Origin of the sequence: Mobilicoccus massiliensis (genome assembly GCF_000826525.2) — a bacterium.
GTDB lineage: Bacteria > Actinomycetota > Actinomycetes > Actinomycetales > Dermatophilaceae > Mobilicoccus > Mobilicoccus massiliensis.
The window spans coordinates 677697-793039 of record NZ_LN651331.1; the positions used below are offsets into that span (position 1 = coordinate 677697).

At 70.9% G+C, this 115343-nt stretch carries 87 protein-coding genes, 1 pseudogene and 1 riboswitch (2 of these 89 cut by a window edge); of the genes and pseudogenes, 35 read left to right on the top strand and 53 right to left on the bottom strand.

What is annotated here, in order from left to right:
• Both BN1197_RS15955 and BN1197_RS15960 read left to right on the top strand, forming a co-directional pair.
• Positions 1–278 carry the 3' end of an MFS transporter gene (locus tag BN1197_RS15955; RefSeq protein WP_040161837.1) on the top strand. Its footprint begins 922 nt before the window's first position, so the window shows 278 of its 1200 coding nt (coding positions 923–1200); its start codon lies off the left edge, out of view; the stop codon is at positions 276–278.
• Positions 279–446: 168 nt separating this feature from the next.
• Positions 447–1448: a bile acid:sodium symporter family protein gene (locus BN1197_RS15960; protein WP_052466858.1), complete on the top strand. Its 1002-nt coding sequence runs from the start codon at positions 447–449 to the stop codon at positions 1446–1448.
• A gap of 118 nt (positions 1449–1566) precedes the next feature.
• Here BN1197_RS15960 and BN1197_RS15965 read toward each other — a convergent pair whose 3' ends face one another.
• From BN1197_RS15965 to BN1197_RS16020, 12 genes are all read right to left on the bottom strand, one after another.
• Complete coding sequence (locus BN1197_RS15965) at positions 1567–2883, bottom strand: bifunctional o-acetylhomoserine/o-acetylserine sulfhydrylase (RefSeq protein WP_040161840.1); 1317 nt, start codon at positions 2881–2883, stop codon at positions 1567–1569.
• 42 nt (positions 2884–2925) lie between these two features.
• Positions 2926–3038: riboswitch (SAM riboswitch) on the bottom strand.
• Positions 3039–3125: 87 nt separating this feature from the next.
• Positions 3126–3539: a monovalent cation/H(+) antiporter subunit G gene (gene mnhG, locus BN1197_RS15970; protein WP_217991210.1), complete on the bottom strand. Its 414-nt coding sequence runs from the start codon at positions 3537–3539 to the stop codon at positions 3126–3128.
• Entirely contained in the window at positions 3536–3967 is a 432-nt protein-coding gene (locus BN1197_RS15975) for an MrpF/PhaF family protein (RefSeq protein ID WP_082043992.1), read from the bottom strand. Before BN1197_RS15975 ends, mnhG begins: the two co-directional genes overlap by 4 nt.
• Positions 3964–4509, bottom strand: coding sequence for a Na+/H+ antiporter subunit E (locus BN1197_RS15980; protein ID WP_052466859.1), 546 nt, complete (start codon positions 4507–4509; stop codon positions 3964–3966). Before BN1197_RS15980 ends, BN1197_RS15975 begins: the two co-directional genes overlap by 4 nt.
• Positions 4506–6218, bottom strand: coding sequence for a Na+/H+ antiporter subunit D (locus BN1197_RS15985; RefSeq protein ID WP_040161843.1), 1713 nt, complete (start codon positions 6216–6218; stop codon positions 4506–4508). Before BN1197_RS15985 ends, BN1197_RS15980 begins: the two co-directional genes overlap by 4 nt.
• Positions 6215–6685 carry a Na(+)/H(+) antiporter subunit C gene (locus tag BN1197_RS15990; RefSeq protein WP_040161846.1) on the bottom strand — a complete coding sequence of 157 codons (471 nt, stop codon included), beginning with the start codon at positions 6683–6685 and terminating at the stop codon, positions 6215–6217. Before BN1197_RS15990 ends, BN1197_RS15985 begins: the two co-directional genes overlap by 4 nt.
• Entirely contained in the window at positions 6682–9711 is a 3030-nt protein-coding gene (locus tag BN1197_RS15995; RefSeq protein WP_082043993.1) for a Na+/H+ antiporter subunit A, read from the bottom strand. The genes BN1197_RS15990 and BN1197_RS15995 overlap by 4 nt, the downstream gene beginning before the upstream one ends.
• A gap of 88 nt (positions 9712–9799) precedes the next feature.
• Complete coding sequence (locus BN1197_RS16000; protein ID WP_052466860.1) at positions 9800–10915, bottom strand: P1 family peptidase; 1116 nt, start codon at positions 10913–10915, stop codon at positions 9800–9802.
• Positions 10916–10920: 5 nt separating this feature from the next.
• Positions 10921–12768 carry a dipeptide ABC transporter ATP-binding protein gene (locus BN1197_RS16005; protein ID WP_082043994.1) on the bottom strand — a complete coding sequence of 616 codons (1848 nt, stop codon included), beginning with the start codon at positions 12766–12768 and terminating at the stop codon, positions 10921–10923.
• Complete coding sequence (locus BN1197_RS16010; protein WP_052466861.1) at positions 12765–13622, bottom strand: ABC transporter permease; 858 nt, start codon at positions 13620–13622, stop codon at positions 12765–12767. The genes BN1197_RS16005 and BN1197_RS16010 overlap by 4 nt, the downstream gene beginning before the upstream one ends.
• On the bottom strand, positions 13619–14560 hold the full coding sequence (locus BN1197_RS16015; protein ID WP_095999929.1) for an ABC transporter permease: 942 nt from the start codon (positions 14558–14560) through the stop codon (positions 13619–13621). Before BN1197_RS16015 ends, BN1197_RS16010 begins: the two co-directional genes overlap by 4 nt.
• Before the next feature lie 22 nt (positions 14561–14582).
• Positions 14583–16088 (bottom strand): ABC transporter substrate-binding protein, encoded by a 1506-nt coding sequence (locus tag BN1197_RS16020; RefSeq protein ID WP_040161849.1) that lies wholly within the window; start codon positions 16086–16088, stop codon positions 14583–14585.
• A 216-nt stretch (positions 16089–16304) separates the two neighbouring features.
• Here BN1197_RS16020 and BN1197_RS16025 point away from each other — a divergent pair, with 216 nt between their 5' ends.
• Positions 16305–18107, top strand: coding sequence for an AMP-dependent synthetase/ligase (locus tag BN1197_RS16025; protein WP_052466862.1), 1803 nt, complete (start codon positions 16305–16307; stop codon positions 18105–18107).
• 13 nt (positions 18108–18120) lie between these two features.
• On the opposite strand, the gene BN1197_RS16030 is transcribed toward BN1197_RS16025, so the two are convergent.
• The 4 genes from BN1197_RS16030 to BN1197_RS16045 all read right to left on the bottom strand — a co-directional run bounded on the left by BN1197_RS16030 (position 18121) and on the right by BN1197_RS16045 (position 24811).
• On the bottom strand, positions 18121–19371 hold the full coding sequence (locus BN1197_RS16030; protein WP_040161851.1) for a DUF445 domain-containing protein: 1251 nt from the start codon (positions 19369–19371) through the stop codon (positions 18121–18123).
• A gap of 33 nt (positions 19372–19404) precedes the next feature.
• Positions 19405–20115 (bottom strand): DUF6308 family protein, encoded by a 711-nt coding sequence (locus tag BN1197_RS16035; protein ID WP_052466863.1) that lies wholly within the window; start codon positions 20113–20115, stop codon positions 19405–19407.
• Between the two features lie 139 nt (positions 20116–20254).
• A complete protein-coding gene (locus BN1197_RS16040) occupies positions 20255–22348 on the bottom strand; it encodes a malectin domain-containing carbohydrate-binding protein (protein ID WP_040161854.1) in 2094 nt (697 codons plus the stop codon).
• 282 nt (positions 22349–22630) lie between these two features.
• A complete protein-coding gene (locus BN1197_RS16045) occupies positions 22631–24811 on the bottom strand; it encodes a glycosyltransferase (RefSeq protein ID WP_040161856.1) in 2181 nt (726 codons plus the stop codon).
• A 472-nt stretch (positions 24812–25283) separates the two neighbouring features.
• Between BN1197_RS16045 and BN1197_RS16050 the strand changes: the two genes are divergently transcribed.
• Complete coding sequence (locus BN1197_RS16050; protein WP_040162203.1) at positions 25284–26753, top strand: sugar transferase; 1470 nt, start codon at positions 25284–25286, stop codon at positions 26751–26753.
• 98 nt (positions 26754–26851) lie between these two features.
• Here BN1197_RS16050 and BN1197_RS16055 read toward each other — a convergent pair whose 3' ends face one another.
• From BN1197_RS16055 to BN1197_RS16075, 5 genes are all read right to left on the bottom strand, one after another.
• Positions 26852–27925: an NAD/NADP-dependent octopine/nopaline dehydrogenase family protein gene (locus tag BN1197_RS16055; protein WP_040161859.1), complete on the bottom strand. Its 1074-nt coding sequence runs from the start codon at positions 27923–27925 to the stop codon at positions 26852–26854.
• Positions 27926–28069: 144 nt separating this feature from the next.
• Positions 28070–29275, bottom strand: a complete 1206-nt coding sequence (gene hppD / locus BN1197_RS16060) for a 4-hydroxyphenylpyruvate dioxygenase (RefSeq protein WP_040162205.1) — start codon at positions 29273–29275, stop codon at positions 28070–28072.
• Between the two features lie 151 nt (positions 29276–29426).
• Positions 29427–32315 carry a vitamin B12-dependent ribonucleotide reductase gene (locus BN1197_RS16065; RefSeq protein ID WP_040161862.1) on the bottom strand — a complete coding sequence of 963 codons (2889 nt, stop codon included), beginning with the start codon at positions 32313–32315 and terminating at the stop codon, positions 29427–29429.
• Between the two features lie 98 nt (positions 32316–32413).
• The gene (gene nrdR, locus BN1197_RS16070) at positions 32414–32914 is read right to left on the bottom strand and encodes a transcriptional regulator NrdR (protein WP_040161865.1); all 501 of its coding nucleotides are present in this window, start codon (positions 32912–32914) and stop codon (positions 32414–32416) included.
• Positions 32915–33409: 495 nt separating this feature from the next.
• Positions 33410–33832, bottom strand: a complete 423-nt coding sequence (locus BN1197_RS16075; RefSeq protein ID WP_141397315.1) for a LysM peptidoglycan-binding domain-containing protein — start codon at positions 33830–33832, stop codon at positions 33410–33412.
• Positions 33833–34165: 333 nt separating this feature from the next.
• Between BN1197_RS16075 and lexA the strand changes: the two genes are divergently transcribed.
• Together lexA and BN1197_RS16085 are read left to right on the top strand one after the other, a co-directional pair.
• Positions 34166–34867: a transcriptional repressor LexA gene (gene lexA / locus BN1197_RS16080; RefSeq protein WP_245851981.1), complete on the top strand. Its 702-nt coding sequence runs from the start codon at positions 34166–34168 to the stop codon at positions 34865–34867.
• 55 nt (positions 34868–34922) lie between these two features.
• A complete protein-coding gene (locus tag BN1197_RS16085; protein ID WP_040161868.1) occupies positions 34923–35855 on the top strand; it encodes a LysR family transcriptional regulator in 933 nt (310 codons plus the stop codon).
• A gap of 13 nt (positions 35856–35868) precedes the next feature.
• On the opposite strand, the gene BN1197_RS16090 is transcribed toward BN1197_RS16085, so the two are convergent.
• The 11 genes from BN1197_RS16090 to BN1197_RS16140 all read right to left on the bottom strand — a co-directional run bounded on the left by BN1197_RS16090 (position 35869) and on the right by BN1197_RS16140 (position 52186).
• Entirely contained in the window at positions 35869–38382 is a 2514-nt protein-coding gene (locus BN1197_RS16090; RefSeq protein WP_040161871.1) for a ComEC/Rec2 family competence protein, read from the bottom strand.
• Positions 38369–39439 carry a ComEA family DNA-binding protein gene (locus BN1197_RS17910; protein ID WP_245851982.1) on the bottom strand — a complete coding sequence of 357 codons (1071 nt, stop codon included), beginning with the start codon at positions 39437–39439 and terminating at the stop codon, positions 38369–38371. Before BN1197_RS17910 ends, BN1197_RS16090 begins: the two co-directional genes overlap by 14 nt.
• Before the next feature lie 110 nt (positions 39440–39549).
• Positions 39550–40419: a DegV family protein gene (locus BN1197_RS16100; RefSeq protein WP_040161873.1), complete on the bottom strand. Its 870-nt coding sequence runs from the start codon at positions 40417–40419 to the stop codon at positions 39550–39552.
• Positions 40420–40425: 6 nt separating this feature from the next.
• Complete coding sequence (leuS, locus tag BN1197_RS16105) at positions 40426–43338, bottom strand: leucine--tRNA ligase (protein WP_040161876.1); 2913 nt, start codon at positions 43336–43338, stop codon at positions 40426–40428.
• 220 nt (positions 43339–43558) lie between these two features.
• Positions 43559–43819 (bottom strand): 30S ribosomal protein S20, encoded by a 261-nt coding sequence (rpsT, locus tag BN1197_RS16110; protein WP_040161879.1) that lies wholly within the window; start codon positions 43817–43819, stop codon positions 43559–43561.
• A 185-nt stretch (positions 43820–44004) separates the two neighbouring features.
• Positions 44005–45003, bottom strand: a complete 999-nt coding sequence (gene holA, locus BN1197_RS16115; protein ID WP_082043996.1) for a DNA polymerase III subunit delta — start codon at positions 45001–45003, stop codon at positions 44005–44007.
• A 97-nt stretch (positions 45004–45100) separates the two neighbouring features.
• Entirely contained in the window at positions 45101–46147 is a 1047-nt protein-coding gene (locus tag BN1197_RS16120) for a tellurite resistance/C4-dicarboxylate transporter family protein (protein ID WP_040161881.1), read from the bottom strand.
• Positions 46148–46177: 30 nt separating this feature from the next.
• Positions 46178–48565: an ATP-dependent DNA helicase gene (locus tag BN1197_RS16125; RefSeq protein WP_040161883.1), complete on the bottom strand. Its 2388-nt coding sequence runs from the start codon at positions 48563–48565 to the stop codon at positions 46178–46180.
• A 68-nt stretch (positions 48566–48633) separates the two neighbouring features.
• Positions 48634–49332 (bottom strand): type 1 glutamine amidotransferase domain-containing protein, encoded by a 699-nt coding sequence (locus BN1197_RS16130; RefSeq protein ID WP_040162215.1) that lies wholly within the window; start codon positions 49330–49332, stop codon positions 48634–48636.
• A gap of 74 nt (positions 49333–49406) precedes the next feature.
• Positions 49407–50873 (bottom strand): GTPase HflX, encoded by a 1467-nt coding sequence (gene hflX / locus BN1197_RS16135; protein ID WP_040161885.1) that lies wholly within the window; start codon positions 50871–50873, stop codon positions 49407–49409.
• Positions 50874–50959: 86 nt separating this feature from the next.
• The gene (locus tag BN1197_RS16140; protein ID WP_052466865.1) at positions 50960–52186 is read right to left on the bottom strand and encodes a PucR family transcriptional regulator; all 1227 of its coding nucleotides are present in this window, start codon (positions 52184–52186) and stop codon (positions 50960–50962) included.
• A 123-nt stretch (positions 52187–52309) separates the two neighbouring features.
• On the opposite strand from BN1197_RS16140, the gene BN1197_RS16145 reads away from it, so the two are divergent.
• The gene (locus tag BN1197_RS16145; protein WP_040162221.1) at positions 52310–54352 is read left to right on the top strand and encodes a hydantoinase/oxoprolinase family protein; all 2043 of its coding nucleotides are present in this window, start codon (positions 52310–52312) and stop codon (positions 54350–54352) included.
• Between the two features lies 1 nt (position 54353).
• Positions 54354–56309 carry a hydantoinase B/oxoprolinase family protein gene (locus BN1197_RS16150; RefSeq protein ID WP_040161888.1) on the top strand — a complete coding sequence of 652 codons (1956 nt, stop codon included), beginning with the start codon at positions 54354–54356 and terminating at the stop codon, positions 56307–56309.
• A gap of 92 nt (positions 56310–56401) precedes the next feature.
• Here the strand turns inward: BN1197_RS16150 and BN1197_RS16155 are convergent, their stop codons facing one another.
• Both BN1197_RS16155 and BN1197_RS16160 read right to left on the bottom strand, forming a co-directional pair.
• Positions 56402–58831, bottom strand: coding sequence for a sodium-translocating pyrophosphatase (locus tag BN1197_RS16155; protein ID WP_245852014.1), 2430 nt, complete (start codon positions 58829–58831; stop codon positions 56402–56404).
• A gap of 133 nt (positions 58832–58964) precedes the next feature.
• Complete coding sequence (locus BN1197_RS16160; RefSeq protein WP_040161891.1) at positions 58965–60593, bottom strand: alkaline phosphatase D family protein; 1629 nt, start codon at positions 60591–60593, stop codon at positions 58965–58967.
• A gap of 128 nt (positions 60594–60721) precedes the next feature.
• Between BN1197_RS16160 and BN1197_RS16165 the strand changes: the two genes are divergently transcribed.
• A complete protein-coding gene (locus tag BN1197_RS16165; protein WP_040161894.1) occupies positions 60722–61357 on the top strand; it encodes a class I SAM-dependent methyltransferase in 636 nt (211 codons plus the stop codon).
• A gap of 29 nt (positions 61358–61386) precedes the next feature.
• On the opposite strand, the gene dapF is transcribed toward BN1197_RS16165, so the two are convergent.
• On the bottom strand, positions 61387–62286 hold the full coding sequence (gene dapF / locus BN1197_RS16170) for a diaminopimelate epimerase (RefSeq protein ID WP_040161897.1): 900 nt from the start codon (positions 62284–62286) through the stop codon (positions 61387–61389).
• A gap of 12 nt (positions 62287–62298) precedes the next feature.
• Positions 62299–63213 (bottom strand): tRNA (adenosine(37)-N6)-dimethylallyltransferase MiaA, encoded by a 915-nt coding sequence (gene miaA / locus BN1197_RS16175; protein ID WP_040161898.1) that lies wholly within the window; start codon positions 63211–63213, stop codon positions 62299–62301.
• Positions 63214–63356: 143 nt separating this feature from the next.
• Between miaA and BN1197_RS16180 the strand changes: the two genes are divergently transcribed.
• Complete coding sequence (locus BN1197_RS16180) at positions 63357–63569, top strand: antitoxin (protein WP_040161901.1); 213 nt, start codon at positions 63357–63359, stop codon at positions 63567–63569.
• A gap of 214 nt (positions 63570–63783) precedes the next feature.
• Here the strand turns inward: BN1197_RS16180 and miaB are convergent, their stop codons facing one another.
• Positions 63784–65316 carry a tRNA (N6-isopentenyl adenosine(37)-C2)-methylthiotransferase MiaB gene (gene miaB / locus BN1197_RS16185; RefSeq protein WP_040161904.1) on the bottom strand — a complete coding sequence of 511 codons (1533 nt, stop codon included), beginning with the start codon at positions 65314–65316 and terminating at the stop codon, positions 63784–63786.
• Positions 65317–65506: 190 nt separating this feature from the next.
• Complete coding sequence (locus BN1197_RS16190; protein WP_217991211.1) at positions 65507–66238, bottom strand: hypothetical protein; 732 nt, start codon at positions 66236–66238, stop codon at positions 65507–65509.
• 531 nt (positions 66239–66769) lie between these two features.
• On the opposite strand from BN1197_RS16190, the gene BN1197_RS16195 reads away from it, so the two are divergent.
• On the top strand, positions 66770–67168 hold the full coding sequence (locus BN1197_RS16195) for a VOC family protein (RefSeq protein ID WP_040161909.1): 399 nt from the start codon (positions 66770–66772) through the stop codon (positions 67166–67168).
• 92 nt (positions 67169–67260) lie between these two features.
• Here the strand turns inward: BN1197_RS16195 and BN1197_RS17915 are convergent, their stop codons facing one another.
• Positions 67261–68148: a regulatory protein RecX gene (locus BN1197_RS17915; RefSeq protein ID WP_245851983.1), complete on the bottom strand. Its 888-nt coding sequence runs from the start codon at positions 68146–68148 to the stop codon at positions 67261–67263.
• A 344-nt stretch (positions 68149–68492) separates the two neighbouring features.
• Complete coding sequence (gene recA, locus BN1197_RS16205) at positions 68493–69572, bottom strand: recombinase RecA (RefSeq protein ID WP_245852016.1); 1080 nt, start codon at positions 69570–69572, stop codon at positions 68493–68495.
• Between the two features lie 295 nt (positions 69573–69867).
• On the opposite strand from recA, the gene BN1197_RS16210 reads away from it, so the two are divergent.
• Positions 69868–70797, top strand: a complete 930-nt coding sequence (locus BN1197_RS16210) for a universal stress protein (RefSeq protein WP_052466866.1) — start codon at positions 69868–69870, stop codon at positions 70795–70797.
• Positions 70798–70945: 148 nt separating this feature from the next.
• Complete coding sequence (locus BN1197_RS16215) at positions 70946–72232, top strand: aromatic amino acid transport family protein (RefSeq protein ID WP_052466867.1); 1287 nt, start codon at positions 70946–70948, stop codon at positions 72230–72232.
• Positions 72233–72323: 91 nt separating this feature from the next.
• Here the strand turns inward: BN1197_RS16215 and BN1197_RS16220 are convergent, their stop codons facing one another.
• Positions 72324–72560: a DUF3046 domain-containing protein gene (locus BN1197_RS16220; protein ID WP_040161916.1), complete on the bottom strand. Its 237-nt coding sequence runs from the start codon at positions 72558–72560 to the stop codon at positions 72324–72326.
• A gap of 178 nt (positions 72561–72738) precedes the next feature.
• Between BN1197_RS16220 and BN1197_RS16225 the strand changes: the two genes are divergently transcribed.
• Entirely contained in the window at positions 72739–77580 is a 4842-nt protein-coding gene (locus tag BN1197_RS16225; RefSeq protein ID WP_176489794.1) for an ATP-dependent helicase, read from the top strand.
• A gap of 1 nt (position 77581) precedes the next feature.
• On the top strand, positions 77582–78454 hold the full coding sequence (locus BN1197_RS16230; RefSeq protein WP_040161919.1) for an Fpg/Nei family DNA glycosylase: 873 nt from the start codon (positions 77582–77584) through the stop codon (positions 78452–78454).
• Between the two features lie 7 nt (positions 78455–78461).
• Here the strand turns inward: BN1197_RS16230 and BN1197_RS16235 are convergent, their stop codons facing one another.
• From BN1197_RS16235 to rimO, 4 genes are all read right to left on the bottom strand, one after another.
• The gene (locus BN1197_RS16235; protein WP_040161921.1) at positions 78462–78767 is read right to left on the bottom strand and encodes a helix-turn-helix domain-containing protein; all 306 of its coding nucleotides are present in this window, start codon (positions 78765–78767) and stop codon (positions 78462–78464) included.
• Between the two features lie 68 nt (positions 78768–78835).
• Positions 78836–79339 carry a CinA family protein gene (locus tag BN1197_RS16240; RefSeq protein WP_040161924.1) on the bottom strand — a complete coding sequence of 168 codons (504 nt, stop codon included), beginning with the start codon at positions 79337–79339 and terminating at the stop codon, positions 78836–78838.
• Positions 79336–79950: a CDP-diacylglycerol--glycerol-3-phosphate 3-phosphatidyltransferase gene (gene pgsA, locus BN1197_RS16245; protein WP_040161927.1), complete on the bottom strand. Its 615-nt coding sequence runs from the start codon at positions 79948–79950 to the stop codon at positions 79336–79338. Before pgsA ends, BN1197_RS16240 begins: the two co-directional genes overlap by 4 nt.
• On the bottom strand, positions 79947–81419 hold the full coding sequence (gene rimO, locus BN1197_RS16250) for a 30S ribosomal protein S12 methylthiotransferase RimO (protein WP_040161930.1): 1473 nt from the start codon (positions 81417–81419) through the stop codon (positions 79947–79949). The genes pgsA and rimO overlap by 4 nt, the downstream gene beginning before the upstream one ends.
• Before the next feature lie 109 nt (positions 81420–81528).
• Here rimO and BN1197_RS16255 point away from each other — a divergent pair, with 109 nt between their 5' ends.
• Complete coding sequence (locus tag BN1197_RS16255) at positions 81529–82719, top strand: dipeptidase (RefSeq protein WP_040161932.1); 1191 nt, start codon at positions 81529–81531, stop codon at positions 82717–82719.
• Between the two features lie 69 nt (positions 82720–82788).
• Here the strand turns inward: BN1197_RS16255 and BN1197_RS16260 are convergent, their stop codons facing one another.
• From BN1197_RS16260 to dapA, 4 genes are all read right to left on the bottom strand, one after another.
• Positions 82789–83691 (bottom strand): hypothetical protein, encoded by a 903-nt coding sequence (locus BN1197_RS16260; protein WP_052466868.1) that lies wholly within the window; start codon positions 83689–83691, stop codon positions 82789–82791.
• Between the two features lie 2 nt (positions 83692–83693).
• Positions 83694–86228 (bottom strand): FtsK/SpoIIIE family DNA translocase, encoded by a 2535-nt coding sequence (locus tag BN1197_RS16265; RefSeq protein WP_040162240.1) that lies wholly within the window; start codon positions 86226–86228, stop codon positions 83694–83696.
• 356 nt (positions 86229–86584) lie between these two features.
• Positions 86585–88267 carry a ribonuclease J gene (locus tag BN1197_RS16270; RefSeq protein ID WP_040161935.1) on the bottom strand — a complete coding sequence of 561 codons (1683 nt, stop codon included), beginning with the start codon at positions 88265–88267 and terminating at the stop codon, positions 86585–86587.
• Positions 88264–89151, bottom strand: coding sequence for a 4-hydroxy-tetrahydrodipicolinate synthase (gene dapA, locus BN1197_RS16275; protein ID WP_040161938.1), 888 nt, complete (start codon positions 89149–89151; stop codon positions 88264–88266). The genes BN1197_RS16270 and dapA overlap by 4 nt, the downstream gene beginning before the upstream one ends.
• A 266-nt stretch (positions 89152–89417) precedes the next feature.
• Here dapA and BN1197_RS16280 point away from each other — a divergent pair, with 266 nt between their 5' ends.
• From BN1197_RS16280 to BN1197_RS16335, 11 genes are all read left to right on the top strand, one after another.
• Entirely contained in the window at positions 89418–90230 is an 813-nt protein-coding gene (locus BN1197_RS16280; RefSeq protein WP_040162243.1) for a thymidylate synthase, read from the top strand.
• A gap of 10 nt (positions 90231–90240) precedes the next feature.
• Entirely contained in the window at positions 90241–90747 is a 507-nt protein-coding gene (locus tag BN1197_RS16285; protein WP_052466869.1) for a dihydrofolate reductase, read from the top strand.
• A 122-nt stretch (positions 90748–90869) separates the two neighbouring features.
• Positions 90870–93146 carry a carbon starvation CstA family protein gene (locus BN1197_RS16290; RefSeq protein WP_040161941.1) on the top strand — a complete coding sequence of 759 codons (2277 nt, stop codon included), beginning with the start codon at positions 90870–90872 and terminating at the stop codon, positions 93144–93146.
• Positions 93147–93191: 45 nt separating this feature from the next.
• A complete protein-coding gene (locus tag BN1197_RS16295) occupies positions 93192–93395 on the top strand; it encodes a YbdD/YjiX family protein (RefSeq protein ID WP_052466870.1) in 204 nt (67 codons plus the stop codon).
• Positions 93396–93739: 344 nt separating this feature from the next.
• Positions 93740–95026, top strand: coding sequence for an MFS transporter (locus BN1197_RS16300; RefSeq protein WP_245851985.1), 1287 nt, complete (start codon positions 93740–93742; stop codon positions 95024–95026).
• Positions 95027–95222: 196 nt separating this feature from the next.
• Positions 95223–96248, top strand: a complete 1026-nt coding sequence (locus BN1197_RS16305) for a glycosyltransferase family 1 protein (RefSeq protein ID WP_141397316.1) — start codon at positions 95223–95225, stop codon at positions 96246–96248.
• Positions 96245–98215 carry a glycosyltransferase family 2 protein gene (locus BN1197_RS17920; RefSeq protein ID WP_245851987.1) on the top strand — a complete coding sequence of 657 codons (1971 nt, stop codon included), beginning with the start codon at positions 96245–96247 and terminating at the stop codon, positions 98213–98215. The genes BN1197_RS16305 and BN1197_RS17920 overlap by 4 nt, the downstream gene beginning before the upstream one ends.
• Positions 98212–99267: a glycosyltransferase family protein gene (locus BN1197_RS16320; protein WP_052466872.1), complete on the top strand. Its 1056-nt coding sequence runs from the start codon at positions 98212–98214 to the stop codon at positions 99265–99267. Before BN1197_RS17920 ends, BN1197_RS16320 begins: the two co-directional genes overlap by 4 nt.
• Positions 99252–100652 (top strand): galactosyltransferase-related protein, encoded by a 1401-nt coding sequence (locus tag BN1197_RS16325; protein ID WP_052466873.1) that lies wholly within the window; start codon positions 99252–99254, stop codon positions 100650–100652. Before BN1197_RS16320 ends, BN1197_RS16325 begins: the two co-directional genes overlap by 16 nt.
• Positions 100649–101593 carry an FkbM family methyltransferase gene (locus tag BN1197_RS16330; protein ID WP_082043998.1) on the top strand — a complete coding sequence of 315 codons (945 nt, stop codon included), beginning with the start codon at positions 100649–100651 and terminating at the stop codon, positions 101591–101593. The genes BN1197_RS16325 and BN1197_RS16330 overlap by 4 nt, the downstream gene beginning before the upstream one ends.
• Positions 101593–102762 carry a glycosyltransferase gene (locus BN1197_RS16335; protein ID WP_245852017.1) on the top strand — a complete coding sequence of 390 codons (1170 nt, stop codon included), beginning with the start codon at positions 101593–101595 and terminating at the stop codon, positions 102760–102762. Before BN1197_RS16330 ends, BN1197_RS16335 begins: the two co-directional genes overlap by 1 nt.
• On the opposite strand, the pseudogene BN1197_RS16340 reads toward BN1197_RS16335, so the two are convergent.
• A pseudogene (locus BN1197_RS16340) lies at positions 102725–102859 on the bottom strand (4-hydroxy-tetrahydrodipicolinate reductase); the annotation flags it as partial. The gene BN1197_RS16335 and the pseudogene BN1197_RS16340 overlap by 38 nt on opposite strands.
• 109 nt (positions 102860–102968) lie before the next feature.
• Here BN1197_RS16340 and BN1197_RS16345 point away from each other — a divergent pair.
• From BN1197_RS16345 to BN1197_RS16355, 3 genes are read left to right on the top strand one after another with little or no spacing between them, the layout of a single operon-like run.
• Positions 102969–103184, top strand: coding sequence for a maleylpyruvate isomerase N-terminal domain-containing protein (locus tag BN1197_RS16345; protein WP_052466875.1), 216 nt, complete (start codon positions 102969–102971; stop codon positions 103182–103184).
• On the top strand, positions 103181–103663 hold the full coding sequence (locus BN1197_RS16350; RefSeq protein ID WP_052466876.1) for a hypothetical protein: 483 nt from the start codon (positions 103181–103183) through the stop codon (positions 103661–103663). Before BN1197_RS16345 ends, BN1197_RS16350 begins: the two co-directional genes overlap by 4 nt.
• Positions 103664–103671: 8 nt before the next feature.
• Positions 103672–104115, top strand: coding sequence for a MarR family winged helix-turn-helix transcriptional regulator (locus tag BN1197_RS16355; protein ID WP_141397317.1), 444 nt, complete (start codon positions 103672–103674; stop codon positions 104113–104115).
• A gap of 99 nt (positions 104116–104214) precedes the next feature.
• Here BN1197_RS16355 and dapB read toward each other — a convergent pair whose 3' ends face one another.
• Positions 104215–104970, bottom strand: a complete 756-nt coding sequence (gene dapB / locus BN1197_RS16360) for a 4-hydroxy-tetrahydrodipicolinate reductase (RefSeq protein WP_040161949.1) — start codon at positions 104968–104970, stop codon at positions 104215–104217.
• A gap of 207 nt (positions 104971–105177) precedes the next feature.
• Between dapB and BN1197_RS16365 the strand changes: the two genes are divergently transcribed.
• The 5 genes from BN1197_RS16365 (at position 105178) to BN1197_RS16385 (ending at position 113880) form a co-directional block, all read left to right on the top strand.
• Positions 105178–105528: a hypothetical protein gene (locus BN1197_RS16365; RefSeq protein WP_040161951.1), complete on the top strand. Its 351-nt coding sequence runs from the start codon at positions 105178–105180 to the stop codon at positions 105526–105528.
• A gap of 152 nt (positions 105529–105680) precedes the next feature.
• Positions 105681–107309, top strand: coding sequence for an NAD(P)-binding protein (locus BN1197_RS16370; protein WP_052466877.1), 1629 nt, complete (start codon positions 105681–105683; stop codon positions 107307–107309).
• A 31-nt stretch (positions 107310–107340) separates the two neighbouring features.
• Positions 107341–110916 (top strand): pyruvate:ferredoxin (flavodoxin) oxidoreductase, encoded by a 3576-nt coding sequence (gene nifJ, locus BN1197_RS16375; protein ID WP_040161953.1) that lies wholly within the window; start codon positions 107341–107343, stop codon positions 110914–110916.
• Positions 110913–112088 (top strand): dihydroorotate dehydrogenase-like protein, encoded by a 1176-nt coding sequence (locus BN1197_RS16380; RefSeq protein WP_245851989.1) that lies wholly within the window; start codon positions 110913–110915, stop codon positions 112086–112088. The genes nifJ and BN1197_RS16380 overlap by 4 nt, the downstream gene beginning before the upstream one ends.
• Positions 112089–112440: 352 nt before the next feature.
• Positions 112441–113880: an amidohydrolase gene (locus tag BN1197_RS16385; RefSeq protein WP_040161955.1), complete on the top strand. Its 1440-nt coding sequence runs from the start codon at positions 112441–112443 to the stop codon at positions 113878–113880.
• A gap of 3 nt (positions 113881–113883) precedes the next feature.
• Here BN1197_RS16385 and paaE read toward each other — a convergent pair whose 3' ends face one another.
• Positions 113884–115032, bottom strand: a complete 1149-nt coding sequence (gene paaE, locus BN1197_RS16390) for a 1,2-phenylacetyl-CoA epoxidase subunit PaaE (protein ID WP_040161958.1) — start codon at positions 115030–115032, stop codon at positions 113884–113886.
• On the bottom strand, positions 115032–115343 hold the 3' portion of the coding sequence (gene paaD, locus BN1197_RS16395) for a 1,2-phenylacetyl-CoA epoxidase subunit PaaD (protein WP_052466879.1). Its footprint extends 270 nt past the window's final position; 312 of the gene's 582 nt are visible here — the last part of the coding sequence; the start codon falls outside the window, past its right edge — the gene reads right to left on this strand; it ends in the stop codon at positions 115032–115034. Before paaD ends, paaE begins: the two co-directional genes overlap by 1 nt.

Sequence of the window (115343 nt, forward strand, 5' to 3'; positions counted from 1 at the left end):
TCACGGAGGCCGTCATGCACGTCTCCCCGCACCCCCGCGGTGTCGCCTCGTCGGCCTACAGCTTCGTGCGCTTCTCCGGCGGCGCCGTCGCCCCCTGGCTCGCCGGCCGTCTCGGGGAGGAGGCCGGCATGAGCACCCCGTACTGGGTCGCGGCCGCGATCGTCGCCTGCGCTGCGGTGCTCATGATCACTGCGCGAGGACGCCTCGCCCACCTGCCGGGGCCCATGGAGTACAGCCGTGCCGAGGCCGAGATCCTCACCACCGCCGACGCCGGCTGACCTGCCGCCGATCGACTCGTCCGTGCCTCGCGCCCGCAGGACGCCGATCCTCGTCGCTGCCGCGCCTTGTACCCTGGCGGCTGCCTCACCGGGCTGCCTCGCGCGCGATCCCCACCCCGGATCGCGTCACCCGCCGAATCTTTCCCCCAGCCCGTAGGAGACGTTTCCGTGTCCCGACACCCCGACCCCGACGTTGCCGATGACGCAGAGGACCGCGAAGACCGGTCCGCCGCCATCGCCGTGACCGCCTTCCCGTTGTTCATCCTCGCGGGCACGGTCATCGCCTATCTGGTGCCGGAACCGTTCCTGCCGTTCCGCAGCCACATCACCGGCTTCCTCATGGTCATCATGTTCGGGATGGGCCTGACCCTCACGATCCCGGACTTCCAGGTCATCGCGAAGCGCCCGCTGCCCGTCCTCATCGGTGTCGTCGCGCAGTTCGTCATCATGCCACTGGCGGCGGTGGGCGTCGCCGCGCTGCTGGGCCTCGACCCGGCGCTCGCGGTGGGTCTGCTCATGCTGGGCTCGGTGCCGGGCGGCACCTCGTCCAACGTCATCGCCTACCTGGCCAAGGGCGATGTCGCGCTGTCGGTGGCGATGACCTCGGTCTCCACGCTGGTGTCGCCGATCATGACGCCGGTGCTCATGCTCGTCTTGGCCGGCGCCCGCACCGACGTCGACGCCGTCGGCATGGCGATGACGCTCGCCCAGACCGTGCTGTTGCCGGTCATCGGCGGCCTCGTCATCCGGTACTTCTTCGACTCGGTCGTCAGCGCGATCTCCCCCGTGCTGCCGTGGGTGTCGATCCTCGGCATCGGTGGTGTGGTGTTCCCGACCGTGGCCGCCAACGTCGGGCGTCTGGCCCAGGTCGGGCTCGTGGTGTTCGTCGCGGTCCTCCTGCACAACGTGGCCGGGTACGTGCTCGGCTACGCCACCGGGCGTCTGACCCGGCTGCCCGAGGCGCAGAGCCGCACGTTGGGAATCGAGGTCGGCACCCAGTCAGCCGGTCTCGCCTCCGGGATGTCCGCGAAGTTCTTCACCCCCGAGGCCGCCCTCCCGGGCGCGGTGGCCGCGGTGCTGCACAACATCACCGGCGCGGTGTACGCGGCCGTCGTGCGCCGGTTCCCGACCGACCGGCACGCCGACGAACCCACCCCCGTCCTCACCTGATCTGTCGGCCGGCGGGCAGCGGCAAGGCATGACGTCATCCGCGCCCGCCCCCGCGAAGGTGCGGAGACGAAAGAATGCAGCGACCTGGGCGATCCCAGGTCGCTGCATTCTCTCGTATTCAGCCCTTCGCGGCCGCGAAGCCCTTCTCGAGGTCGGCGATGATGTCGTCGACGTTCTCGATGCCCACGGCCAACCTGATCAGGCCGGGGGTGACGCCCGCACCGAGACGGTCCTCGTCGCTGCCCTGGCTGTGCGTGGTCGACGCGGGGTGGATGACGAGAGAACGCACGTCGCCGATGTTGGCGACGTGGCTGTGCAGTTCGAGGGCGTCGACGAACCGGCGACCGGCCTCGACGCCTCCGGCGATCTCGAAGGAGAACACCGCCCCGGAGCCCCGGGGGCAGTACTTCTCGGCGCGCGCGTGGTCGCGGTTGCCCTCGAGCGAGGCGTAGTTCACCGACTCGACCTGCGGGTGACCGGCGAGGAAGTCGACCACCTTGCGGGTGTTCTCGACGTGTCGCTCCATGCGCAGCGAGAGGGTCTCCAGGCCCTGCGCGAGCAGGAACGCGTTGAACGGTGCGGCCGCGGCCCCCGTGTCGCGCAGCAGATCCACCCGCGCCTTGAGGATGAAGCTGAGGTTGGCACCGAACGGCGAGTCCTTGCCGAGATCGCGCGCGTAGACGAGGCCGTGGTAGCTCTCCGAGGGGGTGTTGAACTGGGGGAACTTCTCCGGCTCCGCCCCGTAGTCGAACGTGCCCGCGTCGACGAGCACGCCCACGATCGACGTGCCGTGGCCCCCGAGGTACTTGGTGGCCGAGTGGATGACGACGTCGGCGCCGTGCTCGATCGGGCGGATGAGGTACGGCGTCGCGACCGTGTTGTCGACGAACAGCGGCACGCCCGCCTCGTGGGCGAGGCCGGCCACACCTTCGATGTCGAGCACCTGCTGGTCGGGGTTGGAGATCGTCTCGCCGATGACCAGTTTGGTGTTCGGGCGGATCGCCGAACGCCACGCCTCCAGGTCGGCCTGATCGGTGACGAACGTCGTCTCGATGCCGAGCCGGGGCAGGGTGTGCTTGAGCAGGTTGTACGTGCCGCCGTAGAGCGCCGCGCCCGCCACGACGTGGTCACCGGCCTGCGCGACGTTGAGGATGGCGTACGTCGTCGCCGCCATGCCGGAGGCGAGCAGCAGCGCTCCCACTCCCCCCTCGAGACTCGCGATGCGGTTCTCCACGACCTCGTTCGTCGGGTTGCCCAGGCGGGTGTAGATGGGCCCGAGGTCGGAGAGCGCGAACCGGTCGGCCGCGGTCTGCGCGTCCTCGAACACGTAGCTCGTCGTCTGGTAGATCGGCAGGGCCCGCGACCCCGTCTGAGCGTCCGGGGTCTGCCCGGCGTGGATCTGACGGGTCTCGAAGGCCCACGTGGAATCGGTCATCGAAGTCTCCTTGCGTCTCGTGAGGCACGGTTCGACGTCGCCGACCCGCGCTTGCCGCCGCCGGGGCGTTCGGCCAGGTCTTCACCCGGGGCACCCCACCGCGAGGAGGGGGTTGCCGGCCAGCGAGCCGGGGCTTGGCGCTGGCGCTCTTGACCTGAGCCGACCGTAACACGTGCGTCCACCCCTCGGACCCTTGCGTCTCACGGCCCGGTCGGTCGCGGGCCTGCCGCGACCGCTCCCGGTCACCGTCGATGCACGGGCTCGTCCCGGGAGTCCTCGACCGTCGCCACCCGTCCGGAGGTCGCCGCGACCTGGCCGTACGGCCGCGTGCGTAGGTGCGCCCTGGCGAGCAGTTGCGCCGCCGCCGGGATGGTGACGAGCTGGCAGCAGCCGATGAGCACGAGCAGGCCGACCACCGAGGGATCCCGCAAGCGCAGCCCGATGCCGAGGAGCACGAGGAACGTGCCGAGCACCTGCGGCTTGGTGGCGGCGTGCATGCGGGCGTAGAGCTCGTCCAGGCGATTGATGCCGATCCCCGACGCGAGGCACAGGCAGGCACCGAGGAACAGCGAGACGAGGCCCGCCCAGTCGCTCATCTCGGCCGGCACCGACGACGTGTCGATGACCGGTGCGGTCAGCAGATCGTCGATCGTCATTCGCGCACGTCCTCTGCACGTCGGGCGATGCGTTCGTCGGGCCGGGACTGCTCCTCGGGCAGCACGTCACCCTGCGCATCGGGGATCTGGGTGTCGTCGGCGTCCTCGTCGGGCGGATCTCCGTGCCCCACCTGGAGGGAGTCCCGCTCGCGAACGGCGAACCGCGCGACGGCCACCGACGAGAGGAACCCGACGAGCGAGAGGGCGAGAAGGATCGCGAGCGTCGTCGAATGACGGTTGAGCGCGGCCTCCATGCCGAGCGCGCAGACGAGCGTCGAGACGACGACCTCGTTGGCGACCGCTCGGTCGACGGCACTGGGCCCCCGGACGACACGCATGATGGCCAGCAGTACGGCGACGCCCAGCATGGCTCCGGTGACGACGATGAGCAGATGGGCGAGGGAGGGAGTCGCGAGGAAGGGAGTCATGGCCTCGCCGCCAGAATCTGGTCGGCGTCACGGGCCAGCGCGCGCAGGACGCGGCCCTCCTGGGCACGGATGCGGTCGGCGATCACGGGCAACTGGGCGCGGTCGGCGTTGAATATGTGCAGGATCATGGCCCTGTGCTCGGGGTCGAGGTCGACCACCACCGTGCCGGGCACGAGCGCCGTCATCTCGGCGGTGATCATGGCGAACAGGTCGTCGTCGGTGCGCAGGTCGATCGTCACGAGGTGGCCGTGCGGATGCACCCACGGCGCCACGGACTCGTAGGCGACGCGCACGCTCGCGGCGACGAGGTCGAAGGCGAACCAGGCGACGAGGACGACGAGGGGCCAGGGCCGGATCCGCACGCCCAGGTGCAGCGGCGGCAGCGGGAACGCGAGCAGCAGCACGACCGCGAGGACGAGGCCGCCCACGAGGGAGATCAGCGAGTACGAACCCCACAGGACCACCCACACGAGGGCGAGGGTGACGATCGGAACGACCTGCACGCGTTCGCGCATCGGTCGTTCGGTGGACGAGTCGGTCACGGCACACCCCCGGGAAAGACGGCCTGGATGTACGTCGACCGCCCGAGGAGGTCGCCCGCGGCTCGATCGGTGATCCCGAACAGTGGGCCCGCGACGAACGTCAGCGCCACTCCGACGGCGACGAGGGATGCCGTCGGCAGCAGCATCCCGCGGGGCACCGGCCGGTCCGCCATGCGCTTCAGGGCCGCCACCCGGCGGGGGTCGAGCGCGATGGGCCCGGTGGCGGCATCGGCGTGGTGGGCAGGGGACTGCGGCCCGCGCACGGGGCCGTCGGGGTCGCCGGCGCGCACCAGGGAGGTCCCCGGCGCGGCGTCGGCGCCGGCGCCGCGATCGTCGGTGTTCGGGCGGGTCGGCGCGGCACCCTCCAGCTCGGTCACCGGCCGTTGCCAGAAGGCGCGCGACCAGACCCGGGCGACGGCGTACAGGGTGAGCAGGCTCGTGAGTGCCGTACCCGCGACCAGCACGTAGTCGATCCAGCGGCCGTGCTGCACGGCCCCCTCGAAGATCCCCACCTTGCCGAGGAAGCCCGAGAACGGCGGGATACCCGCGAGGTTGATCGCCGGCACGAAGAAGAGGACGGCGACGACGGGCGCGGTGCGGGCGAGACCGCCGAGCTCCTCCAGCGAGGTCGTGCCACTGCGCCACTGGACGAGGCCGACGACGAGGAAGAGCGTCGTCTGCACGACGATGTGGTGGACGACGTAGAAGATCGCCCCCGACAGCGCGGCCTGGTTGCCGACCGCGACGCCGAAGATCAGGTAACCGATGTGGCTGACGAGGGTGAACGACAACAGTCGTTTGATGTCGTCCTGAGCGATCGCACCGAGGATGCCGACGAGCATCGTCAACAGCGCCGCCCACATCAACATGCCGTCGAGACGGCCGTCGGGGAACAACAGGGTCTGCATGCGGATGATCGCGTAGACCCCGACCTTGGTGAGCAGGCCCGCGAACACGGCGGTGACCGAGGCGGGCGCCGTCGGATAGGAGTCGGGCAACCACCCCGAGAGCGGGAACACGGCCGCCTTGACGGCGAAGCCGATGAGCAACAGCACCTGCAGGGTGAGCTGCACCCCAGTGGGCAGGTCGCCCAGTCGCCCCGCGAGTTGCGCGAGAGTCACCGTTCCCGTCGCCGCGTAGATCAGCGCGATCGCCGTAAGGAAGAACAGGGAGGACAACAGGTTGACGAACACGTAGTTGACACCGGCCGCGACGCGTTCGGTCGAGCCGCCGAGCGTGAGCAGCACGAAGCTCGCGATGAGGAGCATCTCGAAACCGACGTAGATGTGGAACAGGTCGCCGCTGACGAAGGTCGTCGCGACGCCCGCGACGAGCACCATGAGGGTCGGGTGGAAGATCGGCAGCGGGGAGGCCCCGTCGGTCTCGTCGTCGCCGCTACGGCCCTGGCCGATGGAGAAGAGCAACACGCCACCGGTGACGACGATCGAAGTGAGCAGCATGACGGCCGACAGCCGGTCGACGACGAGCGCGATGCCGTGCGGGGCCGCCCAGCCGCCGGTGTGCACGACCTGCGGGCCCTGGGTGTCGGCGAGGTAGAGCAGCGCGAACGCGGCCACGAGCATCGTGGTGAGCGCCGTGACACTGATCGAACGCTGCCAACCGCTGCTGCGGCTCGTGACGAGCGTGAGACCGGCCGCGACCAGTGGCAGCACGACGGGGAGCGGCACGAGGATCGAGGCCCAGTTCACGAGCGTGCCTCCTCGTCACCGCGCGTCGGGGCGGGATGGCGACCGCCCGGGTCGTCCTCGAGATCCTCCGCGGGCTCGTCGCCGGTGAACTCGCTGAACGAGATGTCGTCTGCCGCGGCGCGGGCCTGGATACGCGCGTCCTCGGGGTCGTCGGCGATGAAGTCGGACTGGCGCACCTGCCACGCGCGATGGGCGAGCGCGAGCACGAACCCGGTGAGCGCGAGTGTGATGACGATCGCCGTGAGCGTCATCGCCTGGGGCAGGGGATCACTCATCTGCGACTCCGGCGCCGCGCCGAAGATCGGGGCGACTCCGGAGGAGCCCGCCACGAGGAACAGCAGGTTGATGCCGTTGCTCACGAGCATGACGCCGAGGAACGCGCGGACGATGCCTCGGGCCATGATGAGGTTGATGCCGCAGCCGAAGAGCACGCCGATGAGCAGGCTGAGCGTGATGTTGGCGGTCATCTCTCCTCCTCGGGAACATCGGGGGTTCGGGGCTGCCGGGCCGCGGCCAGGCGTCGTTCGCTGAACGAGGGCAGGTGTTCGCTGGGAGCGTCCGGGATGCAGTCGCTCGTCCTGCGATCTCCGCTCGGCCGTTCGGCGAACGCGAGGTCGGAGTCGTCGTCTGCCGACTCGCTGTCCTCCCGCGTCGACGTGCTCTCGATCTGGGCGTCGATCGCTCCGCCGAGGCTCTGGAGGATGTCGACCACCAGCCCGATGACGACGAGGTAGACGCCGGCGTCGAAGACCAGCGAGCTCACGAGGTGCAGGTCGCCGACCACCGGGATGTGCAGGTAGGTGTGCCACGTCTGCAGGGCGTCGCCACCGGCGAGGATCGAGACCAGCGCGTTGCCGGCGGAGAGGAACAGACCGACCCCGAGCAGCACCGCCGGCATGATCGGGATCGTCGCCCGCAGCTCGTCGCGCCCGCCGGCGAGATACCGCAGGCTGATCGCGAGGCCGGCGACGAGGCCGGCCGCGAACCCGCCGCCGGGGCGGTTGTGCCCGGCCAGCAACAGGTACACCGACCACACCATGATGACGTGGAACATGAGCCGGGTGACGACCTCGAGGATGACCGAGCGGCGCTCCGGGCGGGCGGTGAAGCCCTCGGCCAGCCAGCGCCCACCGACGGTGGCGACGGTGACGAGAGCTCGTCGGGCCAGGATCTCGCTGAGCTTGCGACGGGCGCCCTCGACGTTGGTCTCGTGGAGGAACACGAGGCTCGCGATGCCGGTGGCGGCGGCGAGCACGACCGACAACTCGCCCATCGTGTCCCACGCTCGGATGTCGACGAGGATGACGTTGACGATGTTCTCCCCGTACCCGAAGTCGTAGGCGGCGTGGGCCATGCCGTCGGAGGCCGGCCGCGCCGTGCGCACCGTGGGGATGATGAACGCGAGAGCGGCGGTGACGAGCCCGACCCCGACGCCGAGCGCGGCCCGCAGGCGGCGGGTCCGAGCCGCCGGCGCGTCGTCGAAGCGGCCCGGTAGGCGGCGCAGCACGAGGACGAAGACGATGATCGAGAGCGTCTCGACGAGCACCTGCGTGAGCGCGAGGTCGGGTGCCCCGTGCAGCAGGAAGAGCAACCCGCAGCCGTAACCGGTGATCCCCACGAGAAACACCGCGCGTAGACGACGACGCGAGCGGACCGCCGCGAGGGCCGCGACCGCGATCGCCAGGGCCGTCATCGCCTGGCCCGAGCTCTCGGCCCATACGAGCGGAACGCCGGCCCAGTCGAGCCCGGCCAGCCACAGTGACCCGCCGCCGAGGACGAGATACACGAGCAGGATGAGGGCGGTCGAAAGCGGTAGCGAACCCCGGTGCATGGCGCCGGTGACCTCGAGCGACATCCGGTCCAGCGAGCGCATGACGGCTCGGTAGGCGCGCTGGCCGAGGCCGGTGCGCCGGGCCGGGGCGCGCACCTCACGGCGAGCGAGCACCGCGTCGAGCCCGAATCCCGCGGCCCACGTGAGCACGGTGAGGCCGAGGGCGAGCGTGAATCCGTGCCAGAGGCCGAGGTGCAGGCCCCCACCCGCTACCGCGTTCGTACCCACCGTCTCGGCGTACGCGGCCAATGTCGGGTCGAGGACGCCCGAGAACAGCCCGCCGAGCAGGCTGCCGGCGGCGAGAACGGCGGGAACCCAGACGACCGTGCCCGGCAGCGGGTGCAGATCGAGGGGCGGCACGTCGCGCTTGGTCGAGAACGCCCCGCGAACGAACCTCAGGCTGTACGTGAGGGTGAGGATGGATCCGAGCACGAGAACGACGAGAACCGCGAGGTCACGGGCGTTGCCCGGTCCTTCCGAGAACGCGGTGTAGGCCGCCTCCTTGCCGACGAATCCGAGCATCGGGGGCAGGCCCGCCATCGAGCCTGCCGAGACGAGCGCGGTGACGAAGAGCACCGGCATCCGCCGGCGCAGGCCCGTGAGCCGGCGCAGGTCGCGGGTCCCCGTCGCATGGTCGATGGCGCCGACCACGAGGAACAACGACGACTTGAACAAGGCGTGCGCCAGCAGGACGGCGAGGCCGGCGAGCGCCGCCGCCTGGGTGCCACCACCGGTGAGGACGACGAGGAAGCCGAGCTGGCTCACGGTGCCGTAGGCGAGCAGGAGCTTGATGTCGGTCTGCTTCAGCGCCGCGAACGCGCCGACGAGCATCGTCAGGCCACCGAGCCCGAGGACGACCCACTGCCAGGCGACGAGGTGGGCGTAGGCGGGCGCGAGGCGGGCGACGAGGTAGACACCGGCCTTGACCATGGCCGCGGCGTGGAGGTAGGCGCTCACCGGCGTGGGCGCGGCCATGGCTCCCGGGAGCCAGAACTGGAACGGGACGAGCGCCGACTTGCTCACCGCGCCGGTGAGCAGCAGCATGACGGCCGCGATCGTCGCCGGGCCGCTGCTGCCGGTCTCGAGGATCTGCGACAGCCGATAGGTGCCGGCCTGCTCGCCGAGCATGACGAGCCCGATGAGCATGGCCAGGCCGCCGAAGGTCGTGACGATGAGGGCCTCCATCGCGGCCGAGCGGCCGGCTCTGCTCTCGGGACGGTGCCCGATGAGCAGGTAGGACAGAATCGTCGTGAGTTCCCAGAAGACGTACAGCACGAGAACGTCGTCGCTGGTCACGAGGCCGAGCATGGCTCCGGCGAACGCGAGGAGGCAGGCGGCGAACCGGCCGAGGCCGGGCTCGTCCGCATCGAAGTACCCCACGCAGTAGACGAGTACGAGCACGCCGACGACCGAGACGACGAGCGTCATGATCCACGACAGCACGTCCATGCGGAAGGCGAGTTCGAGGTGCAGTGACGGCACCCAGGGCAGCACCTCGACGGGGATCGTCCCGGAGGCCACTGCCGGATAGCTCGCTGCCGCCCAGACTGCGGTGACGGCGGGCGGGACGGCCAGCGCCCAGAACGCCCTCGTTCCGAGACGTCCGACGAGGAGCGGCGCGAGCAGCGCCACCGCCAGATGGACTGCGATGAGGGCGATCATGTGCGGGGGCTTCTCCGGACCGTCGGGGAGCCGTCAGTCTAAAGGACGCGTCACGCATGCGCACACGCGCGGAGGCCCGGTTCGTCGGTCAGCGTGCGGCGGCGAAGACGCTCGGGAACGCCTCGCGATAGGCCCGCCAGGTCCCCGCCGAGGTCGTCGTCGTGGTCGCGGCGAGGATGGCCCGGACGATGGCGCGTGCCGTGACCAGTGAGGCCTGCGTGAGGATCTCGTGAAAGCCGACCATGTCCGGAGCCGGGCGCTGCGCGGTCGAGAGCCCGAAGAGCGTGTCGCCGTCGAGCATCGTGTGGGCCGGGCGCACGGCGATCGCGATGCCGTCGTGGCCCACGCCCGCGAGCTTGGCGCACTGCGCCTTGGAGAGCGCGGCATCGGTGGCGACGACCCCGATCGTCGTCGCGAGTCCCGGCATCCCGAGCGGCTGCGGAGGCACGTGTGCGGCAGCGCTCCGGGCGGCGTCGAGCTCGTGCGCACTCGGCGCCCCCAGTCCGCCGGGCACCGCCACATCCTCGGGCATGAGCGCTGAGGCGGCGTGGAACGTGCCGTCGGGCGCGACGACCTCGCCGAGGCTGTTGCAGACGATGAGTGCCGCGACCGTGCTGCCGTCGGCGCACACGGCGCTCGCCGTGCCGATCCCGCCCTTGAACCCGCCGGCCTTCGCGCCGCGGCCCGCGCCGACGCACCCTTGTTCGAGCGGCACCTGTTCCCCCGACAGAGCCGCCCGGCAGGCCGCGGCTCCGGTGTGCGCCGTCGGGTGTGCCCCGAACGTCCCACCGCGTCCGAGGTCGAAGATCACCGCCGCGGGCACGAGCGGCACGACGTCGCCCGGGCGGCCCATGGGCAGGCCGATGCCGCGAGCGAAGAGTTCGGCCATCACCCCGTCGGCGGCGCCGAGGCCGAAGGCGCTCCCCCCGGTGAGACAGACCGCGTGCACGCGCTCGACGACGTTGCGCGGGTCGAGCAGATCGGTCTCGCGGGTGCCGGGACCACCACCACGGACGTCGACGCCCGCCACCATGCCCTCGGGGCACACGTCGCCGCCGGCGAGGACGACGGTGGTGCCCGAGAGCGCGCCGGGTGCCTCGGCGGACGCCTGCCCGACGCGCAGACCGGCCACGTCGAGCACGGAGTTGGTCGGCCCGGGCGTCGACGTGGTCGAGGTGGTCGAGGTGGTCGTCTTGTTCGTCATGGGCGTCACGCGGAGTCCTCCTGGGTGCGGGTGGCGGTCTCGGCGGCGGGCACGCTGCGGCTGGCCTCCCGGTCCTCCGGACGGCGGGCGAGCATGGTGGCGTCGACGCCGCTCAACGCCCGCTCCAGCGTGGGGATGGCGCCGACGAGGCGCTGCGTGTAGGGGTGCCGGGGGTGTTCGTAGACCTCGGTCGCGCTGCCGGCTTCGACGACCTCGCCGTCGCGCATGACGAGTACCCGATCGCAGATGTGGCGGATCACCGACAGGTCGTGGCTGACGAGCACCAGCGTGAGGCCGAGGTCGTCGACGAGCCCGGAGAGCAGCGAGAGCACCTGCGCCCGAACGGAGACGTCGAGCGCGCTCACGGGCTCGTCGGCGAGCAGGATGGCCGGCGAGGGCGCCAGGGCCCGAGCGATCGAGATGCGCTGTCGCTCACCGCCACTGAACTGGTGCGGGTAGCGCTCCCCCATGTCGGGGGTGAGACCGACGGCGGTGAGCACCTCGTCGACCCGTTCGCGTCCGCCGGGCCGCCTGAGCCCGACGAGGGGCTCGGCGACGATGTCGGCGACCTTCATGCGCGGGTCGAGACTGCCCATCGGGTCCTGGAACACGAGTTGCAGCCGGTCGCGGATGCGACGGGCGTCGGCCTTGGTCCGCAAGCGTCGGCCGTCGATGGTCACCGAACCGGAGGTCGGCGCGTCGAGCCCGGCGATGATCCGCAGCAGGGTCGACTTGCCCGAACCGGACTCTCCGACGATCCCGACACGCTCGCCCTGACGCACGGTGAGGTCGACGCCGCGCAAGGCCTCGATTCGGCGGCCGCCCCGCAGGAAGGTGCCGCGTCGGTAGGTGCGGGCGACCCCGGTCACCTCGACGACCGGAGTCTCGACCGGCTCCGGCACCGGCGGCACGTGGGACGCGCGTCGGGCCCGCCGGGTCTCGTCGACCGTCGTCGCGGGTGACAGGGGTCGCGGTGGCAGCGCCGACGCGTCGAGCAGGCGGCGGGTGTAGGGATGGGTCGGGCGCGTGAACACGGTGTCGACCGGGCCGGACTCGACGATCCGCCCCCTGTTCATCACGTACACCCGGCTGCACACCGACGCGACGACGGGCAGGTCGTGACTGATGAACAGCAGGGCCGCCCCGCGCTCGGTCGTCGAGGCGACGATGCGATCGAGCACGTAGGCCTGCACGGTGACGTCGAGCGCCGTGGTCGGCTCGTCGCAGATGAGCAGCCTCGGGTCGTTGGCGAGCGCGATGGCGAGCACGACCCGCTGACGCTGGCCCCCCGAGAGCTGGTGCGGGTAGGCCCGGTAGGAGCCCGCGGGGTCGGGGATGCCGAGCTCGGTCATGAGCGTGATCGCCGCCTCGCGCGCCGACTGCTTCGAATGCCGCACTCCCCCCGGGGTGCCGTCGGTCCGGCGGATGAGCATCGTCTCGGCGATCTGCTCGCCCACGCGCATGGTCGGATTGAGTGCCGACATCGGCTCCTGGAACACCATCGACACATCGCGCCCGCGCATCGCCGAGAGGCGCCGCTCGGAGGCGCCGACGACGTCGTGCCCGACCCCGGCGATCCGCACCGAACCGCGTGGGGTGAGGGTGTCGGAGAGCAGGCCCATGATGCTCAGTGCCGTGAGCGACTTGCCCGAGCCGGACTCGCCGATGAGCCCGACCCGCTCCCCCGGTGCGATGCGCAGGTCGACGTCGGCGACGAGTTCGCGACCGCGGGCCGTGACCCCGAGATCCTGGACGCGCAGCGCGTAGCCGCCCTCCGTCCCGGAGGCCCCCGCTCCACTCGCCGACTCCTGCTCGGACGCCCCCGGACCGAGGGGTCCGTTCGTGGCGTTCACGATCGCTCCTCCAGCCGGGGATCGAGCAGGTCACGCAGACCATCGCCGAGAAGGTTGAAACCGAGCACGGCGAGCGCGATCGCGACGCCGGGGATGACGGCGAGGCGCGGCGCCGACCAGAGCATCTCCTGGCTCTCCTGGAGCATGCGACCCCACGACGGGGTCGGGGGCGGGGTGCCCAGGCCCAGGAAGGACAGCGCCGCCTCGGCGAGGATCGCCATGGCGAACGCGACGGAGGCCTGGACGATGACGAGGCCGACGACGTTGGGCAGGACGTGCCGCACGGCGATGGCCGGGCCCCGCCGACCGGCCGCCCGGGCGGCGAGCACGAACTCCGAACGCAGCACCGACAGGGTGCCCGAGCGCGTGACCCGCGCGAACGTCGGGATGGTGGCGATGCCGATCGCGATCATCGCCACGGTGGTGCTCGCCCCGTAGACGGCGCTGAACATGATCGCGAGCAGCAGCGCCGGGAACGCGAGCAGGATGTCGGTGCCCCGCATGAGCAGCAGCCCGAGCGGGCGGGGACCCATCGCCGCGAGGATGCCGAGCGGTACCCCGACGAGAGTCGCGACCCCGACCGAGACGAGCCCGACGAACAGGGTGGTGCGCGCGCCCACCATGATCTGGCTGGCGACATCACGCCCGAACTTGTCGGTGCCCAGCCAGTGCTGCGCGCCCGGACGCTGCAGGCGCGCACCGGCGTCCATCGCCACGGGGTCGTAGGGGGTCCAGACGAACGAGACGAGCGCGAGGAGGACGAGCGTGACCACGATCGCGGCGCCGACGACGAGGGCCGGGTCGAGCGTTCGACGGGCCCGGGGCACGAGCCGCACGACGTTCGGCGTGCTCATCGGCGCACCGTCAGCCGGGGGTCGAGCAGGAGGTAGGCCACCTCGACGAGCAGGTTGACCGCGATGACCGCCACGACGAGCACCATGACGACGTCCTGGACGACTAGCAGGTCGCGGGCGAAGACCGCGTCGAGCAGCAGGCTGCCGAGTCCGGGCACGACGAAGACCCGCTCGACGACGACCGCGCCGATGAGCATCGTCGTGAGCTGCAGCGCGAGCACGGTGACGACGGGGATCGCGGCGTTGCGCAGTCCGTGTCGGACGAGCGCCTGCAGCGGCCGCAGCCCCTTGGCCCGCGCCGTGCGCAGGTAGTCCTCGCGCAACACGTCGAGCACGGCCGAGCGGACGTACCGGGTGAGCACGGCGGCCTGGACCAGGCCCAGCGCCAGGGCCGGCAGTACGAGCCCGCGCAGGAACGCCTCCGGATCGTAGGCGGGCGGGGTCCACCCACCCGCCGGCAGCCAGCCGAGACGCACGGCGAACAGGGCGATGAGCAGGATGCCCGCGAGGAACGACGGGATGGCCATCCCGATCTGGGACAGGGCCGAGATGAGCGCCCCGCTCACGTGCCGGTGACGCCACGCCGCGATGGTGCCCAGCGGAACGGCGAGGGCCACCGCGACCAGCATCGCGGCCCCGACGAGCCACGTCGTCACCCCGAAGCGGTCGACGATCTGGGGGCCGACCGGGATGCGCGAGAGATAGCTCGTGCCGAAGTCGCCGACGAGCAGGCCCCCGACCCACGTGAGATACCGCTCGGGCAGGGGTCGGTCGAGCCCGAACTCGACGCGCAAGCGGGCCACGGCCTCCTCGCTCGCGTTGAGGCCGAGTGCCACGCGGGCCGGGTCTCCGGGCAGGATCTGCATGAACGCGAAGACGAGCAGCGAGCTCACGAAGACCGCGAGCGCGAGTCCCAGAAGGCGGCGAAGGATCACCATCGTCGATCAGGGGTCGGGTGGGTCAGCCGCGGGAGAGGCCCGTGACGTCGAAGGACTCGCCGACCGCGTTCTGGGGCAGGCCGGCGATGTCCTTCTTCGCGACCATGAGGTTGGGCAGCAGGAACAGCCAGTCCGAGGCCGCGTCCTGCGAGATGAGCCGCGCCGCCTTCTTCATCTCGGCCACCTGGGTGGCCTCGTCGCCGGCGTCGGCCGCCGCGATCGCCTTGGTGACCTCCGGGTTGTCGTAGTGCAGGTAGTAGTCGGGGTTGCTGTAGAGGGCCGGCAGGTCGCGCGGCTCGACGTGCGCGACGATCGAGGCGTCGTAGTCGCCGTTCTTCATCACCTGCGTGACCCACGCGGCGGGGAACTCGAGTTGGTCGAGTTGCACGGTGAATCCGGCTTTCTCGAGGTCGCTCTTGACGACCTGGCCGCACGAGGTGGCGTACGGGAGGGTGGGCAGTCGCAGCCGCACGGTGGGCGTGGGGTGCGTGCTCTGGGCGAGCAGCTTCTTGGCCGCCTCGACGTCGGGCGGGTGGATGGAGGTGAGGTCCTCGTACCAGGGGTCGGTGGGCGGGACCATGCTGCCGATGAGCGTTCCACGCCCGGCCCAGCAGCTCTGCATGAGCGACTTCTTGTCGATCGCCTGTCGCGCGGCCTGACGCACCGCACGGTCGTCGAACGGCGCCTTGGCGTGGTTGAACGAGAGGACGACCTCGCCGTTGGTCGTGCCCTCGATCACCTGGAAGCGCTGATCGCCGGTGAACTGGCCGAGCGCCTCGGGGGCCTGCACCGTGGAGACGATGTCGATGGCGTCGGTGAGCACCGCGTTGTTCAAGGCCGTCGGGTCCTTGAAGTACTTGAGCGTCACACCGGAGAAGAACGGCTGCTCGCCCCAGTAGTCGTCGCGGCGTCGCAGGTGCAGGGAGTCTCCCCGGTTCCACCGGTCGACGACGTAGGGGCCGGTGCCCACGGTCGTCGTCGCGAGATCGGCCACCCCCGTGCGTGAGAACATCGCGCCGATACGCGTGGTCATGCGGTAGAGCCAGTCGCTGCTCGGGCGGCTCAGGGTGACGACGAGGGTCTGCGGATCCTTCGCCTCGGCCCTGGCGACGACCGACATGGCCTTGGCGAGCGAGGTCGTCCAGTCCTTCTTCACCCGCTCGATGGAGAACACCGCGTCGTCGGCGGTGAACGGCGAGCCGTTGGAGAACGTCGCCCCCTCGACGAGGTGGAACGTGTAGGTCTTGCGATCGGGCGAGACCTCCCAGCTCTTCGCGAGGCCGGGCACGATCTTGCCCGCGTCGTCGACGGCGACGAGGCCTTCGTAGACGTTGTCGAGCAGCGCCTGCGGGATGGCCGCGCCGTCGGTGGTCGTGAAGTCGAGGTTGGCGGGCTCGGCGACCATGCCGACGGCGAGGTCGGTGGACGCGCCCGACCCGCCCGTGCCACCGGGGGCGGGTGAGGTGCCCGAGCCGGCGGAACACGCCGTGAGCACGAGCGTGGCGGCGAGGGCGAGCAGTCGACGCATGAGGACTCCTGGAGGACGATCGGTGGCGGTGCCGGTGCGTCTCCTCGACGACGGAACCGACCACGACGGTAGCGGACGGGACAGAGAAAGCCGGCGAAACCGGGGCGTCGGACGGCGAGGGGCGCGGTATCCCACCGGTGCGGGTGCCCGGTGCGCGCGAGTCCTGCCCTCCCTTACGGTGAGGCAGTCCGCATCGCCGCACCTCGAGGAGACGCCATGTCCCACCGCACCCTGCTGTCGTGGCTCTCCGCGAGCATGCGTGAGAACTCCGGCCTCGTCGCGCTGCGGGTGCGACGCGAGGGCCGCTGGCACACGTGGAGCTACCGGGAGCTCGACGAGCTCTCCTCCCGGCTCGCGGTCGCGTTCCTCGACCTCGGCCTGTCGCAGGGTGACCGTGTCGCGATCCACGCCGGCAACAGCCCGGAGTGGACCGTCGTCGACATCGCCTGCCTCAAGGCGGGCCTGGTCAGCGTTCCGGTGTACACGACCAACACCCCCTATCAGGTGGCGCACGTGCTGCGCGACAGCGGAGCCCGGGCCGTCGTCTGCGGCACGGCCGGTCTGCTCGAGGTCGCGAGCGAGGCGATCGCGGTGCTCGACGAGGAGGCCAGGCAGGAAGGTGACGACGGTGCGAGGGTGCAGCGCCTGATCATGCGGGGTCCGGTTGCCGGGGTGCCGGCGATCACCGACCTCATCGCCGCCGCACCTCCCCTGGCCGAGATCGCCGACGACCTCGCGGAGCGCGCGGCCCGGCTGTCACCGGATGACATGGTGACGATCATCTACACCTCCGGAACGACCGGCGATCCCAAGGGTGTCGTCATCACCCACCGCATGCTGTGCCACCAGCTCGCCGCCATCGCCACCCGCTTCGAGATGCCCCGGGGCGAGCGCAACATGTCGTTCCTGCCGCTCAGCCACGCCTACGAGCGGGCGTGGACGTACGTCGTGCTCGCCGCCGGCATGGAGAGCTGTTCGGTGACCGACCCGAAGGCCGTCGCCGCGGCGATGATCGACATCCAGCCGTCGACGTTCGTCTCGGTCCCGCGCCTCTACGAGAAGGTCTACGCCGGCGCGCACGCCAAGGCGGGACACGGGCTCAAGCGGGGGATCTTCGACTGGGCCGTGCGCGTCGGCGGCATCGTCGAACTGCGCCGGGCCGCGGGACGTTCGATCTCTCCCCTCCTCGCTGCCCAGCTCGCGATCGCCGACCGGCTCGTCCTGCGCAACGTGCGGGCGGCCGTGGGCGGGCACAAGTACGTCATGGCTGCGGGCGGGGCGCCTTTGCGACGCGAGGTCGAGGAGTTCTTCCTCGCCGCCGGATTACCCGTCTACCAGGGGTACGGTCTCACCGAGACCGCGCCCATGGTCTCGTGCAACGCGCCCGGGATGACGCGGTTCGGCACGGTCGGCAGGCCGGTGCCCGGCACCCTGGTCCGCATCGCGGCCGAGACCGGCGAGGTGCTCGTGCGCGGCGACAACGTCACCCCGGGCTATTACGAGCGGCCGGAGGAGACCGCTGTCGCGATCGACGACGACGGCTGGTTCCACACCGGCGACGTCGGCTACCTCGACCGCGACGGCTATCTCGTCATCACCGACCGCATCAAGGACCTCATCGTCACCACCCAGGGCAAGAACGTCGCCCCCGGCCCGATCGAATCGGCCCTGGCGGCCGATCCCCTCGTCGAGGCGGCACTCGTCGTCGGTGACGGCCGCCCCTACCTCACCGCCCTCGTCCAGCCCTCGTTCGACGACCTCGAGGCCCACGCCCACGCGCAGGGGTGGCGGTTCGAGACCCACGAGGAACTCCTCGCCCTCGGCGAGGTCGAGGCCTACTACGACGACCTCGTGGGCCGCATCGGCCGCAACAGCGCCAAGTACGAACGCATCCAGAAGTTCCGTCTGCTCGCCGATCCGCTGACGATGGACGCCGGTGAGCTCACCCCCACGCTCAAGGTGCGCCGCCGCCCCGTCGAGCAGCGTTACGCCGCGCTCATCCGCGAGATGTACGCCTGAGCCGGTCGACGGCTCAGAGGGCGAGCTGACTGACCGTGTGGATGAGCAGACCCGCGAGGCCGCCGACGACCGTGCCGTTGATGCGGATGAACTGCAGGTCGCGGCCGACGTGCAACTCGATGCGGTCGGCGGCCTCCTTGCCGTCCCACCGTTCGATGACCTGCGAGATGACCGGCACGAGTTCGGCTCCGTAGGTGTCGACGAGGCCGGCCAGCACGTCCCCCGCCCGCCGGTCGACACGCGCGCGCAACTCGGCGTCGTGCTGCAGCCGCTCCCCCAGCGACACGAGCTCGGTCTGGATCCGCGTGCGCAGACGACCCTCGGGATCGTCGAGCGACTCGACGAGGGTGCGACGCAGGATGCCCCACAGGCTCATCGCGGTGTCCATCGTCTGCGGGTGGAGCAGGAAGGTCTCCTTGAGCTCCTCGGCGCGCCCCATGGTGGAGGGGTCCTCCTGGAGGTTGCGGGCGAGGTCGCGCAACAGGTCGTCGACGGCGAGCCGCATGCGGTGCCGCGTGTCGTCGCGCACGTCGCGCACCCATTTCAGGGCCTCGGTGTGCAGCCGGTCGACGACGATCGAGTTCACCCACAGCGGCGTCCACGTCGGTGCTCGTTCCCCGACCACCGAGGCGAACTTCTCCGGGTTGTCGAGCAACCAGTCGTGGGCCTCGACGACGACGAGGTCGACGAGGCTGCGATGGACGTCGTCGTCGACGACCTGCTCGAGCAGGGTCCCGGCCAGGGGCGCGATCGGTTCGCGGACGAGCCGCGGCAGCACGGAGTGTTCGACGAGTTCGCGCACCTCGCCGTCGGAGACGTGGTCGAGGGCACGGGTGGTGAGCCGGGCCCCGTGGACCACCACCCGCTCGCTGTTCGCCGGTACCGCGAGCCATCGCCCGAACCGGACCGTCGCACCGGAGCCGAGGAAGCGCTCACGTGCCGCCTCGCCCGTGAGGAAGTGGCCCGCGACGAAGTCCTCGAGCGACCTCGCGAACACGTCCTTCTTGCGCGGGACGAGCGCGGTGTGCGGGATCGGCAGCCCCAACGGATGCCGGAACAGTGCGGTGACGGCGAACCAGTCGGCCAGGGCGCCGACCATCGCGGCCTCGGCCGTCGCGTTGACGTACCCGAGTGCGCCGTCGCGATGCAGAGTGAGCGCGAACACGACGATCGCGAACACGAACAGGGAGGTCGCGACGGTCCGCATCCGGACCAGTCCTCGTCGGCGTTGCTCGTCGGCCTCGGTGAGCGCGATGGTCGTCATGCGCCGATTCTGCCCTTCCCGGGTTCGGCCGCCTCAGTGACCGTGCGGCGCGTGCATCCAGATGCACACGTCGAGATGGCGCAGCAGGTGGCACGGGTCGCCCACGTCCACGGCCTCCGACTCCGACACGCGGTCGATGAGCCGCTGCAGCCGCTCGCGGACCTCCTCGTCGCCGATGATCCGCGCGAAGACCTGCCAGTCGATCTGGTAACGCGACGGCCACGTGCCGAGGTACCGGCAGACGACCTCGTCGCGCACGGGGAACAGGTCGGGGCGCTTGCGTGCGCACAGTTTGGCCGCGGTGACCCAGTTGACCGCGTAGCGGTCGCGCGCCGGGGGCACGAGCGAGCGCAGGGTGACGTAGAGCTCGTCCATCGCGGCGAGCAGTTCGGGGGTGACGTTCTCCAGCCGCGCGTCGAGCGGCAGCCGGTCCTCCGAGAGCAGGCTCTCGACCCGCTCCATCATCTCGCCGTCGTCGAGCAGCGCTCGCACCGTGGCCGGTGGAACCGTGACGTCGAGCAGGCTCACCGCGAGCAGATCGCGGTCGGTGACCCGCGTCGGCGCGTCGTCGGCGAGCTGGGTGAACGTGGCGCCGGCGTAGTTGCTGCGCCGGTCGTAGTAGCGCGCGAGGCGTTCGGGGGTCCGGGGATCACGCAGCACGGTGAGCGCCCGGTCCAGGGCTCCCGCGTAGAACGGTTCGGCGCGTCGCCAGTCCGACGGGACGGGCAGCGTGAACTCCGGCATGGTGTGTTCCCCTCATCGACATCTCGGCCGTCCCAGCGTAGAGGCGCGGGTGCGACGCCGACGAGGTGAATCCGAACGCGTGTGGGGAACGCCTCAGCGGCGGCCCGCCGGGCCGCCGCCGAGTACGTTCACCTGCGGGTCAGGAACGGCCCGTGAGAGACATCCAGCGCTTGTACTCGCTCGAGGCCTTCGGGTTGTACCCGGTGAACAGGTCCGAGCGGATGTAGCCGTCGGTCTCGTCGAAGTAGCTCTCGTAGGCGATCCAGTCGCGGTTCTTCATCATCCAGTCGTAGACGAAGTTGATGTACTTGGGGTTGTCGCCGCCGCTCGCGGGGTTCGCGCGGGCGATGCCCCACTCGGGCAGGACGAACTTCTTGCCGTGCTGCTTGGCGAAGTCGAGCCAGAAGTTCCAGCCGTAGGCGCCATCGCGGTGCTTGGCGATGTTGGCGTCGGTCGTGTAGCCGGGCCACCAGTCGTAGGCGTCCATGCCGATGTAGTCGACGTAGGCGTCACCGGGGTAGAACACTCGCGCGTCCGGCGTGCCGGTCTGACCGGCGCCCTCGTTGACGACCCACGCGATGCGCAGGTTCGGGCCGCCCTTGCGGATGGCGCCGACGGCCTGACGGTAGGCGGCCTTCCAGTCCTCGGCGGTGTTCGCCCAGGCGGCGGCCTTCCAGCCGGGGAGGTTCATCTCCCAGCCCAGGCGGATGTAGGCGTCGGGGTACTCCGCGGCGATGTTGCGGGCGAGCCGTTCCCACTGGGCGTTGTAGCCGCCGGCCTTGGCCGTGGCGAGGTTGCCGTCGTTGGGCCACAGCGGCACACCCACGTCGAGGGTGCCCCGGTAACCGGCCGGGATGCGCTCGTTGTCCATGAACCACGTGCTCTGCATGGAGTTCCAGGACTCACGGCTGGGGAACACGGTGATGACATCGACCTTGCGACCGCGGTTCTGCTCCCACTTCGTCACCTCACCGGCCCGGTTCATCGGGTACATGCCCGAGTCCCAGTACATGCCCGAGAGGGCGCCCGCACGGCCCTTGGGCTGTCTCTTATACCAATCTGACGCTGCCGACGAATAGAGAGGCGTCGTGGGAGCCGGGTTGGTCGGAGCCGGGTTGGTCGGAGCCGGCGTCGAGGCGTTGCCGATGCGGGTCACCACGAGCGAGGAGAGCAGGCCCGAGTCCACCTTGCCGATCCACTTGAGGTCGAGACGTCCGTCGGAGACCTTCGTGCGGAACGTGCGGTCGTAGGCGGTGTCCTTGCCCGCGGCCTTGAAGATGTCGACGTCGGCGAGCACCTTGTCGCCCTCGGCGTACACGTCGAAGACGCGCTGCCCGGCCTTGGTCCACCAGCCCTCGCGCATCTTGAGCGTCACCTCGTACGTTCCGTTGGCCACGGGGCGCGTGAGGGTGTTCATGCGCACCATCTCGGGACGGTACAGCTCGGCGTCCTTCGTGTTCTTGATGGTGGCACCGTCCCAGTAGGACAGCGAGTAGTCGCCGCGGTCGAACCCGGAGGCCGCCTCGTAGGTGTTGCCCGCGCTGTCCTTGACTGCGTGGGGGTTGACGCTCATCCGGCCGACGACGGTCCGCGTCTCAGGCGTCGTGGGCGCGGGGGTCGGGCTCGTCGTCGGAGCCGGCGTCGTCGGCGTGGGTGCCGGGGTCGTCGGCGCGTCGGCGATACGGGTGACCTCGAGGGCCGAGAGCAGCGCCGAGTCCTTCTTGGCCGGGAAGGCGAGGTCGAGTCGGCCGTCCTTGACCGTGACGTCGAAGCTGCGGTCGTAGGCGGCGTTCTTGCCCACGGCCTTGACGATGTCGATGTCGCTGAGCTTGGTGGCCCCCTCGGCGGTGACGCCGAACACGCGGGCGCCGGCCGATCCCCACCACATCTCGCGCATCTTCAGCGTGACGCGGTAGGTGCCGTTGTCGACGCGGCGCGACCACGTGTCGAAGCGGACGAGCTCGGGGTAGTAGAGGCGGGAGTCGGCGGCACCCTTGATCGTGCCGGAGGTGAAGGACTGCGAGAAGTCGCCCTTGGCGAAGCCGCTGCGGCCCTCCCACTTCTTGCCGTCGGAGGTGGTCAGGGCGTCGGGGGCGACGGTCATGCGGAAGGTGTCACCGACGGCGGCCTGTGCCGCGTTCGTCGTGAGCACCGCCGAGGTGGCGGTCGCCGAGAGGGCGAGCGCGACGACGGTCAGCACGGAGGCAGGGCGAAATGGCGCGAATGTACTCATGTGGCGGGTTCTTTCGGCAGGGTGGTTCGAGACGCCTGCCCATCGGCCCCGCGCCGAGCGCACCTGAGTGCGTTACCTCGAACTCGTCACGATCGGGTCAAGAGCCGGTGACGACCCGTGCCCCGGCTGTTCGTCAATACCGCGCCGACACAACCGATCCGGTGCCGACGGCCTGCTGGCCACGCATCCGCCGCACCTCGAAGATTTCGTGCGTCCGGCGTCGACCCGCTCCGAGATGACCACCACCCGAGACGCGAGCCGTCCGAATCCGGACGTCCGCCCTCACCCGGGGAGGACCTCGGCGACCGGCGCGAGCGCGGTGCCCCAGCCGTACACGGCGAGCATGGCGTCGACCCGGTCCGGCGCCAGGGTCTCGGGGCCGGTGCGCAGTTCCTCGTCGATGGCCGCGCAGAACGCCGCGCGGTCCTCCGGCGTCTGCACCATCACGCCGTCCGGCAGACCGTCCAGACCGGACGCCCCGACGACGGTCGACACCGACGGCAGGCCGTGGGCGACGTATTCCAGCAGCTTGATGCGAGAGCCGCCGCCCTCGAGCAGCGGTGCGACACCGAGGCGTGCGCGTTCGAGCAGCGGGGTCATGCTCGGCACGTCGGCCTCGACACGAACCCCGGGCGCGGCCTCGAGGCGGGCACGGAACGACTCCGAGGGGTTGCGACCGGCCACCGTGAGCACGACGCCGGGGTGTGCCTGCGCGAACGCGGCCCACTCCTCGCTCTCGACGAGCCAGAGGATGCCGTTGACGTTGGGGCGCCAGTCGAGCGCGCCGGTGAAGAGCAGTTCGGTGCCGTGCGGGTTCTCGGCCAGGGCCTGCTCGCGCCGCGACACCGCAGGCGGCGTGACTCCGTTGCGGGCGACCGCGACCTGCGGGGCGCCGTCCTCCAGCGCCACCCGGCCGTCGTGCTCGGTGCACACGACGGTGGGATGCGCGGCACCGACCGTCTGCTCGAGCCGGCGCAGGAGACGGGTCTCGATCTGCGCTGCGACCTTCATCGGGCCGGACTCGGCCTCCGCGCGCTGGCGCATGAGGTCGGACTCGACGTTGTGCGTGCTGAGCACGACCGGCAGATCGGCGGGAAGCAGGCTCGTCACACCGAACAGGCACGTGTGGTCGACGACGGCCGCACGGAACGGGCCGAGCGTCGCCAGGGTGTCGGTGACCCCGTCGACGAGCGCCGCACCGCACGTGCGGGGGGCGCCGATCGAGCGGTAGCGAGTCAGCGTGAGGGCATCGGCGAGCCGCGAGCGGGCGGGGGCCGCACGCAACGGTTCGAGGACGACCTCACCGTCGTCGAGCAGGCGCACTCCGGTGACCCCCGTGGGCGCGACGACGACGACGTTGGCGCGGCCCGCGAGCCACTTCGCGAGCGCCAGGGTGCGCAGCATGCCGCCGGAGGTGGCGGGCTCGCCGAACTCCTTGGTGACGAGAAGAATCGGTCCACGCGCGTCGTGACCGGCGTGGCGGCCGGGCGTCTCGGCGACGGCGGTCTCGGTCATCCGGCGATGGGCGACCTCGTCACCGCCCACGAACGCCCGCCCCGTGAGCAGACCGGTGGCCTGAGCGCGAAAGAGCGGCGCCATCTCGCCGTCACGGAGGCGCTCGCGCGCCGAGCGGGCGAGGTAACCGGCCGCGAGGGTCCCCGACATCACGGCCGCGGGGACGCCCGGGTGGTAGCGGCGTACGTAGTTGGTGAACGAGGCCCCCTTGAGCCGCATCATCTCGGCGGACGGAGCCCCGGAACCACCCGCACCGTGCGGGACGACGACGTCCGCGCGCAGGATCTGCCGCAGCCCGGCGCTGCGCGCGCGCCGCCCGAACGACATGTCCTCGGAGTACACGAAGAACGACTCGTCGAACCCGCCGAGGCGACGGAACTGGGCCGTACGCACGGCCATGCAGGCGCCGGTGGTCCAGTCGACCGACAGGCGCTCCCCGCGGGCGGGTTTGCCGTACACCCCGACGCGGGGCCACCGCTTGTGCAGGCCGGCGGCGTAGGCGGCGGTGCGCCACACGTCCGGCTCCCACCCGGCCACGCCGATCTCGGGCTCCCCGTCGACACCGGTGACCGTCGCGGCGTGCGAGGCGGAGACGGGGTCGGCGTCGAGTCCTTCGACGAGAGCCCGCAGGTCGGCGACCTGTGGGCGGGAGTCGGGGTTGACGAAGACGACGTACTCGGCCTGCGAGGAGAACGCGCCGAGGTTCGCCGCCCGCGCGAACCCCACTCCCCCGCCGTCGCGGTAGCGCACCTGCGGCCTGTCGGCGGCCCACTGCTCGAGTCCGTCGACGCCGCGTCCGTTGTCGACGATCGCGACGGGCACCTCCGGCCCCCACATGTCGACGAGCGTCTCCACGTGTGGACGGCTGCGGTAGGTGACGAGGACGACCTCGTACGTGGGCGGGGTCGTGCGTCCCCGGACGTGCCGGGTGGCGTCGAAAGCGGTCATGGCCCTTCCCCCAAGGTCCTCGAATGCTGCTGCCGGAGCGCTCAACCCTAGCCCCACCAGGACGCCCCGCGGCAACCGCGTTGGGATGCACACGAATCGCGAGATCACCGGGGCAGCGTGAACATCGTTGCTGCAGTAATGTGTCCATCAGGTCCAACGACCAGGTCGGACGTTCGGTCGCTCTTGGTGGCACGTCATGGGTGGCTGCGATCCCGCTCGGTCGCTACAGTAGGACCGCCGTCCAAGTCGGTCGTCCGTTCTTCCGGGTCGCAAGCCCGGCGCGCAGGACGTCGTCCGAGTCGGGCGTGAAGGGGAATCCAAGGGGAAACCGGGGGCTGAGGCAAACCGCACCGCGCCTCAGGCTGTGTCTGAAATTGGGAGGGTCGTCTTGTCCATTCACGAACGCGAAGCCGCCACGCGCCCGGCGCACCGTCGTGCGCGACGCCCGCGTGTCGCGGTCGAGCGTGTGCAGGTGCCCGGGGGAAGCACCGCACACGGGCCGTCGATCGACGGCGACATCTTCTCGGTCGCCTCGCGCGCCGGGTCGTGGTCGCAGAAGTACCTGCACCGGCTGGTCGCCTTCGACCTGCTGACCGCCTTCGTCACCGTCGGCCTGGCCCTCGTCTTCGGTCCGGGCCGCGCCGACATCAACTCCACGTACATCGTCGCGAGCCTCGTGATGCCGCTGCTGTGGATCGTCGCGCTGGGTCTCTCCCGCGCGTACGAGCGCCGTTACCTGGGCGTCTCCGAGGAGGAGTACCGCGCGGTCGGCCGCGCGGTCGTCGGCCTGCTCTCACTCCTCGCCATCGGCGGCCTGTTCGTCAAGGCGCAGTGGAGCCGGCTGTACGTCATCACCCTCGTCGTCGGCCTGTTCGCGCTCGGCCTGCTCGTGCGCCGGGCGATGCGGCACTGGCTGCACCGCAACCGTCGCGAGGGCAAGCTCATGCAGCGCACGGTCGTCGTCGGCCGCGCCGATGCGGCCGCCGAGCTCATCCGTAACATCAAGAACTCGCCCGACCAGGGCCTCGACGTCGTCGCGGTCTGCACCTCGGGCCTCGACACCGACTGGAACACCACCTCGGCCATCGAGGGCGTGCCGGTCATGGGCACCTCGGTCGACGCCGTCTCCGCGGTCGACCTGTGTGACGCCGAGGTCGTCGCGGTCACGAGCCACCCCGAGCTCGCGGGCAAGGGCCTGCGACGCCTCGCGTGGGCGCTCGAGGAGCGCGATGTCGAGCTCGTCGTCTCCACCGGCCTGCTCGACGTCGCCGGTCCGCGCCTGTCGCTGCGGCAGTCGGCCGACATGTCGCTGCTGCACATCGAGCGTCCGGCGGCCACCCGCCGTTCGGTCATCCTCAAGAGCCTCATGGACCGCACGCTGGCCGCCATGCTCGTCATCGCGCTCTCGCCGGTGTTCATCGCGATCGCGCTGGCGATCAAGTTCACCTCCCCCGGCCCGGTGTTGTTCCGTCAGAAGCGCGTCGGGGTGGGCGGCGAGTTCTTCACCATCTACAAGTTCCGCACGATGGTCGTCGACGCCGAGAAGCAGCTCACGTCGCTGCTCGCCCACAACGAGGGCAACGCGGTGCAGTTCAAGATGAAGAAGGACCCGCGTATCACGCCGATCGGCACGTTCCTGCGCCGCTTCTCCCTCGACGAGCTGCCCCAGCTGTTCAACGTGCTCATCGGCAACATGTCGCTCGTCGGCCCGCGCCCGCAGAGCCAGGCCGAGGTCGAGCAGTACGAGCCCGATGCCATGCGTCGTCTGCACGTCCGTCCCGGCATGACCGGCCTGTGGCAGATCAGCGGCCGCAGCGATCTCGACTGGGAGCAGTCCATCCGGCTCGACCTGCGGTACGTCGACAACTGGTCGCCCATCGTCGACCTGCAGATCCTCTTCCGCACGTTCAAGGCGGTCGTCACGAGCAACGGCGCCTACTGAGGCGCTCACCGCTCACTCGCGAGGGGCGGGACCACCGAAGTCCGGTGGTCCCGCCCCGCGTGTTCTGTGCGGTGGGATTCACGTGTGGAAAGGCCGACTCAGAGGGCCCGAACCTCCTCGGGCGTGAGGTGACCCAGGCCGAGATCGGCCGGCAGGCGTCGGCCCTGGGCACGAAAATCGGTGTCGAGGACGATCGAGGCCATGGAGATGATCGTGTCGATGGCCGGGGTGGGCACGCCCACCTGGCGCGCGAGCTCGGAGGCGAAGACGAGGCCGTAGGGCACGTCCTCGGTGAGATAGCGGAACTCGAGCGTCGTCGGCGCCCGGGAGCCCCTGAACCCGATGCCGTGGTTGTAGCCGTAGAGGTAGTCGGGCCGAGACATGTAGCCCTGCCGGAATCCGATCTCGGGGTCGGGGAGGACGTCGACGCCGAGAGCGCGGCCCAGCGCGATGCGTTCGCCGTCCACGGCCTCGATGAGGCGGGAGGAGGCCGGCGTCACGCCGTCGGTGTAGAAGAGGAAGCCGCCGCCGTTCTCGATGCGGCAGGCGTTGAGCAGCATGATCGCCGGGTGCAGCACGGGGTTGCCGTTCTGCAGAGTGGTCTGCAGGACGTTGCCCGCCGCCTCCATGTACGGCCACACCCGCTGGAGGCGCTCGAGGATCTCCGATGTTCGGCTGCTGGGCAGCGCGGCGACGTACACCCCGTCCTCGACCTTGGTGGTCACCCGGACGACACCGGGCTCGACGAGCCGGCAGCCGTAGGGCAGGGTGCTCGTCTCGCCGATGAGGTGGCTCTCGTCACGCAGATCGACACCGAGGGCCTGCTTGAGGACGATGGCGCCACAGCACGCCGCGGGCAGCGCGACGAGGGCCGCGTCGGGGGTGAGCCTCCCCCGTAGCTCCTCCCCCATCGCCTCGTGGGCGTAGGCCGGCCCGACGACGAGCACGAGTTCGGCGCCCTTGACGGCCTCGTCGAGATCATGGCCTGCGTACCGGATCGGCGCCGTGCCCTCGAACTTCACGAGGCCCCGGATGTGCCCCGTCTCGGCGATGGCCGCGATGTTGTCGGTGAAGCGGGGAAAGTCCCACATCGCCACGTCGTGGCCCTGCTGGGCACAGTCGAACGCCGCGGCGGTCGCCCCGTTGCCGGATCCCATGATCGTCACGCGCATGCGTCACACCCCTTCTGGTCGATCGTCCTGATATCGACCGAGCCTAGGCGTCGCAGCCGGTCCGCGGACCTCCCCGCGGTGCCGGACGTGCCTCGGCGCCGGTCACCTGTGGGTGGTCGGCGCCGAGATCGGGCGGATGTCTGCTCAGAGGTTGCCGCGCAGCTCCTGCTCGCGCTCGATGGCGGTGAAGAGGGCCTGGAAGTTGCCCTTGCCGAACCCGAGCGAGCCGTGGCGCTCGATGAGTTCGAAGAACACCGTCGGGCGGTCACCGAGGGGGCGGGTGAAGATCTGCAGGAGATAGCCGTCCTCGTCGCGGTCGACGAGGATGCCGCGCTTCTGCAGTTCCTCGATCGGCACCCGGACCTGCCCGATGCGCTCCCGCAGCTCCGGGTCCTCGTAGTAGGAGTCGGGCGTGGCGAGGAACTCCACTCCGTTGGCGTGGAGTTCGTCGTACGTGCGGAGGATGTCGTTGGTCGCGAGGGCGAGGTGCTGGGCGCCCGGGCCGGCGTAGAACTCGAGGTACTCGTCGATCTGCGAGCGCTTCTTGCCCTCGGCCGGCTCGTTGAGGGGGAACTTCACGCGGTGGTTGCCGTTGGCGACGACCTTGCTCATGAGCGCGGAGTACTCGGTGGCGATGTCGTCGCCGATGAACTCGGCCATGTTCACGAAGCCCATGACCCGGTTGTAGAAGTCGACCCACTCGTCCATCTTGCCGAGTTCGACATTGCCGACGACGTGGTCGAGCGCCTGGAACAGGCGCTTCGGCGACCCCTCGCGCTTCTGGAACGTGGACGTCTTCTCGACGTACCCGGGCAGGTAGGGGCCGTCGTACTTCGAGCGGTCGACGAGGGTGTGGAGGGTCTCGCCGTAGGTGGCGATCGTCGCGAGGCGCACGGTGCCGTGCTCGTCGGAGACGTCGTGCGGTTCTTCGACGACGGTCGCGCCGGCCTTCTTGGCCTGGGCGATGCACTTGTCGACGTCGGGCACCTCGAGCGCGATGTCGATGACGCCGTCGCCGTGACGGCGGTGGTGGTCCATGAGCGGGCTGTCGGGCTTGACGCCGCCCTTGAGGACGAACCGGATCGAGCCCGAGCGGAGCACGAACGCCTTGTGGTCACGGTTGCCGTTCTCGGGGCCGGAGTACGCCTCGAGGGTCATGCCCCACGCCGACTGGTAGTAGTGCGCCGCCTGGGTGGCGTTGCCGACGACGAACACGACGGCGTCCCAGCCCGTGACCGGGAACGGGTCCTGCTCGGCGTCGTAGTCGACGAGTCCGACGAGTTGCTGGAGCTGTTCGGGCGAGAGGTCGGCCTCCCGCTCCTGCTCGGTGAGTTCAACAGTCTCTGACATGCGTCCGAGTGTGGCGCAGATCGCATTCACGGTCCCCGGAATCCGGAGAATCCCGCCGGCGGCGATCGACGAGCAGTCGTCACGCGCGACGAAAGGACGACGCCGGGGGCCGACCGTCGAACGGTAGGCCCCCGGCGTCACCGGCCGGGTGTCAGCTGCAGCCGCTGGTGGAGCCGCAGCCCTCGCAGACGTAGCAGCTGCCGGCGGGGCGCATCTTCGTACCGCACGTCATGCACATCGGGGCGTCGGCGGCCTTGCCCTGGAACTTCTCCATGAGCTCGGCCGAGGAGTGCACGTCGGCGTCGGCGGCCTTGACGGACGCGGCCCCGGCACCCGAGGTGACCTCGACGTGGCGCGCGGTCTCGACTCCGGAGTGCGTCGTCTTGGGCGCGGCGGTCTGGCTGTAGTTCTCCAGCTCCTCCTCGTAATCCTCCTCCTCGTCGCCCGAGGTCGCCGGCGCGTACGAGCCCGTCTCGATCTGACGGGCGCGCTCGTCGGCGGAGTGGATGCCCATGAATGAGCGGGTCTCGAAGTCGAGGTAGTCCAGCGCGAGGCGGCGGAAGACGTAGTCCATGATCGACTGCGCCATGCGCACGTCCGGGTCGTCGGTGAGTCCGGCCGGCTCGAAACGCAGATTGGTGAACTTCTCGACGTAGGTCTCCAGCGGCACGCCGTACTGCAGCGCCACCGACACGGCGAGGGAGAACGCGTCCATGAGACCGGCGAGGGTCGAGCCCTGCTTACCGAACTTGAGGAAGATCTCGCCCAGACCGTCGTCGGGGTAGGAACTCGCCGTGAGGTAGCCCTCGGCGCCGCCGACCGTGAACGACGTCGTCACCGAGTTGCGGCGCTTGGGCAGGCGCTTGCGCACCGGCCGGTACTCGACGACCTTCTCGACGATCTGCTCGGCGATCTCCTCGGCCTGCTTCTTGTTCTCGGTCGAGAGCGGCTGACCCACCTTGCAGTTGTCGCGGTACACCGCGAGCGCCTTGAGGCCGAGCTTCCAACCCTGGAGGTAGACGTCGGCGATGTCGTCGACCGACGCCGACTCCGGCAGGTTGACCGTCTTGCTGATCGCGCCGGAGAGGAACGGCTGGCAGGCGGCCATCATGCGCACGTGGCCCATCGGGGAGATCGCCCGCTCGCCCATGGCGCAATCGAAGATCTCGTAGTGCTCGGTCTTGAGACCGGGGGCGTCGATGACGTGACCGTGCTCGGCGATGTACTCGACGATCGCCTCGATCTGCTCCTGCTGGTAGCCGAGCTTGGTGAGCGCACGCGGGATCGTCAGGTTGACGATCTGCATCGAGCCGCCACCGACGAGCTTCTTGAACTTGACCAGCGAGAAGTCGGGCTCGATACCGGTGGTGTCGCAGTCCATCATGAAGCCGATCGTGCCGGTCGGCGCGAGCACCGAGGCCTGGGCGTTGCGGAACCCGTTCTTCGACCCGGTGGTGACGACCTGCTCCCACGCCTTGGTGGCGGCCCGGTGGACGTCGGCGTCCATCTCGTGCAGCGTGCGCACCGCGTCGTTGGCGGCCTGGTGCTTGCGCATGACCCGCAGGTGGGCGTCGGCGTTGCGGGCGTAGCCCTCGTACGGGCCCACCACGGCGGCGAGCTCGGCGGACCGCTTGTACGCCGAGGCCGTGAGCAGTGAGGTGATCGACGCGGCCAGGGCACGGCCACCGTCGGAGTCGTACCCGTGGCCGGTGGCCATGAGCAGTGCGCCGAGGTTGGCGTAGCCGATGCCGAGCTGGCGGTAGTCGCGCGTCGTGGCGCCGATGGCCTCGGTCGGGAAGTCGGCGAAGCAGATCGAGATGTCCATCGCGGTGATGACGAGCTCGCTGACCTTCTGGAACGTCGCCGCGTCGAACGTGTCGTCCTCGCGCAGGAACTTCAGCAGGTTGAGCGAGGCGAGGTTGCACGAGGAGTTATCGAGGCTCATGTACTCCGAGCACGGGTTGCTCGCCGTGATGCGGCCCGTCTCGGGGTTGGTGTGCCAGTCGTTGATCGTGTCGTCGTACTGGATGCCCGGGTCGGCGCACTCCCACGCCGCCTTGGCGATCTTGCCGAAGAGCTCGCGCGCGTCGACCGTGTCGATGACGTCGCCGGTCATGCGGGCACGCAGCCCGAACTCGGTGCCGTCCTCGACCGCGCGCATGAACTCGTCGGTGACGCGCACCGAGTTGTTCGCGTTCTGGTACTGGACCGAGACGATGTCCTTGCCGCCGAGGTCCATGTCGAAACCGGCGTCCCGAAGCGCGCGGATCTTGTCCTCCTCGCGCGCCTTCGTCTCGACGAACTCTTCGATGTCGGGGTGGTCGACGTCGAGGACGACCATCTTGGCCGCACGACGGGTGGCGCCGCCGGACTTGATCGTGCCCGCCGAGGCGTCGGCGCCCCGCATGAAGCTCACCGGCCCGGAGGCGGTGCCGCCGGAGGAGAGCAGCTCCTTGCTCGAGCGGATGCGCGAGAGGTTGAGGCCGGCGCCGGAGCCGCCCTTGAAGATGAAGCCCTCCTCCTTGTACCAGTTGAGGATCGACTCCATCGAGTCGTCGACCGCGAGGATGAAGCAGGCGCTGACCTGCTGCGGGCTCGCGGTGCCGACGTTGAACCACACCGGGGAGTTGAAGCTGAAGACCTGGTGGAGCAGAGCGTGGGTGAGCTCGTGCTCGAAGATCTCGGCGTCCTCCTCCGTCGCGAAGTAGCCGTGGCGCTTGCCGGCGGCGACGTAGGTGAGCACGACCCGATCGATGAGGGTCTTGAGCGAGCGCTCGCGCTTCTCGGTACCGAGGGCGCCGCGGAAGTACTTGGTCGTGACGATCGTCGAGGCGTTGACGCTCCAGAAGTCGGGGAACTCGACCCCGCGCTGCTCGAAGATCGTCTCGCCCGTCTTCCAGTTCTGCTGGACGACGTCGCGCTGCTCCCACGTCACCTCGTCATAGGGGTGGACGCCGGGCGTCGTGAAGATGCGCTCCACGGTGATGCCCTTGGTCGCGCGCTTGCGGGAGTTGGCCCGCGTGCCCGTGGTCTCCGTCATGTCTGCTTCCTCCGACGACGAGTTGAGGGGTGGGAATGCGATAGGTCTACTGCGGTCGGCGTGGGACGCCGACCCTGGAACGGTGGTCTCGTGGGGGCCTAGGTGCGGGCACGGACGGGATCGGACTCGGGAGCGGCAGGCCGCGGCCCCGCATCGCGATCGAGCCGGAGGAGGGCGATCGCCGCCTCGAAGTCCTCCAGCGTCTCGAAGTTCTGGTACACGCTCGCGAAGCGTAGATAGGCGACCTCGTCGAGCTGGCGAAGTGGTCCGAGCACCGCGAGACCCACCTCGTGGGCATCGATCTCGGCCTGTCCCGTGCTGCGCACCGTCTCCTCGACCTGCTGAGCGAGATAGGCGAGCGCGTCCTCGTCGACCGGGCGGCCCTGGCAGGCCTTACGCACGCCCACGACGACCTTGGTGCGGCTGAACGGCTCGGTGACCCCCGAGCGCTTGATGACGGTGAGGCCCGCCGACTCCGTGGTGGTGAATCGGCGACCGCAGGCGCCGCACTGACGCCGACGGCGGATGACGACACCCTCGTCGGCGAGTCGGCTGTCGACGACACGACTGTCGGTGTGACGGCAGAACGGACAGTGCACGGCGACTCCTCTCCACACGATCGATGCCCCTCCCCGACGACGCCCGCCGACACGTGGTGCGGTCGTCGGAGATGCGGGACCCAGGAGGCGATCGGGATCCTGCCGGACCCGCCGCACCTTACCTCAGACCCCTACATGTGGGAGAAGCACACTGCTGTAACTACTACATGTGGGATCGTAGGGCCCGAGAGCCTTCGAGACAAGCTCCGGCGCGTCGCGCCCGCCGGCCCGTGCGTCGAGGCTCGGAATGCCTCCGTGGCGGCCAACGGCTCGGTACCTCAACGCAATTCGACGCGCTCGCACGGCGGCCCGAACGAACTTCCCCGACACGAGGAACCCCCGACTCCCGGACCGCCCGAGCAGCCTCGGGACACGCCTCCGGCAGCCTACGCGGCACCTGGAGGCACCGGCCCGCGATCCCCGGCATGCCGGGCGTTCCCTGACCAAGACTTGACCTTGCGCGCCGTGCCCGGCGCCCGAGCCGCATGACCGCGGTCAGTCACGACCCGGGATGATCAGCGCCTGACCGGCCATGACCGAGCGGCTGCTGAGCCCGTTGGCGAGGGTGATTCGCAGCACTGCGGCCTCGAGCGGCACCATCGGCAACTCGTCGGCCGCGATCTGGCTGAGTGTCTGCCCCTGCTCCACCGTGACGGCGTGCGTGGGCGGCAACACCGGAGCGGTGACCCGCGACCAGGCGAGCAGAGCGAAGAGACTCACCACTCCGAACACGGCCAGCGTGCGCACCAGCCTGCCCCGGCGGGTGAGTCGCAGCCGACCCGGCGCGGATGCGCGCTGGACGCCTTCGCCCTCACGCACGACGCGAAGATGACGCGGCCGCGACGGCGAGATGTCACCGTCGTGCGGACGCCCCCGAAGCGGCCACGCCACCGGGATCTGCGCTGCCTCGATCGTCATCGGCCTCTCCTTCTGTCGGTCGCCTGCGAGGGCGTTCATCTGCGTTCGAACATTCACCGCGGTCACGGCACACCACCTCGAGTGGCGACCCAACGACGTCGCAGACGGATTCCGAGCACATGTTCTTCGAACTCACTTACGAGTATCACCGACGTGCGACACGCTGTCCACACCTGTCGCACATGTGTTTGAAACATCTGTGCGATGAACCGTAGGATGCCCATACAGGTAGTGGAACAGCCACCACCGACAACCCTTCGCCCCCGACGAATGTGCAGGTCAGCCGGCATTCCCGGCGCTGTCGGAGTTTCGCAGCAGAGAGAGGACGCCCCCGTGGAGAAGGTCCGCACGATCCGCCACCGCGACACCCCCGGGCTCACCCCGCGCCAGCGCAAGGTCCTCGACTTCATCCGTGTGTCGGTGGACTCACGCGGCTACCCCCCGAGCCTGCGCGAGATCGGCGAGGCGGTCGGCCTCACCAGCCCGAGCAGCGTGGCCCACCAGCTCTCCGCGCTCGAACGCAAGGGCTACCTGCGCAAGGACCCCAACCGGCCGCGCGCCCTCGAGATCGTCGCTCCCCCGCCGGGTGCCGACGCCGCGGCGATCGCGCAGGCCATCGTCAACGGTCACGACGAGACCGGTGTACGCGACGCCCGGCCCGAGCCCGCCTACGTGCCCATGCTCGGGCGCATCGCGGCCGGGGTGCCGATCATGGCCGAGGAGATGGTGGAGGACATCTTCCCGCTCCCCCGAGAACTCGTCGGTGACGGGCGGCTGTTCCTGCTCAAGGTCGCGGGCGACTCGATGGTCGACGCGGCGATCTGTGACGGCGACTGGGTCGTCGTGCGCTCTCAGCCCACGGCCGAGAACGGTGACATCGTGGCCGCCATGATCGACGGCGAGGCCACGGTCAAGACCTTCAAGCGTCGCGACGGCCACGTGTGGCTCCTGCCGCACAACCCCAGCTACGACCCCATCGACGGTGACGAGGCCACCGTGCTCGGCAAGGTCACGGCAGTCATGCGCAGCGTGTGACGCCTCTGCTCACGGGGTCCGTGGCACGTGGCCCACGCCACCGTAGGCTGGGGTCATGATCGACGCTGCGGGCCTGCGGGTGATGAAGGCAATCGCCGACGAGGGCAGTTTCACCGGTGCGGCGATCGCGTTGGGGTACTCGCAGCCGGCGATCTCGCAGATGGTCCGCCGCCTCGAGCAGCGGCTGGGCACCGTGCTCGTCGAGCGGGTGGGCCGCTCGATCCGGCTCACCGAGGCGGGTCAGGTCCTCGCCAGGCACGCCGGCCCGGTGCTCACGGCGCTCGACCAGGCGGAGGACGAGGTCGCCGCCATCGCCGGTCTTCGGGCCGGGCGCGTGCGGCTCATGGCCTTCCCCTCCTCCTCGAGCACACTGTTGCCCAGTGCGCTCGTGCAGATGCGAGCCCGGCATCCCGACATCGCGGTGACGTTCACCGAGGCCGAACCGCCCGAATCGCTCGCGGCCCTGCGCAACGGGGACTGCGACCTCGCGGTCGCGTTCGCCTACGACGGCGCCGACGTCGCCCGGGGTGAGGATCTCGAGGGGCTCGTCACGCACCCGTTGCTCGACGACCCGGTGCACCTCGCGCTACCCCTCGACCACCCGCTGGCGAGCTCTGAGGTCGTGCGGTTGGCCGATCTCGCGGGCGACACGTGGATCGCCGGGTGCCCTCGGTGTCGCGGCCACCTGCTCGCCCTGTGCGACGCGGCGGGGTTCCGGCCCACCGTGGGCTACGAGACCGAGGACTACGTGGCCGTGCAGGGGTTCGTCGCCGCCGGTCTCGGCGTGGCCCTCATCCCCGACCTCATCCTCGCGGCCACGACCAACCCCGGCGTGGCCATCCGGCCGCTCGACCCGCCGTCGCACCGCACGGTGCACGTCGTCACCACCCCTGATCTCGAACGCGTCCCTGCGGTGGCCGCGACCCTCGAGGCACTCTGCGAGAGCGCGGCCCGCCTCAGGGAGCGCGCCGAACCCGCCGCGCACTGAGAAGTGCCTGCACTCACCGGCGCTGCCGGACGACGAGCAAGCGGCCCTGCTCCTTGCGGACCGCCACTGCTCCGTCCCGATCGGTGCGGTAGATCAGCGATCCGGCCGCCTGCGCGCGCGAGAGCAGAGTCGGGGCCGGGTGCCCGTATCGGTTGTCCACGCCGACGCTGACGAGGGCCACCGGAGCGCGGACGAGGTCGAGCAGGCGCGCGTCGTGATCGGCCGAGCCGTGGTGAGCGACCTTGACGACGTCGAACGCCTGGTCCTCACCGAATCCGTCGCGCGCACTGTCCGCGTCTCTCCCGGCGTGGTCGTCCGTCGGGGCCTCGGGGTGGGTGCGCAGGTCGGACCGCACGGTCGCGCCCGCCTCGGCGTCGGCGTCGGCGAGGAACAACGCCCGGATCCCGTCCTGGGGCGAGGCGCCCGTGACGACGACGTCGAGCACGAGGGAGCCCGCATTCGGCGAGGCCGCCGAGCCCGTCCCCCGGCGGGGGCCGCGAACGACCGCGCTCACCTCGCCCCACGTGAGCCGGTCCCCTTGACCGACAACGTGAACCGGGCGCTCCTTCTCACGCCACCAGCGTTCGACGGCCGGTTTGACGTCGGTCATCGACGCAGCAGAGACGACGATGTCCCCCACCGGCCGTCCTCGATCGAGCCCGGAGAGCCCGCCGACGTGGTCGGCATCGAAATGGGTGAGGACGACGGCGTCGATGACCTCGACCTGCAGCGTGTCGAGGCACCGGTCGAGCAGGTCGGGGTCCGGACCGGCGTCGATGACGACGGCCCGCCCCGGTGAGCCCGAGACGACGAATGCGTCCCCCTGGCCGACGTCGCACATGACGATCGCGGCCGGGGGCCCGGGAAACCCCGTCCGCGTGCGCACGACGAGGGCGGGAACGACGATGAGGCACAGCGCGACGGCGGCGAGGACGAGGATCCGCCGGTGGCGCCTGGCTCCACGCCAGGCCGCGGCGCCCGCACAGACGGTGACGAGCAGGACGAGGCCGAGGGACAGTGCGCCCCCGAGGCCACCGGGCCAGGGAATCGCCCGCAGTGGCGCGCGCTCGCCCGCACGCGCGACGACAGCGATGCCCGAGGCGGGCAGCGAGGCAACCCAGGCCAACCCGGTCGCACCCACCGGCCACAGCAGCCCAAGCAACGCCGTCACGGCGCCGAGCACCGTCACCGGTGCCACGAGGGGTGCGGCGAGGGCGTTGGTGAGCACACCGACGACGCTGATCTCCTCCTGGAGAACGACGACGATCGGTGCGCACGCCACTTGAGCGGCCAGCGGAATGGCCAGCGCCTGCGCGAGTGCGCGGGGCAGCCGGGCTCGCCGGTGCACGGCATCGGCCCAGGGCCGCGCGAAGACGAGAAGTCCCAGCGTCGCGAGCGCCGACAACGCGAACCCGAACGATCGCGCCAGCCACGGATCGATCGCGAGCAGCACGAGGATCGCTCCGGCGAGCGCGGGCATCCCGAGGGGTTTGCGCGATCGCAGCAGACCCAGCAGGCCGATGCCGCCCATGACCGCGGCCCGGATGACACTCGGATCGGGGCGTGCGAGCACGACGAAGGCCGCGAGGACGAGCACGCCGAGCACCGGCCGGAGCCTCCGCCGAACGCCCACCAGACCGCGTACCCACACCGCGGCTCCGACGACGAGCGAGCAGTTCGTCCCGGAGACCGCGGTGAGGTGGGACATGCCGGTGGCGGTCATCGCGTCGGCGAGGTCCTCGGGCACCGCATCGCGATCGCCGATGATCATCGCCGGGACGAGTCCGCGCGCATCCGGAGGCAGGGGGTCGACGACCTCGCGCAACCGGTTCCTCACATGGTCGGCGGCAGCGACGACGAGCCCGGGCCCGGCGCGCACCGTCGGCCGGCCGCGGGCTGCGAGCACGGCCCGCACCTGTTCGCCCGGTTCGGCGGGCGCGAGACGTCCCGAGACCTCGACGACGTCACGCCAGCCGATGTCCAGCCACTCCTGGCCCCCGAGGAGCAGGACGGGGGTCGCCACCTCGCTCGTCACCCCACGGGCGACCACCCGCTCGACGTGTAGCACGACGACCGTCCTCGGTGGCCCGGCCTCCGCCTGCGGCAGCCGCCGCGGTTCGGCCATCACGCGGCCGGTGATCCGCACCATGGCCCGGTCGGCCGCCAGCTCGGCCACCGGTCCGGCGTCGGCGGCCGCCTCGACCGCGGCGACCCGCAGGAACAGCGCCGCGCTCAGCAGCAGCCCCAGCGCCGTCACCGCCCGCCGGATCTCTGCCGGCTCCCACTCCTGCCGATCCGGATGACGGCGTCCCAGCCGATCGACGCGTGCTCGGGGCACGCGGTCGCGGGCGAGGCGTTGGTGGTGCCAGACGATGCCCGCAGCGCCGGCGGTCGACAGCCCCGCTGCGCACAGCGCCGGCCACGGCCCGCGACCGAGGGCCACCGCGACGAGCGCCCACGTCGCCAGCGCGGGCACCAGGAGCCTGACGTCGGGCGCCGGGGTGCCGGCCTCGTCAGACGCGGACACGGGCGCGCAGGGATTCGAGCTTCTTCTCACCCACCCCCTCGACCTCCCCGAGTTCGTCCACCGTGCTGAACCGGCCGTGGGCGGTACGCCACTCGAGGATCCGCCCGGCGAGGACCGGCCCCACGCCAGGGAGCGAATCCAGCGCGGCCTCGTCGGCGGTGTTGAGGTCGACGAGCCCCGCAGGCCCGGCTGCCTGACCGGGCGAGGCTGCCGGCCCGGCGCCCGAGGAAGAAGCCGGCGGAGGCATCGTGTTGATGGGGACCGGGCCGCCCTTGGCGTCGGGCACGACGACCTGCTCACCGTCGACGAGGGGACGGGCGAGGTTGAGTCCCGTGAGCACGGCCGCCCTCGTGGGGCCACCGGCCTTGGCGATGGCGTCGGTGACTCGTGCGCCCGCCGGCACCGTGACGACCCCCGCCCGTCGCACCTCGCCGATGACGTGCACCATGAGCTCGGCCGAGGAGCCGGCTGCCCCGCCCGTCGTCGGCGCCATCGGTGCCGTCGGGGAAGCTCCGGGCAGCGCGGCCACGGCAGGTGGGGCCCCGCTGACAGCGTCGGCCCGCGGTGCCCCGGCCGTCGGGGAGTTCGACGGTGACGCGCTGCGCACGCTCGTCGCCACGGGCTCGGAGCTCGGCCCTCCCCGCATGAACGAGAACGCCACCGCGGCCACCGCGAGGACGACCACGATGGCGGCACCCGCGACGGCGAGCCACGGCGGCGCCATCCGGGCTCCCCGCAGACCGCTGGGCAGCTCGAACACCCCGTCGCGCGCACGGATCAGCCCGGCGGAGGGCAGGTCGGCCTGCCGTGTCTCCCCCGGTCTGCGCGCTCGCGTCTCACCGAGTGCCTCCTCGCGCGTTTCCCGACGTGCCGCGCTGCGTGTCTGCCCGGGTGACTCGCGTCGTGCCCGACGCGTGGGCGGGGCCGGGACCATGGGCACGGGCTCGGTGTCCGGATCCTCCGCCGGGTGAAGGCGCCTCGGACGAGGTGGGGCCGCCGGTGCGCGGCCGGATCGAGCCGCCGTGAGCAGGGCCGTGGCGCGGTCGGTCGTGGGCATGGCCTCACGCTAAGAGCGTGCGGTGCGCCCTCGACGCGCCCGCTTCCGGCCTGGGGACAACCGCGCCCGCTTCGTGCCGCTGTGGACGACGGGGGTGCGTCGTCCGGGGCTCAGGCGGCCGGATGCGGTTCCGGGCTCACCGAGACGGCCATCGCACCTGGCCCCAGATGCACGGCGGCCACGGCACCCATCGGACGCACCCACACGTCGTCCTCGGCGAGTCGGTCACCCACCCGGTCGACGAGGTCACCGGCGAGTCGTTGGGCACGTTCCTCGTCTCCGAGATGGTGCACCGTCACCGCCACCCGGGCGTTCGCTTCGTCGGCAGCCCTTCCCGCGAGCCCCACGAGGCGCCCGAGCGCCCGCCCGGTCGTGCGCACCTTCTCCAGCGGCTCGATGCGGCCGTCGCTGAGGCGCAGCAACGGCCGCACTGCGAGCGCCGACCCGAGAAAGGCCGCGGCGTTGCCGATGCGCCCGCCGCGGCGGAGGAACTCCAGGGTGTGGACGTAGAAGAACATGTCGCCCGCACGGGCTCGCTCTCGCACGGCCGCGGCGACGGTCTGCCCGTCGGCTCCGGCGCGGGCGAGCCGGGCCCCGGTGAGCACCGCGTGACCGAGGGTCATCCCCATCGACTGCGAGTCGACGACGTGCACCGGCACGTCCGCGCCGCGAGCCGCGAGCGAGGCCGCGTCGCACGTGCCGGAGAGCCCGGCCGACAGGTGTACCGACACGATCTCGCTCGCGCCCTGGCCGATGAGTCGCTCGTACGCGTCGAGGAGTGCCCTCGGCGACGGCCGTGACGTCGTGAGCTCACGCGCGTGCTTGAGAAGTCGCACGAGCTCGGCGTCGGTGAGATCGACGCCCTCGGTGTACTCCACCCCGTCCGCGATCACGTGCAGCGGCACGATCGAGATGCCGAGTTCGGTGATCAGGTCCTCCGGCAGGTAGGCGGTGGAGTCCGTGACGAGCGCGACGGACACCGCGCCTCAGCCCGCGACGATGTTGACGAGACCCGGCGCGCGCACGATGACCTTGCGCACGGTCTGCCCTTCGAGCAGCTCGGCGATGCGGGGCTCGGCGAGCGCGGCTGCCTCGAGGTCGGCCTCGCCGATGTCGGCGGGCACCTCGATGCGAGCCCGGACCTTGCCCTTGATCTGCACGACGCACGTCACCGTGTCCTCCACGAGCATCGCCGGATCGGCCTCGGGGAACGACTCGTACGTGAGCGAGCTCGCGTGCCCGAGCCGGTTCCACAGTTCCTCGGCGATGTGCGGCGCCACGGGCGCGATCATGAGCACGAGCGGCTCGATGGCCGCCCGCGGCGGCGCGTCGAGCTTGGTGAGGTGGTTGTTGAGCTCGATGAGCTTGGCGATGGCCGTGTTGAACCGCAGGCCCTCGTAGTCGGCGCGAACACCGGCGATGGTGCGGGCGAGCAGCCGCTGCGTCGCGTCGTCCAGCGGGGTGTCGGTGACGCGCAGGCCACCGGTGGTCTCGTCGATCGTGTTGCGCCACAGCCGCTGCAGGAAGCGCTGAGAACCGACGACCGCGCGGGTCTCCCACGGCTTCGACAGTTCCAACGGACCCATGCTCATCTCGTACACGCGGAAGGTGTCGGCGCCGTACTGCTCGTACATCTCGTCGGGGCTGACGACGTTCTTGAGCGACTTGCCGATCTTGCCGAACTCGCGCGTGACGTGTTGTCCCTGCCAACTGAACTCGCCGTCGGGCCCCTCGACGACCTCGGCGGCCGGCACGGGCTGACCACGGTCGTCGCGGTAGGCCGGTGCCTGGATGTAGCCCTGGCTGAAGTAACGACGGAACGGCTCGTCGGCGCTGACGTGGCCGAGGTCGTGCAGGACCTTCTGCCAGAACCGCGCGTAGAGCAGGTGCAGCACCGCGTGCTCGACGCCGCCGACGTAGAGGTCGACGCCCCCGGGATCACGGCTGCCGGCAGGTGCGCCCGCGACCGGTTCAGGGCGCGGCCCCATCCAGTACTCCTCGACCTGCGGGTCGACGATCGCCTGGTCGTTGGCCGGGTCGAGGTAGCGCATGTAGTACCAGCACGACCCGGCCCAGTTGGGCATCGTGTTGGTCTCGCGGTGATAGGTCTTGGGCCCGTCGCCGAGGTCGAGGGTGACCTCGACCCACTCCGGCACCCGCGACAGCGGAGGCTCGGGCGCGGACGTCACGTCGTCGGGCTCGAAGGTCTTGGGGCTGTAGTCGGGCACCTCGGGCAACTCGACCGGCAGCTGATCCTCGGGCACCGCATGGGCGACGCCCTGGTCGTCGAAGACGATGGGGAACGGCTCACCCCAGTACCGCTGGCGCGAGAAGAGCCAGTCCCGCAACCGGTAGTTGACCGTGCCCTCGCCCGCGCCCTTGCCGACGAGCCACTCGACGATCCGCGCCTTGGCGTCGGCGACGGGGAGCCCGTCGAGACTCACCTCGTCGTTGGCCGAGTTGACGGCGACCCCGTCACCGACGAACGCCTGCCCGGCCGCGGCGGAGGCGCCGGGGTCGAGTTCGGTCGTGCCGGCGGGGGCGACGACGTCGATGATCGGCAGCCCGAACTGGGTGGCGAAGGCGTAGTCGCGCTCGTCGTGGGCGGGCACGGCCATGATCGCGCCCGTGCCGTAACCCATGAGCACGTAGTCGGCGATGAACACCGGCAGCCGGCGACCGTCGACCGGGTTGATCGCGTAACCACCGGTGAACACACCGGTCTTCGTCTTCTCGTCGACCTGGCGCTCGACATCGGATTTACGCGACGCCGCGAGCCGATAGGCACGCACGGCCTCGGCGGGCGTCGCGGCGCCGCCGGTCCACGCCTCGCCGGTGCCCTCGGGCCACGCGTCGGCGACGAGGGAGTCGACGAGCGGATGCTCCGGAGCGAGGACCATGAACGAGGCACCGAACAGCGTGTCGGGCCGCGTCGTGAAGACCTCGATGCCGGCGCCGGGGACGTTCTCGGCCGCGAACCGAACGCGGGCGCCCTGGCTGCGGCCGATCCAGTTGCGCTGCATGAGCTTGACCTTCTCGGGCCATTCGACCCGGTCGAGGTCGTCGGCCAGCCGGTCGGCGTACGCCGTGATCCGCATCATCCATTGCCGCAGGGAGCGCCGGAAGACGGGGTAGTTGCCTCGTTCGGAGCGGCCTTCGCTCGTGACCTCCTCATTGGAGAGCACGGTGCCAAGGCCGGGACACCAGTTGACCGGGGCCTCGGAGGTGTAGGCGAGGCGGAAGCCGTCGAGGTAGGTCGCGCGTTCGGTCGCGTTCAGCTCCCCCCAGGCACGACCGGCGAACTCACCGACCAGGGCGCGCTCCCCCGACTCGAGCTGAGCGACGAGTTCGGAGATCGGCCGCGCCCGCCCGCGTCCGCCGTCGGGGCGCTCGGCGTCCTCGTCGTACCAGGACTCGAAGATCTGCAGGAAGATCCACTGCGTCCACCGGTAGTACGCGGGGTCGATGGTCGAGATCGAACGACGGTCGTCGTGCCCCAGACCGAGACGGCGCAGCTGACGCCGCATCACCGCCATGTTCTCCTCGGTGGTGGCGCGCGGGTGCCGACCGGTCTGCACCGCGTACTGCTCGGCGGGCAGGCCGAAGGCGTCGTAGCCGAGGCAGTGCAGGACGTTCTTGCCGGTCATGCGGTGGTAGCGCGCGAAGACGTCGGTCGCGATGTACCCCAGGGGGTGTCCGACGTGCAGTCCCGCACCCGAGGGGTAGGGGAACATGTCGAGGACGAGCAAGCGATCGCGCCCCGCAACCCCCTCCGGGTCGGCCCACGGTCCGGCCGGGTTGGGCGCGTGGAACGTCCCTTCGGCCTCCCACCGGTCCTGCCAGGAGAGCTCGACCTGCTCGGCCAGAGCAGCGTCGTACCGGTACGGGGTGTCGTTCATCGCGTCCTTCGATTCTCACGGGTGCACTCACGTGGCGGGCCCGAGGCATCGACGACGTCACTGCCGGCCCGGGGAATTCACCCTAGCGCAGCAGGTGGAGGCGGCATCGCACCCTTTCACGAGGCGGTCCCACAGCGCGCGGACGGTGCGATGGACGCCACGACACACGACGGCGGGCCGCCCTCCCCGAAGGAGAACGGCCCGCCGTCGGTGCGATGCCTCAGAGCGCGTTGTACGCCTTGGCCATCGCGGACTTCTTGTTCGCAGCCTGGTTCTTGTGGATGACGCCCTTGCTCACGGCCTTGTCGAGCTTCTTGCTCGCCAGGGCGAGAGCAGCCTGCGCCTCGTCCTTGTTCCCCGCAGCCGCGGTCTCGCGGAACTTGCGGATCCAGGTGCGGAGTTCGGCCTTGTACGCCTTGTTGCGCTCGGTGCGCTTGGCGTTGGTCTGGATCCGCTTGATCTGCGACTTGATGTTCGCCATGGTGACTCTCTTCTCCGGTCGTTGGGCTGTCAGGAACGACAGGCCCGTCCTCCACCTCCGGAGCGGGTCGGGCCCCGGCCAAGGACGGACTGCGTGGATGCGTGTCGGCGCACGACCTGGGCGCACACGCGAGGATCAACTCTACCAGCCCTTTCGGGCGGCCGAATCCGCGACGAGACGCCTCGTCACCGGCGGCCGTGCCCACGCCGTTCGTCACAGATCGTCAGAACGGCACGTTCGACGGCGTAGACCGGGTCGCGGCCGCCGCCCTTGACTGCCTCGTCGGCGGCGGCGACGGCTTGGATCGAACGACCGAGGGCCTCGACGTCCCACCCGTTGAGCGCGCGTCGAGCGCGGTCGATCTGCCACGGCGCCATGCCGAGCGCCTTGGCCAACGACCCCGAGCTCGCGCGGCCGGCACCGGCGACCTTGACGAGCTGGCGCAACTGCACGGCCAGGACCGCGACGATGGGCACCGGGTCCACGCCACTCGCGAGGGCGTGCCGCAGCAGGCGCAGCGCCTCGGGTGCGTTGCCCGCCACGGCGGCGTCGGCGACGCGAAAGCCCGTGGCCTCGACCTTGCCGCCGTGGTAGGTCGCAACGGTCTCCTCGTCGACGACCCCGGTGGTGTCGTCGATGAGCTGCTTGCAGGCGGAGGCGAGTTCACGCACGTCCTTGCCCACGGCCTCGACGAGAGCGCGGATCGCCTCGGGCGTGGCCTTGCGACGGTTGCGGCGGAACTCGTTGGTGGCGAACTCGGACTTCTCCCGGTCGGACTTGATGGCCGGTGCCTCCAGCACCCGTGCCTTGCTCTTCTTCATCGCGTCGACGACCTTCTTGCCCCGGTTGCCACCCGCGTGTGCGACGACGAGGGTCACCCCCGGTTCGGGCCGAGCGATCTGGTCGAGAAGGTCGGCCTGTGCGTCGTCGCCGGCCTGGTCGGCGCCCCGGACGACGACGCACTTGTCGCCGCCGAACAGTGACGGGGCGCACTGCATGCCGATCTGCCCCGGCTCGTAGGTCTCCATGTCGACCCGGATGTACTCCAGGTCGGGCGTGATCGAGCGCAGCGCCTCCAGCGTCGAGGCGATGGCTCGCTCGGCGAGGATCTGCTCGGGGCCGCTGACGAGCACGAGCGGTGGGACGCCACCGCCGGGGGCGAACGGGGCTTCTCGATCGGTCACGCGGTCAGCATGGCAGAGCCCACCGACAACGCCCCGGGACGGGCACCCGGACCGCGCCGGAGCTGCCTGAGGCCCCGATGAAGGCCGGGATCGCGCCTCACGGCCGGGAGATCGAGACCGCCCGACCTCGCACCATGGAGGTCACCATCGCCACGAACACGATCGACCACACGGCCAGCGCCACCCAGAACCAGCTCCGCCCGACGAACGAGGTGAGAGGCAGGCCGTCGGCCTGACCGAGGTACATCCCCGCCACGGCATACATGCCGAAGGGGAAGACGATGCTCCACAGGCCGGCCTCGTACGTCAGCGGAATCCGGTGCACCCAGTGACGCCAGATCCCGACCGCGACGAGCACCGGCACCAGCCAGGTCGCGAACGACCACAGCACCACGGCCATCCCGGCGATGAGTTCGCGTGTGGCGTCCACGATGGGCGCACTGTGCATCTCGACGATCCGTGCTCCCGCGACGACCGTGATGGCGATCGCCCCCATCGACACCCAGTAGGGCGGGTTGAGCTCGTTCGGCTCGAGTGGGTAGAGCAGCAGCCGCAACGAGACGAACACGGCGCACGCCGCGTAGAGCACGAGACCCACCGACCACGCCAGCACCGCGACGATCGCGAGGCCGTGGGTGTACTGCGGCATGTGGGGCTCGACCGAGGCCGCGCACACGGCCACCGACTCGCTCGCGACGACCCAGATGAACCAGGTGCCGTTCGCGGTCGCCAGCACCGGGCGTTCCTGGCGGCCGAGCACCGCGGACCACGGCACGACGTAGCCGAGGACGAGCCACCCGAGGGTCGCGACGATGAGCAGGACCAGGGCCGGCACCGGGCGGCCCAGCGCGGCGATCGAGGATCCGACGACGTTCGTACCGGCGACGAACGTGAAGAACCCGAACGCGCGGGTCGGATCCCGCAGGTCCTGGAGCACGCGATCGCGGTGACGAAGGATCCGCCAGACCGTCATCGCGGCGAGGACGACCCATGTCAGAGCGGCGATGACGAGCAGCACTCCCGCCTGCGTCTCGAGTCCGCTCTGATAGGCGCCGACGGCAACGATGCCGGTCGCCATGACGAACGCGAAACACCCTGGCGGGAGCTCCCTCGGCGTGAGTTCACGCAGAACCACCGGGCGCATCCTCCCTTCTCGGCATCGGCCGCTCGTCTGTCAGAGTCGAAGGAGCTTGAGCCGTGACTCGACGGCCTCGATCGGGATGTCGAGGTGCTCGGCGAGCTCGCCGGCGTCGAGGCCGAGGTCGCGGCCGTCCTTGAGCTCCTCGTCGTCGGCGCGGGTCCAGGAGTGCCCGCCGGTGACGGCCGTGCGGGAGTCGGGCGCCGTCGGGGCGTCGGTGGTGACCGCCTCGCTCGCCTTCTCGGTGGTGGCGGTCGCGCCGGTGACGGCCGTGCGGGAGTCGGGCGCCGTCGGGGCGTCGGTGGTGACCGCCTCGCTCGCCTTCTCGGTGGTGGCGGTCGCATCGCCGGCGTCGGTGGCGTCGTCCTGGGCGCCGGGGGCGGGCGGGTGCTCGGTCTCCCCCGCGACGACCCCCCGCATCGGCGGCGCCGCGATCGGCACGATCGGTTCGGCCGACTCGTCGAGCCGCCGCAGCGCCTGGAGCACCGTGGCCTTGTCGGTCGTCGGCCAGAACGGCGGGATCGACTTCTGCAGGAACCCGGCGTAGCGGGCCGTGATCATGCGCGAGTCGAGGAACGCCACCACCCCACGGTCGGAGGATCGACGCACGAGCCGGCCCGCTCCCTGCGCGAGGCGTAGCGCGGCGTGCGTGGCCGAGACGGCGATGAACCCGTTGCCGCCCATGCGCCCGATGGCCTGGGTGCGCGCCGAGGCGAGCGGATCGTCGGGGCGTGGGAACGGAATGCGGTCGATGACGACGAGCTGGCACGCCGGACCCGGCACGTCGACGCCCTGCCAGAGGGTGAGGGTGCCGAACAGACACGTCGTCGCGTCGGAGGCGAACTCACGCACGAGGGTCGTGATCTGGTCCTCGCCCTGGCACAGGATGGTCAACTCGTCGCCGAACCGTTCCCGCATCTCCTCGGTGGCCGCCTGAGCCGCCCGCATGGAACTGAACAGCCCGAGGGTGCGGCCGCCGGCGGCTCGGATGAGTTCTTCGAGCTCGTCGAACATCTGCGGGCTCGGGCCGTCGCGCCCCGGCGCGGGCAGCCCGGTCGCCACGTAGGCGATGCCCTGGCGGCCGTAGTCGAACGGGCTGCCCACGTCGAGCCCCTGCCAGTCGGGGGCGCCTTCCCCCCTGAGGCCGAGGGTGCCGGCGACCGCGTCGAACGTGCCGCCGAGCTCGATCGTCGCCGAGGTGAGGACGACGGTGCGCTCGGTGAACAACTTGTCGCGCAACTCCATCGCGACGCTCATCGGCGCGACTCGCAGCACCGGACCGCGCTGAGGGTGCTGGTTCACCCAGACGACGTCGAGCTCGCGCTCCTCGAGGATGCGGTCGACGACGTCGACCAGCTCGTCGACGGCGGCCCTGGCCACGGCCCGCGCTCCGTCCTCGTCCTTGCCCTTGGCGTCGGACTTCATGCCGCTCTGCACGTTGCGCGCGTCGGTGCGCAGCATCGCGAGGGCGGCTCCGAGAGAGTCGGGCAGCGTGAGCAAGCGCCCTTCGGGCAGCGGCGCGAGGGCCTTGGCGAACACCTCGCCGGCGCCGACGAGGTCGTCGGTGCCGGTGTACGTGCCGGCCTTGCGGGCTGCCGTCGTCACGGTGCCGGGCGAGAGCTCGTCGGTGACCGTCGCGGTCACCCGGTCGACGAGCTCGTGCGCCTCGTCGATGACGAGCAGGTGGTGCTCGGGCAGCATCGAACGGTTCTCGAACGCGTCGATGGCCATGAAGCTGTGGTTGGTGACGACGACGTCGGCGTCCTTGGCCGCCTCGCGCGAGCGCTCGACGAAACACTCCTGACGCATCGGACACTTGCTGCCGAGGCACTCGCGGGCCGAGACGGAGACCTGCCGCCAGGCGCGTTCGGAGACGCCCGGTACGAGCTCGTCGCGGTCTCCGGACTCGGTCGTCTCGGCCCAGGCCCGCAGGAGCACGACCTCGGCCCCCAGCCGCGACGCCGGGCCCGTGTCGACGGCGTCGCCACTCCCCTCGGCCGCCGATCCCGTGAGTCCGGCCGAGGAGAACAGTGCGCCCTCGTCGTCGTGGAACCCGCCCGCCAATTTGTGTTGGCACAAGTAGTTGCGGCGCCCTTTGACGAGGACGTACGTCGGGCGTCGCCCGAGCAGAGGCGCGAGTGCATCGGCGACGCGCGGCATGTCGCGGTCGACGATCTGCGCCTGCAACGCGAGGGTGGCGGTCGCGACGATCGCCGGAGTGCCGGTGTTGATCGCATCCGCGACGGCCGGGACGAGGTAGGCCAGCGATTTGCCGGTACCCGTACCCGCCTGGACGAGCAGATGCTCCTCGGCTGCGACCGCGTCCTCCACGGCGAGCGCCATGCGCTTCTGACCGGCACGTTCGGTGCCGCCGACCGCTTCGACGGCGGCGGCGAGCAGTTCATCGACCCGGGCTCCACGCACCCGCCCAGGCTAGTGCCTCCCGGCGATCTCCTCGGCCGGTCGTCAACAGGCCCGGGCGGGGATCGAACTCAGCGCAGCGCCTTGAGGACGGCCTTGGCGACGCCCTTCGCGCTCGTCGGGTTCTGCCCGGTGATGAGGCGCCCGTCGACGACGACGTGCTTGCCCATGGGGCGCAGCGCCTTGGAGTACTTCGCGCCCTTGTTCTTCAGGGCCCGGCCGAGGTCGAACGGCACCCCGTCGGCACGACCGGCGAGCTTCTCCTCCGGCCACGAGAACCCGGTGACCTTGCGGCCCTTGACGAGCGCGCGACCGTCGGCGGTCGCCTCGAGGAGCCCGACCGGGCCGTGGCAGACGGCGGAGACGACCTTGTCCTGCCGCCAGAACTCGCTGACCAGGCGCGCGAGTTCCGGGCGCTGGAAGTCGAACATCGTGCCGTGGCCGCCGGTGAGGTAGATCGCGTCGAAGTCGTCGGCGCTGACATCCGAGACCGACAAAGTGGCGTCGAGCAGGTCCATGAACGCGCGATCGGCATAGCGCTTCTTCGTGCCACCCATCGCGAGCACGATGCTCGTGAGGCTCTCCGGATCGAGCGGCACCACCCCGCCGTCGACGCTCGCGATCACGACCTCGTGGCCCGCTTCGGTGGCCACGTCGTAGAAGTGCGTGAGCTCCCCGAGCCACAGCCCGGTGCGGTATCCCACCGAGCGGTACTCCCCCGCGCTCGTCGTCACGGCCAGGATGCGCTTGCTGCTCTTCTTCTTCGCCATGACCACCATTTCCCTGGCTCAGTGCGCAGCAAACGCCGCCCGTCTCGTTCTCCGCGTGGCAGCCTCGCCGTGCGTCAGGCCGCGACGAACTCGCGGAACTGCTCGGCCTGGTGGGCGAAGACGCGCACGTCGAGGCGCGTGCCCTCGGGCAGGTGCTCCTCGCGCAGCACTTCGGCGTCGTTGTGGAGGGTGTTGACCACGTCGCCGCGGTCGTAGGGCACGAGGAGGGCCATCGCGACGTCCTGCTTGGGAAGCTCCTCGGCGATGAGTCGCTGCAGGTCGTCGATGCCGGCGCCGCTGCGGGCGGAGACGGCGATCGAGTGCTTCTCGTGGCGCAGGATGCGGCCGACCACCTCGGGATCGGCGACGTCGCACTTGTTGACGACGACGATCTCCTTGGGGTGCTCGTTCGGGTCGTCCCAGACGTCGGCGAACACCGCCCGCACGGCCGTGATCTGGCCTTCGGGGTCGGGGTGGGAGCCGTCGACGACGTGCAGGAGCAGGTCGGCGTCGGCGACCTCCTCCAGCGTCGAGCGGAAGGCCTCGACGAGTTCGTGCGGCAGGGACCGCACGAATCCGACGGTGTCGGCGATCGTGAACTCCCGACCGTCGGGGGTCTCGGCGCGACGGATCGTCGGGTCGAGGGTGGCGAACAGGGCGTTCTCGACGAGCGCCCCGGCGCCGGTGATGCGGTTGAGCAGGGAGGACTTGCCGGCGTTCGTGTAGCCGGCGATGGCGACGGCCGGCACGTGCCCGGCCCGGCGGGCACCGCGCTTGGTGTCGCGGACCGTCTTCATCTCACGGATCTCACGCTTGAGCTTGGCGATGCGCGAGTTGATGCGGCGCCGGTCGAGCTCGATCTTGGTCTCACCGGGGCCACGCGAGCCCATGCCCGCACCGCCGGAGACCTGACCACCGGCCTGCCGGGACATCGACTCACCCCAACCACGCAGACGCGGCAGCAGGTACTGCAGCTGCGCGAGCTCGACCTGCGCCTTGCCCTCCTTGGACTTCGCGTGCTGGGCGAAGATGTCGAGGATCAGCGCCGTGCGGTCGATGACCTTGACCTTGACGACGTCCTCGAGCGCGCGTCGCTGGCTGGGGGCGAGTTCGGAGTCGGCGACGACCGTGTCGGCGCCCTCGGCCGCGACGATGTCGCGCAGTTCCTCCGCCTTGCCGGAGCCGACGTAGGTCGCAGGGTCGGGGCGGTGGCGGCGCTGGACGACGCCTGCGAGGACGAGCGACCCGGCCGTCTCGGCGAGTGCTGCGAGCTCACGCAGGGAGTTCTCGGCCTCCTCGAGCGTGCCCTCGGACCAGACGCTCACGAGGACGACGCGCTCCAGACGGAGCTGCCGGTACTCGACCTCGGTGACGTCCTCGATCTCGGTCGAGAGGCCGGCGACGCGGCGCATGGCCGCGCGCTCCTCGCGCTCGAACTGGTCTCCGTCGTAGGAGAGGAAGTCGGGGTCGGAGGCATGCCAGTCGTCAGTGTCGGCGAGGGCCGACGCCTTGGCGCCGACGATGTCTGAAGTGTTCGTCATATCGCTCTCAGGGTCGCAGACCCGCGCACGACGCGCGAGGCATTATCACTTCAACACCCCCGCGCACCTGCAGATTCCCCACCGGGTCAGTCTGCCGCCCCCGGGTCGGCCTCCTCGGGCACTGCGCCGATCGCCTCGTGAAAGGCCAGGTAGAGGTTGGCCAATGTGGCAGGCGACTGGAGGGAAGCCCCGATGAGTTCCTCGACGCGCCGCAGCCGGTAGCGCACCGAGTTCGGGTGAAGGAAGAGCCGCTGCGCTGTCGCGGCGATGTCGAGCCCGAGGGCGAGGTGAACGACGAGCGTGTCTCTCAGTTCGTCCCGCTGCAGCAGCTCACCGAACTGCCGTGTGACCCGAACGTTCACGTCATCGACGGGACGCGAGGAGAGCAGCCAGGTCGCGAGGTCCACGTCCTCGAACCAGACGACGGGCCCGTCGGCGTCATCCTGGCGCCGGGACGTCGCGCCGACACGGACTGCCATCCGGGCGTCGCGGAACGCCGCCGGCGCGTGAAGCAGATCGGTGAAGGGCTCGCTGACCCCGACGACGTGCTGCGTCGCGACGCGGGCGCACCACCGTGCGAGCGCCATCTCCTCGTCGGGGGCCAGGGCGACGAGCAGGGGCTCGTCGCGCGGCGAGTCCGTCGGCTCGTCGGCGAGGACGAGCGGCAGGCCCGTGAGGTGAGCGCTCTCGTGCAGCGCCTCGAGGCGGTCGGCCCGGGCACGCGGTGAGTCCCGGCCGATCCCGGTACGGGCCGCGACGACAGCTCGCATGGGTTGGTTCGGCGAGAACCGTAGCCCGCGCAGACGCCGCCACAACGCGGGCACCCGGTCGCTTGTCACCTCCAGGGCCAGAAGAGTGAGCAGGTGGCGGGCGCGGGTCTGTTCCTGGGTCCGGCTCAAGGATCGTGCGCCCCGCATGGCCGAGAGCATCCGTTGCGTGCTCTCGAGTAGGGGCTCGCCGATCTCGTCGATCGTCGACGGATACCGCGAGGCGAGCGCGACCCAGTAGCCCGACCCGCGCATGACGACGGGCCCCGCCAGCACGTGGTACCGCCCGACACCGAAACGGTGAACGTCCCGATCCCGGTGCACGAGCTCGTGCGCGATGAGGCGGATCGGCCCCTCTCCCACGGAAGCCGCCACGTGGCCGGCTTCGTCGTAGAGCGCCGCGGTGCCCCGCACGAACTGCCCCAGCCGAACCATGAGCGCCTGGACGGGCTGGTCGTCCGCCAGCGCTGCGAGCAGTTCGCTCTGGAACCAGAGTTGGCGGCGCAACCGGTACATCTCGGAGTCGGAGGATGTGACCTGGCCCATTCACACCCCTTTGTTCACGCCGACAACGAAACACAACCTTCTTTGAACATCCGACAGTGACTCATGAGGCGGGGGTCCGGCAAGGTCTGCGCCACCCAGCTCCCCGACCCGAAGGTGGACCCCATGAGCACACTGCGCGTCGCCGTCGACGTGGGCGGCACGTTCACCGACGTCTTCGTCGTCGACGAGGACACCCAGCGATCCCACGTGAGGAAAGTGCCCTCGACACCTGACGATCCCATGCGGGCCGTCGTGGCCGGCGTCGAGCAGGCGAACGTCGATCTGAGCGATGTCTCCCTCTTCTCCCACGGCACGACCGTGGCGACCAACGCCCTCATCACCCGCAGATTCCCTGCGGCGGCGATGGTGACGACCCGCGGCTTCCGCGACGTCCTCGAGATCAGGGACGGGACGAAGAACGACCTCTGGGACGCCTACCAGGACGTCACTCCCCCGTACATCCGCCGACGCGATCGGTTCGAGGTCACCGAACGCATCGACTTCGCCGGCAATGTCGTCACTCCGCTTGATGAGGACGAGGCCCGGCAGGTGGCCCGACTCCTGCGCAAGCGCGGCGTGACGACGGTGGCCGTCTGCTTCATCAACTCGTTCGAGAACCCCGCGCACGAGGACCGCATGCGAGCGATCCTCGCCGAAGAGCTGCCCGACGCGACCATCTCCGGCTCGGCGGCGATCCTGCCCGAGATCTTCGAGTACGAACGCTTCAACACGACCGTGGCCAACGCCGTGCTCGCCCCGCTCGTCAGCGGATACGTCGATCGCCTCGCGGATCGTCTCCGCGAGGGCGGGTACGAGGGCGACCTGCTGCTACTGCACTCGGGTGGCGGCTCGATGACCCCGCGACTCGTGTCGCAGTACCCGGTGCGGCTCGCCGCGTCCGGCATCGCGGCGGGGGCGATCGCGTGCCGGCACATCGCCGACCAGTGCGGTTACGAGAACGCGATCGGCCTCGACATGGGCGGGACGAGCACCGACATCTGTGTCGTCCACGGTGGTGAGCTGCGCGTGACCAAGGAGTGGGAGGTCGAGTACGGCCACCCGATCATGTTCCCGAGTATCGAGGTCCTCACGATCGGTGCCGGTGGCGGCTCCCTTGCGTGGATCGACGAGGCCGGTTCCCTGCGCAACGGGCCGCAGTCGGCGGGCGCCGATCCGGGCCCCGCCTGTTACGACACCGGCGGCACGCAGGCGACGAACACCGACGCGAACATCGCCCTCGGCCGTCTTGGCACGAGCCTCGCCGGCGGCGCCAAGACGCTGCGACCCGAGCTCGCTACGGAGGCATTGACCCGCGAGGTCGCGCGACCGCTCGGGATGAGCCTCGAGGAATCCGCGGGGGCGGTGCTCAAGGTGGCGAACGCGAACATGTCCGACGCGGTGCGCCTCGTCTCCATCCGCCGCGGACTCGACCCCCGAGACTTCGCGCTCGTCGCGTTCGGCGGGGCCGGCGCCCTCCACGGCGCCGAGGTCGCGAAGGAGTTGTCGATCCCCACTGTCGTCGTGCCACCGAGCCCCGGTGTCACCTCCGCACTCGGATGCCTGCTCGTCGACATCCGCCACGATCTGTCGACGATGTTCTCCCACCGCTCGGACGACGTCGACCACGACGAGCTCGACGAGGCATTCACCGCCCTCGAGGCCGAGGCGAGCGAACGGCTCCGCCACGAGGGGATCGCCCCGGATCAGGCCGTGCTACAGCGCAGCATCAATATGCGGTACGCCGGTCAATGGCGCTCGCTCTCGGTCGACGTCGGCTCTGGAACGGGCGCCTTGGAAGAGGCTGTGTCCCGGTTCCACGAGCAGCACGAGCGCGAGTTCGCGTTCCGTCGTGACGACGCTCCCGTCGAGCTCTACCAGCTCGGCCTGCGTGCCATAGGCACGACACCCAAGCCCGCTTTCCCCGCTCACGAGCGGACCGGCACGGCCGACCCCGAACCGACCTCACGCCGCCAGGTGTGGTTCGAGGAGACCGGCTGGGTCGACACCCCGATCCACGACCGCGAGGCACTGCTCGCGGGCACGACCTTCGAAGGCCCCGCCGTCATCGAACAGCTCGACTCGACCATCGTCGTCCCTCCGGGTACCCGCGCCGAGGTCGACGAATGGCTCAACGTGCGCATCCACCTCACCGACCAGGAGGCCTGACATGACCGCTCGCAAGCTCGACCCGGTGACCTTCGAGGTCCTGAAGAACGCCTTCACGACGTCGGTGGACCTGATGAGCGAACAGATCCTGCGGACCTGCTACAGCTTTGTCATCTACAGCCGCGACTTCTCCTCGGCCCTGTGCGACGCGCGCGGCAACACGGTGATGCAAGGCAGTCAGGACATCGCCGTGCACGTCGGCACCCTGCACTTCCAGTGTCAGGCGGTGCTGGAGCAGTTCGGCGACGACATCCACCCCGGCGACGTGTTCGCCATCAACGACCCCTACCGGGGTGGGACGCACTTCAACGACGTGAGCTTCATCCGCCCGATCTTCGTCGAGGACGAGATCATCGCCTTCGCGCAGAACAAGGGCCACTGGGCCGACATCGGTGGCAACGTGCCTGGCAGCTTCGACGTCAACGCGACGGAGCACTTCGGGGAAGGCCTGCGGATCCCCGCGGTACGGGTCTTCGACCGCGGCACCTTCCGCTACGACGTCGCCGCCCTGCTGGTGGAGAACACGCGCTCGCCCGGGGTGAGCCTCGGCGACCTTCACGCCCAGTCGGAGGCGACCGCCGTGTGTGAGCGCGACATCCTCCGCCTCGTCGACCGGTACGGCAAGCAGACCATCGTCGATGCGATGGAGGAGGTGCAGGACTACGTCGAGCGTCTCGTGCGCACGCGGGTCGCCGAACTCCCGGACGGCACGTGGAGCACGGTGGACCACATCGACGGTGACCCCGGTCGCGGCGAGGGCCTCGTGCCCATCCAGGTCAACCTGCGGATCGAGGGCGACCAGATCCACTATGACCTGGAAGGGTCGGCGCCGGCCGTCGCCTCGTTCCTCAACAGCGGGTACGGCACGACGCACTCGGCGCTCTATGCGGGCACGAAGACCTTCTTCCCCGACGTCCCGCTCAACTCGGGTTTCTACCGAGCCGTCGCGGTGGACATCGGCCCGGAGGGCACCGTCGTCAACGCCGGATGGCCCTACGCCGTCACTGGGTTCTGCTCGGGGCCCTACGAGAAGATCATGAACGCGATCTTCGAGATCTGGTCGGGTGTCATGCCGCAGAAGGCACTCGCCTGCTGCTTCAACCTCGAATATCTCCTCGTCGGCGGCCGTGACGGGCGCACCGCGGAGAAGCCGTACTTCATGTGGTACGACTGGATGGCCGGCGGCTGGGGAGGGCGCGCATCGAAGGACGGATCCGGCGCCACCGCACCGGTGTTCGGCGTCGGTCTCGCCGTGCAGCCGCTCGAAGGCCAGGAACGACTCTCCCCCGTGATCACCACGACCCACGCCATCGCGGTCGACTCCGGCGGACCGGGGCAGTACCGCGGCGGCTGTGGCATCGAGAAGGGCGGCACGCTCACCGACGCGGAGAAGACCGTGATGTCGTACTGCTGTGACCGTGCACGGTCGATCACGTGGGGCATCGAGGGTGGCCTGCCGTCGAACCCGCACGGCGTCTGGCTCAACAAGGGCACCGACGACGAGCGGTTCCTCGGCAGCGTGTTCTCGTCGGTGCCGGTCGGTCCGGGCGACACGTTTACCCGCCCGTCCGCGGGTGGCGGCGGCTTCGGGGACCCACTCGATCGCGACGAGAACGCCGTTCTCGAGGACGTCATCGACGGCTACGTCTCGGTGGAGCGTGCCGAGAAGGACTACGGCGTGGTCGTCGAGGTGATCGACCCCGAGCTCGACGACTACCGAATCGACGCCGCAGCCACGTCGACGGCCCGAGCGCGGATCCGGGCCGAACGCGCGGGATGGTTGCAGGCCGACCCCGAGGAGATCGCGCAGCGGTACCGGTCCGGCGAGCTCGATGTGCTCGATCTCGTGCGCCAGTACGGCGTCATCGTCGACTGGGGCACCGGGCAGCTGTTGCCGACGACGACGCAGCAGTACCGAGAGGCGCTCGCCTCCCGCACCGTCTCCGGTTGGAGCTGATGTCCTCGCAGGTGCGCGGGTGAGCTCTTCACCCGCGCACCTGCGGGGATGGGCCCGGGAGGTTGCGCCCGCCGCACTGGGCGCCGCGGTGGTCAGCCTTCGTCGTCGCGCCGTGCAGGACCGGTGCCTCGCCGCGGCTCCGAGGTCTGACGCGTCCGCTCGGGCAGCTTGGGGATGCGCGGCTGGAGGATCGGGTAGTCCGGAGGCACGTGGACGGACTCGACGGCCGCGCCGCCCTCGTCGACGGCGGCCTCGACCTCGGGCAGGCCCTTGGTCGCGCGGTAGCGGGTGCGGTCGACGGCGAGGACGATGAGGAACGCCGCCACGGCCGCGATGCCGAGGCGGGCCCACAGCGCCCAGCCGGTGCCGGTGAAGAGCACGACGACCGCGGGGGCGATGAGCACCGCGACGAGGTTCATCACCTTGATGAGCGGGTTGATCGCCGGTCCTGCGGTGTCCTTGAAGGGGTCGCCGACGGTGTCGCCGATGACCGTCGCGGCGTGCGACTCCGAGCCCTTGCCGCCGTGTGCGCCGTCCTCGACGATCTTCTTGGCGTTGTCCCACGCGCCACCGGAGTTCGCGAGGAAGACCGCCATGAGGACACCGGCCGCGATCGCGCCGGTGAGGAACCCGGCGAGCGCGCCGAACCCGAGCGCGAATCCGATGGCGACCGGAGAGAGCACGGCGAGCAGGCCGGGGGTCGAGAGCTCGCGCAGCGAATCCCGGGTGCAGATGTCGACGACCCGGCCGTACTCCGGCTTCTCGGTGCCCGCCATGATGCCGGGACGCTCGCGGAACTGACGCCGCACCTCGAGCACGATGGCCCCCGCCGCCCGGGTCACCGCGTCGATGGCCAGGCCGGAGAAGAGGAACACCACGGACGCACCGGCGATGACGCCGACGAGCGTCGCGGGATGGACGATCTCGTAGGCGAGCAGCGCCGCCTGCAGATCCTGGCCTCGGGCGGCCAGGGTCTCGGTCACCGCGTCGTTGTACGAGCCGAACAGCGCGGTGGCGGCGAGGACCGCGGTCGCGATCGCGATGCCCTTGGTGATGGCCTTGGTCGTGTTGCCGACCGCGTCGAGATCGGTGAGCACCTGGGCTCCGTCGCCGGTGACATCACCGGACATCTCCGCGATGCCCTGGGCGTTGTCGCTGACCGGGCCGAACGTGTCCATCGCGACGATGACCCCGACCGTCGTCAGCAGACCGCAGCCGGCGAGCGCGACGAAGAACAGCGAGACGACGATCGAGCCCGCGCCGAGCAGGTAGGCGCCGTACACGGCCGCGCCGATGACGGCGGCCGTGTAGACGGCCGACTCGAGTCCGACACCGATGCCGGCGAGGACGACGGTGGCCGCGCCGGTGACCGAGGTGCGGGCGACGTTGCGGGTCGGCTCGTTCTCGGTACCGGTGAAGTGGGCGGTGAGCGCGAGGATGACCGCGGCGAGGACGATGCCGAGCGTCACCGCGGCCCAGGCGCGCAGGCGGGGATCACCTGCGAGCGCGGAGACCGTGGGGTCGACCCCGGCCAGTCCGCCGAACGTGCCCGGCAGGTAGGCGTAGGCCGCGATGCCGCACCCGATCACCGAGACGCCGGCCGCGATCGCGAACCCGCGTGTGATGGCGCGCAATCCGTTCTCACCGGGCTTGACCCGGGTGAGGTAGATGCCGATGACCGCCGTGAGCACCCCGACGGCGGGCACGATCAGCGGGAACACCAACCCGTGAGCGCCGAACGCGGCCTTGCCGAGGATGAGGGCAGCGACGAGCGTCACCGCGTAGGACTCGAAGAGGTCGGCGGCCATCCCGGCGCAGTCGCCGACGTTGTCGCCCACGTTGTCGGCGATCGTCGCGGCGTTGCGGGGATCGTCCTCGGGGATGCCCTGCTCGACCTTGCCCACGAGGTCGGCGCCGACGTCGGCGGCCTTGGTGAAGATGCCTCCACCGACGCGCATGAACATGGCGAGCAGCGCGGCACCGAAGCCGAAGCCCTCGAGCACCGTCGGGGCACGGTCGCGGAAGGCGACGACGACGATCGCGGCCCCGAGCAGCCCGAGGCCGACGGTGACCATGCCGACCGCGCCGCCGGTGCGCACGGCGAGCCGGAATCCGGGCGTGCGATCGCCCTTGCGTGAGGCGGCGGCGACGCGCACGTTGGCCTTGACCGCCAGGGTCATGCCGAGGTAGCCGATGGCAGCCGAGAACCCCGCGCCCACGACGAACGCGACGCTGCGCCCCAACCGACTGGCGAGATCGGGCGCGGGCAGGATGAGCAGGACGAGCACCGCGGCGACGACGAACCAGACGAGCGTGCGCATCTGCCGGTTGAGATAGGCCGAGGCACCCTCCTGCACCGCGTGGGCGATCTCCTGCATCTTCGGGGTGCCGGCGTCGGCGCGCAGCACCTCGGCCCGGAACATCACCCCGAAGACGAGCGCGATCACCGCCACGACTCCGATACCCAGCACGAGGGCGACGTCTCCCCCGCCCAGATCGAGCCGACCCGCCGCTGCCTGCATCGAACCCATCGGATGCCTCCCGCCTTTGGGAACCGAGGCAGGGATCGGTCGGACCCGCCTGCCCGTATGCAGGCCAGTCTGACCGATCCCCGGCCTGCGGGGCGGGATTTCGAGAGAGCGGATCCGGGCGGGCTCAGCGCTCGTGCGGTTCGAGCGTCTTGCGGTAGAGCGTCTCGCCCGTGGCGTCGCGCAGGCTCACGTGGAAGAGGCCGTCACCGGAGATGGTCACGTGCCCGAAGAACTGGTTCTTGCCCGTCCTCGGCGACTGGCCCGGGTAGTCCCCCGACTTCGTGAACAGTGCCTTGGGACCGAAGGTGGCGTCGAACTCGTTGGGGCCGAAGGATCCGGCGTGGATCGCACCGGCGACGAACTCGTAGAACGGGTCGAAGTCGGTGAAGACCGCGCGTGCCGGGTCGTAGTGGTGGGCGGCGGTGTAGTGCACGTCGGCGGTGAGCCACACGACGTTGCGGATCCGGCGCTTCTTGATGCCCGAGAGGACGCGGCCGAGTTCGTGTTCACGCCCGCCCACGCCGGTCTGCCGCCCGTCGGAGACCGCCTCGGCGCCGGTGCCGTCGGGCACGATCAGGCCGAGCGGCATGTCGGCGGCGATGACCTTCCACGTCGCCGTCGAGGTCTCCAGTTCGCGCAGCAACCAGCGCACCTGCTCCTCGCCGAGGATCGCGACGGGGTTGGTCGTGGCCGCAGTCGGGTTGTCGCCACGGTGGGTGCGCATGTCGAGGCAGAAGACGTCGAGGTGGCGGCCGCGGGAGATCTTGCGGTAGATGCGGCTCGGCTCCGGCACCTCACCCTTGCGGCGGGGCCGGACGCGGTCGCGTCGATCGGTCCACGTGTACCAGCCGCTGCGGTGCCGCAGGTACCCGTCGGCGATCGGCATGTTCTCGCCGAAGGCACGGCGAGCGCGGGCCGCGAGCACGTCGACCCGGCGCTCCTGCGTGTACGCCGGCAGATCGAGCACCTCACCGGGGTACCAGTTGTTCGTCGTCTCGTGGTCGTCCCACTGCGCGATGACCGGCACGTGCGCGTACATCTCCCGCACGTTGCGATCGGACTGGTTGTAGCGGTAGCGGCCCCGGAACTCGGTGAGGGTCTCGGCGACCTTGGCGACCTCCTCGGTGACGACGTTGCGCCACACCTGCCCGTCCTTCTCGGTGACCTGCGCGGAGATCGGCCCGTCGGCGTAGATGTTGTCGCCGGAGTGGATGAGGAAGTCGGGGCGCGTCTCGGCCATCGCCGCGTACCCGGGCATGCCGCCGATGTCGGGGTTGATGCCCCAGCCCTGACCGGCGGTGTCACCGGTCCACACGAACGTCGTCTCGCCGCGGTGGCGCGCCGTGGAGAAGCTGCCCTTGACCATCTGGCTGCGAGCGCCGTCGGCGTCCTCGAAGCCGATGCTCACCGTGTACTCACGGCCCGGCGCGAGGCGCTCGAGCCCGATCTTGGCCGTGTGGTCGGTCGTCGCCGTGGCCCACGGCCCGACGATCTCGCGGGCACCGTGGCGGGTGCCGTCGGAGACCCGGGCGATCATCCGGCCCGTGCGGTCGCTGCGCGCCCACAGCACCGCGCGATCGGTCGTCACGTCACCGATCTGGATGCCGCTGGGCAGCGTGCCCCGCGACCGGACGAGCGCGGCCGCCCGGGGCGACGCGTGCGTGATACCGCCAGCGAGAGCGAGGCCGGCGGCACCGCCGGCGAGGACGGCGCGACGCGAGATGTCGCGACGGACAGGGGATTCGGAGGTCATGAGCGGAAGGCTCATCACCGCGGGTGACGACCGGGTGACACCCCCGGGGCCGGGAGGTGACCGTTGCCCGACCGTCCCACTCCGCGCGGTGACCGGCGCGGCAGTGCGGTCGCCGTTAGGCTCACCTGGTGAACGAGCAGGAGCACTACTTCACCGCCGATCCGGCCAGTGCGCAGCAGCGTCGCGAGCTGGCGGTAGACCTCGTCGGGCGCCGCGTCACCGTCGAGACCGCGCCGGGAGTCTTCTGCCCCGACCGCCTCGACCTCGGCACGTCGGTGCTCCTGCGCGAGGTCCCCGACCCGCCCGAGCACGGTGACCTGCTCGACCTCGGGTGCGGCTGGGGTCCGGTGACCCTCACCCTCGCGACGCTCTCGCCCGAGGCGACCGTGTGGGGCGTCGACGTCAACCGGCGCGCACTCGACCTCACCGCACGCAACGCGGCCCGTCTCGCGCTGGAGAACGTCCGCACCTCCGAGCCCGACGATGTTCCCGGTGACCTGCGCTTCGGCACGATCTGGTCGAACCCGCCCATCCGCGTGGGCAAGGCCGTTCTCCACGACATGCTGCTGCAGTGGCTCCCACGCCTGCTGCCCGGTGGCACCGCCTACCTCGTCGTCCAGAAGAACCTCGGGGCCGACTCCCTGCACGCCTGGCTCGGAGGCACGCTCGGCTCCCGGTTCGCCACGAGCAGGCTCGCCTCGGCCAAGGGGTTCCGCGTGCTCGCCGTGCACCACCACCTGGCGCCGGACGAGGAACCCGCCTGAGCTCTGGAGCATCGTCAGGAGCGCGGGACTCAGGAACGCGGGACGATGACCGTGCCGTCGGCGACGAGCGTGGCCGGGCCGGCGAGCTCGACGCGCTGACCGGGCAGAGCGCGCACGTGCAGCGTGCCTCCGGGCACGTCGACACGCCAGCTCTCGTTCTCCTGTGGCTGACCGCTCCACGTCATCAGCGCGAGGGCCGCGGCCGCGGCGCCGGTGCCGCACGAGCGGGTCTCCCCCACGCCGCGTTCGTGAACGCGCATCTGCAGGTGTCCCGGGCCGAGGGGCTGGACGAGTTCGACGTTCGCGCCGCCTGCCGGCGCGGGGTTGAGCACGGGCGCGTCGGAGAGGTCGATCCCCATGAGGTCGACGGTCTCGGGCAGCGGCACGACAACGTGCGGGTTGCCGAGGTCGAGGCTCAACCCGGGGAGTGGATCGAGCCCGGGAAGGGCGACGAGGGTGTCGTAACCGGGCCCTGCCGGAGCGTCGGGATGCGTGAGCCGCCAAGGGCCGAGGTCGACCGCGTACGAGGTCTCACCGCCCTCCTGCGTGGAGACGTCAGCGACCTTGACACCCGCGCGGGTCGCGATCGGCACCCGATCCCCGGTGGCCAGCCCCTCGCGCAGGAGGTAGGCGGCGAAGACGCGGGTTCCGTTGCCGCACATCTCGGCCCGGCTGCCGTCGGCGTTGCGGTAGTCCATGAACCACTCGGCCTCGGCGGCGAGTGCCCGCACGTCGGGCTCCTCGGCGAGGCGAGTCGGTACGACTCGGATGACTCCGTCGCCACCGAGTCCGCCGCGGCGGTCGGCGAGGAGGCGCACCTGGGCGTCGTCGAGCGGGTGGAGACCCTCGGGATCGGGGACGAGCACGAAGTCGTTCTCGGTGCCGTGTCCCTTGGTGAAGGGCAGGATCTCTCGGGTCGCGTCGCTCACTCCCGCAGTGTCTCAGGTGTGGATCGACGACAGCGCGCGGTCGAGCAGGTCGGGGGCCGTGCCGTCGAGCCACGCGATGCGCGGGTCGGCGCGAAACCAGCTCTCCTGCCGGCGCACGAGCCGCCGGGTCGCCGTCGTCGTCGCCTCGATCGCCTCCTGCTCGCGCATGCGGCCCGCGAGCTGGGCGAGGGCCTCCCGGTACCCAACGGCCCGGGAGGCGGTGCGCGTGCGGGAGAGGCCGCGTTCCTCGAGCTGCTCGACCTCGTCGAGGAGGCCGTCGGTCCACATCCGGGCGGTGCGACGCGCGATCCGCTCGTCGAGCACGGCGCGCTCGACACCGAGGCCGAGCATCACGGTCGGTCGGAGGTACTCGCGTCGCGGCATGGTCGCGGAGAACGGTCTGCCGGTGAGCTCGACGACCTCGAGAGCGCGGACGATGCGACGGACGTTGTTCGGCTCGATGGCAAGAGCAGCCTCGGGATCGACCTCGCGGAGGCGGGCGAGCATCGCCGGGGTGCCCGAGGTGGCGGCCTCAGCTTCGAGGCGGGCGCGCACGGTCGCGTCGGTGGGCGGGATCTCGAGGTGGTCGACCGCGGCGCGCACGTAGAGCCCGGAGCCGCCGACGAGCAGCGGTACCCGGCCGCGGGCGTAGATCGCATCGATGTCGGCGCGGCAGTCGCGTTGGTAGGCGGCGACGCTCGCGTCCTGGTCGATGTCGAGGACGTCGATCTGGTGATGGGGAATCCCGCGCCGCTCGCCCACCGGCACCTTGGCGGTGCCGATGTCCATGCCGCGGTAGAGCTGAGACGCGTCGGCCCCGACGATCTCCCCGCTGAGTCGTTCGGCCAGGTCGAGCGCGAGCGCCGATTTGCCCGTCGCCGTGGCCCCCACCACCGCCACGAGCGGAGGCGTGGGCGAGGAGGTCATGCCCGCAGTCTGCCATCGCGTGCCGTGGGCGAGGTCTCACCATCCGAGCGGCGGTGTTTTCTCTTGGGCGTGCAGTGGGCAAGGGTGGGACTGTCGTCGTCCGCCGGCGGCGTGAACGATCTCGTCGACTCGAGGAGAACAGCATGAGCCAGTTCGACAACCTTGCCGACCAGGCCAAGAACGCTGCGAGCCAGCACCCCGACCAGGTGAACCAGGGCATCGACCAGGCCGGTCAGATGGCGAACGAGAAGACCGGTGGTCAGCACGGCGACCACATCGACCAGGGCGCCGACCAGGTCAAGCAGCACCTCGGCACCAACCAGGACGACCAGCAGCAGGGTCAGCAGCAGCAGTGAGCTGACACGCGCCGTCGAAGGGGCCCGGACGAGGATCGTCCGGGCCCCTTCGTCGTGTCGCGACGCGTGCGCTGCTCCCCAGATGCACGTCTGGCGCCTCGGATCCGAGGGGTTCTGCGCGGATATCGGGGGGCCGGGCGCGCAGATGAAGCGTCGACTGCGCGGATCAGGAGTCGGTGGGGCAGATGAGGTTCTCGCTGAGTTCCAGTCTCGTTCAACGACAGACCGGGGCCGACATCGGCGCGGCAGCCGGCCGACCGATCGACGGCATCCCGAGGGAGACGGCCGGGCGCCCGGGCACGGGGTTGTCCTGGCTCGCGGCCCACGCATCACCGCCGGCGGTGCGACGGACGGCGAACGTACCCCCGCGAAGCGCCGAGTCCGCGACAAGGTGGTGGGGGGCGCCGTAGGTGACGCCGACGGTGACCGCGTCACCGGGACGCGGACGCATCGACTCCGACAGTCCGTCGGGGAGGGCGAAGTGCACGAGCCGGTTGTCCTGCGCCCGGCCGGACATGCGCGCCGTCTCGGCGTCCTTGCGACCCTCGAACGGAGCGACGAGCACCTCGACGTCGCGGCCCTCGATCTTGCGGTTCTCCGACCACGAGATGTCGTCCTGGAGCGCGACCAGCCGCTCGAAACGCTCCTGCACGACGGCCTTGGGGACCTGGTTCTCCATCGTCGCCGCGGGCGTGCCCGGCCGGATCGAGTACTGGAACGTGAACGCGCTGCTGAAGCGTGAGGCACGGACGACGTCGAGCGTCGCCTCGAAGTCCTCGTCGGTCTCGCCGGGGAACCCGACGATGATGTCGGTCGTGATGGCCGCGTGGGGGATGCGCTCGCGCACCGCCTCGAGAATGCGCAGGAACTTCGTGCTGCGATAGCTGCGTCGCATGTCCTTCAGCACCCGGTCCGAGCCGGACTGCAGCGGCATGTGCAGGCTGGGCATGACGTTGGGCGTCTCGGCCATCGCGTCGATGACGTCGTCGGTGAACGCGGCCGGGTGGGGGCTGGTGAACCGGACGCGCTCGAGGCCGTCGATGTCGCCGCAGGCGCGCAGGAGCTTGGAGAACGCCTGCCGGTCGCCGAACTCGACGCCGTAGCTGTTGACGTTCTGCCCGAGAAGGGTGACCTCGACGACGCCCTGGGCGACCAGCGCCTCGACCTCCGCGAGGATGTCGCCGGGGCGGCGGTCCTGCTCCTTCCCGCGCAGGCTGGGAACGATGCAGAACGTGCACGTGTTGTTGCACCCCACCGAGATCGACACCCAGCCCGAGTACGCCGAGTCACGACGCGTGGGCAGAGTCGAGGGGAACGTCTCGAGCGCCTCGAGGATCTCGACCTCGGCGCGCTTGTTGTGGCGGGCCCGGTCGAGCAGGGCGGGCAGGCTGCCGATGTTGTGGGTTCCGAAGACGACGTCGACCCAGGGTGCGCGGCGCACGATCGTGTCGCGGTCCTTCTGCGCCATGCATCCACCGACGGCGATCTGCATGTCGGGGTTGCGCGTCTTGGCCGGCCGCAGCTGGCCGAGGTTGCCGTAGAGCTTGTTGTCGGCGTTCTCGCGCACCGCGCACGTGTTGAACACGACGACGTCGGCCACATCGGGCCGCTCCCCTTCGGGCACGCTGAGCAGGTCGACGTACCCCGCCGTCTCGAGGAGCCCGGCGAGGCGTTCGGAGTCGTGCACGTTCATCTGGCACCCGTGGGTGCGCACGTCATACGTCTTGGAGGAGGTCTGTGTCGTCATCGCGCCCTCCAGGGTACGGCGCGACGCGGATTCCGCCGAGTCGCGTGGCGAGGGCGCACCGCCGCCCCTCGCCACGCGACCCACGGTAGGTCTTCGGTACCGAACGGGATGAGCTTCGCAACGCGTCTCCGCCCCGACGACCGGCCCACCAAGTGACCAGCACGAATGCCCCAGGGGTGACGTACCGGCGTCAGAACGGCGGCGGTCCTGCCTCGCGCTGCGCCCACGGCGTCTCGGACGACGGTGTGGCGCGCCTCCGCCGTCGCCGGATGCGGATCGGTGTCGGCGGATCGTCATCGGGTTCGATGCCCGTCGCGCCGCTCCCTGCTGCCGATCTCGCCGTCGCCCGTGAGGTCGGTACGGCCTGCGTGACGGTTGGGGTGACGACCGCAGCTGAGGAGAACGGCACCGCACTCCCCTCATCCCCATCCCCCGCCGGCGTCGTGATGAGGGCGCCGGTCGTGTCGTACATATCGAGCGCCTCGCGGTTCTCGATCATCGCCACGAGGTCGGCGAGCACGTCCTGCGGGCTGAGCCCCGTCGCGGCAGCCACCCGCCGGATGCTCCGGCCACACACTCGCGTCGCACCCAACTCCACCACCGAACTGCGCGCGGCGCCGGCCTTCACGTCGACACTCGCACCGGGCGTCACACCCGGCGACGAATCCCGGTCGGCCTCGAACCCCGCCGCCGCACCGGCAGGCATGCCGCGGTGGACCGCGCCGACACCGATATCCACGCGACCGCTCCCGACCTCGTGCATCGACAGGCCACTACGAGACGCCTGACGCTCCTGCGCCGCGGCGTGTTCACGCACGAGCCGGTCGTGGTTGGCTCTCATCGCCTCCGGTGATGTCGGCTCGCTGTCGCGGTAGTCCCACGGCGTGGTCGCATACGTGCGCCCCGCCGGAGTCGTCCACACGATCTCACCGTTGACCCCCGCCTCCCGCCGACTACGCCACGTCCCCCGCGTCTTGTGATTGTGACCCCGCCGATCCTTGGCCGACACGTTCGACTCCGAACTCGCCCCGCCCGCAGCCCAATCCACCTCATGATGGCCAACCGATCCCACGCCGCCTCCACCCGCGAGGCAAGCAACCGCTGCGTCAACGACAAACCCCGCGCCGCCAACCACGCCGAGAACCGCTCCACCTTCTCCAACTCCACCAACACCGCCTCATCCGACAACCCCTCGAACAACGCAGCATCCACCGGCTCACCCACACCCCACTCCGGAGGCGCTTCCAGCACCGCACACGACACCACACACACCTCCGAACATCCGTCTCGGTAGCTGACCCCAGATTATCTGATGCGGTCGCCTTACGTGCTGGTTTTGAGGTTTGTATACAGATGTGTGTTCGATCCCTTCGGCGAAGCTCGCGACAGTCGATCCAGCCCCAGACACCCGCCGGAACGCCATGCAGGCAGATCCCTCCGTTACGGTTCGAAAATGGCCAACGTGGTTCACCACATCGAGCTATGGACCCGCGATCTCGGCGCGACGGGCGCCGCGTTCCACTGGCTCTTCACCGAACTCGGGTGGCGCGAGGACACCGCGGGCGGCTGGTCGAACGGCAGGATCTGGCAGCATCCGAGCGGCGTCTACGTCGTGCTCGAGGCGTCCGCCGCGATCACCGGACCTCAGAACCGTCACCACGCTGGCCTGAACCACCTCGCGTTGCGCGTCGGATCCCGTGCGGACCTCGATCATCTGCGTCAGCTCTGCGGTGACCGCGGCTGGGCCGAGCTCTTCCCCGAGCGGTACCCCCACGCCGGCGGACCGACGCACACGGCCCTGTTCATCGAGAACGCCGAGGGTTTCGAGATCGAACTCGTCGCCGACGAGTAGTCGAGGCGGCACGGGCCGTCGACACCGATGACGCCGTCGACGCGGGTGAGTCGCTCAGCTCCGTCGCGCGTCGGGCGAGACGTGAGCGGGGCTCAGTCGCGGGTGTGCTCCTGCGCGTTGTGAACCGCGTCTCGGATCACCGCGTACGACAGGTCACCCGGGTAGCCCTTGCGGGCGAGGAACCCGGCGAGACGACGCATCTGGACCTCCTTCGGCAGGCCGTGAAGACGACGCATACGCGAGGCGACCAGCTCTTCGGCGCGCGCTCGTTCGCTCTCGCCGTCGATCGCCGACAACGCGTTCTCGGCGATGTCGGGATCGACGCCCTTCTTGCGCAACTCGTGACGGAGTCCGCGCTTGGACAGCCCGCGGGACTCCTGCTGTGAACGGACGAGCACCTCGGCGTACGCCTCGTCGTCGACGAGCCCGACCTCTTCGAAGCGATCGAGGACGGCCGCCGCGACCTCGGGCTCGACGTCCTTCGCGGCGAGCTTGTCTTCCAGCTGTGCCCGGCTGCGAGGAGCCATCGCGAGCTGACGCAGCACGACCTGGCGGGCCTGGGCCTCGGCCTCCCGCTCGTCCGGCTCGGCGCCGGCGCACGCACCACGGGACCGCCGCGACGCGGCATCGGCGGCCGGTCGCGCCGCCGCGCCGTCGCCGACGCCCCACGCCGAATCGCCCGCGTCCGCCGTACCGTCGCCGGTCGCTGCACTCTCCGAACCGGCGCCCACACCCTGCCGGGCTCCGACCCACTCCGGCGGCGGGCCGGAGGCGCCCGGCCACGAAGAAAGATCGACGTGCGGCCCCTGCGTCTCACGGCGGACCGCGCGCTTGCGGCCACGACGACCGCCCCGGCCGTCCCGCGTGGACGACGTGGGCGGGCGACGCGCCGCCGCCTGATGCTCCTGCCTGGCCGAGGCGGAGGCCGTCGCCTCCGCCTCGGCCAGGGCAGCACGAGCCCGAGCGAGTCGTTCCTCCACGGACTCGCCGTCCGACGATTCGTCACCGACGCGGGACCCGCCGACGGTCGGCACGGCATCGACGCGTGATCCCGCGCCGGCGTCGTGCCGAACGGCCGCCTCCGATGATTCGGCGTCCGGTCGTGATTCGGCATCCGGTCGTGATTGGGCGCCCTGTCGCCCGAACCCGGTCACGACGCGTCCCCGCACCACGCGACCGGCGCGTCATCCCCGCATCCAGCCGAGCCCGAACCCGTCGCGCCCGAGGCGCTCGGCTCGCACTCACCGGGCACGAGTCTCTCGCGCGCGGTCACCGGCGCCCCGACCGACCGCGGCCGGCCGGATTCGCCACGCGGCCGCACGACTCAGAACGCGACGGCCGGTTCGGCAACCTTGCCGGTCGCCGCACCCTCGGCGTTCTCGGCGGCCGCAGCCTCGTCGGCTGCGGCCTGCGCGTAGGCACCAATGCCGAGCTTGGTGAGGATCTTGCGCTCGAGTTCGTCAGTGAGCTCGGGGTTGTCTTTGAGGAAGTTGCGGGCATTCTCCTTGCCCTGCCCGAGCTGGTCGCCGTCGTAGGTGTACCAGGCCCCGGACTTGCGAACGAAGCCCTGCTCCACGCCCATGTCGAGCAGGCCGCCCTCGCGGGAGATGCCCTGGCCGTAGAGGATGTCGAACTCGGCCTGCTTGAACGGCGGCGACACCTTGTTCTTGACGACCTTGACGCGGGTGCGGTTGCCGACCGGCTCGGTGCCGTCCTTGAGGGTCTCGATGCGTCGCACGTCGAGGCGCACCGACGCGTAGAACTTGAGCGCCTTTCCACCGGTGGTGGTCTCGGGCGAGCCGAACATCACGCCGATCTTCTCGCGAAGCTGGTTGATGAAGATCGCCGTGGTGCCCGAGCTGTTGAGCGCACCGGTGAGCTTGCGCAGCGCCTGGCTCATGAGCCGGGCCTGCAGACCCACGTGACTGTCACCCATCTCGCCCTCGATCTCGGCCCGCGGCACGAGTGCGGCGACGGAGTCGACGACGATGATGTCGAGCGCCCCGGAACGAATGAGCATGTCGGCGATCTCGAGCGCCTGCTCACCGGTGTCGGGCTGGCTGACGAGCAGGGCGTCGGTGTCGACGCCGAGCTTCTTGGCGTACTCGGGGTCGAGGGCGTGCTCGGCGTCGATGAACGCCGCGATGCCGCCGTTCTTCTGGGCGTTGGCCACCGCGTGCAGGGCGACCGTCGTCTTACCCGAGGACTCCGGACCGTAGATCTCGACGATGCGGCCGCGCGGCAACCCGCCGATGCCGAGCGCGATGTCGAGGGCGACCGACCCCGTGGGAATCGTGCCGATGGGCGGGCGCACGTCGTCGCCCAGGCGCATGACCGCGCCCTTGCCGTAGTTCTTCTCGATCTGCGCCATCACGGTGTCGAGTGACTTGACGCGCTGATCCATCGCTCGCTGGTCGGTGTTCGTCGATGCGGCCATGACCGTGCACCTGCTCTCTGTTCGTTCGAAGGGGTCGCGCCCACCGGCAACCCTGACGCGTGTGCGTGTCGGGTCGGACGCTAGATGCCCCCACCGACAGCCCTCTCACCACAGACGCGAGGCTGTGGAGGACTGACCCCCGGAGCGAACACCTGTGGAGGACGATAGCGAACATCTGTTCGAGTCTGCGACAGCAGGGGGTCGGACACGCCGGGCACTTCGGCCCTGTCGCCCGCCCCGCGAAGGGGACGAGACTGAACTCATGGCGAACGACGACACATCCTCCGACGAGTTCATGACCGACGTTCCCACCGGTGCCGTGGTGGTCGGGATCGACGGATCGGCGCCGGCCGAGGCCGCGCTGGTCTGGGCCGCCACCGAGGCCCGACGGCGGGGGCTGCGGCTGCACCTGATCTTCGCCCGGGAGTCGTACGCGATGCCCACCGGCGTGGTCGAAGGCGCGATCGCGTGGGGCTCCATCGACGTGGACGACGGCGCCGAGAGCACCCTCGCCGAGGCACAGCGGCGGGCGCGCGCGCTCGCACCGGACGTGGAGATCACGACGTCGGCGCCCTGGGGCGGCGCGGCCCAGGTTCTCGTCAGCGCCTCGACCGAGGCGGCGTTCCTCGTCGTCGGCACGCGCGGCCGCTCCCGCCGGACGGCCGCCATCCTCGGCACGGTCTCCCTGCAGACCGCCGCGTACGCCCACTGCCCCGTGGTCGTGATCCGGGGGGCGGATCAGGCGTCGGCCGATGACCGGCCTCGTCGTGTGGTCGTCGGTGTCGACGGCTCCACGGACTCCCGCCGTGCGTTGCAGTTCGGCTTCGAGAGCGCGGCGCCGAACGGCAGCGTGACCACGGTGACCGCCTGGTGGCTGGAGGTCGTCGACGGGGTCGTCGTCACGACGCCCGACACCCCTGCCTGGGGGCGCGTCGTCGAGGGCTACGAGCAGCGGGTCGCCAAGACTCTCGGCGACCTGCCCCAGGAGTATCCCGGTGTCGAGGTCGACGTCCGCATCACGCGGGCGGGCGCCACCGAGGCCCTGCTCGAGGCGGCGAAGGGTGCGGACCTGCTCGTCGTGGGATCCCGGGGCCGGGGTGGTTTCGCCGGGCTGATGCTCGGGTCCGTGAGCCAGCACATGCTCACCGACGCCACGTGCCCGGTGGCCGTCGTCTCGCGCCGGGGAGCCTGACCCCGCCGAGCCGACTCTCGCACGACGCTCGATCGACCGTCGTACCCCGCGCGGGCGCTGAACTCCGAACGGCCCCCTCGCTTCTCCCCACGGGCGCAACGCGGTCGCTAGGCTCGCGAATCACCACCCCCCGCACCGAGGAGGACCTGTGTCCGAGCCGGCCGAGACAACCGAATCCCGAACTCTCCCCGGCGGATCGGACCGCCGCTGGACCGCGATCGACACGAACTGGACCCTCAGCCTCTTCGGCACCGCGGTCGGGGCCGGGATCCTGTTCCTCCCGATGAACGCCGGGGCGGGCGGCCTGTGGACCCTCATCGTCGTCACGGCCCTCGTGTTGCCCATGACGTACCTGTCGCATCGGGCGTTGTCGCGCTTCGTGTGCGCCTCGAGGCACCCCGACAGCGACATCACGGTCGTCGCCCGCGAGTACTTCGGCGACACCGCGGGAAAGATCGTCGGCGTCCTGTACTTCCTCTCGATCTACCCCATCGTGCTCATCTACGGCGTCGGCATCACCAACGCGATCGACAGCACGATCGTCAACCAGCTCGGCATGCCGTCGCCGCCACGGTGGCTCCTGTCGGGGGTGCTCATCGCCCTGCTCACCGCCGTCATGGTCGCGGGCGAGCGCGTCACCATGCTCGTCACGCAGATCATCGTGTGGCCGCTGGCCTTCATCGTGATGGGCGTGTCGCTGCTGCTCATCCCGGAGTGGGACCTCGAGGGTCAGACCGCCGTGCAGCCGCCGTTGGAGATGGGCGCGACGGTCTGGCTGACGATTCCCGTCCTCGTCTTCGCCTTCTCACACGCGGCCGCGATCTCGCAGTTCTCGGTGGCCCTCCAACGCGACTACGGTCCCGCCCTCGCACCACGAAAGGCGAGCAAGATCCTCCTCGTGGTCGCGGTCGCCCTCGTCGTGTTCACGATGACCTTCGTCTTCTCCTGCACGTTCGCGCTCGGGCAGGACGGCCTGCGCGCGGCGTCGGCGTCGAACCTGCCGGTGCTGTCGTATCTGGCGAACGTCATGCAGAGCCCGCTCATCAGCTTCGCGGGCCCGGCCATCGCGATCGCCGCGATCACGTCCTCCTACTTCGGTCACTACATGGGGGCGTCCGAGGGGGCGCGAAGCATCGCGCGGATGTTCCTCGGCGACGCCCGCGTCGATGCCGTCTCACCCCGCGCTCAGGACTGGCTCGTCGCGACGTTCATCTTCACCACCACGTGGATCGTCGCCATCCTCAACCCGAGCATTCTCGACCTCATCGACCGCCTGTCGGGCCCGGTCATCGCGTCGATCCTCTACCTCATGCCGATGTACGCCATCCACAAGGTCCCGGCCCTCGAGCCCTACCGCGGCCGCTGGAGCAACGTGTTCGTCACGATCGCCGGACTCGTCGCCGTGACGGGCATCTTCTTCGGCTTCCTCAACTGAGACCACCGATAACCGAGGCATCGAGAACTGAGGCATCGAGCACCGAGGCATCGAGCACCGAGGCAACCGAGCCGACCGAGATCGGAAGTCTTCATTCCTCGATCGGGCCCCGCCGCAACGGCAGGTCGCGCCCGAGCCGGCGCTCGGCGGGGATCCCCATGTGGTCGCACAGCGCATCCCAGACGCGGCGGGGCGGAACACCCGCGTCGAGGGCATCGACGACCGTGCGGCCGCCGAGCTCGCCGAGCTGCTGGGTGCGTCCGACCATGTTCGCGTAGGACTCCCCGAACTCGTCGTTCATCAACCGCCAGAACTCGCTCTCCCGCATCCGGGCAGTCAAACACGCGGGGCGGGGAGCCGCGACGCGGGTGTGGGGCCGAGCTCGCCGCGATGCACGACCAGCGAGGCCCGTCGGGTCGGACGCGTCGCCTGCGTCGGCAGGGTCGCGAGCGTTGTCGGTGGCAGGTGGCACGCTGGGCGACACGATGGACGAATCGACGCACGCGATGGACGACCCGCAGAACGACCCGGCCGGGCGCGGTGAGCGGGAAAGCCCCGACCGGCCCGAGATCGGGTCGGCGACCGGCGCTGCCCTGCAGCGCTTCTCGCCTGCCACGCGCGAATGGTTCACGTCCTCGTTCCCCGCACCCACGGCCGCGCAGGAGGGCGCCTGGTCTGCGATCGGCAGCGGTGAGCACACCCTCGTCGTGGCCCCGACGGGTTCGGGCAAGACGCTCTCGGCGTTCCTCTCCGCGCTCGACCGCCTCACCTCGACGCCCCCGCCGGAGCCGGAGAAACGGTGCCGGGTGCTCTACGTCTCCCCACTCAAGGCGCTGGCGGTCGACGTCGAACGCAACCTGCGCTCTCCCCTGGTCGGCATCGGGCACGCGGCGCGGCGCCTCGGGCTGCCCGAGCCCGACGTCGCGGTGGCGGTGCGCTCGGGCGACACCCCGGCCGACGAGCGCCGAGCCTTCGCCCGCCGCCCCACCGACATCCTCATCACGACGCCCGAGTCGCTGTTCCTCCTGCTCACCTCCCAGGCGCGGCAGGCCCTCGCCGGCGTCGAGACGGTGATCATCGACGAGATCCATGCCCTCGCCGGCACCAAACGCGGCGCGCATCTCGCCGTCAGCCTGGACCGGCTCGACGCGCTGCTGCCCGCGCCTGCGCAGCGCATCGGGCTCTCGGCGACGGTCCGGCCACTCGAGGAGGTGGCGCGCTTCCTCGCCGGCGGCCGTCCGGTGACGACCGTCGCCCCACCGGCCCACAAACGCTGGGACCTGCAGGTCGTCGTGCCGGTCGAGGACATGGGGGCGCTCGGGCAGACGACCGGCGACCTCTCCGGCCCGGCCGCGGGGGCCGAGCAACGCACGTCGATCTGGCCGCACGTCGAGGAGCGTCTCGTCGACCTCATCGACGCGCAGCACTCCACGCTCGTCTTCGCCAACTCGCGCCGGCTGGCCGAGCGACTCACCACGCGGCTCAACGAGATCCACGAGGGCCGGCTCGAGGCCGTCCTCGACCCGAGCGTCGAGCAGAACGATCCCGGTACCGGGGAGCCGGTGTCGCTGGCCACGGCCGTCGAACAGCTGCATCGCCCGCCGGCACAGCTCATGGGCCAGTCGGGGGCCTCGCGGGCGCGCCGTACGGGGTCCGTGCTCGCCCGCGCCCACCACGGCTCCGTGAGCCGCGACCAGCGTGCCGAGATCGAAGGCGCGCTCAAGGCCGGTCGACTGCCCGCGGTGGTCGCGACGAGCAGCCTCGAACTCGGCATCGACATGGGGGCGATCGACCTCGTCGTCCAGGTCGAATCGCCGCCCAGCGTCGCCGGCGGGCTGCAACGTGTCGGGCGCGCCGGCCACCAGGTGGGGGCGGTCTCCAAGGGGGTGTTCTTTCCCAAGTACCGCGGCGACCTCGTGCAGACGACAGTGGTCGTCGAGCGCATGCGCGAGGGGGCGATCGAGGCCCTGCGCATCCCGCGCAACCCCCTGGACGTCCTCGCGCAGCAGATCGTCGCGATGTGTGCCCTCGACGAGTGGACGGTCGAGTCGATGCTCGCGCTGTTCCGCCGGTCGGCCGCGTTCGCCGATCTGTCCCCCGCGATGTTCGAGTCGGTGCTCGACATGCTCGCCGGCCGTTACCCCAGTGAGGAGTTCGCCGAACTCCGCCCGCGCATCGTGTGGGACCGTCTCGGCGGCACGCTCACGGGGCGGCCGGGAGCCCAGCGGCTCGCGGTGACGAGCGGCGGCACGATTCCCGATCGCGGCCTCTTCGGGGTCTTCCTCGCCGGCGACGGGGCCGGGCGGCGCGTCGGCGAACTCGACGAGGAGATGGTCTACGAGTCGCGTGTCGGCGACGTGTTCACCCTCGGCACGTCGACGTGGCGCATCGAGGACATCACCCACGACCAGGTGCTCGTCACCCCTGCCCCCGGGCAGCCCGGGCGCCTGCCGTTCTGGAAAGGCGACACGCTCGGTCGCCCCATCGAACTCGGCCGCGCGGTGGGGGCGTTCGTCCGCGAGATCACCGGCCTGCCCGACGACGCCGCCCGCGAACGGGCCCGTGCTGCCGGGCTCGACGCGTGGGCCGCCGACAACCTCCTCGCCTACCTGCGCGAGCAGGCCGAGGCCACCGGCGTCGCGCCGACCGATCGCCACATCGTGCTGGAACGCTTCCGCGACGAGATCGGAGACTGGCAGATCGCGATCCACTCCCCCTTCGGTGAACAGGTCCACGCGCCGTGGGCGTTGTGCGTCTCCGCACGCATGCGGGAGCGCTTCGGCGTCGACGTGCAGGCGATGCACGGCGATGACGGCATCGTCCTGCGCCTGCCCGATCTCGAGTTCGACGCCGACCCCGCGCAGGTGCTCGCCGAGATCGGAGACCTCGTCGTGCTCGACCCGGACGAGGTCACCGAGCTCGTCACCGCACAGGTCGGCGGCTCGGCGCTGTTCGCCTCCCGGTTCCGGGAATGCGCGGATCGCGCCCTGCTGCTCCCGCGTCGCAACCCCGGCAAGCGACAGGCGCTGTGGCAGCAACGTCAGCGTTCGGCACAACTGCTCGAGGTCGCCTCGCGCTACCCGGAGTTCCCGATCGTTCTCGAGGCGGTGCGCGAGTGCCTGCAGGACGTCTTCGACGTGCCCGGGCTCGTCGAGCTCATGCGCGCGATCGCCGGTCGCTCGGTCTCGCTGGTCTCGGTCGATACCGAGCACCCGTCGCCGTTCGCGCGCAGCCTGCTGTTCGGCTACGTGGCGCAGTTCCTCTACGAGGGCGACTCGCCCCTCGCCGAGCGGCGTGCAGCGGCGCTCTCGCTCGACCCGACGCTGCTCGCCGAACTACTCGGCCGCGGCGAAGGGGCGTCACTGCGCGACCTGCTCGACCCCGAGGTCGTCACCGCCACCGAGCGTGAGTTGCAGCATCTCGATCCCGAACGCATGTGCCGGCACGCCGAGGACGTCGCCGACCTCGTGCGCCGTATCGGCCCCCTCACCACCGAGGAGGTCCTCGCGCGCACCCGCCCCGACGTCCGCGGCGACGCCGACGACTGGCTCGCCGAGCTCGGAGCATCCCGGCGACTCATCGAGATCCGCATGGCCGGCAGACCACACTGGGCGGCGATCGAGGACGTCGGACGTCTGCGGGACGCCCTCGGTGTCGCCGTTCCTCCTGGGGTTCCCGACGTGTTCCTCGAACCGTTGCCCGATCCCCTGGGTGACCTCGTCGGTCGCTACGCCCGCTGTCACGGCCCGTTCCCCGCCGACGACCCCGCCACCCGGCTCGGGCTCGGCACCGCCGTCGTGCGCGACGCCCTGCGACGGCTCATCTCGTCGGGGCGCCTCGTCGAGGGCGAGCTGCGGCCCGCCGGCTCGGGAATCGATTACTGCGACGCCGAGATCCTCCGTCGCCTGCGGCGCCGCAGCCTCGCCGCGCTACGCGCCGAGGTCGAGCCGGCATCGCCGCGCGACCTCGCCCGGTTCGCTGCCGCCTGGCAGGGGGTGGCCGACGACTCCGGCGAGGCGCGTCCCACGCTCCGTGGGTCGGCCGGGCTGCTGCGTGCCGTCGAACAGCTCTCGGGCGCGCGGGTGCCCGCAAGCGCGCTCGAGTCGTTGGTCCTGCCCGCACGCGTGCAGGGCTACACCCCGTCGATGCTCGACGAGGCCCTGGCCCGCGGCGACGTGCTCTGGCAGGGACACGGCACGATCGCGGGCGACGACGGATGGGTCTCGCTGCACCTCGCCGACACGGCGTATCTCACGCTCGCGGAGCCCGAGGACGACGAGTCCACCGACGCGTCGTCGTTGGACGCGCGGGTGTCGGAGCTCCTGGGCTCCGGTGGAGGCTACTTCTTCACCGGGCTCGTCGACGCGCTCCACGACCAGACGCACGGCGAGGATCACGTCGACGGCCACCCCGCCTCCGAGGACGCCGTGCTCGAAGCGATCTGGCGTCTCGTGTGGAGCGGCCGACTCACCAACGACACCTTCGCCCCGGTACGCGCCCTGCTCTCCGGCGGCCACGGGGCACACAAGACGCGGCGACGGCCCGGGCCGGCGCGGATCGGGCGGCGAGGCATCGGGGCGCTCGGCTCCCGTTCACTCGCCCGTACTGCCCGCGCCACACCACCGCGCGGCATCGGGCGTTGGACGCTGCTGCCCGACGTCGAGACCGACCCGACCGCCCGCACGCTCGCGACCGCCGAGGTCCTCCTCGATCGCTACGGGGTACTCACCCGAGGCTCGGTCGAGGCCGAAGGCGTCGAGGGCGGTTTCTCGGCGATGTACAAGGTGCTCAGCGCAGCCGAGGACACCGGGGCGGTGCGTCGCGGCTACTTCGTCGAGCACCTGGGAGCGGCCCAGTTCGCGTCCGCGGGGGCCGTCGACCGTCTGCGCGCCCTCGCCCGGGGGGTCGGTGAGTTCGACGCGTCAGGCTCGTCCTCAGCGCTCCTGCTCGCGTCCTCGGATCCGGCCAACCCCTATGGCGCCGCGCTGGAATGGCCCGATCGCGATGAGGGTGGTCACCGCCCCGGACGCAAGGCGGGTGGTCTCGTCGTGCTCGTCGACGGCCGGCTCGTGTGCTTTCTCGAACGCGGCGGACGCACGGTGCTCACCTTCCCGCCCGACGAGGACGCCGGCCAGGCGGCACTCGCCGATCTCACCGGCGCGGCCACCGTGTGGACCCGCGCGGCCCAGGCCCTCGCCGATACCGTGCGCCGGGGGTCGCTCGACCGGCTCACCGTGGTCACCATCGACGGCGAACAGGCCCTCGGCTCCGAGCATCCGTTCGCCGGTGCCCTCGTCGAGGCGGGGTTCCACACCAGCCCGCAGGGACTGCGGATTCGGAGGACGTGAGATGCCCGAGGGCGACGTCGTGCTGCGCACGGCCCGGCGACTGGACGAGGCGTTCGCCGGGGCGGTGCTGCGCCGTGCCGAACTGCGGTGGGGCGAGCGCGATGCGTCGGTGCTGGTCGGAGACGTCACCACCGAGGTCGTCGCGCGAGGCAAGCACATCCTCCACCGCACGCGGGCCGGGTGGACGCTGCACTCCCACCTGCGCATGGAGGGCAGCTGGCACCTTGCTCACGCGGGCGAGCGCGTGCCGGCGCGCCCCGACGTGCGGGCCGTCCTCGCCACCGACGCGTGGATCGGCCTGGGGCTACGCCTCGGGATGCTCGACCTCCTGCGCACCGACGACGAGCACCGGCTCGTCGGCCATCTCGGGCCCGACATCCTCGGCGCCGACTGGGACGAGGATCTCGCCGTCCGTCGCCTCGGGCAGAGCCCCTCCCCGATCGGGGAGGCCCTGCTCGACCAGCGGAATCTCGCCGGCGTCGGCACCCTGTACGCCAGCGAGAGCCTCTTCCTCGAGCGACTCCATCCGTGGGCCCGGGCCGACACCCTCGGCGCCGAGACGATCCGGCGTCTCGTCCGGCGCGCCCACCGGCTGCTGCACGCCAACGTCGCGCACGTCGTGCAGTCGAGCACGGGATCGCGCCGCAACGGCGAGAACGCGTACGTCCACGCACGCTCGGGCCGCCCGTGTCGGCGATGCCACGACACGGTCCGGGTCGCGATGATCGGGGACGCGCCGACCCGACGCACGATGTTCTACTGCCCGAGTTGCCAGGGTGGCCTCGCGCCCGGAGACGACGGTGCCCCGCAACAGCCGCTGGGAGCCGGCTCCCGCGGACGACACCGCGGTTACTCGGCCCGTGGCCGAGCCTGAGAGCCGATCAGGCCGCCGGCGCCTGAGCCTCGACCCGCGGACGCACCGGCAGCGCGACGGGCGTCGCCAAGCTCTCGTGCTCCAGGCTCGCGTACCGGGTCGACACCTCGGCGAACAGACGCGAGAGAGGCAACTCGAGCGCCTCGCAGATCGCGGCGAGCAGCTCGGAGGAGGCCTCCTTCTCGCCGCGCTCGACCTCGCTGAGGTACCCGAGCGAGACGCGAGCGGACGCGGAGACGTCACGCAGCGTGCGACCCTGGTCCTTGCGGGACTCGCGGATCACATCGCCCACGTGCGTGCGGAGCAACACCATGACGCCTCCTCTCGGCGGTGTTCACCAGGATAACGGGCGGCCTGGCGCGATGCGCCTCGCGACGTCGCTCAACGAGGTCGGCCCAGCGTGTCGAGCGCGAGCCGCAGGACCACCTCGACCGAATCGGCCCGAACCACAGACCGGCTCGCACCGCCGGTGGCGCGCTCGGCCAGGCCTTCGATGAGATACGTGACGGGCGCAGTGACCTCGTCACCGCGCGCGACCGCGACGTAGACCGTGCCGGCGGGGCGGCCGTCCGCAGGGCCGGGCCCGGCGACCCCCGTGGTGGCGGCTCCCCACGTCGCGCCGCACACCTGGGCGACACCGACGGCCATCTGCGCGGCGACCTCGGCCTGGACCGGGCCGCCGTCCTGCAGCAACGCCGCGTCGACGCCGAGGATTCCCGCCTTGAGATCGGTGGCGTAGGCGACGACCCCGCCGCGGAGCGCGTCGGAGGACCCGGGGATCTCGGTGAGCGCGGCGAGCACGAGTCCGCCGGTCAGCGACTCCGCGACGGCGATCGTCTCTCCTCGCCGTCGCAGGACGTCGAGCAGTGCGGCGGCGTCGTTCACGCGCGCCCCTCGTCGGCGGTCGACTCGGCGACGAGCCGCCGCGCGGCCAGCACGTAGTCGATGCCGGTGACGACCGTGACGACGACGGCCGCGCCCATGACCGCGCTCGCGGCCCAGACGAACACGCCTCCGAGCGGAGCGATGAACAGCCCGAGCGCGAGGGCCTGCAGCGCCGTCTTGAGCTTGCCGCCCTTGCTCGCGGGCATGACCCCGTACCTGATGACGACGAAGCGCAGGAGGGTGATACCGAGCTCACGGACGAGCACGACGATCGTCACCCACCACCACAGCTCGCCGATGAGAGACAGGCCGATGAAGGCGGCGCCCGTGAGGGCCTTGTCGGCGATGGGGTCGGCGATCTTGCCGAAGTCGGTGACGAGGCCGTACTTGCGGGCGAGATCCCCGTCGATGCGGTCGGTGATCATCGCCACCGTGAACACCCCGAAAGCCCACCAGCGATCGGAGACGTCGAGGCCACCGTGACGCAGCAGCAGCCAGAGGAACACCGGGACCAGCACGATGCGCAGCAGCGTCAGCGCGTTGGGGACGTTGACGTTGCTGGGCCTGGCCATGCCGTCGTCACCGGAGCCCGGCGTGGATGCCGTGCTCATGTCGCCACCCCGGTCGGCTCCACCAGAAGGTCGACCCCGTCGGAGTCGACGACCCGGCCCCGCACGAGCCGACCGACCTCGACCGGTGCGGTCAGGCGGCAGACACCGTCGACCTCCGGGCCCTGGTGATCGGCCCGGCCGACGGACGCCACCGCGCCCTCACCCGACGCCGCATCGGCCACCACCGCGTCGTCATCGTCGTCGTCACGCTCGATCTCGTCGACGAGCACGGTGACGTCCGTGCCGACGCGTTCGCTCGCGCGCTGGTTCATGAGCTCTTCGACGAGGTCGGTGACGTGCGCGACCCGTTCGGCGACGACGCCGTCGGGCAGGTGGTCGTCGAGGTCGACGGCCTCGGTGCCGTCCTCGTCGGAGTAGCCGAAGACCCCGACGACGTCCATGCGCGCGCCTTCGAGGAACGAGCAGAGCACGTCGACGTCCTCCTCGGTCTCGCCGGGGAATCCGACGATGACGTTGGAGCGGATGCCGGCCTCGGGCACGAGTGTGCGGATGCGGTCGATGAGGCCGAGGAAGTCCTCGGCGCCGCCGAACCGGCGCATCCGGCGCAGCAGGGTCGGGCTCGCGTGTTGGAACGACAGGTCGAAATACGGCACGACGCCGGGCGTCTCGGCCATGACCTCGAGCAGGCCGGGCCTGATCTCGGCGGGTTGCAGATAGGAGACCCGCACCCGCTCGATCCCGTCGACCTCGGCGAGGCTCGGCAGCAGCGACTCGAGCAGACGCAGGTCGCCGAGGTCCTTGCCGTAGGAGGTCGAGTTCTCGGAGACGAGCAGCACCTCCCGCACGCCGTTCTCGGCAAGCCACCGGGCCTCGGCGAGCACGTCGGCCGGGCGGCGGGAGACGAACGAGCCGCGGAACGCCGGGATCGCGCAGAACGCACAGCGCCGATCGCAGCCGCTCGCGATCTTCAGCGGCGCCCACGGTGCGTCACCGAGCCGGGCCCGCGGTGTGCTCTGCATCCACACCCCGGGGACGACGACCTCGGCCTCGGCCATCGCCGCGGGTCGCTCGGTGGGTGCGAGCGGGAGCAACGTGCGGCGGTCCCGCGGCACGTGGGACTCGGGCCGCTGGCCGGCGAGGATCGAGCGCAGCTGCGACGACATGTCGGTGTAGGAGTCGAACCCGAGCACCGCGTCGGCCTCCGGCAGCTCTGCGGCGAGCTGCTCGCCATACCGTTCGGCGAGGCAGCCGACCGCGACGAGCTTCTGGGTGCGGCCGTGCTCCTTGAGCTCGGCGGTCTCGAGAAGGGCGTCGATCGAGTCCTTCTTGGCCTGCTCGACGAACCCGCATGTGTTGACGACCGCGACATCGGCCTCACCGGGGTCGTCGACGAGCGTCCACCCGCCGGCCTGCAGGCGCCCCGCGAGCTCCTCGGAGTCGACGTCGTTGCGCGCGCACCCCAGCGTCACGATCGCGACGGACCCATGCACCTCGACGGCCTCAGACATGCCCCCACTGTACGGGCGGCCACCGACACCCGACCCATCGCGCTCCGGCGTGCCAAGGGGCCGCCCGAGCATCCCTGCGCCGGTCCACGCACCGTGCCAGTGTGGAGTCATGCCAGAGCAGCCGCGACGCCTCCTCGTCGACACCCACAACGACCTGCCGTTCGCGTGCCACGAGCTCGCCGGCCACGACTGGACGGTCCTCGACCTCGACGCGGCACCGACCCACACCGACATCCCCCGGCTGCGCGCGGGCGGTGTGGGGGCACAGTTCTGGTCGGTGTTCGTCGCGGGGACGCTGCCCGGCCACGAGGCGGTGACCGCGACGCTCGAGCAGATCGACGCGACCCATCGCCTCGTCCGCCTTCGTCCGGAGCTCCAGTTCGCCCGCACCGCCGACGACATCGAGCGCATCCACGCCGCCGGGCGCATCGCCTCCCTCATGGGCGCCGAGGGCGGTCATTCGATCGCGTGCTCGCTCGGCGTCCTACGCATGCTGCACGCGCTCGGCGTCGGCTACCTCACCCTCACCCACAACGAGCACGTGCCCTGGGCCGATTGCGCCGTGAGGCCCGAGAGGCTCGGCGGGCTCTCCGCGTTCGGGCGGGCCGTCGTCGACGAGATGAACCGGCTCGGGATGCTCGTCGACCTCTCCCACGTCTCCCCCGGCACGATGCGGGACGCCCTCGACGCGTCGTCGGCGCCGGTGATCTTCACGCACAGCAACGCACGCTCGCTCACCGACCATCCCCGCAACGTGCCGGACGACGTCCTGCGCGCGACGGCCGAGGCGGGCGGGGTGTGTTGTGCGACGTTCGTCCCGGCGTTCTGCTCTCAGGAGCGGTACGACTGGGAGCGGGATGTCATCGCACGCGCCGAGACAGCCGGGATCGACGCCGAGGACGACCGCGCGCTGGAGGCCTTCGTCGCCGGCCTGGGCGAGACTCCCCCGCCGGTCGGCGTCCACGACGTCGCCGACCACGTCGATCGGCTGCGCGAGGTCGCGGGCGTCGAGCACGTCGGCATCGGTGGCGATTTCGATGGCACGTCCGTTCTACCCGACGGTCTCGAGGACGTCAGCACGTACCCGCGACTGCTCGGGGAGCTCGCGGCGCGCGGCTGGTCCGACGGCGACCTCGACCTGCTCGCCGGTCGTAACGTGCTGCGCGTCATGCGCGCCGCCGAGGACGTCGCCCGCGAGCGTGTCGACGAGTCCCCGAGCCTGGCCCGCATCGCCGAGCTCGACGGGGTGCCCGACGGCGTCGCGCCGGAGTTCGCCGCCGTGGTGCAGCGCACCTGGTGATCCTGTCGCGGCCCGGCGCCGGCATGGTCGAGACGCGGTCGCCTCGCCCCAGAAACATCGGGTGGGAGGTCAGCCGGCCGGGCACGTACCCGCGTCCGCCGGCCCGAGGCGGGTGGCCAACCAGGTCGACAGCGCCGAGGCCGTCGCGGTCGCCGTCTCGTGGGTGCCGTCCTCGGGAGCGACGATGAACGCGATCGCCGTGCGCCCGCCACCCTGCTCCACGGTGCCGATCTGGCGCACGAGGTGGCCGTGGGCGCTCGGACCCCACCCTCCCTTGAACCGGGACGGCGCCTTCACCGCACCGAGCCCCCACTGCTGGTCCTCGTCGATGCGGGACATCTCGTCGTAGACGAACGCGGCGTCGCTCGCGCACGGCAGGTGAGCGGCGTAGGTCGCCGCGTCCTCGACCCGCCAGTGGGTGCGTCCGAACCCGGCGGACTTGCCGCCCGCGTCGACGCCGACCTCGGTGCGCGCGTCACCACCGGCACGCAGCACGGCCTCGACGGCGTCGGCGGCCGCGGCGGAGGCGCCGAGGCCCCGGTAGAGCTGCGCGGCCGCCTCGTTGTCCGACCACTCGATGGCCGCCCGCACCTGAGCCCGCGTCCGGCCCCGACTCTTCTCCGTGGCCGTCGGCTGCGCTCCGGCCTTGGCCAGGGCCGCCACCGAGATCGGCACCTTGAGCGTCGACCACGCGTCGGAGTCCGTCGTGCGCCCGAGCACCTGGGGTGGCGTGGTGCCGCCAACGGGTGCCCACGCGAGCGAGATCTCCCCCGGATGCGCCGCCGCGAACTGCCGGAACGGCTCGACGAGCGCCTCGGCCGTGAGGGGAGGCGGCGCCGCGGGCGTGCGGCTCGCGGCATCGGCCACGACGAAGGGCTCGGGCGGGATGCCGTTGCAGGCGCCGACCAGGGCACAACCGAGTCCGGCCACCGCCACGGTCGTCGAGACCCGCGCCAACCTGCGAATCGTCATCGTCACCGATCGCGATCGGTCAACGACCAGGCGTCCTCGTCGTCCCCCGCGTCCTCGTCGACGATCTCGACGGCGTCGTCGCCGGCCGCGGCCACGCTCACGAGGGAGCCGCTCGGGGGGTCGTCGCCGCGCAGCATGGCAAGGGTGTCCTCCAGGTCGTCGGGCTTGACGAGCACGTCACGGGCCTTGGACCCCTCGGAGGGGCCGACGATGTTGCGGGACTCGAGCAGATCCATGAGCCGGCCCGCCTTGGCGAATCCGACCCGCAGCTTGCGCTGCAGCATCGACGTCGAGCCGAACTGCGTCGTGACGACCTGCTCGGCCGCCGCGAGCAGCAGCTCGAGGTCGTCGCCGATGTCGTCGTCGATCTGCTTCTTCTCGGCCTTGACCGTGACGTCGTCGCGGTAGTTGGGCTTGAGCTGTTCGGTGACGTGCGAGACCACCTCGTGGATCTCGGACTCCTTGACCCACGCGCCCTGGGTACGCATCGGTTTGCTGCGTCCCATCGGCAGGAACAACGCATCACCCTGGCCGATGAGCTTCTCGGCACCCGGCTGGTCGAGGACGACGCGGGAGTCGGCGAGCGAGCTCGTCGCGAACGCCATGCGGCTCGGCACGTTGGCCTTGATGAGGCCGGTGACGACGTCGACGCTCGGACGCTGGGTCGCGAGCACGAGGTGGATCCCGGCCGCACGAGCGAGTTGGGTGATGCGGACGATCGACTCCTCCACGTCGCGCGGGGCCACCATCATGAGGTCGGCGAGCTCGTCGACGACGACGAGCAGGTAGGGGTACGGCTGCAGCACCCGCTCCGAGCCCGGCAGAGGCGTCACCGCCCCCGAACGCACCGCCTTGTTGAAGTCGTCGATGTGCTTGAACCCGAACGCCGCGAGGTCGTCGTAGCGCGCGTCCATCTCGCGCACGACCCACTGCAGGGCCTCGGCCGCCTTCTTGGGGTTGGTGATGATCGGCGTGATGAGGTGCGGGATGCCGTCGTACGCGGTGAGCTCGACGCGCTTGGGGTCGACGAGGATCATCCGCACCTCGTCGGGCGTGGCCCGCATGAGGATCGAGGTGATCATCGAGTTGACGAAGCTCGACTTACCCGAGCCGGTCGCACCCGCGACGAGCAGGTGCGGCATCTTGGCGAGGTTGGCGATGACGTAGCCGCCCTCGACGTCCTTGCCGACGCCCATGACCATCGGGTGCGGGTTGCGGCGAGCCACCTCGCTGCGCAGCACGTCGCCGAGGCTCACGGTCTCGCGGTCGGCGTTGGGGATCTCGATGCCGATCGCGGACTTGCCCGGGATGGGCGAGAGGATCCGCACGTCGGCACTCGCCACGGCGTAGGCGATGTTCTTGCTCAGGGCGGTGACCCGCTCGACCTTGACGCCCGGGCCGAGCTCGACCTCGTACCGCGTCACCGTCGGACCACGAGAGAACCCGGTGACCTGGGCGTCGATGCCGAACTGGTCGAGCACTCCCGTGAGCGACTCGACGACCTGGTCGTTGACCGAGCTGCGCGCCTTGGGCGGCGTGCCCGGCTCGAGCACGGAGGCATCGGGCAGGGTGTACGAGACGTCCCCGGTGATGACGAGCTGCTCGACACGCTGCGGCAGCGGCTCGGTCATCGGCGCCTGGAGCTCGGCCTTCGCCTCGACCTTAGCGGGCGGGCTCTTCGGAGCCGCCGCCCGGCCGGAGTCGGCCTCGGGCTTGGGGGCGGCGGTGGCGCCACGCTTGTCGACCGGCCGGTCGAGACGTTCGGTATCGGCCTCGGCGCGGGTGGCGCCTCCGGTGGCAGCACGCTCGGTGTCCTCGGAACGGCTCTCGCGCACGAGTCGGCGCGAGCGTTTGCGATGGACCTCCGCGGCCTGCTCGAACGCCTGCTCTCCGTCGTCGGACACCCCGCGAGGCGAACGGCGCGAGGAACCACGACCTGCGTCGGCGGACTCCCCGTCGCCTCGCTCGTCGTCACTGCCGAAGAGGTGATCGCCGAGCGCGCGCAGACGCTGGGGAATGCGGTGCACGGGCGTCGCGGTGACGACGAGCAGCCCGAAGAAGCCGAGGAGCACGAGGATCGGCACCGCGCCCCAGACGGTGAGACCGGCCTCGAGAGGGCCGGCCGCGAGATAGCCGATCATGCCGCCGGAGTCCCGCAGCGGCGGAAAACCGTCGGCCGGCGAGGGCGCCCCCGTCGAGAGATGCGTGAGCCCGCACGCGGCGAAGAGCAGGGCGGTCATACCGATGGCGATGCGGTTGACCTGCCGATCGTCGTCCGGCGAACGCAGGATCAAGACACCGATGAGGACGAAGACGAGCGGCAGCGCGAGAGCCACGCGACCCACCGTGCCCGCGGCGACGGCGTGAATCGCCTCCCCGGCCAGGCCGGGCAGACCCCACCATTCCCGCGCCGCCACGACGATGGCCGCGACGAGGAAGAGCAGGCCGATGCCGTCACGCTGATGCTCCGGCTCCAGCTCGGCGGCGCTTCGTCCCACTCGCCGCACCGCCCCTCCTGTCACATGCGCCATGCCCATCCACGTGCTGCTGACCGCACGCATCGGCCAGCTCGGGCCCGTCCGGCCACGGCTTGGTCGCGACGACCCGCGCCCCGACGCCGGTCGGCGGCCGCCGCCCCCCGATGTGCGAGCCCCACCTCGACTCGCCGAGGCACGACTCGACCCGCCTCCCGAACTCTTCGGGCGGCGGGCGGACGACGTGTTACGAGTGGCCACCGTCGCAGACTAGGCGAGAACCGGGCTCCGCCTGAGTCGACACCCCGCCGTGGACGAGGTTGCTGCGCACCTCTCACCCGGCGGCCGACTCCCGTTCAGGTGCCGGTCCCGCATGCCTCCGACGACCTCGGCGACGACGCCGGCGCCGGGCGCGACGATCAGGCCTCGATGACCACCGGGATGATCATCGGACGGCGGCGCAACTTGCCCCCCACGTAGCTGCCGACCGTGCGACGGACGACCTGTTGGAGCTGGTGAGCGTCGGTGACACCCTTGGCGGCGGCCTGCTCGACGGCGTCCTTGATCTGGGGAGCGATGTTCTCGAACACCGCGACGTCCTCGGCGAACCCGCGGGCGAGGATCTCCGGACCGGTGGTGACCCGCCCGTTCGAGATGTCGACGCCGACCACGACCGTGACGAACCCCTCGTCGCGCAGGATGCGCCGGTCCTTGAGCAGCGCCTCGGTCGTGCCACCGACCGACGAGCCGTCGACGTAGACGTAACCGCAGTCGACCGACCCCGCGATCATCGCCTCACCGTCGACGAGGTCGACGACCGTGCCATCCTCGGCGAGGATCACGTGGCTCTTGGGCACCCCAGTCGCCTCGGCGAGGCGCCCGTTGGCGACGAGGTGACGCCACTCACCGTGGACCGGCATGACGTTGCGTGGACGAACGATGTTGTAGCAGTAGAGCAGTTCGCCGGCGCTCGCGTGCCCGGAGACGTGGACGCGGGCGTTGCCCTTGTGCACGACGTCGGCACCGAGACGCATGAGTCCGTTGATGACGCGGTACACCGCGTTCTCGTTGCCGGGGATGAGCGAGCTCGCGAGCAGGACGGTATCGCCCTCGCCGACGTCGATCTTGTGATCGCGGTTGGCCATGCGGCTCAACGCGGCCATCGGCTCACCCTGGGAGCCGGTGCAGATGAGCACCTGCTGGTCCTCGGGGTAATCGCCGAGCTTCTTGAAATCGACGACGACACCCGGCGGCACGTGCAGGTAGCCGAGCTCCTCGGCGATGCCCATGTTGCGCACCATCGAACGGCCGACGATCGCCACCTTGCGCCCGTACTCGGCCGCCGCGTCGAGCACCTGCTGCACCCGGTGCACGTGCGAGGAGAAGCACGCGACGATGATGCGCCGCTGCGCCTTGGCGAACACCCGCTCGATGGCCGGGTAGATGTCCTTCTCGTGCACCGTGAACCCGGGCACCTCAGCGTTGGTCGAGTCGACGAGGAAGAGGTCGACGCCCTCCTCGCCCAGACGCGCGAACGCCCGGAGGTCGGTGATGCGGTGGTCGAGCGGCAACTGATCCATCTTGAAGTCGCCGGTGTGAAGGATGAGCTGGTCGCCGGCCCGGATCGCCACCGCGAGCGCATCGGGGATCGAGTGGTTGACCGCGACGAACTCGCACTCGAACGCGCCGAGCGGCTCGATCTGCCCCTCCTTGACACCCATCGTGTACGGCTTGATGCGGTGTTCCTTGAGCTTGGCCTCGACCAATGCGAGCGTGAGCGTGGAGCCGATGAGTGGGATGTCGGGCTTGAGGCGCAGCAGGTACGGCACGCCACCGATGTGGTCCTCGTGGCCGTGGGTGAGGACGATCGCCTCGATGTCGTCGAGCCGGTCCTCGATCGCGGAGAAGTCCGGCAGGATGAGGTCGACGCCCGGGTGGTCCTCCGGAAAGAGCACGCCGCAGTCGACGACGAGGAGCCGGCCCTCGTACTCGAGGACGGTCATGTTGCGTCCGACCTCGCCGAGGCCGCCGAGCGGGATGATGCGAACCCCGCCGGGGGCCAGCGGGCCGGGCTCGGGCAGTTCGAGGTGTTGGTTGGTCACAGAAGACCGGACTCCTTCAGGCCTGCGCGCAGACGCGCACGCTCGTCGTCGGTGAGGCGCACGAGCGGGCCGCGCACCGCGTCGGAGGTGAGGACGCCCTGCTCGACCAGCGCGGCCTTGACCGTCATCGCCCCCTGCGTGATGCCCATGACCGCGTCGACCGCGGGCACGAGGTCGAAGTGGATGCGGCGCGCCTGCTCGAAGTCGCCCCGGTGGGCCGAGTCGACCATTGCCGCGTACTGCGCGGGCGCGACGTGGGTGGTGACCCCGACGATGCCCGTGGCGCCCTGGACCAGATGCAGCAGGTTGTCGCCGTCGTTGCCCGAGTACCAGAGCAGATCGGTGGCCCGCAGCACCTGCGTGGCCCCCCAGAAGTCGGCCTTCGCGTCCTTGACCGCGAGGATGCGCGGGTGCTCGGCGAGCGCGATGAGCGTCTCGGTGGCGATCGGCACCGCCGAGCGTCCCGGGATGTCGTACAGCATCACCGGCAGTTCGGTGGCGTCGGCCACGGCCCGGAAGTGGGCGAGCAGCCCCGACTGCGGCGGCTTGTTGTAATACGGCGTGACGACGAGCAGCCCGTGAACCCCCCGCTCCGCGGCCTGCCGGGCCAGTTCGAGGGTGTGCGCCGTGTCGTTCGTGCCGACACCGGCCACGATGCGCGCCCGGTCCCCCACGGCTTCGAGGACGGCCTCGAGCAACCGCCCCTTCTCGTCGTCGCTCGTGGTCGAGGCCTCACCCGTCGTCCCGTTGACGACCAGGCCGTCGTTGCCCTCGTCGACCAGATGGGAGGCGAGGCGCCGGGCGGCGTCGAGATCGACGTCGCCGTCGCTCGTCATGGGAGTGACCATCGCGGTGAGCACGCGACCGAAGGGAGGTGTCGACATGCCTCACACGGTAGCGCCACCCACCGACGGTCACACCGCAGGCACGACGCCGTAGTGCTCGGCGCACCGGGTCTCCGACAGACCTCGCATCGCGGACCCGGGCCGACATGGAAGAACGCGGCACTACTCGCTCGGGGGTTCGAGTAGCGCCGCGTTCACCGAGGACATCGCCGGAGCGCACCCGGCGTTACGCACGGATTCACCACGAGAGTGTGATGCCGGTCACCGCCTGAGGGGTTGTCGGTGGCGATGGCTACGGTGTGCGCATGCAGCCGTACCTGGACCTCCTCTCGCGCATCCTCGACGACGGCGTCGAACGCGGTGACCGCACCGGCACCGGCACGCTCTCGGTGTTCGGTCATCAGATGCGCTTCGACCTCGCCGCCGGGTTCCCCGTGGTCACCACCAAGAAGCTCCACCTGAGATCGGTGTTCGGGGAGCTGCTCTGGTTCCTGCGTGGCGACACCAACGTCGCCTGGCTCCACGAGCACGGCATCACGATCTGGGACGAATGGGCCGACGAGAACGGCGACCTCGGCCCGGTCTACGGCCACCAGTGGCGCTCGTGGCCCGCACCCGACGGCCGCACGATCGACCAGATCGCCGGCGTGGTCGAGGCGTTGCGCACCAACCCGTACTCACGGCGTCACATCGTCTCGGCGTGGAACGTCGCCGAGGTCGACGACATGGCCTTGCCGCCGTGCCACACGATGTTCCAGTTCTACGTCGCCCCCGACCACCGCGGCGGCCCCGACCGGCTCTCCTGCCAGCTCTACCAACGCAGCGCCGACACCTTCCTCGGTGTGCCCTTCAACATCGCCTCCTACGCCCTGCTCACGCACATGATGGCCCAGGTCACCGGCCTGCAGGTCGGCGAGTTCGTCCACACCATCGGCGACGCGCACCTCTACCTCAATCACCTCCACCAGGCCCGCACGCAGCTCGACCGCACCCCCCGACCGCTGCCGACGCTGAGGCTCGACCCCGACGTGCGCGAGATCGACGCCTTCACCCTCGACGACATCTCGCTCGAGGGGTACGACCCCCACCCCTCCATCGCGGCCCCCATCGCGGTGTGAGCGCCCCGACATGAGCACGCACCCGCGCACCGCTCGCGACTCCGAGATCGTCCTCGTCGCCCTCGTCGCGGCCAACGGCGTCATCGGCGACGGCACCGACCAGCCATGGCACTTTCGCGAGGACTTCCGCCGGTTCAAGTCGCTGACCATGGGCCACCCCCTCGTCATGGGAAGGCGCACCCACGAGGCCATCGGCCGCGCCCTGCCCGGACGCGAGACCGTCGTGCTCACCCGCGACCCGTCGTGGTCGAGCGAAGGAGTGCGCGTCGCCCACGACCTGGAGGAGGCCCTCGACCTCGCCGCCGAACTGCCCGGCGGCGAACACATCATGGTTCTCGGTGGCGGCCAGATCTACGAGGCCGTCCTCCCCCGCGCCGACCGCCTCGAACTCACCGAGGTCGACGCCGACGCCGAGGGAGACACGAGATTCCCACGGCTCGACCCCGACTCGTGGACAGAGGTGGCCCGGGACGACCGCCTGGCCTTCGCGTTCGTCACCTATCGCCGCACCGAATGAACGCACTCGACACTCTCACCACTGAAAAGGAGTCGTCGAACACACGGGCGCGAATTCTTCTACCGCCCCGGACGAGGACTTAAGGTTCGCGAATCGGCCCCCCTTCCTCGAACGGAGCATCCATGTCCACCGCGACCGAGAGCGACGCGCACAAGCTTCGCACCGACCCAGACCGCCCGCCCGTCGCGGTCGTCGAACCCCCCGGCATGTCGGCCAAGGCCAAGCTGGTCATCGCCCTCATCGCGGTCCTCGCCGCCCTCGGCTGGGCCATGCTCGCGACCTCCCGCGGCGAACACGTGAACTCGGCATGGATCGTCCTCGCCGCCGTCGGCAGCTACCTCATCGCCTTCCGCTTCTACGCCAAGCTCATCGAAGTCAAGATCCACCGGCCGAACGACATCCGCATGACCCCCGCGGAAGAGTTCGACAACGGCAAGGACTTCATGCCCACCGACCGCCGGGTGCTCTTCGGACACCACTTCGCGGCGATCTCCGGAGCCGGCCCCCTCGTCGGTCCCGTCCTCGCCTCGCAGATGGGTTACCTGCCCGGCACCCTCTGGATCGTCCTCGGCGTCATCTTCGCCGGCGCGGTGCAGGACTTCATGGTGCTCCACCTCTCGACCCGCCGCCGCGGCCGCACCCTCGGCCAGATGGCCCGCGACGAACTCGGCCCGATCGGCGGCTGGGCCGCGATCATCGGCGTCATCACGATCATGGTCATCCTCATCGCCGTCCTCGGCGTCGTCATGATCGGCGCCCTCGCCGAGAGCGCCTGGGCCGTGTGGGCGGTCGCCATGACCATCCCGATCGCCATCTTCATGGGCGTCTACCTGCGCTACCTGCGTCCCGGCCGCGTCTCCGAGGTCTCGGCCATCGGCGTCGTGCTGCTGCTCGCCGCCATCGTCAGCGGTCGCTGGGTGTCGCAGACCGACTGGGGCCACCTGTTCATCCTCGACAAGCCCACCCTCGCGATCTGCCTCGCCGTCTACGGCTTCGTCGCCGCCGTGCTGCCCGTGTGGCTCCTGCTCGCCCCGCGCGACTACCTCTCCACCTTCATGAAGGTCGGCACCATCGCCATGCTCGCCGTCGCGATCCTCATCGTGCGCCCCGAGCTGCAGATGCCCGCCGTCACCCACTTCGCCATCGACGGCACCGGCCCCGCCTTCTCCGGCAGCCTCTTCCCGTTCCTCTTCATCACCATCGCCTGCGGCGCCATCTCCGGCTTCCACGCCCTGATCTCCTCGGGCACCACGCCCAAGCTCATCGAGAAGGAGTCGCAGGCCCGCATGATCGGGTACGGCGGCATGCTCACCGAGAGCTTCGTCGCCATCATGGCCCTCGTCTCCGCGTGCATCCTCGACCAGCACATCTACTTCGCGATGAACGCCCCCGCCGGTCTCACCGGCGGCACCGCCGAGGCCGCAGCCGCGTACACCAACGGCCTGCACCTCGTCTCCCCCGGCGGCACCCCGCTGCCGCCCATCGACCCCGCCGTCTACACCCAGGCCGCGCAGGCCGTCGGCGAGAACTCCATCATCTCCCGCACCGGCGGCGCCCCCACCCTCGCCTTCGGCATGTCGGAGGTCATGCACCGCACCCCACTGCTCAACCTCATCGGCGACAAGGCCTTCTGGTACCACTTCGCGATCCTCTTCGAGGCCCTGTTCATCCTCACGACCATCGACGCCGGTACCCGCGTCGCGCGATTCATGCTCTCCGACGCCATCGGCAACGTCCGCGGCCTCTCGGCCTTCAAGGACCCGAGCTGGCGCCCCGGCGCGTGGATCTCCACCACGATCATGGTCCTCGCCTGGGGCAGCATCCTCTACATGGGTGTCACCGACCCCCTCGGCGGCATCAACATGCTCTTCCCGCTGTTCGGCATCGCCAACCAGCTACTCGCCGCCATGGCCCTCTGCGTCGTGTTCGCCGTCACCGTCAAGAAGGTCGGCCTCAAGTGGGCCTGGATCCCCGGCCTGCCCATGGCATTCGTGCTGCTCGTGACGATGGTCGCCTCCTGGCAGAAGATCTTCAGCACCAACCCCAAGATCGGGTACTGGACGATCCACAACCAGGCCAAGGCCGCCCTCGCCTCAGGCGCACAGACCTTCCAGACCGCCAAGACGCCCGCCCAGATCGAGGCCGTCGTCCGCAACACGTTCGTCCAGGGCACGCTCTCGATCGTCTACGCGGTGCTCGTGCTCATCGTCTTCGTCGCCGCCATGGTCGTCGTCGCCCGAACCCTGCAAGGCCGCGCCGCTCCCGCCATCGAACACGACGCCCCGCCGTCGCGGATCTTCGCGCCCAGCGGATTCGTCGCCACCCCCCTGGAGAGGGAGGTGCTCGCCGAATGGCGCGACGCGGGTCTCGACCCCACGCCCGCCGGGGGGCACCATTGACCGAACTGCAGATCGGACGACCCACGATCGGGACGGAGTGAGGCCATGACCGACGCACTGACGCGGGCCCGCGGCGCACTCGACACCCTGCGCTGGTACGTGCGCGGCGTCACCGGCGCCGACGCCTACGAGCGCTACGTCGAGCACCTACGCCGCACGCACCCCGACGCGACGATCCCCACCGAGAAGCAGTTCTGGCGGGACAAGTACGACGACATGGAACGCAACCCCAAGACCCGCTGCTGCTGACCTCCCCCTCTCGGGCCGACCTGCACCCCTGCAGGTCGGCCCGAGTCGTGTCCAGGGAACGCCGTGGTTCTTGGGGCCGCGGTGACCCGGGATGCGGCCGTCGGATCGTCGTGGGGCCAGGCGTTCGGGTCGCCTTGGCCGGGGCGTTCGAGTCGCCGTTGGGCCAGGCGTTCGGGTCGCCGTTGGGCCAGGCGTTCGGGTCGCTGCGTGGCCAGGCGTTCGGCTCGCCGTGGGGGTGGTCGTTCTGGTCGCCGTGGCCGGGGCGCTCGGGGCGCCGTGGGGGTGACGAGCGGTGGAAGGACGCTCGGACAGGCGCTTTCGCTGGCGCCGGGGGTGGTGGCAGCATGGCGGCCGTGACTTCGACACTCTCCACTGCCGACGTGCAGAAGCGGACACGGTGGGTGCTGTCGTCGGCGCAGGTGTTCTCTTCGCTCGGGAACGGGTCGACGCTGGCGCTCGGGTCGGTCCTCGCCGTCGACCTCTCGGGCAACGAGGCTCTCGCCGGCACCGCGACCACCGCCCTCGGTCTGGGGGCGGCGCTGAGCGCGGTGCCCCTCGCCCGGCTGGCGGCGGCCAAGGGGCGGCGCATCGCCCTCGGCAGCGGGTTGATCGCGGCCATCTGCGGCACGTTCGCGATGGTCGCGGCCGTCATCTGGTCGTCGTTCGCGCTGCTCGTGGTGGGATCCGTGCTGGTCGGGGTGGCGACGGCGGTCAACCTGCAGGCGCGGTTCGCCGTCACGGACCTCGCCGAGCCCGAGCATCGTGGCCGCGACCTGTCGATCGTCGTCTGGGCGATCACCGTCGGCGCCGTCCTCGGCCCCAACACCGTGACGCCGGGCGCCGCGATCGCACAGGTGCTCGGGTTGCCGCCGTACGCGGGCGCCTTCCTCATCTCGGCGGCCGGCATGGTCGTCGGCGGGGTCGTCATCCTCACGCTGCTCCGACCCGATCCGCTGTTGACCCGGCGCGCCCTCGACGGCGCGCCGACCGCCACCGGCAGCACCCACTCCTGGGCCGGGGGCGCGCGGATCGTCGCCTCGCACCCCGTCTCCCTCGCGGCCGTCGTCGGCATGATCGGGGCCCACGCGACCATGGTCGGGGTCATGTCGATGACCCCGCTGCACATCGCCCACCGCATGCACGACGCGCCGCAGGCCGACACGCTCAGCGTCATCGGGGTGACGATCTCGCTGCACATCGCCGGGATGTACGCGCTGTCGCCGGTCATGGGCGTCCTCACCGACCGGCTCGGCCCCAAGACGGTCACGGTCGGCGGTCTGGTGGCGCTCCTCGGCGCGGTCGCGCTCGCCGGCCTGGGCGCCCCGCATCTCATGCTCGTCACGGCCGGCCTCGTCCTGCTCGGGCTGGGGTGGTCGGCGTCGTCGGTGGCGGGCGCGACGATGCTCACGAGCTCGCTGCCACCCGCGCAGCGCGTGGAGGCGCAGGGCTTCACCGACGCTCTCGTGTCACTGGTCGGCGCGATCGGGGCGGCAACCGCCGGGCTGGTCATGGGCGCCGCTGGCTACCCGGGCGTGGGCCTGGCGTACGGCCTCGTGTCGGGGGTAGCGGCGATCGTCGTGCTCGCCCTCACCCCCCGCAGCCGCTCGCTATCCCCCGAGGCCGCGGCCTGAGCTCACGAGCCACGCTGTGTCGCAATCCGTTTCGCGACCAGGGCCGGAGCGTTCGCGGACTCGGGTGGCCGGGAGCACCGGGAGGGGGCTAGGTTGTCGGCGGCGCTCCAGGGGTGGGGCGTTCCTTGGTGGACCGCCTTTGGCGGCGCCTGACGGTTCGGAGGCACCCTTGGATCGTTCCTGCTGGCCTGTGCGCGTGCAGCACGTCCCCGCCGCACACCCCTACACGCGGTCGATCTCGGGCCCGGCAGCGACGTTCCTCCCCGACCCGGCGGTGCCCGGAGCCCCCGCCGGCCAGTGGTGGCCGCCGACCGCGCTGCGTCCCGAGTGGGTCGCCGAGGCCACCGACCACGTCGATGTCGTCCACCTCCACTTCGGCTTCGAGCACCTCACTCCGGCGCAGGCACGCGCGTGGGTGAGCGCCCTGCGTCGGCATCGCGTCGGCCTCGCCTTCACGGTGCACGACCTCGTCAACCCTCACCTGCGCGACCAGCGCGGCCACGAGGACCTGCTCGATGTGCTCGTACCCGCTGCGGACGTGCTCACCACGCTGACCAGCGGTGCCGCGGCTCGGATCCGGCAGCGATGGGGGCGTGAGGCCGTCGTTCACCCCCACCCGCTCGTCGTCGCGCCCGCATGGGTGGAACGGCCGCGCAGGACCGCCTCGGTGTGGACCGTCGGCGTGCACCTCAAATCACTGCGGGCCAACATCGACCTCGACGCGGTCCTGCGAGCGATCGAGGTCGTGCGTGAACTCGGTGACGCCGTCCTGCGGGTCCACGTGCACGCCGACGTCCTCGACACAGGGCACCCCCGGCACGATCCTCGCCTCGCGACGATCCTCGCCGCCCACGGCGGGCACGTCGACGTGCGAGTTCACGACCCCCTCGATGACGCCGCGTTGTGGTCCGACCTGCTCGCCACCGACCTCGCACTGCTGCCCTACCGGCACGGGACGCACTCCGGCTGGCTCGAGATGTGCCACGACCTCGGCACCGAGGTTCTCGCCGCCGACGTCGGGGACCTGAATGAACAACACCCGATCCGCTCCTACACGAGCCTCGACGACCTCGCCGGACGACTCGTCGCGGCACACGAGGCACACAGGGCCGGGATTCGGCCCGAGCGCCCCTCGGCCGCCGCCCGGCTCGCCGAACGCGACATCGTGGCCCGCCTGCACACGAGCCTCCACCGGGACCTCGCCAGGCGGGTGGGCGGATGACCGACGCGACCACGCCCTTCGCCCCGGCACCGCGGACGATCGGCTTCTACGTGCACCACCACGGCTCCGGGCACACGACCCGGGCGACACAGATCGCCGGCAAGTGTCGCGACCGGGTCGTCGGGTTCTCCACGGCCACCGAGCCGCCCGACTGGCCGGGGGCCTGGCACGTCCTGCCCGACGACACCGCCGAACCGCCCGCGGGATCCGACCCGACCGCCGGCGGAGTGCTGCACTGGGCACCGACGCAGCCCCATCCGTACGGCGAGCGCATGCAGCGCCTGGCCGCGCTGCTCACCGACGAGCGGGTCGACCTCCTCGTCGTCGACGTCTCCGTCGAGGTGACGCTGCTCGCACGACTCCTCGGCCTCCCCGTGGTCGTCGTCGCCATGCGCGGCTACCGCAACGACCGGCCGCACACCCTCGCCTACGACGCCGCCCGCCTCCTGCTCGCCCCCTGGCCCGCGGCGTTGCCCGAGCCGGGCCTGCCCGGGGGCCCGGTGCTGAACGTCGGTGGCATCTCGCGGTTCGACGCTCACCTGCGCGACCCCGGCGCCCCGCGCCGCGACGGGCTCGCCGCAGTCGACAGCCGAGTCGACACCCCAGTCGACCCCGACGGCGGCGCGGGACGCGTGTTCGCCCTCTGGGGGCGCGGCGGCGGAGAGTGGCCGGAGGAGGTATGGGCCCGCATCGAACAACGGACGCCGGGCTGGACGTGGCGGCGAGGCGCCGACCCCGTCGACGTGTGGGACGAACTTCGCCACGCCGATGTCGTGCTCACCCACGCCGGCCAGAACGCGGTCGCCGAGGTGGCCGCCGCACGGCGTCCGGCCGTCGTGGTGGCCCTGCCGCGACCCCACGACGAACAGCGCGCCACTGCGGCAGCGCTGGGTGATGCCGACCTCGCCGAGGTCGTGCAGACCGACCATCGGGGCCTTCCTCCGGTCGACCTCGACTGGCCGGGGCTGCTCACGCGGGCCCGCCGGCGGGACGGGCGCCGCTGGTCGACGTGGAGTGACGGGTTCGGCGCCCACCGCGCCGCTCGGGCCGTCGAAGCCGCGGCGCGTGACCGGGATCTCGTCGCCGCCACCGCGCTTGTGACGATCGTCCACGGTCGCCACGATCACCTGAGCGGGCTGCTCTCCGGCCTCGCTGCCGGGACCCACCTGCCCGAACGGCTCGTCGTCGTGGCCATGGACGATGCCGTCGTCGACGCGGTCTGCGCACAGGCCTGCGCAGGCACCGGCCTCGTCCCCGACGTCGTGCACGTCGGGCGGGCTCCTGGTGGGCGGCTCCCCCTCGCCCGCGCCCGCAACGCCGGTGCCACGCGAGCAGCCGAACTCGGTTGCGACACCCTCGTCTTCCTCGACGTCGACTGCATCCCCTCACCGACCCTCGTCGCCACGTACGCCGACCTGGTGCGTGGAGCCGGCGCCGGGCACGACGACACCCACCCGCGCCGCCCGCACGTCGTCGCGGGCACCGTCGCCTATCTGCCACCGGCGCCGCGCGACGGCTACGACCTCGCCCACCTGCCCGAGCTCGCGCGGCCGCACCCCGCCCGGCCCGCGCCGGCTCCCGGTGAGCGGATCGTGGCCGACGACCTGCGGCTCTTCTGGTCGCTGTCGTTCGCGACGAGCGTGGACGACTACCGGCGCATCGGCGGGTTCTGCGAGGAGTACGACGGCTACGGAGGCGAGGACACCGACTTCGCGATGCGCCTCTCCCAGCTCGACGGGGTGCTCACGTGGACCGGTGGCGCCGACGCCTGGCACCAGCACCACCCGACGCAGAGCCCACCGGTCGACCACCTGCACGACATCGTCCGCAACGCCAACTTGTTCGCGGCCCGCTGGGGGTGGCACCCGATGGAGGGCTGGCTCGACGCCTTCGCCGAGCGCGGGTTGGCCTCCTACGACGGAGACCGGTGGGTCGTCACCGCGGTCGACGACGAGGCCACGGCATGAACGCGACGCCACCGGCGCGACGAGAAGAGGCGGATCCCGTCGTGCTGCACGTCGTCGTCGGGCCTGCGCGCCACGGCGTGACCCGCCACGCCCTGGGGCTGCTCGATCAGGCGCCCCTCGTCGGCCATGCCGTCCACCGGGCCGAGGAGCTGCCCGACCTGTCGATCCTGCCGCCGGCGCGGCTCACCCACCTCCACCTCACCGATCACCTGCTCGCCCCGACGGCGGGGGAGTGCGCGGAGCGCGTCGTGCCGCTCATGGAGCGCCGCGCGGTCTCGCTCACCCTGCACGACCTACCGCAGCCGGCCGATGGTGAGGGCCGTTACGAACGCCGACGCGCCGCCTACGCGGCGATGGCCTCGCGCGCCGCGGGCGTGGTCGTCGCGAGCATGCACGAGCGAGACCTGCTCACCACGGCCCTTGCCGAGGAGCGCCTGCCCGCCGGTGGGCCGATCGAGGTCGTGCCCCTGCCACTGCCGGGCCAGGTGCCCGGTGAGTTCGTGGCGAGACCTGCGACGATGCCGCGCGAGCTGGCCGTCTTCGGCTACGTCTACCCCGGCAAGGGCCACGCCGACGCCGTCGAGGCGGCCGGTGCGCTCGGTGTCGCTCTCGTCGCGCTTGGCGAGCTCTCCCCCGGCCACGAGGGTCTCGGCGACGAACTGACCCGACGGGCCCATGAGCTCGGCACGACCGCGCGGATCACCGGTCACCTCCCCGAGGAGGACGTCGTCCCCACGTTGCGGGCCGCGGGCGTGCCCGTCGCGCCACACCGCCACGTCTCAGCCTCCGGGTCGATCGGCTCGTGGCTCGCCGCCGGCCGTCGGCCCCTCGTCCCCGCCGGGGGCTACGTCGACGAACTCGACGCGCGTTGCCCCGGTGCGGTGCTGCGCTACGGGCACGGAACTCCCTACTGCGACCTCGTCGCCGCCGCTCGCGCGGCCCTGGCGGCGCCGGAGGTCACGTGGCTCGATCCCGGCGTCCGCCTCGGCCCCGACGCGCACGAGTGCGCACGTCGACTCGCCCGGATCCTCGACGGATGGGCCGTCCGATGAGCCGCCCGGTCACCGGCCCGCGCGTCGGCGTGGTCGTCGTGCACTACGAGGCGCCGAGGAGCCTGGACCTCGTGCTCACGGCGTTGGCCGACTCCCCCGTTCCGTTGCAGGTCGTCGTGGCCGACGACGGTTCGGCGACCCCGCCCGACCCTGGCCCCCGGCCCTATCCAGTTCGGGTCGTCACCCAGCCCGACCTGGGTTTTCGTGCCGCGGCCGCCCGCAACCTCGGGGCTCGAGCGCTGCTCGAGGCCGACCCCGACGTCGAGGCGCTGTTCTTCCTCGACGGAGACACGATCCCGACCGCCGGATACGTGCCGGCCCTACTGGCCGCCCTGCAGGAGACGGCCATCGAGGCCCCCGACCGTCGCGCGCTCGTCGTCGGCCGCCGTCGGTACGCCGACCTCGCCGGTCTGACCCCCGACGAGGTGCTCGCCTTCGTCGCCGAGCCGAGTCGACACTCCGAGCGTGTGCTGCCCGACACGGCGTGGCTCGACGAGGGCTACGCCGCCACAGAGCTGCTGCGAACGGCCGACGACCGCAGCTACCGGTTCGTCATCAGCGCCGTGCTCGGCCTGACCCGCGAACTGTGGGAGGCCACCGGCGGGTTCGACGACTCGTTCGTCGGGTACGGCGGCGAGGACTGGGACCTCGCCAACCGGGCGTGGCTCGCCGGGGCCGATCTGCGGCACGCCCCGAACGCGGTGGCCTGGCACGACGGGCCCGACGCGTCCGGTCGAGACGTGGAGTCCGACGAGCACACGCGTCTCTCGACGAAGGATCTCGAGACCCGCCGGGTGGCCGAGGTCGTCACCGAACCGGGCGCGCGGGACCCCGGACTGCTCTGGGCCAACCCCGACGTCGTCATCGAGGTCGACGACGACGGATGGCGGTCCGCCGACACCCTGCTCACCTGCGCCGACCTGCTGCGCGGCACCGACGCCCGGATCTGGTTGTCCCGCGGCGGCATTCTCGACGACGGCACGTGGCCCGAGTCCGACCCGCGCGTGCAGCGGAGGCCCGTCGACGAGCGAGTCCGACTGCGCGCCCGCCACCGCGTCCGCGTCACCCGCCCCCTCCGGCTGCGCACCCCGCTGGCCGACCTCTGCGCGAGGGCACCGCTCGATCTCCCCGGCCTGACGATCGCCAGAACTCGAGACCTTGCCCGCGCGCAGGCGGCAGAGGCCCCCACGGCACCCGCGTCCTCTCCGCCCCCGGCCGAGGTTCTCGACGCCGTCCGGGCTTCCCGCCCCGACGGGCGGCTCGAGGCCGAATGGGGATGGCTCACCACGGACGAGCTCCCCCCGTTGCTTCCCGCCGACCGCACTTCGCGCACCCCGTCCACCCGGACCCCGCAGACGAATCCCGACCCCGGAGGCCCACGATGATCGACCCCCGCAGCGCCCTGGCCGAGCATCTGCCTCCCCCGCTACCTGCCCGGGTGATCACCGCGCTCGCCGAGCTGCTCGAATCGGGCCGCGCCCTCGAGATCGTCGACGCCGGTGCGAGCCCTCTCGTCGGCGAACCGCCGTGCTACGCGCCCCTGCTCGAGTCCGGCGTGGCCCGAGTCACCGGGTTCGAGCCCGACCCCGAGGCGATGGCCGCCCTCGCGGATCGCACGAGCGACACCGAGCAGTACCTGCCCACCGCGCTCGGCGACGGCGACGAGCACACGCTGCGCACGTGCTCCGAGGCCGGGTTCTCCTCGCTGCTCGAGCCGGACGCGGCTCAGCTCGCGGTCCTCACCGACTTCTCCCGCCTCGCGGAGGTCACGGGGCGCACGCCGGTGACGACCTCGCGTCTCGACGACGTCGGGCTGGACAGGGCGGATCTGCTCGTCCTCGACGTGCAGGGCAGCGAGCCGGCGATCCTCGACGGCGCCGTTCGCCTCCTGGCGTCGACGTTCGCGGTGCAGGTCGAGGTGGCGTTCCACCGGCTCTACGAGGACGGCCCGACGTTCGCCGACGTCGACGCCCGGCTGCGGGAGGCCGGCTTCGTGCCGCACGCGTTCGTCACGAGCCGCACGTGGCCACTCGCCCCCGTGGCCTGGGACGACCCGCTGCAGGCCCGTGCGCGTCACCTCGTCGAGGCCGACCTGCTGTACGTGCGCGACCCGGCCCGCCTCGCCGACCTCGACGACGATCTGCTTCGCGCCGGGGCCCTCGTCGCGGCGGGTGCCTACGGATCGCTCGGTCTCGCCCTCGTCTGCCTGCGCGAACTCGTGCGTCGAGACGTCCTGCCCACGGCCGCGGAGGCGCGATTCCGCGCGCTCGTCGAGCCGACCGTCAAGGACGCGACCGCCGACCTCACAGATGCCGGGGCGTGCTGATGCGGCTGGCCGTGCTCGGACCGACGTGGCATCACCTCGGAGAACCCTTCGCCGGCGGGCAGGAGTCGATGGTCGCCGGCCTCGTCGGCGGGCTACGCGAACGGGGGCACCACGTGCTGCTCTACGCCCGCGAGGGCACGCCGACAGGTCTCGCCGACCGGCTCCTCACCTACCCCGACCTGCCCGCGATGAGCAGGGCCGCCCGCGACGACCTCGGCGACGACCCGCGGGCGCTGCGCGACCTCGCCGACCAGCACGCCTACGCCTGGGCGACCGGTGACCTGGTGCAGCGCACGGGCGTGGACCTCATCCTCAACCACAGCTTCAGCCCGCTCCCGCTTGCGTTCGGCCACACCCTCTCGGCGCCCGTGCTCACGACCCTGCACACCCCGCCACTGCCGGGGATGGAGATCGGCGCCGCGCTCGCCGTACGGGCTGCCCGCTACGTCGCGGTGAGTGCGCATACGGCGCGCGCCTGGACGACACTCCCCGACGTGGCCGTCGTACCCAACGGGGTCGACGAGCAGCGATTCCGCCCCGGTCCGGGCGGCGACGGGCTCGTGTGGGTCGGCCGCATCACCCCCGAGAAGGGGCTGCCCGTCGCGCTTCGCGCGGCCCGGCACGCCGGTCTCCCGCTCACGATCGTCGGCCCGGTGAGCGACGCCGGCCACTACGAGCGCGACGTGCGTCCCCTGATGGACGACACCGTGCGTCATCTCGGGCACCTCTCACAGGCCCAGATCCGCGACGTCCTCGCCCGCAGCGACTCCGCCCTCGTCACCCCCCGCTGGGAGGAGCCGTTCGGCCTCGTCGCGGCCGAGGCGATGATGTGCGGCACTCCCGTCGTCGCTCTCGATCGCGGCGGCGTGCGCGAGGTCGTCGGCGACGAGGGCGGAGTGCTCGTGGCGGATCGGGACGGTGACGACGACGCGGCCGCGCGAGCCCTGGCCGCGGCCGTTCCCCGCGCGTTGCGCATGGATCGAGGAAGAGTGCGCGCCGACGCCGTCGCCCGACTCTCGGCCACGGCGATGATCGAGCGCTACCTCGAGATCATCGACGCGATGATGGCACGTCCCGGTCACGTGGTCGAACGGGCTCGGATGCCGCACGCCCACCTGCCACGACGCGGGATCACCCCAGATCGAGGTAGTTCTCCAGCCCCACGGTGAGGCCCGGCCGGCTTCCCACCTCACGCACGCCGGCGAGCACCCCGGGCATGAAGCTCACACGGTCGTAGGAGTCGTGGCGGATCGTCAACGTCTCGCCATGGCCGGCTCGGTCGCTGATCGGAACACGGACCTGGTCGGCCGAGCGGCCCGCCGCTACGCTCAGAACAGCTGCCACCCCCGCCGGCGCCGACCCCAGGAGCCTCAGCATGGCCAGTCCCGATCGTCAGATCGTCTCTTCGTTGCTGCGGCAGCATCGAGCTGCCACCGTCGAGCTCCTGCAGGATCTGGACGACGACCGATGGGCGACGCAGTCCCTGTGTCGCGCGTGGACCGTGCGGGACGTCGCCGCCCACCTCGCCCGGCAGCACGCCGTGCGCCCCACGGAGATGATCCCGGGTTGGTGCGGGCCCGTGGACGCATGAACGCCTTCGTCGCCGACGTGGCTCGGACGTGGGCGCGGCGCGACCGCGACGCGATCCTCGCGCAGCTGCGCGACAACGTCGAGACCGGTGTGACGCCCCCTGGTGTGCCGCGGTTGGCGCCGCTGGCGGACGCAGTGCTGCACGGGCTCGACATCCGGATCCCGCTCGGGCGATCGGTGCCTGTGGATCACGAGTCCTTCGTGCTGCTCGCCGACTGGTTCACCGGACTCCGCGGACCCGCCGCCATGCTGCTGGGTGGGTCGACCAAGCGCCGACTCACCGGCGTCCGTGTCGTGGCGGAGGACCTCGACTGTGCCTACGGCACCGGCGCCGAGGCCCGGGGGCGCTCCGACGTCGTGCTGGCTGCGCTCGGTGGCCGCTCGGTGCCGGCCGACTCGCTCAGCGGCCCCGGCGCGGGGTTGCTGCGATCACGCCTCCCAGCGCCTGCGGCCGGCACTGAGAAGCCGGATCTCCGGTAGCGTCCTTCATGGACATGGATGTGCAGTCGTCGCGGCAGCCACCCATCGGCCTGCTGCTGCGACGGCTCGACGGCCTGATCAACGCCGAGTTCGAAGGAGTGTGGGCTGCCCATGACATCACCCGTCGGCAGTGGCAGCTGCTCAACGTCTTGCTGCCTGGCCCTCTGACCGCAGACGGCCTGAACTCCGCCGTACAGGACTTCCTCGATCGTGATGCCGGCGAGACGGCCGCGGACCACGTGGGACCACTCGTGGAGCGCGGACTGATCAGCTATGACGACCTGACGTACGCCCTCACCGCTGCCGGAGGCCGACTGCGCCGGGACGTCGGCGTGGACGTCCAGTCGATCCGGGACCGGCTGGTGGCCGGAGTCTCGGAGAGCGAATACGTCCGCACCCTGCAGACCCTCCAAGCGATGATCGGTAACCTGCAGCCGGACGGGAGCGGGTGACGCCGGCCTCAGGTCACGGCGTCCCCACCGCCCGACCGCGCCCCGGCCACGTCGCGGAACCGGCCAGCGCGGGCCTCCCCCACCTGCCACGACGCGGGATCACCCCAGATCGAGGTAGTTCTCCAGCCCCACGGTGAGGCCCGGCCGGGTTCCCACCTCACGCACGCCAGTGAGCACCCCGGGCATGAAGCTCACACGGTCGTAGGAGTCGTGGCGGATCGTCAACGTCTCGCCCTCGGCACCGAAGAGCACCTCCTGGTGGGCGACGAGCCCGCGCAGCCGTACCGCGTGGGTGTGGATGCCCGACAGCTCGGCACCGCGGGCCCCGTCGGGGTCGTGCTCGGTCGCGTCGGGCACCGGGTCGAGACCGGCCTGCGCGCGAGCCTCGGCGATCATGCGGACCGTGTTCGCGGCCGTCCCCGAGGGCGCGTCGACCTTGTTCGGGTGATGCAGCTCGACGACCTCGACCGACTCGTAGAACCGGGCCGCCTCGCGGGCGAAGCGCATCATGAGCACCGCACCGAGGGCGAAGTTGGGCGCGATGAGCACCCCCACCGTCGGGGACGAACCCAACTGCGCACGCACCGCGTCGAGGCGCTCGTCGGTCCAACCGGTGGCGCCGACGACCGCGTGCACACCCCGCTCGATGCAGTGCGCGACGTTTCCCGGAGCCGCGTCGGGGACCGAGAAGTCGACCGCGACCTGCGCCCCGCCCAGATCGCCCAGCTCGTCGTCGACGTCGATGCGGGCGACCAGCTCCATGTCGCCGGCCTCCTCGACCGCCCGGCACACCGTGCTGCCCATGCGCCCGGCCGCGCCGATGACGGCCACCCGGATACGGTCGTTGCTGCCCATGTCGTTCCTCCACGCACGTCGAACCGTTCGATTTCGGCCACCCTATCGACGCTCTCCGACAGTCCTCTCGGGTCTCTCCGGTGCCGTCGAGCGGTGCTGGGCCGTTGCGTGTCACGGCTCGATGACGATCCCCCCTCGCCCCTCTACAGGAGGTGACAAACCTCTTACTATGGAAACATCCCTATGCACACTCCCGGATGGTGATTCATGAGTGTCGCCCTCGCCAACCCACCGACCGACCCGTTCGTCATCGACGTCTTCCGACGCAGCCTCGGGGAGCTGTGGTTCCAAGTGGCCCCGCTGTGCCAGGGCGTCGACGACCCGACCGTGCTCGACGCGACCCTGCGGGCCCGCGCCGACTCCGAGGGCAGCCACCTCGTTCACGAGCTCGAGGCCCTCCTCGTCGGCTGGCCGCACTACGACTCCGCGCAACGGGCGGTGCTCACCGCAGCCGTCGCCTACGTCGCCGGCACCGTTCCCGGTGACCACGAGGCGATCGTGGTCGACGGTGACAAGGTCATCGACGCCGCCGTTCGCTCGATCCTCCGCAGCAGCTGAACCATCCGCGCCGGCACCGCGTGTGCCGGCGCCGCTCCTGGTCGAATCGCGCTCGCCCACCGGATGGCGGACGAAGGTCCCGGACCCTACCGCTCGGTCGTCCCTAGCGTCGGGGTGAAACAGCCCCTTCGCTGCTTCGAATCGAGGACCTCATGGCCGAGGACCGTCGCGACATCACCCAGCTTCCCGACCTGGCCCAGACCGCCGGGCGTGTGGCCCCCGTCAGGTCGAGGATGCCGGTGTACCGGGATCTCATGCCGCCCTGCAACCACGCGTGCCCGGCCGGGGAGAACATCCAGGACTGGCTGCGACTGCTCAAGGCGGGCGACGCCGAGGGCGCGTGGCGCCGCCTCACCGAGGAGAACCCGTTCCCCGCCATCCACGGCCGGGTCTGCTACCACCCGTGCGAGACCGCCTGCAACCGCACGGAACTCGACAGCTCGGTCTCGATCCACGGCGTGGAGCGCTACCTCGGCGACCTCGCCCTGGAGGAGGACTGGCGGTTCACCCGCCCGGTCGCCGAGTCGGGCCGGTCGGTGCTCGTCATCGGCGCGGGGCCGAGCGGGCTGGCGGCCGCCTACCACCTCGCGCGACTGGGCCACCGCGTCGAGATCCGGGACTCCTCACCGCAACCCGGCGGCATGATGCGCTACGGCATTCCCGAGTACCGCCTCCCCCGCGACGTGCTGGACGCCGAGATCGCCCGCCTCGGAGATCTGGGGGTCGAGATCGTCACCGATCACACGGTCACCGACCTGCTCGCCGAGCAGCAGGAGGGCGGGTTCGACGCGGTGTTCATCGCGATCGGGGCCCACCTGTCCAAGCGCGTCGACATCCCCACTCAGGACGCGAGCCGCATCGTCGACGCGGTGTCGTTCCTGCGGGGCGTCGCCTCGGGCGAGCGGCCGGTCATGGGCCGGCGCGTGGCCGTGTACGGCGGCGGCAACACCGCCATGGATGCCGCCCGCACCGCCCGTCGCCTCGGCGCCACCGAGACCGTCGTCGTCTACCGGCGCACCTCCGAGCAGATGCCCGCCCACGTCGAGGAGCGCGCCGACGCCGAGCGCGAGGGCGTGACGATGAACTGGCTGCGCACGATCACCGCGGTCGACGACGCCGTGACGGTCGAGATCATGGAGTTGGACGAGAACGGCAAGGCCCGTGGCACGGGCCGGTTCGAGAAGCTCGCGGCCGACACCGTCATCCTCGCGCTGGGTCAGGAGGCCGACACCGGGTTCCTCCACGGCATCAGCGGCCTGCGTTTCGAGGACGGCGTGATGCACGTCGACCCCGACACCCTCATGTCGGACGTCCCCGGCCTCTTCGCCGGCGGCGATGCCGTCCCCTCGGAACGCACGGTCACCGTCGGCGTCGGGCACGGCAAGCGAGCCGCCCGCAACATCGACGCCTACCTCGAGGCCGCGCCCCTGCCCCCGAAGGTGCGTAAGCCCGTCGCGACGTTCGGCTCGATGCACCTGTGGTACTTCGGCGACGCCCGACGCCGCAGCCAGCCCCAGCTCGATCCCGGCTCCCGGGTCGCGGCGTTCGACGAGGTCGTCGGCGGCCTGAGTGACGCGCAGGCGTTGTTCGAGGCTCGCCGGTGTCTGTCGTGCGGCAACTGCTTCGAGTGCGACGGCTGCCTCGGCTCGTGCCCGGAGGACGCCATCATCAAGCTCGGTCGCGGCCACCGCTACCGCTATGACTACGCCCGCTGCACCGGCTGCGGCACCTGCGCCGAGCAGTGCCCGGTCAACGCCATCGAGATGATCCGCGAGCGGTGACCCCGCCGATGTCGACCAGGAGTGACCTGTCATGAGAAAGATCGTCGACGGCAACGAGGCCGCGGCATCCGTGGCGTTCCGGCTCAGCGAGCTGTGCAGCATCTACCCGATCACGCCCTCGTCCACGATGGCCGAGCTCGCCGACGAGTGGTCGGCACTCGGGCGCACGAACGTCTGGGGCACGGTGCCCACGGTCATGGAGATGCAGTCGGAGGCCGGTGCGGCCGGCACGGCGCACGGCGCGCTGCAGGGCGGCGTCCTGTCGACGACGTTCACCGCCAGCCAGGGGCTGCTGCTCATGATCCCGAACATGTACAAGATCGCGGGCGAGCTCACCTCGGTCGTCTTCCACGTCGCCGCCCGCGCCCTGGCGACCCAGGGGCTGTCGATCTTCGGCGATCAGCAGGACGTCATGGCGGTGCGGCAGACGGGGTTCGCGCTGCTCGGGTCCGCCTCGGTGCAGGAGGCCCACGACCTCGCTCTCGTTGCGCACCTGTCGACCCTGCGGGCCCGAGTGCCGTTCCTGCACTTCTTCGACGGCTTCCGCACGTCGCACGAACTCAACTCCATGGAGTACCTCACCGACGACGACCTGCGCAGCCTCGTACCGGCCCAGCTCGTGCGCGAGCACCGGGCCCGCGCGCTCTCTCCCGAACACCCGTTCATCCGCGGCACGGCGCAGAACCCCGACACCTACTTCCAGTCCCGCGAGACCGTCAACCCGTTCTACGCCGCGGTGCCCGGCATCGTGCAGCAGGCGATGGACGAGTTCGCCGAGCGCACCGGGCGGCAGTACCACCTCGTCGACTACCACGGTGACCCCGAGGCCGAGAGCGTCCTCGTCCTCATGGGTTCGGGCGCCGAGACCGCGGCCGAGACCGTGCGTCACCTCACCGAGCAGGGGCGGCGCGTCGGCGTCCTGCAGATCCGCCTCTTCCGCCCCTGGCCGGCCGAGCAGATCCTCGACCTGCTGCCCTCGACCGTCCGCCGCGTCGCCGTGCTCGACCGCACCAAGGAGCCGGGCTCCGGTGGCGAGCCGTTGTTCCTCGACGTCATGTCGACCCTCGGCGAGGCGTGCGCGGACGGCCGCCTCGAGGCGATGCCCCGGGTCATCGGCGGCCGGTACGGGTTGTCGAGCAAGGAGTTCACCCCCGGCATGGTCGTGGGGGTCTTCGACGAGCTCGAGTCCGCACACCCGCGCAGCCGGTTCACGGTCGGCATCGTCGACGACGTGTCGGGCACGTCGCTGGACTACCGCGATGACCTGCATCTCTTCGACGAGAGCACGATCGGGGCCGTGTTCTACGGTCTCGGCTCCGACGGCACCGTGGGCGCCAACAAGAACACGATCAAGATCCTCGGCTCCTCCGGTGAGTTCTTCGCCCAGGGCTACTTCGTCTACGACAGCAAGAAGTCGGGCTCGCGCACGGTGAGCCATCTGCGTTTCGGGCCCTCGCCGATCCGCGCCCCCTACCTCGTGAACGAGGCGTCGTTCGTCGGCTGCCACCACATGTCGATCCTCGAACGCGTCGACGTGCTCGAGTTCGCGGCCGACGGCGCGACGATGCTGCTCAACAGCCCGTACGAGCCGGACGCGGTCTGGGACTCCCTGCCTCGCCCGGTGCAGCAGCAGATCCTCGACAAGCACATCCGGCTGTTCGCCGTCGACGCCAACGCCGTCGCCCGGCAGGCCGGGCTCGGCAACCGCACGAACACGGTGTTGCAGACGTGCTTCTTCGCGATCTCCGGGGTGCTCCCCCGCGACGTCGCCATCGAGCGGGTCAAGGAGTCGATCCGCAAGACCTACGGGCGCCGGGGCATCGAGGTCGTGCAGCGCAACGAGCAGGCCGTCGATGCCTCGCTCGCGGCCCTGCACGAGATCGAGATCCCCGACTCCGTGAGCTCCGAGCGCGAGCTCGTCGCCGCCGTTCCCGCGAACGCGCCGCAGTTCGTGCGCGAGGTCACCGCCGCGATGCTCGTGGGCCGCGGCGACTCCCTGCCGGTCAGCGCGCTGCCCGTCGACGGCTCCTACCCCAGTGGCACGACGGCGTACGAGAAGCGCAACATCAGCGACATCGTCGCCGAGTGGGATCCGACGACGTGCATCCAGTGCGGCAACTGCTCGCTCGTGTGCCCCCATGCCGTGATCCGCAGCAAGTACTACCCCGGCAAGGTGCTCGACGGCGCCCCGGACTCGTTCCGCTCCGCCCCGCTGGACGCGGTCGGCCTCCCCGATTCGCACTACACGCTGCAGGTCTACCCCGAGGACTGCACCGGCTGCGGCCTGTGCGTGGAGGCCTGCCCGGTCAAGCCGGTCGGCTCGCCCAACCGGCGCGCGATCAACCTCTCACCCGTCCGCGAGCGCCGCCGGGCCGAGGTCGAGAACGTCGCGTTCTTCGAGACGATCCCCGTCAACGACCGCACCCGCGTCGACTTCGGCACGGTGCGCGGCACGCAGTTCCTCGAGCCGCTGTTCGAGTTCTCCGGTGCCTGCTCGGGGTGCGGCGAGACGCCCTACCTCAAGCTGCTCACCCAGCTCTTCGGCGACCGCGCGACCGTCGCGAACGCCACCGGGTGCAGCTCGATCTACGGCGGCAACCTGCCGACGACACCGTGGACCAAGAACGCCGACGGCCGTGGCCCCGCCTGGAGCAACAGCCTGTTCGAGGACAACGCGGAGTTCGGGCTCGGCTTCCGCCTCGCCGCGGACCTGCAGACCGACCTCGCGCGCAAACGGCTCGGGCAGCTGCGCGAGGAGGTCGGCGACGAACTCGTCGATGAGATCCTCACCGCGCCGCAGCGCTACGAATCCGACCTCAAGGCCCAGCAGGCGCGCGTCGGTGAGCTGCGAGAACGCCTCGAGGAGCTCGACGGCCCGTGGGTGGAGGATCTGCAGAGCGTCGCCGACCACCTCGTGCGGCGCAGCGTGTGGATCGTCGGTGGCGACGGGTGGGCCTACGACATCGGCTCCGGCGGTGTCGACCACGTGCTCGCCTCCGGCCGCGACGTCAACATCCTCGTCATGGACACCGAGGTCTACTCCAACACCGGTGGTCAGTCGAGCAAGTCGACCCCGCTCGGCGCCGTCGCCAAGTTCGCCTCCGCGGGCAAGACCACCGACAAGAAGGACCTCGCGCTGCAGGCCACGGCCTACGGCAACGTCTACGTCGCCCGGGTCGCGATGGGCGCCGACCCGCAGCAGACGATCAAGGCGTTCCGCGAGGCCGAGTCCTATGACGGGCCGTCGCTCATCATCGCCTACAGCCACTGCATCGCCCACGGCATCGACATGCGCAAGGGCCTCGACCAGCAGTACCGGGCCGTGGCCTCCGGGCACTGGCCCCTCATGCGGTACAACCCCGTCCTGCGAGCACAGGGGCGCAACCCGTTCCTGCTCGACTCGCCCCGTCCGCGCATCTCCTTGCGGGAGTACCGCGACAAGGAGTTGCGGTTCCGCATCCTCGCCGGCTCCGACCCGGCCGAGGCCGAGCGGCTCGTCGAGCTCGGCCAGGACCAGGTGAACCGCCGCTGGTCCGAGTACGAGGAGTTCGCCACCCGCGGCGCCTCGGAGTTCACCGCCGACGCCCGAAGGGATCACCAGTCATGACCGATGTGAGCGACGACCGCGTCGAGGATCTGATGACGGGAGCGAGGACGAGCATCACGCCGGAGATCGTGCCCGCGGACGAGGTCGTGCACCCCACGCTCGCGACGACCTACCTCGGGTTGACGCTCGCCCACCCGGTGGTCGCCTCGGCCGGTCCGCTGACCCGCGACGCCGACGGGGTGCGGGCCCTCGCCGACGGTGGTGCGGCGGCGATCGTGCTGCACTCGCTCTTCGAGGAGCAGTTGCGCGCCGAGAGCGCCCGCGACATCTACATCGAGGAGAGCACCGAGGAGTTCTTCGCCGAATCGCTCTCGTTCTTTCCCGAGGTCGAGCGCACCGAGTCGCCCATCTCCCACCGGTACCTCGATCTGCTCGAGCGCGCCGCGTCCGCGGTCGACGTGCCGGTCATCGCGAGTCTCAACGGCTCGGACATCGGCGGGTGGACGCAGTTCGCGCGACGCATGCAGGACGCCGGCGCCGCGGCGCTCGAACTCAACGTCTACCTCGTGCCCGGTGACGTGACGATGCGTGGGCGCGACGTCGAGGACCGGCACGTCGAGATCGTCGCGGCGGTGACCGGCGAGGTCGACATCCCCGTCGCCGTCAAGCTCTCGCCCTACTCCTCCTCGTTCGGTGAGCTCGCCATCCGGCTCGACGAGGCGGGTGCCGACGGGCTCGTGCTCTTCAACCGGTGGACCCAGCCCGACATCGACATCGAGTCGGTGGCGGTGCAGGCCGGCATCGAGCTGAGCACGCCGGGTGAGGGCAGGCTGCCGCGCACGTGGATCGCGGCGCTGCGCGGCCGGGTCGAGGCGAATCTCGCGGGAACGAGCGGCGTCGAGACCGCCGACGACGTCGTCAAGTACCTCCTCGCCGGGGCCGACGTCGTGATGACGACGTCCTCGCTCGTGCGCCACGGGCCGGGCCACGTGCGCGCCCTTGTCGCCGGCCTGGAGTCGTGGATGGCCCGCAAGGGCTTCTCCTCGGTCGACGACGTCCGCGGCCTGCTCTCGGTGCCCGTCGACGTCGACGTCACCGCCTACGAGCGGTCGGGCTACGTCGGCGCGCTCGAACAGGCCAAGCAGCGGTACGGCTCGTTGTCGGGCACCCCCGTGATCTCGGCACCGCCGGTCGGCCCCGTGCCGACCCCGCCGGTCGATCTCGAACGCTGACGACCGGCGACCAGGGAGGGCCGTTGCCGGCAGTCGTCGATCCGGATGCACCGGATCCTCGTCGTCCGAATCACTGGCCCGACGTGGGCAAATGCGTGGCCTCACGCGGCCGGACCTGCGACAGTGGTGAGCGTCCGGGGCGTCTTCTCGCCCCGGACGTTCGTCTTGCGTCGTCGTCCTGGAGGTCTGTGTGTCCGGGTGTCTCGTTCGTGGTGTCCGCCTCGTCGACGTCGTCCCGCCACGCCCGGCCACTGGGGCGGGGGCAGGCACGTCACCGATGACACCGACGGCGCCCAGGACGCCCACGGCACCGCGGAATCCGGGCCCGGGAACGGCGGAGGAGACGGTCGACGTGCGGATCGTCGACGGCATCGTCACCCAGGTCGAGGCCGGCCTCACCGCCCGGCCCGGCGAGAGCGTCCACGACGGCGGAGGCCGGTGGGCCGTTCCCGGGTTGTGGGACGCGCACGTCCACATGGGCCAGTGGGCAGCGGCGACGACACGCTTCGACCTCGCGGAGGCGACGAGCGTCGCGCACGCGTGCGGCATCGTCGCCCGGCAGGTGGCGACCATGTCGCGGGACCGCCCGGGCACGATCTGCGGATTCGGCCATCGCACGGCCACGTGGCCCGAGCAGCCAACGGTGGCGTCCCTCGACGAGGTCACGCGGGACGTGCCGGTCGTGCTCATCAGCGGCGACTGTCATTCGGGGTGGCTGAACTCGGTGGCCCTGAGCCTGCTCGGGCTCGCCCCACGCGAGGACGTCGTCGTCGAGCAGGAGTGGTTCGACGTGTTCCCGCTGCTAGAGGAGCGCCTGCCCGGCCTCGCCGAGCGGGCCGTCGCCGGCTACCGGCAGGCGAGCGCCGAAGCGGTCGCCAAGGGCATCACCGGGGTCGTCGACCTCGAGTTCGCGCGGGGCGTGGACCTGTGGCCGGCCCGGTTCTCCTCCGACCGCGTCGACGCGCTGCGGGTGCGCGTCGGCACCTACGCCGACGGCCTGGACGACGTCATCGCCGCAGGTCTGCGCACGGGGGACGAGATCGGCGAGAGCGGCGGGCTGCTGACGATGGGTCCGCTGAAGATCATCTCCGACGGCTCGCTCAACACGCGCACCGCGTACTGCTGCGAGCCCTACGCCGACGGCGACGAGCTCCCCCACCCCGCGGGGGTGCAGAACGTCGACTTCCACGACCTGCGCCTGCTGCTGGGGCGAGCAGCGGCCCACGGTCTCGACGTCGCGCTGCACGCCATCGGCGACGCGGCGGTACGCGACGCCCTCGACGCCTTCGAGGTCACCCGGGCCCGCGGCACGATCGAACACGCCCAGCTCATGTGCTGGGACGACATGCCACGCATGGGCCGGCTCGGCATCACCGCGAGCGTGCAGCCCGCGCACCTGTGGGACGACCGTGACGTCGCCCGCCGCTGCTGGCCCGACCGCATGGATCGCTGCTTTCCGTTTCGCAGTCTCGCCGCGAACGGGGTGCCGCTCGCGTTGGGCTCCGACGCTCCGGTCTCGCCGCTCGACCCCTGGCTCGCGATGGCGGCCGCCGTCCATCGCAGCGCCGACGCCCGCGAGCCCTGGATGCCCCACCAGGCACTCACCGTCGCCGAGGCCCTCGGGGCGAGCACCGACGGTCAGGGCACCATCGGGCGCGGGTCACGCGGCGACCTCGTGCTCCTCGACGCCGATCCCTACGCCGTTCCCGACGACAGCGCCGAGGCCGCCGCGGCGCTGCGCGAGATCCACGTCGCGGCGACGTTCGTCGCCGGGCGGCTCGTGCACGGATGACGCTCAGGCGTCGAAGTCGACCCTCACCGCATCGGTGGTCGGGTGCGACTGGCACGTGAGCACGTACCCGGCCTCGATCTCCTCGGGTTCGAGGGCGTAGTTCTCGGTCATCTCGACCTCCCCCTCGACGAGCTTGGCCCGGCACGTGCCGCACACCCCACCGGCGCACGCGAACGGCACGTCACCCCGCACGCGGAGCGCGGCGTTGAGGATGCTCTCGTCGGCGCTCTTCGGGCTCTCCACCCGGCCTTCGAGCCCGTCGAGGCGGAACGTGACGTCGACGTTCTCGCCGGTGGGATCGGCGACGACCGCGCGCCCCGCGTTTCCCTCGGGGGTCGCCTTCGGGTCGCCGGTGGTGAACAGCTCGTAGCGGATCCGGTCCTCCGAGACACCGGCCGCCGCGAGCTCGTCGCGGATGAGCTGGACGAGCTCGTACGGCCCGCACAGGAACCACTCGTCGACGACCTCGGGGCGGATCATCGTGCCGAACATCGAGCGGAGCTTGTCGGCGTCGATGCGACCGGTGTGGGTCGGTGAGAGCCGCTGTTCGCGCGAGAGGACGTGGTGCACCGCGAGGCGAGCGGGGAACCGGTCCTTGAGGTCGGCGAGGTCCTCGACGAACATCACGTCCATCGCCGCCCGGTTGGCGTAGACGAGGTTGACGTACGCCTCGGGGTTGGCCTCGAGCAGCGAGCGGACGATCGAGATGATCGGTGTGATGCCCGACCCCGCGGCGAACGCGACGTATCTCGACAGGCCCCGGGACTCCTCGGCGATGGCCTGCGGGTCGTTGAGCGAGGTCATCGAGTGGCGGCTGACGAACGCGCCCGTCGGGCTCATCACGTCGATCGTGTCGCCGGGGTGCAGGTGGTCGTTGGCCCAGTTGGAGAACACGCCGCCGAGGTCACGCTTGATGCCGATCTTCAACTCCCCGCGCGTGGGCGGGGCGCAGATCGAGTAGCTGCGGCGGATCTCCTTGCCGTCGAGCTCCTTGCGCAGCGCGACGTACTGGCCGCTGACGTAGCCGTAGTCGTCGGCGAGTTCTTCGGGTACCGCGAGCGTCACCTCGACCGCGTCGGCGGTGAGGGGACGCACGGCCGAGACCGTCAGCGGGTGGAACCGGGCTCGACGACGAGGAGAGGTGAGCGGCATCAGAGCACCTTGAAGTAGTCGAAGGGTTCGAGGCAGGACCGGCAGACGTAGAGCGCCTTGCAGGCGGTCGAGCCGAACCGGGTCTGCTCGCGGGTGTCGAGGGAGTGGCAGTGGGGGCACTTCACCGACAGCGCGACGCGGGTGCCGCCGAACCGGGGTCCGTTCTCCCGCGCGTTCTCCATCGCCCGGCGGTGCTCCGGATCGGGCGGCGCGATGCCGTAGTCGGCGAGTTTGCGCCGGCCCTCCTCGCTCATCCAGTCGGTGGTCCACGCCGGGGCGAGGACGACCCGCACCTGCACGTCCCGGTAGCC

Excerpts from the sequence above, each read along its gene's own strand:
- BN1197_RS16045 (WP_040161856.1), bottom strand. The coding sequence starts at position 24,811 with ATGACCGCTTTCGACGCCACCCGGCACGTCCGGGGACGCACGACCCCG.
- BN1197_RS17920 (WP_245851987.1), top strand. The coding sequence starts at position 96,245 with ATGACCGACGCGACCACGCCCTTCGCCCCGGCACCGCGGACGATCGGC.
- BN1197_RS16300 (WP_245851985.1), top strand. The coding sequence starts at position 93,740 with ATGGCGGCCGTGACTTCGACACTCTCCACTGCCGACGTGCAGAAGCGG.
- BN1197_RS16120 (WP_040161881.1), bottom strand. The coding sequence starts at position 46,147 with ATGCGCCCGGTGGTTCTGCGTGAACTCACGCCGAGGGAGCTCCCGCCA.
- BN1197_RS16030 (WP_040161851.1), bottom strand. The coding sequence starts at position 19,371 with ATGACGACCATCGCGCTCACCGAGGCCGACGAGCAACGCCGACGAGGA.
- BN1197_RS16145 (WP_040162221.1), top strand. The coding sequence starts at position 52,310 with ATGAGCACACTGCGCGTCGCCGTCGACGTGGGCGGCACGTTCACCGAC.
- BN1197_RS16355 (WP_141397317.1), top strand. The coding sequence starts at position 103,672 with ATGGACATGGATGTGCAGTCGTCGCGGCAGCCACCCATCGGCCTGCTG.
- rpsT (WP_040161879.1), bottom strand. The coding sequence starts at position 43,819 with ATGGCGAACATCAAGTCGCAGATCAAGCGGATCCAGACCAACGCCAAG.
- paaE (WP_040161958.1), bottom strand. The coding sequence starts at position 115,032 with ATGCCGCTCACCTCTCCTCGTCGTCGAGCCCGGTTCCACCCGCTGACG.
- BN1197_RS15975 (WP_082043992.1), bottom strand. The coding sequence starts at position 3,967 with ATGACTCCCTTCCTCGCGACTCCCTCCCTCGCCCATCTGCTCATCGTC.
- BN1197_RS15965 (WP_040161840.1), bottom strand. The coding sequence starts at position 2,883 with ATGACCGATTCCACGTGGGCCTTCGAGACCCGTCAGATCCACGCCGGG.
- BN1197_RS16150 (WP_040161888.1), top strand. The coding sequence starts at position 54,354 with ATGACCGCTCGCAAGCTCGACCCGGTGACCTTCGAGGTCCTGAAGAAC.
- BN1197_RS16020 (WP_040161849.1), bottom strand. The coding sequence starts at position 16,088 with ATGCGTCGACTGCTCGCCCTCGCCGCCACGCTCGTGCTCACGGCGTGT.
- rimO (WP_040161930.1), bottom strand. The coding sequence starts at position 81,419 with ATGTCTGAGGCCGTCGAGGTGCATGGGTCCGTCGCGATCGTGACGCTG.
- BN1197_RS16155 (WP_245852014.1), bottom strand. The coding sequence starts at position 58,831 with ATGCAGGCAGCGGCGGGTCGGCTCGATCTGGGCGGGGGAGACGTCGCC.
- miaA (WP_040161898.1), bottom strand. The coding sequence starts at position 63,213 with ATGACCTCCTCGCCCACGCCTCCGCTCGTGGCGGTGGTGGGGGCCACG.
- BN1197_RS16335 (WP_245852017.1), top strand. The coding sequence starts at position 101,593 with ATGCGGCTGGCCGTGCTCGGACCGACGTGGCATCACCTCGGAGAACCC.
- BN1197_RS16015 (WP_095999929.1), bottom strand. The coding sequence starts at position 14,560 with ATGGTGATCCTTCGCCGCCTTCTGGGACTCGCGCTCGCGGTCTTCGTG.
- BN1197_RS16180 (WP_040161901.1), top strand. The coding sequence starts at position 63,357 with ATGAGCCAGTTCGACAACCTTGCCGACCAGGCCAAGAACGCTGCGAGC.
- BN1197_RS16025 (WP_052466862.1), top strand. The coding sequence starts at position 16,305 with ATGTCCCACCGCACCCTGCTGTCGTGGCTCTCCGCGAGCATGCGTGAG.
- BN1197_RS16365 (WP_040161951.1), top strand. The coding sequence starts at position 105,178 with ATGAGTGTCGCCCTCGCCAACCCACCGACCGACCCGTTCGTCATCGAC.
- BN1197_RS16000 (WP_052466860.1), bottom strand. The coding sequence starts at position 10,915 with ATGACGAACAAGACGACCACCTCGACCACCTCGACCACGTCGACGCCC.
- BN1197_RS16235 (WP_040161921.1), bottom strand. The coding sequence starts at position 78,767 with ATGGTGTTGCTCCGCACGCACGTGGGCGATGTGATCCGCGAGTCCCGC.
- BN1197_RS16345 (WP_052466875.1), top strand. The coding sequence starts at position 102,969 with ATGGCCAGTCCCGATCGTCAGATCGTCTCTTCGTTGCTGCGGCAGCAT.
- BN1197_RS16010 (WP_052466861.1), bottom strand. The coding sequence starts at position 13,622 with ATGAGCACGCCGAACGTCGTGCGGCTCGTGCCCCGGGCCCGTCGAACG.
- BN1197_RS16075 (WP_141397315.1), bottom strand. The coding sequence starts at position 33,832 with ATGACGATCGAGGCAGCGCAGATCCCGGTGGCGTGGCCGCTTCGGGGG.
- BN1197_RS16195 (WP_040161909.1), top strand. The coding sequence starts at position 66,770 with ATGGCCAACGTGGTTCACCACATCGAGCTATGGACCCGCGATCTCGGC.
- BN1197_RS16330 (WP_082043998.1), top strand. The coding sequence starts at position 100,649 with ATGATCGACCCCCGCAGCGCCCTGGCCGAGCATCTGCCTCCCCCGCTA.
- BN1197_RS16325 (WP_052466873.1), top strand. The coding sequence starts at position 99,252 with ATGGGCCGTCCGATGAGCCGCCCGGTCACCGGCCCGCGCGTCGGCGTG.
- BN1197_RS16040 (WP_040161854.1), bottom strand. The coding sequence starts at position 22,348 with ATGAGTACATTCGCGCCATTTCGCCCTGCCTCCGTGCTGACCGTCGTC.
- leuS (WP_040161876.1), bottom strand. The coding sequence starts at position 43,338 with ATGAACGACACCCCGTACCGGTACGACGCTGCTCTGGCCGAGCAGGTC.
- BN1197_RS16260 (WP_052466868.1), bottom strand. The coding sequence starts at position 83,691 with ATGACGATTCGCAGGTTGGCGCGGGTCTCGACGACCGTGGCGGTGGCC.
- BN1197_RS15995 (WP_082043993.1), bottom strand. The coding sequence starts at position 9,711 with ATGATCGCCCTCATCGCAGTCCATCTGGCGGTGGCGCTGCTCGCGCCG.
- BN1197_RS16265 (WP_040162240.1), bottom strand. The coding sequence starts at position 86,228 with ATGGGCATGGCGCATGTGACAGGAGGGGCGGTGCGGCGAGTGGGACGA.
- BN1197_RS16255 (WP_040161932.1), top strand. The coding sequence starts at position 81,529 with ATGCCAGAGCAGCCGCGACGCCTCCTCGTCGACACCCACAACGACCTG.
- BN1197_RS16220 (WP_040161916.1), bottom strand. The coding sequence starts at position 72,560 with ATGCGGGAGAGCGAGTTCTGGCGGTTGATGAACGACGAGTTCGGGGAG.
- BN1197_RS15990 (WP_040161846.1), bottom strand. The coding sequence starts at position 6,685 with ATGACCGCCAACATCACGCTCAGCCTGCTCATCGGCGTGCTCTTCGGC.
- BN1197_RS17910 (WP_245851982.1), bottom strand. The coding sequence starts at position 39,439 with ATGCCCACGACCGACCGCGCCACGGCCCTGCTCACGGCGGCTCGATCC.
- BN1197_RS16225 (WP_176489794.1), top strand. The coding sequence starts at position 72,739 with ATGGACGACCCGCAGAACGACCCGGCCGGGCGCGGTGAGCGGGAAAGC.
- BN1197_RS16085 (WP_040161868.1), top strand. The coding sequence starts at position 34,923 with ATGATCGACGCTGCGGGCCTGCGGGTGATGAAGGCAATCGCCGACGAG.
- BN1197_RS16140 (WP_052466865.1), bottom strand. The coding sequence starts at position 52,186 with ATGGGCCAGGTCACATCCTCCGACTCCGAGATGTACCGGTTGCGCCGC.
- hppD (WP_040162205.1), bottom strand. The coding sequence starts at position 29,275 with ATGTCAGAGACTGTTGAACTCACCGAGCAGGAGCGGGAGGCCGACCTC.
- dapB (WP_040161949.1), bottom strand. The coding sequence starts at position 104,970 with ATGGGCAGCAACGACCGTATCCGGGTGGCCGTCATCGGCGCGGCCGGG.
- BN1197_RS16350 (WP_052466876.1), top strand. The coding sequence starts at position 103,181 with ATGAACGCCTTCGTCGCCGACGTGGCTCGGACGTGGGCGCGGCGCGAC.
- dapA (WP_040161938.1), bottom strand. The coding sequence starts at position 89,151 with ATGTCGACACCTCCCTTCGGTCGCGTGCTCACCGCGATGGTCACTCCC.
- BN1197_RS16290 (WP_040161941.1), top strand. The coding sequence starts at position 90,870 with ATGTCCACCGCGACCGAGAGCGACGCGCACAAGCTTCGCACCGACCCA.
- BN1197_RS16280 (WP_040162243.1), top strand. The coding sequence starts at position 89,418 with ATGCAGCCGTACCTGGACCTCCTCTCGCGCATCCTCGACGACGGCGTC.
- BN1197_RS16380 (WP_245851989.1), top strand. The coding sequence starts at position 110,913 with ATGACCGATGTGAGCGACGACCGCGTCGAGGATCTGATGACGGGAGCG.
- nifJ (WP_040161953.1), top strand. The coding sequence starts at position 107,341 with ATGAGAAAGATCGTCGACGGCAACGAGGCCGCGGCATCCGTGGCGTTC.
- BN1197_RS16065 (WP_040161862.1), bottom strand. The coding sequence starts at position 32,315 with ATGACGGAGACCACGGGCACGCGGGCCAACTCCCGCAAGCGCGCGACC.
- BN1197_RS16295 (WP_052466870.1), top strand. The coding sequence starts at position 93,192 with ATGACCGACGCACTGACGCGGGCCCGCGGCGCACTCGACACCCTGCGC.
- miaB (WP_040161904.1), bottom strand. The coding sequence starts at position 65,316 with ATGACGACACAGACCTCCTCCAAGACGTATGACGTGCGCACCCACGGG.
- hflX (WP_040161885.1), bottom strand. The coding sequence starts at position 50,873 with ATGACGAACACTTCAGACATCGTCGGCGCCAAGGCGTCGGCCCTCGCC.
- recA (WP_245852016.1), bottom strand. The coding sequence starts at position 69,572 with ATGGATCAGCGCGTCAAGTCACTCGACACCGTGATGGCGCAGATCGAG.
- BN1197_RS16160 (WP_040161891.1), bottom strand. The coding sequence starts at position 60,593 with ATGACCTCCGAATCCCCTGTCCGTCGCGACATCTCGCGTCGCGCCGTC.
- pgsA (WP_040161927.1), bottom strand. The coding sequence starts at position 79,950 with ATGAGCACGGCATCCACGCCGGGCTCCGGTGACGACGGCATGGCCAGG.
- BN1197_RS16210 (WP_052466866.1), top strand. The coding sequence starts at position 69,868 with ATGGCGAACGACGACACATCCTCCGACGAGTTCATGACCGACGTTCCC.
- BN1197_RS16035 (WP_052466863.1), bottom strand. The coding sequence starts at position 20,115 with ATGCCGGAGTTCACGCTGCCCGTCCCGTCGGACTGGCGACGCGCCGAA.
- BN1197_RS16370 (WP_052466877.1), top strand. The coding sequence starts at position 105,681 with ATGGCCGAGGACCGTCGCGACATCACCCAGCTTCCCGACCTGGCCCAG.
- BN1197_RS16055 (WP_040161859.1), bottom strand. The coding sequence starts at position 27,925 with ATGCGCGTGACGATCATGGGATCCGGCAACGGGGCGACCGCCGCGGCG.
- BN1197_RS16285 (WP_052466869.1), top strand. The coding sequence starts at position 90,241 with ATGAGCACGCACCCGCGCACCGCTCGCGACTCCGAGATCGTCCTCGTC.
- BN1197_RS16130 (WP_040162215.1), bottom strand. The coding sequence starts at position 49,332 with ATGGCGAAGAAGAAGAGCAGCAAGCGCATCCTGGCCGTGACGACGAGC.
- mnhG (WP_217991210.1), bottom strand. The coding sequence starts at position 3,539 with ATGACGATCGACGATCTGCTGACCGCACCGGTCATCGACACGTCGTCG.
- BN1197_RS16320 (WP_052466872.1), top strand. The coding sequence starts at position 98,212 with ATGAACGCGACGCCACCGGCGCGACGAGAAGAGGCGGATCCCGTCGTG.
- BN1197_RS16230 (WP_040161919.1), top strand. The coding sequence starts at position 77,582 with ATGCCCGAGGGCGACGTCGTGCTGCGCACGGCCCGGCGACTGGACGAG.